The organism is Stenotrophomonas sp. TD3 (assembly GCF_001939825.1).
Classification (GTDB): Bacteria; Pseudomonadota; Gammaproteobacteria; order Xanthomonadales; family Xanthomonadaceae; genus Stenotrophomonas.
Window position 1 is genome coordinate 965,828 of the sequence record NZ_MOYM01000001.1, and the last position, 115,343, is coordinate 1,081,170.

The 115,343-nt window shown below is 65.8% G+C and carries 98 protein-coding genes, 1 tRNA gene and 1 pseudogene (2 of these 100 running past the window's edge); 42 read left to right on the plus strand and 58 right to left on the minus strand.

All coding sequences use genetic code 11. The features are described 5' to 3' along the window. Window positions 1-292, minus strand: the 5' portion of a protein-coding gene (locus tag BKE09_RS04595) for a MerC domain-containing protein (RefSeq protein ID WP_075674964.1). It extends 122 nt beyond the left edge of the window; 292 of the gene's 414 nt are visible here — the first part of the coding sequence; it begins with the start codon at window positions 290-292; the stop codon falls past the left edge of the window. Between the two features lie 135 nt (window positions 293-427). Here BKE09_RS04595 and BKE09_RS04600 point away from each other — a divergent pair, with 135 nt between their 5' ends. From BKE09_RS04600 to BKE09_RS04615, 4 genes are all read left to right on the plus strand, one after another. Continuing rightward, entirely contained in the window at window positions 428-2,632 is a 2,205-nt protein-coding gene (locus BKE09_RS04600) for a TonB-dependent receptor (RefSeq protein WP_075674965.1), read from the plus strand. Between the two features lie 276 nt (window positions 2,633-2,908). Next, complete coding sequence (locus BKE09_RS04605) at window positions 2,909-3,475, plus strand: TetR/AcrR family transcriptional regulator (RefSeq protein WP_010483118.1); 567 nt, start codon at window positions 2,909-2,911, stop codon at window positions 3,473-3,475. After that, window positions 3,475-5,148 (plus strand): MFS transporter, encoded by a 1,674-nt coding sequence (locus BKE09_RS04610; RefSeq protein WP_075674966.1) that lies wholly within the window; start codon window positions 3,475-3,477, stop codon window positions 5,146-5,148. The genes BKE09_RS04605 and BKE09_RS04610 overlap by 1 nt, the downstream gene beginning before the upstream one ends. An 8-nt stretch (window positions 5,149-5,156) precedes the next feature. Next, a complete protein-coding gene (locus BKE09_RS04615) occupies window positions 5,157-6,311 on the plus strand; it encodes an HlyD family secretion protein (protein WP_075674967.1) in 1,155 nt (384 codons plus the stop codon). Between the two features lie 92 nt (window positions 6,312-6,403). Here BKE09_RS04615 and BKE09_RS04620 read toward each other — a convergent pair whose 3' ends face one another. The 7 genes from BKE09_RS04620 to creB all read right to left on the minus strand — a co-directional run bounded on the left by BKE09_RS04620 (window position 6,404) and on the right by creB (window position 14,218). Beyond that, on the minus strand, window positions 6,404-6,895 hold the full coding sequence (locus BKE09_RS04620; protein ID WP_004150412.1) for a Fur family transcriptional regulator: 492 nt from the start codon (window positions 6,893-6,895) through the stop codon (window positions 6,404-6,406). 34 nt (window positions 6,896-6,929) lie between these two features. Next, window positions 6,930-8,333 (minus strand): glutamate--tRNA ligase, encoded by a 1,404-nt coding sequence (gene gltX / locus BKE09_RS04625; protein WP_075674968.1) that lies wholly within the window; start codon window positions 8,331-8,333, stop codon window positions 6,930-6,932. A 153-nt stretch (window positions 8,334-8,486) separates the two neighbouring features. Then, window positions 8,487-10,079, minus strand: a complete 1,593-nt coding sequence (locus BKE09_RS04630; RefSeq protein ID WP_075674969.1) for a M20/M25/M40 family metallo-hydrolase — start codon at window positions 10,077-10,079, stop codon at window positions 8,487-8,489. A gap of 127 nt (window positions 10,080-10,206) precedes the next feature. Continuing rightward, on the minus strand, window positions 10,207-10,617 hold the full coding sequence (locus tag BKE09_RS04635) for a hypothetical protein (protein ID WP_049446331.1): 411 nt from the start codon (window positions 10,615-10,617) through the stop codon (window positions 10,207-10,209). A gap of 10 nt (window positions 10,618-10,627) precedes the next feature. After that, entirely contained in the window at window positions 10,628-11,947 is a 1,320-nt protein-coding gene (gene creD, locus BKE09_RS04640; RefSeq protein ID WP_075674970.1) for a cell envelope integrity protein CreD, read from the minus strand. Between the two features lie 81 nt (window positions 11,948-12,028). Beyond that, on the minus strand, window positions 12,029-13,489 hold the full coding sequence (gene creC, locus BKE09_RS04645) for a two-component system sensor histidine kinase CreC (RefSeq protein WP_075674971.1): 1,461 nt from the start codon (window positions 13,487-13,489) through the stop codon (window positions 12,029-12,031). Between the two features lie 3 nt (window positions 13,490-13,492). Next, the gene (gene creB / locus BKE09_RS04650) at window positions 13,493-14,218 is read right to left on the minus strand and encodes a two-component system response regulator CreB (protein WP_014036454.1); all 726 of its coding nucleotides are present in this window, start codon (window positions 14,216-14,218) and stop codon (window positions 13,493-13,495) included. Window positions 14,219-14,253: 35 nt separating this feature from the next. Here creB and rlmJ point away from each other — a divergent pair, with 35 nt between their 5' ends. From rlmJ to BKE09_RS04670, 4 genes are all read left to right on the plus strand, one after another. After that, the gene (gene rlmJ, locus BKE09_RS04655) at window positions 14,254-15,111 is read left to right on the plus strand and encodes a 23S rRNA (adenine(2030)-N(6))-methyltransferase RlmJ (RefSeq protein WP_075674972.1); all 858 of its coding nucleotides are present in this window, start codon (window positions 14,254-14,256) and stop codon (window positions 15,109-15,111) included. A gap of 95 nt (window positions 15,112-15,206) precedes the next feature. Next, a complete protein-coding gene (locus tag BKE09_RS04660) occupies window positions 15,207-15,752 on the plus strand; it encodes a GNAT family N-acetyltransferase (RefSeq protein WP_004150340.1) in 546 nt (181 codons plus the stop codon). 149 nt (window positions 15,753-15,901) lie between these two features. Then, the gene (gene mfd, locus BKE09_RS04665) at window positions 15,902-19,366 is read left to right on the plus strand and encodes a transcription-repair coupling factor (RefSeq protein ID WP_075674973.1); all 3,465 of its coding nucleotides are present in this window, start codon (window positions 15,902-15,904) and stop codon (window positions 19,364-19,366) included. A 44-nt stretch (window positions 19,367-19,410) separates the two neighbouring features. Continuing rightward, on the plus strand, window positions 19,411-20,028 hold the full coding sequence (locus BKE09_RS04670) for an HD domain-containing phosphohydrolase (RefSeq protein ID WP_075674974.1): 618 nt from the start codon (window positions 19,411-19,413) through the stop codon (window positions 20,026-20,028). Between the two features lie 92 nt (window positions 20,029-20,120). Here BKE09_RS04670 and BKE09_RS04675 read toward each other — a convergent pair whose 3' ends face one another. Beyond that, entirely contained in the window at window positions 20,121-22,214 is a 2,094-nt protein-coding gene (locus BKE09_RS04675; protein WP_014036450.1) for a M13 family metallopeptidase, read from the minus strand. A 137-nt stretch (window positions 22,215-22,351) separates the two neighbouring features. Between BKE09_RS04675 and BKE09_RS04680 the strand changes: the two genes are divergently transcribed. Next, window positions 22,352-22,813 carry a hypothetical protein gene (locus BKE09_RS04680; RefSeq protein WP_075674975.1) on the plus strand — a complete coding sequence of 154 codons (462 nt, stop codon included), beginning with the start codon at window positions 22,352-22,354 and terminating at the stop codon, window positions 22,811-22,813. A 108-nt stretch (window positions 22,814-22,921) separates the two neighbouring features. Here BKE09_RS04680 and gpmA read toward each other — a convergent pair whose 3' ends face one another. Further along, window positions 22,922-23,671 (minus strand): 2,3-diphosphoglycerate-dependent phosphoglycerate mutase, encoded by a 750-nt coding sequence (gene gpmA, locus BKE09_RS04685; RefSeq protein ID WP_005408679.1) that lies wholly within the window; start codon window positions 23,669-23,671, stop codon window positions 22,922-22,924. A 94-nt stretch (window positions 23,672-23,765) separates the two neighbouring features. On the opposite strand from gpmA, the gene nfi reads away from it, so the two are divergent. Next, the gene (nfi, locus tag BKE09_RS04690; RefSeq protein ID WP_075674976.1) at window positions 23,766-24,440 is read left to right on the plus strand and encodes a deoxyribonuclease V; all 675 of its coding nucleotides are present in this window, start codon (window positions 23,766-23,768) and stop codon (window positions 24,438-24,440) included. A 38-nt stretch (window positions 24,441-24,478) separates the two neighbouring features. Here the strand turns inward: nfi and BKE09_RS04695 are convergent, their stop codons facing one another. After that, window positions 24,479-25,459: a cation diffusion facilitator family transporter gene (locus BKE09_RS04695; RefSeq protein ID WP_046983236.1), complete on the minus strand. Its 981-nt coding sequence runs from the start codon at window positions 25,457-25,459 to the stop codon at window positions 24,479-24,481. A 180-nt stretch (window positions 25,460-25,639) separates the two neighbouring features. Beyond that, a complete protein-coding gene (locus BKE09_RS04700) occupies window positions 25,640-27,889 on the minus strand; it encodes a TonB-dependent siderophore receptor (protein ID WP_075676572.1) in 2,250 nt (749 codons plus the stop codon). Window positions 27,890-28,175: 286 nt separating this feature from the next. Here BKE09_RS04700 and BKE09_RS04705 point away from each other — a divergent pair, with 286 nt between their 5' ends. Further along, window positions 28,176-29,591, plus strand: coding sequence for a GGDEF domain-containing protein (locus BKE09_RS04705; RefSeq protein WP_075676574.1), 1,416 nt, complete (start codon window positions 28,176-28,178; stop codon window positions 29,589-29,591). 107 nt (window positions 29,592-29,698) lie between these two features. Here BKE09_RS04705 and BKE09_RS04710 read toward each other — a convergent pair whose 3' ends face one another. Further along, window positions 29,699-30,916, minus strand: a complete 1,218-nt coding sequence (locus BKE09_RS04710; protein WP_075674977.1) for an MFS transporter — start codon at window positions 30,914-30,916, stop codon at window positions 29,699-29,701. Between the two features lie 77 nt (window positions 30,917-30,993). Here BKE09_RS04710 and BKE09_RS04715 point away from each other — a divergent pair, with 77 nt between their 5' ends. The 15 genes from BKE09_RS04715 to map all read left to right on the plus strand — a co-directional run bounded on the left by BKE09_RS04715 (window position 30,994) and on the right by map (window position 43,635). Further along, window positions 30,994-31,443, plus strand: coding sequence for a helix-turn-helix domain-containing protein (locus BKE09_RS04715; RefSeq protein ID WP_075674978.1), 450 nt, complete (start codon window positions 30,994-30,996; stop codon window positions 31,441-31,443). 73 nt (window positions 31,444-31,516) lie between these two features. Further along, window positions 31,517-32,644 (plus strand): metallophosphoesterase, encoded by a 1,128-nt coding sequence (locus BKE09_RS04720; protein WP_075674979.1) that lies wholly within the window; start codon window positions 31,517-31,519, stop codon window positions 32,642-32,644. A 132-nt stretch (window positions 32,645-32,776) separates the two neighbouring features. Continuing rightward, on the plus strand, window positions 32,777-33,460 hold the full coding sequence (locus BKE09_RS04725; protein ID WP_008265770.1) for a response regulator: 684 nt from the start codon (window positions 32,777-32,779) through the stop codon (window positions 33,458-33,460). After that, complete coding sequence (locus BKE09_RS04730; protein WP_075674980.1) at window positions 33,457-34,836, plus strand: ATP-binding protein; 1,380 nt, start codon at window positions 33,457-33,459, stop codon at window positions 34,834-34,836. The genes BKE09_RS04725 and BKE09_RS04730 overlap by 4 nt, the downstream gene beginning before the upstream one ends. Before the next feature lie 80 nt (window positions 34,837-34,916). Then, the gene (locus tag BKE09_RS04735; protein ID WP_075674981.1) at window positions 34,917-35,753 is read left to right on the plus strand and encodes an alpha/beta fold hydrolase; all 837 of its coding nucleotides are present in this window, start codon (window positions 34,917-34,919) and stop codon (window positions 35,751-35,753) included. A gap of 1 nt (window position 35,754) precedes the next feature. Further along, window positions 35,755-36,114, plus strand: coding sequence for an EamA family transporter (locus BKE09_RS04740; RefSeq protein ID WP_075674982.1), 360 nt, complete (start codon window positions 35,755-35,757; stop codon window positions 36,112-36,114). After that, window positions 36,111-36,509: a DMT family transporter gene (locus tag BKE09_RS04745; protein WP_075674983.1), complete on the plus strand. Its 399-nt coding sequence runs from the start codon at window positions 36,111-36,113 to the stop codon at window positions 36,507-36,509. Before BKE09_RS04740 ends, BKE09_RS04745 begins: the two co-directional genes overlap by 4 nt. Window positions 36,510-36,519: 10 nt before the next feature. Further along, window positions 36,520-37,728: a DegT/DnrJ/EryC1/StrS family aminotransferase gene (locus BKE09_RS04750; protein WP_075674984.1), complete on the plus strand. Its 1,209-nt coding sequence runs from the start codon at window positions 36,520-36,522 to the stop codon at window positions 37,726-37,728. Window positions 37,729-37,896: 168 nt separating this feature from the next. After that, entirely contained in the window at window positions 37,897-38,613 is a 717-nt protein-coding gene (locus tag BKE09_RS04755) for an MtnX-like HAD-IB family phosphatase (protein WP_075674985.1), read from the plus strand. 64 nt (window positions 38,614-38,677) lie between these two features. Continuing rightward, window positions 38,678-40,078, plus strand: coding sequence for an aminotransferase class III-fold pyridoxal phosphate-dependent enzyme (locus tag BKE09_RS04760; protein ID WP_014036434.1), 1,401 nt, complete (start codon window positions 38,678-38,680; stop codon window positions 40,076-40,078). A gap of 28 nt (window positions 40,079-40,106) precedes the next feature. Beyond that, complete coding sequence (locus BKE09_RS04765) at window positions 40,107-41,171, plus strand: GNAT family N-acetyltransferase (RefSeq protein ID WP_075674986.1); 1,065 nt, start codon at window positions 40,107-40,109, stop codon at window positions 41,169-41,171. A gap of 3 nt (window positions 41,172-41,174) precedes the next feature. Continuing rightward, the gene (locus BKE09_RS04770; protein ID WP_075674987.1) at window positions 41,175-42,059 is read left to right on the plus strand and encodes an arginase family protein; all 885 of its coding nucleotides are present in this window, start codon (window positions 41,175-41,177) and stop codon (window positions 42,057-42,059) included. Between the two features lie 142 nt (window positions 42,060-42,201). After that, the gene (locus BKE09_RS04775) at window positions 42,202-42,561 is read left to right on the plus strand and encodes a VOC family protein (RefSeq protein WP_071228487.1); all 360 of its coding nucleotides are present in this window, start codon (window positions 42,202-42,204) and stop codon (window positions 42,559-42,561) included. A 68-nt stretch (window positions 42,562-42,629) separates the two neighbouring features. After that, window positions 42,630-42,842 (plus strand): ParD-like family protein, encoded by a 213-nt coding sequence (locus tag BKE09_RS04780; RefSeq protein ID WP_005415768.1) that lies wholly within the window; start codon window positions 42,630-42,632, stop codon window positions 42,840-42,842. 10 nt (window positions 42,843-42,852) lie between these two features. Continuing rightward, the gene (gene map / locus BKE09_RS04785) at window positions 42,853-43,635 is read left to right on the plus strand and encodes a type I methionyl aminopeptidase (protein ID WP_170871762.1); all 783 of its coding nucleotides are present in this window, start codon (window positions 42,853-42,855) and stop codon (window positions 43,633-43,635) included. Here map and BKE09_RS04790 read toward each other — a convergent pair. After that, window positions 43,632-44,246, minus strand: a complete 615-nt coding sequence (locus BKE09_RS04790; RefSeq protein WP_075674989.1) for a LysE/ArgO family amino acid transporter — start codon at window positions 44,244-44,246, stop codon at window positions 43,632-43,634. The genes map and BKE09_RS04790 overlap by 4 nt on opposite strands. A 106-nt stretch (window positions 44,247-44,352) precedes the next feature. Between BKE09_RS04790 and BKE09_RS04795 the strand changes: the two genes are divergently transcribed. The 5 genes from BKE09_RS04795 (at window position 44,353) to BKE09_RS04815 (ending at window position 50,033) form a co-directional block, all read left to right on the plus strand. Next, window positions 44,353-45,246 carry a LysR family transcriptional regulator ArgP gene (locus BKE09_RS04795; RefSeq protein ID WP_075674990.1) on the plus strand — a complete coding sequence of 298 codons (894 nt, stop codon included), beginning with the start codon at window positions 44,353-44,355 and terminating at the stop codon, window positions 45,244-45,246. Between the two features lie 78 nt (window positions 45,247-45,324). Beyond that, window positions 45,325-46,731, plus strand: a complete 1,407-nt coding sequence (locus tag BKE09_RS04800) for a TolC family protein (RefSeq protein WP_075674991.1) — start codon at window positions 45,325-45,327, stop codon at window positions 46,729-46,731. Continuing rightward, entirely contained in the window at window positions 46,724-47,737 is a 1,014-nt protein-coding gene (locus tag BKE09_RS04805) for an efflux RND transporter periplasmic adaptor subunit (protein WP_075674992.1), read from the plus strand. The genes BKE09_RS04800 and BKE09_RS04805 overlap by 8 nt, the downstream gene beginning before the upstream one ends. After that, window positions 47,722-48,909, plus strand: coding sequence for an ABC transporter permease (locus BKE09_RS04810; protein WP_075674993.1), 1,188 nt, complete (start codon window positions 47,722-47,724; stop codon window positions 48,907-48,909). The genes BKE09_RS04805 and BKE09_RS04810 overlap by 16 nt, the downstream gene beginning before the upstream one ends. Then, window positions 48,906-50,033: an ABC transporter permease gene (locus BKE09_RS04815; protein WP_075674994.1), complete on the plus strand. Its 1,128-nt coding sequence runs from the start codon at window positions 48,906-48,908 to the stop codon at window positions 50,031-50,033. Before BKE09_RS04810 ends, BKE09_RS04815 begins: the two co-directional genes overlap by 4 nt. Before the next feature lie 128 nt (window positions 50,034-50,161). On the opposite strand, the gene BKE09_RS04820 is transcribed toward BKE09_RS04815, so the two are convergent. The 14 genes from BKE09_RS04820 to BKE09_RS23485 form a co-directional block, all read right to left on the minus strand. Continuing rightward, on the minus strand, window positions 50,162-50,530 hold the full coding sequence (locus BKE09_RS04820) for a glycine zipper 2TM domain-containing protein (protein WP_014646414.1): 369 nt from the start codon (window positions 50,528-50,530) through the stop codon (window positions 50,162-50,164). A gap of 166 nt (window positions 50,531-50,696) precedes the next feature. Continuing rightward, on the minus strand, window positions 50,697-52,919 hold the full coding sequence (locus BKE09_RS04825; protein WP_075674995.1) for a methyl-accepting chemotaxis protein: 2,223 nt from the start codon (window positions 52,917-52,919) through the stop codon (window positions 50,697-50,699). A 210-nt stretch (window positions 52,920-53,129) separates the two neighbouring features. After that, window positions 53,130-53,522 (minus strand): hypothetical protein, encoded by a 393-nt coding sequence (locus BKE09_RS04830; protein ID WP_075674996.1) that lies wholly within the window; start codon window positions 53,520-53,522, stop codon window positions 53,130-53,132. 143 nt (window positions 53,523-53,665) lie between these two features. Continuing rightward, window positions 53,666-53,920, minus strand: a complete 255-nt coding sequence (locus BKE09_RS04835; RefSeq protein ID WP_083663107.1) for a hypothetical protein — start codon at window positions 53,918-53,920, stop codon at window positions 53,666-53,668. A gap of 56 nt (window positions 53,921-53,976) precedes the next feature. Next, entirely contained in the window at window positions 53,977-54,858 is an 882-nt protein-coding gene (locus tag BKE09_RS04840; RefSeq protein ID WP_075674997.1) for a DUF2628 domain-containing protein, read from the minus strand. A 130-nt stretch (window positions 54,859-54,988) separates the two neighbouring features. Next, on the minus strand, window positions 54,989-55,534 hold the full coding sequence (locus BKE09_RS04845; protein WP_075674998.1) for a hypothetical protein: 546 nt from the start codon (window positions 55,532-55,534) through the stop codon (window positions 54,989-54,991). Beyond that, the gene (locus BKE09_RS04850) at window positions 55,535-55,882 is read right to left on the minus strand and encodes a DUF596 domain-containing protein (protein WP_240502875.1); all 348 of its coding nucleotides are present in this window, start codon (window positions 55,880-55,882) and stop codon (window positions 55,535-55,537) included. 233 nt (window positions 55,883-56,115) lie between these two features. Then, window positions 56,116-56,583, minus strand: a complete 468-nt coding sequence (locus BKE09_RS23145) for a hypothetical protein (RefSeq protein WP_139319609.1) — start codon at window positions 56,581-56,583, stop codon at window positions 56,116-56,118. Between the two features lie 177 nt (window positions 56,584-56,760). Further along, entirely contained in the window at window positions 56,761-57,099 is a 339-nt protein-coding gene (locus BKE09_RS04855; RefSeq protein ID WP_240502931.1) for a VENN motif pre-toxin domain-containing protein, read from the minus strand. Between the two features lie 174 nt (window positions 57,100-57,273). After that, entirely contained in the window at window positions 57,274-57,567 is a 294-nt protein-coding gene (locus BKE09_RS04860) for a hypothetical protein (RefSeq protein WP_139319610.1), read from the minus strand. Window positions 57,568-57,885: 318 nt separating this feature from the next. Next, window positions 57,886-58,401, minus strand: coding sequence for a hemagglutinin repeat-containing protein (locus BKE09_RS04870; protein ID WP_170871727.1), 516 nt, complete (start codon window positions 58,399-58,401; stop codon window positions 57,886-57,888). A 104-nt stretch (window positions 58,402-58,505) separates the two neighbouring features. Next, window positions 58,506-58,967, minus strand: a complete 462-nt coding sequence (locus BKE09_RS04875; RefSeq protein WP_139319611.1) for a hypothetical protein — start codon at window positions 58,965-58,967, stop codon at window positions 58,506-58,508. Window positions 58,968-59,430: 463 nt separating this feature from the next. After that, window positions 59,431-59,802: a hypothetical protein gene (locus BKE09_RS23610; protein ID WP_075675003.1), complete on the minus strand. Its 372-nt coding sequence runs from the start codon at window positions 59,800-59,802 to the stop codon at window positions 59,431-59,433. Continuing rightward, a complete protein-coding gene (locus tag BKE09_RS23485) occupies window positions 59,799-60,764 on the minus strand; it encodes a cysteine peptidase family C39 domain-containing protein (RefSeq protein ID WP_206120585.1) in 966 nt (321 codons plus the stop codon). The genes BKE09_RS23610 and BKE09_RS23485 overlap by 4 nt, the downstream gene beginning before the upstream one ends. A gap of 85 nt (window positions 60,765-60,849) precedes the next feature. Here BKE09_RS23485 and BKE09_RS23715 point away from each other — a divergent pair. Further along, window positions 60,850-60,960: pseudogene (locus BKE09_RS23715) on the plus strand (IS30 family transposase); the annotation flags it as partial. Window positions 60,961-60,975: 15 nt separating this feature from the next. On the opposite strand, the gene cdiI reads toward BKE09_RS23715, so the two are convergent. The 3 genes from cdiI to BKE09_RS04905 are packed head-to-tail and all read right to left on the minus strand — an operon-like array spanning window position 60,976 to window position 75,890. Continuing rightward, window positions 60,976-61,335: a ribonuclease toxin immunity protein CdiI gene (gene cdiI, locus BKE09_RS23160; RefSeq protein WP_075676580.1), complete on the minus strand. Its 360-nt coding sequence runs from the start codon at window positions 61,333-61,335 to the stop codon at window positions 60,976-60,978. 5 nt (window positions 61,336-61,340) lie between these two features. Beyond that, complete coding sequence (locus BKE09_RS04900; protein ID WP_139319613.1) at window positions 61,341-74,192, minus strand: hemagglutinin repeat-containing protein; 12,852 nt, start codon at window positions 74,190-74,192, stop codon at window positions 61,341-61,343. Between the two features lie 21 nt (window positions 74,193-74,213). Then, window positions 74,214-75,890, minus strand: a complete 1,677-nt coding sequence (locus BKE09_RS04905; protein ID WP_240502876.1) for a ShlB/FhaC/HecB family hemolysin secretion/activation protein — start codon at window positions 75,888-75,890, stop codon at window positions 74,214-74,216. Between the two features lie 365 nt (window positions 75,891-76,255). Here BKE09_RS04905 and BKE09_RS04910 point away from each other — a divergent pair, with 365 nt between their 5' ends. The 4 genes from BKE09_RS04910 to BKE09_RS04925 all read left to right on the plus strand — a co-directional run bounded on the left by BKE09_RS04910 (window position 76,256) and on the right by BKE09_RS04925 (window position 81,915). Next, window positions 76,256-76,648, plus strand: a complete 393-nt coding sequence (locus tag BKE09_RS04910; protein WP_075675006.1) for a ribonuclease inhibitor — start codon at window positions 76,256-76,258, stop codon at window positions 76,646-76,648. 126 nt (window positions 76,649-76,774) lie between these two features. Further along, window positions 76,775-79,366, plus strand: a complete 2,592-nt coding sequence (gene mutS, locus BKE09_RS04915; protein ID WP_075675007.1) for a DNA mismatch repair protein MutS — start codon at window positions 76,775-76,777, stop codon at window positions 79,364-79,366. 326 nt (window positions 79,367-79,692) lie between these two features. Then, window positions 79,693-81,204 (plus strand): catalase, encoded by a 1,512-nt coding sequence (locus BKE09_RS04920; protein ID WP_206120594.1) that lies wholly within the window; start codon window positions 79,693-79,695, stop codon window positions 81,202-81,204. Window positions 81,205-81,312: 108 nt separating this feature from the next. Beyond that, window positions 81,313-81,915 (plus strand): DUF937 domain-containing protein, encoded by a 603-nt coding sequence (locus BKE09_RS04925; RefSeq protein WP_075675009.1) that lies wholly within the window; start codon window positions 81,313-81,315, stop codon window positions 81,913-81,915. Between the two features lie 38 nt (window positions 81,916-81,953). Here the strand turns inward: BKE09_RS04925 and BKE09_RS04930 are convergent, their stop codons facing one another. Then, window positions 81,954-82,361 carry an RNA-binding S4 domain-containing protein gene (locus BKE09_RS04930; RefSeq protein WP_049399634.1) on the minus strand — a complete coding sequence of 136 codons (408 nt, stop codon included), beginning with the start codon at window positions 82,359-82,361 and terminating at the stop codon, window positions 81,954-81,956. A gap of 9 nt (window positions 82,362-82,370) precedes the next feature. Further along, window positions 82,371-82,610 (minus strand): hypothetical protein, encoded by a 240-nt coding sequence (locus tag BKE09_RS04935; protein WP_075675010.1) that lies wholly within the window; start codon window positions 82,608-82,610, stop codon window positions 82,371-82,373. 62 nt (window positions 82,611-82,672) lie between these two features. Between BKE09_RS04935 and BKE09_RS04940 the strand changes: the two genes are divergently transcribed. Next, a complete protein-coding gene (locus BKE09_RS04940) occupies window positions 82,673-84,133 on the plus strand; it encodes an MATE family efflux transporter (RefSeq protein WP_075675011.1) in 1,461 nt (486 codons plus the stop codon). A gap of 69 nt (window positions 84,134-84,202) precedes the next feature. On the opposite strand, the gene BKE09_RS04945 is transcribed toward BKE09_RS04940, so the two are convergent. The 11 genes from BKE09_RS04945 to ffh all read right to left on the minus strand — a co-directional run bounded on the left by BKE09_RS04945 (window position 84,203) and on the right by ffh (window position 92,064). Continuing rightward, window positions 84,203-84,613 (minus strand): DUF1801 domain-containing protein, encoded by a 411-nt coding sequence (locus BKE09_RS04945; protein WP_075676582.1) that lies wholly within the window; start codon window positions 84,611-84,613, stop codon window positions 84,203-84,205. 38 nt (window positions 84,614-84,651) lie between these two features. Beyond that, entirely contained in the window at window positions 84,652-85,086 is a 435-nt protein-coding gene (locus tag BKE09_RS04950; RefSeq protein WP_075675012.1) for a DUF1801 domain-containing protein, read from the minus strand. Between the two features lie 79 nt (window positions 85,087-85,165). Then, window positions 85,166-85,546, minus strand: coding sequence for a DUF6404 family protein (locus BKE09_RS04955; protein ID WP_075675013.1), 381 nt, complete (start codon window positions 85,544-85,546; stop codon window positions 85,166-85,168). 82 nt (window positions 85,547-85,628) lie between these two features. Further along, window positions 85,629-86,030 carry a 50S ribosomal protein L19 gene (gene rplS, locus BKE09_RS04960; RefSeq protein ID WP_005408597.1) on the minus strand — a complete coding sequence of 134 codons (402 nt, stop codon included), beginning with the start codon at window positions 86,028-86,030 and terminating at the stop codon, window positions 85,629-85,631. Window positions 86,031-86,184: 154 nt separating this feature from the next. Then, window positions 86,185-86,943 carry a tRNA (guanosine(37)-N1)-methyltransferase TrmD gene (gene trmD / locus BKE09_RS04965; protein WP_075675014.1) on the minus strand — a complete coding sequence of 253 codons (759 nt, stop codon included), beginning with the start codon at window positions 86,941-86,943 and terminating at the stop codon, window positions 86,185-86,187. A gap of 8 nt (window positions 86,944-86,951) precedes the next feature. Beyond that, a complete protein-coding gene (gene rimM / locus BKE09_RS04970; protein ID WP_010483256.1) occupies window positions 86,952-87,464 on the minus strand; it encodes a ribosome maturation factor RimM in 513 nt (170 codons plus the stop codon). 44 nt (window positions 87,465-87,508) lie between these two features. Beyond that, on the minus strand, window positions 87,509-87,769 hold the full coding sequence (gene rpsP, locus BKE09_RS04975) for a 30S ribosomal protein S16 (RefSeq protein ID WP_005415733.1): 261 nt from the start codon (window positions 87,767-87,769) through the stop codon (window positions 87,509-87,511). 186 nt (window positions 87,770-87,955) lie between these two features. Continuing rightward, window positions 87,956-88,558 carry a suppressor of fused domain protein gene (locus BKE09_RS04980; RefSeq protein ID WP_075675015.1) on the minus strand — a complete coding sequence of 201 codons (603 nt, stop codon included), beginning with the start codon at window positions 88,556-88,558 and terminating at the stop codon, window positions 87,956-87,958. Window positions 88,559-88,685: 127 nt separating this feature from the next. Continuing rightward, entirely contained in the window at window positions 88,686-89,468 is a 783-nt protein-coding gene (locus BKE09_RS04985) for an aminotransferase class IV family protein (RefSeq protein ID WP_075675016.1), read from the minus strand. Continuing rightward, a complete protein-coding gene (locus tag BKE09_RS04990; RefSeq protein WP_075675017.1) occupies window positions 89,465-90,541 on the minus strand; it encodes a nitronate monooxygenase in 1,077 nt (358 codons plus the stop codon). Before BKE09_RS04990 ends, BKE09_RS04985 begins: the two co-directional genes overlap by 4 nt. 146 nt (window positions 90,542-90,687) lie before the next feature. After that, a complete protein-coding gene (gene ffh / locus BKE09_RS04995) occupies window positions 90,688-92,064 on the minus strand; it encodes a signal recognition particle protein (RefSeq protein WP_075675018.1) in 1,377 nt (458 codons plus the stop codon). Between the two features lie 122 nt (window positions 92,065-92,186). Here ffh and ccsA point away from each other — a divergent pair, with 122 nt between their 5' ends. Beyond that, window positions 92,187-92,981, plus strand: coding sequence for a cytochrome c biogenesis protein CcsA (gene ccsA / locus BKE09_RS05000; RefSeq protein WP_075675019.1), 795 nt, complete (start codon window positions 92,187-92,189; stop codon window positions 92,979-92,981). A 324-nt stretch (window positions 92,982-93,305) separates the two neighbouring features. Here ccsA and BKE09_RS05005 read toward each other — a convergent pair whose 3' ends face one another. The 4 genes from BKE09_RS05005 to radA all read right to left on the minus strand — a co-directional run bounded on the left by BKE09_RS05005 (window position 93,306) and on the right by radA (window position 99,601). Beyond that, window positions 93,306-93,773: a hypothetical protein gene (locus BKE09_RS05005; RefSeq protein WP_075675020.1), complete on the minus strand. Its 468-nt coding sequence runs from the start codon at window positions 93,771-93,773 to the stop codon at window positions 93,306-93,308. A 92-nt stretch (window positions 93,774-93,865) separates the two neighbouring features. Further along, window positions 93,866-96,172 carry a tetratricopeptide repeat protein gene (locus tag BKE09_RS05010; RefSeq protein ID WP_075675021.1) on the minus strand — a complete coding sequence of 769 codons (2,307 nt, stop codon included), beginning with the start codon at window positions 96,170-96,172 and terminating at the stop codon, window positions 93,866-93,868. 48 nt (window positions 96,173-96,220) lie between these two features. Then, complete coding sequence (locus BKE09_RS05015; protein ID WP_075675022.1) at window positions 96,221-98,080, minus strand: ATP-binding protein; 1,860 nt, start codon at window positions 98,078-98,080, stop codon at window positions 96,221-96,223. 144 nt (window positions 98,081-98,224) lie between these two features. Further along, the gene (gene radA, locus BKE09_RS05020; protein ID WP_075675023.1) at window positions 98,225-99,601 is read right to left on the minus strand and encodes a DNA repair protein RadA; all 1,377 of its coding nucleotides are present in this window, start codon (window positions 99,599-99,601) and stop codon (window positions 98,225-98,227) included. A 149-nt stretch (window positions 99,602-99,750) separates the two neighbouring features. Here radA and BKE09_RS05025 point away from each other — a divergent pair, with 149 nt between their 5' ends. Beyond that, window positions 99,751-101,808 (plus strand): bifunctional diguanylate cyclase/phosphodiesterase, encoded by a 2,058-nt coding sequence (locus BKE09_RS05025; protein ID WP_075675024.1) that lies wholly within the window; start codon window positions 99,751-99,753, stop codon window positions 101,806-101,808. 115 nt (window positions 101,809-101,923) lie between these two features. On the opposite strand, the gene cyoD is transcribed toward BKE09_RS05025, so the two are convergent. The 5 genes from cyoD to BKE09_RS05050 all read right to left on the minus strand — a co-directional run bounded on the left by cyoD (window position 101,924) and on the right by BKE09_RS05050 (window position 107,052). Beyond that, entirely contained in the window at window positions 101,924-102,265 is a 342-nt protein-coding gene (gene cyoD / locus BKE09_RS05030; RefSeq protein WP_014036396.1) for a cytochrome o ubiquinol oxidase subunit IV, read from the minus strand. After that, window positions 102,265-102,903, minus strand: coding sequence for a cytochrome o ubiquinol oxidase subunit III (gene cyoC, locus BKE09_RS05035; protein WP_049446432.1), 639 nt, complete (start codon window positions 102,901-102,903; stop codon window positions 102,265-102,267). The genes cyoD and cyoC overlap by 1 nt, the downstream gene beginning before the upstream one ends. After that, on the minus strand, window positions 102,900-104,897 hold the full coding sequence (gene cyoB / locus BKE09_RS05040) for a cytochrome o ubiquinol oxidase subunit I (RefSeq protein ID WP_075675025.1): 1,998 nt from the start codon (window positions 104,895-104,897) through the stop codon (window positions 102,900-102,902). The genes cyoC and cyoB overlap by 4 nt, the downstream gene beginning before the upstream one ends. A 2-nt stretch (window positions 104,898-104,899) precedes the next feature. Next, entirely contained in the window at window positions 104,900-105,955 is a 1,056-nt protein-coding gene (gene cyoA / locus BKE09_RS05045) for a ubiquinol oxidase subunit II (RefSeq protein WP_075675026.1), read from the minus strand. A gap of 278 nt (window positions 105,956-106,233) precedes the next feature. Continuing rightward, window positions 106,234-107,052 (minus strand): hypothetical protein, encoded by an 819-nt coding sequence (locus tag BKE09_RS05050; RefSeq protein ID WP_139319614.1) that lies wholly within the window; start codon window positions 107,050-107,052, stop codon window positions 106,234-106,236. On the opposite strand from BKE09_RS05050, the gene BKE09_RS23615 reads away from it, so the two are divergent. Then, window positions 107,005-107,433, plus strand: a complete 429-nt coding sequence (locus BKE09_RS23615) for a hypothetical protein (protein WP_139319615.1) — start codon at window positions 107,005-107,007, stop codon at window positions 107,431-107,433. The genes BKE09_RS05050 and BKE09_RS23615 overlap by 48 nt on opposite strands. A 158-nt stretch (window positions 107,434-107,591) precedes the next feature. Here BKE09_RS23615 and BKE09_RS05055 read toward each other — a convergent pair whose 3' ends face one another. Next, window positions 107,592-107,948 carry a hypothetical protein gene (locus BKE09_RS05055; protein WP_075675028.1) on the minus strand — a complete coding sequence of 119 codons (357 nt, stop codon included), beginning with the start codon at window positions 107,946-107,948 and terminating at the stop codon, window positions 107,592-107,594. A gap of 2,478 nt (window positions 107,949-110,426) precedes the next feature. On the opposite strand from BKE09_RS05055, the gene BKE09_RS23170 reads away from it, so the two are divergent. Together BKE09_RS23170 and BKE09_RS23175 are read left to right on the plus strand one after the other, a co-directional pair. Further along, on the plus strand, window positions 110,427-110,909 hold the full coding sequence (locus tag BKE09_RS23170; protein ID WP_139319616.1) for a hypothetical protein: 483 nt from the start codon (window positions 110,427-110,429) through the stop codon (window positions 110,907-110,909). Between the two features lie 11 nt (window positions 110,910-110,920). After that, window positions 110,921-111,184: a hypothetical protein gene (locus BKE09_RS23175; RefSeq protein ID WP_139319617.1), complete on the plus strand. Its 264-nt coding sequence runs from the start codon at window positions 110,921-110,923 to the stop codon at window positions 111,182-111,184. Between the two features lie 161 nt (window positions 111,185-111,345). Here BKE09_RS23175 and BKE09_RS23180 read toward each other — a convergent pair whose 3' ends face one another. From BKE09_RS23180 to BKE09_RS05080, 4 genes are all read right to left on the minus strand, one after another. Beyond that, complete coding sequence (locus BKE09_RS23180; protein WP_139319618.1) at window positions 111,346-112,227, minus strand: hypothetical protein; 882 nt, start codon at window positions 112,225-112,227, stop codon at window positions 111,346-111,348. A 465-nt stretch (window positions 112,228-112,692) separates the two neighbouring features. After that, window positions 112,693-112,768 (minus strand) — tRNA-Thr (locus tag BKE09_RS05070). 36 nt (window positions 112,769-112,804) lie between these two features. Further along, complete coding sequence (locus BKE09_RS05075) at window positions 112,805-113,809, minus strand: 2-hydroxyacid dehydrogenase (RefSeq protein ID WP_075675031.1); 1,005 nt, start codon at window positions 113,807-113,809, stop codon at window positions 112,805-112,807. Window positions 113,810-113,906: 97 nt separating this feature from the next. After that, window positions 113,907-115,343 carry the 3' end of an autotransporter domain-containing protein gene (locus tag BKE09_RS05080; protein WP_075675032.1) on the minus strand. It continues 1,437 nt past the right edge of the window, so 1,437 of the gene's 2,874 nt are visible here — the last part of the coding sequence; its start codon lies beyond the right edge, outside the window; its stop codon occupies window positions 113,907-113,909.

Consider the following 115,343-nt stretch of genomic DNA (forward strand, 5'->3'; position numbering starts at 1 on the left):
GCAGCGGGTCGTACAGCACGCCGGCCCACAGCGCGACCAGGCCGGGGATCAGGAAGCCGAGCGCGCGCAGCGCACCGTGGCGGCGATAGCCCCAGACCAGGCTGAACAGCCCGAGCAGGGTCACGAACACCACCAGCGCCCGTTCCACGCCATCGCTCAGCCAGAACGACAGGCCCAGCGACGGCGCCGCCGCCAGCAGCACGGGGATCACCGCGCAATGCACTGCGCACAGCATCGAACCAGTGGCACCGAAACGGTCGAGCAGGTGGCGCAGGCGTGAGGACAGGGACATGACTTCCAGCAGGGTCGGCGAATCGTTATGGAATAATATAACATCCCTCTCCGACCCGCACGGTTTCCCTCCCCCTGTCCCATCGACGGGATTCGTGCGCCCCGTGATTGATACATTGTAACAAAGGACCTGCCCATGCCCGCCCACACTCCTCGGCTCAAGCCGCATTCCCTGGCCCTGGCCCTCGCTGCCCTGTTGCCGTCCGTCGCCTTTGCAGCCGGCCAGGACACCTCCCATCGTGACCGCCACCTGACCGAGCTGTCGTCGGTGCAGGTCACCGCGTCGCCGCTGCAGGGCGATGCAGAATCCCTGGCGCGCCCGGTGGACGTGCTGGCCGGTGAGCGCCTGGACGAGCAGAAGGCCGGCACCCTGGGCGATACCGTGGCCAAGCTGCCCGGCGTGCAGAGCACCTTCTTCGGCCCTGGCGTCGGCCGCCCGATCATCCGCGGCCAGGAAGGCCCGCGCGTGGCCGTGCTGTCCAACGGCATGGGCAACATGGACGCCTCCACGGTCAGCGCCGACCATGCCACCAGCATCGAGCCGTTCCTGGCCGACCAGATCGAAGTGCTGAAGGGTCCGGCCACGCTGCTGTTCGGCAGCGGCGCCATCGGTGGTGCGGTCAATGTGGTCGATGGCCGCATCGCGCGCGAACTGCCGGAGCGCCCGCTCAGCGGCCGCGCCGAGCTGCGTGGCAATTCGGTGAACAACGAACGCAGCGGCATGTTCCGCCTCGACGGTGTCAGCGGCAATGTCGTGCTGCACGTGGATGGCCTGGTGCGCAATGGCGACGACTACCGCATTCCCGGCTACGCGGTGATCGACAGCCTTGAAGACCACCATGACCACGATCACGACCATGATGCGGCCGAGGGCGAAGAACCGCGCCGGGGTCGCCTGGACAACAGCTCGATCCGCACCCGCGCCGGTGGCGTCGGCGCAACCTGGCTGGGCGACGGCGGCTACTTCGGTGTGTCGGCCAGCACCTACCGCACCAACTACGGCATTCCCAATGGCGCGCACGTGCATGCCGATGGTGATGATCATGGCCATGACCACGGCCACGACCATGGCGATGAAGAGGAAGGCGGCGACGAGCATGACGTGCGCATCGACATGGTGCAGAACCGCTTCGAGACCAAGGCCGGCATCTACAACCCGGTCTCGTTCCTGAAGAACATCAACGCACGCGTGGCCTACACCGACTACGAGCACGTGGAGCTGGAGGCCGGCACGCCGTCCACCCGCTTCACCAACCGTGGCATCGAGGCGCGCCTGGAAGCCGTGCAGCAGCAGATCGGCGGCTGGGACGGTGCCTTCGGCCTGCAGTTCGGCAACAGTGATTTCGGCGCCAAGGGCGAGGAGGCGTTCGTACCGGATACCGGCACGAAGAACATCGGCCTGTTCGTGCTGCAGGAGAAGCAGTTCGGCCCGTTCAAGCTGGAACTGGGCGGCCGCCACGACCAGGTCAAGCTGGACCCGACCGGTGACTACCGCCGCCGCACCTTCGGCGCTACCAACCTGTCTGCCGCCGGCATCTGGAAGCTCAACGATGCCGTTGACCTGCGCATCGGCGTGGACAGCTCCGAGCGTGCACCGACCAACGAAGAGCTGTATGCCGCCGGCGCGCACATCGCCACCCGCTCTCTGGAAATCGGCGACGCCAACCTGAAGACCGAGCGCGGCCAGCGCATCGAGCTGGGCATCCATACCCACAGTGATCGCCTGGACTTCTCCGCGTCGGTCTACCAGACCAAATTCAAGGACTTCATCTACCTGGCCGACACCGGCGTCACCGAGGGCCTGCCGGTTCGTGCGTGGACCCAGCAGGACGCGGTGTTCCGCGGTGCCGAGGCCGAAGCGCTGGTGCACCTGTTCGAGGGTGGCGCCGGTGACTGGGACCTGCGCCTGTTCGGCGACTACGTGAAGGCCAAGCTGGATGGCAGCGGCAGCCGCAACCTGGACATCGCCGTGCCGCACGGCGACCACAACCACAACTACTCGGTGGAACTGGCCAATACCGGCTACCTGCCGCGCATCGCTCCGGCCCGCGTCGGCGCCGACCTGCGCTGGTCGAAGGACGGCTGGCGCGCCTCGGTCGGCGCGGTGCGTTACAGCCGCCAGAAGGACGTCGCCCAGAACGAAGAACCGAGCAACGGCTACACCCTGGTCGATGCGCACCTGGCCTACCGTTGGGACCGCAACGCGAGCAACAGCTACGAGGTGTTCCTGGATGGCAGCAACCTGACCAACCGCGAAGTGCGCCCGCATACCTCGCTGCTGCGCGACTACTCGCCGCTGCCGGGCCGCGGCGTCGCATTCGGCATCCGCGCGTTCTTCTGATTCTCCTCCATCCACGCATGGCGTGGATCCACTGCACCACGCCGGGGGTCGGATCCCATTCCGCAGGAATGCGCTCTGACCCCAGCCCGAGACCACGCATGGCGTGGATCTCCTTGCCACTCCTTCCACATGTACACAGCGGGGGCCTTCGGGCCCCTTTTTCATTTCGCCCCACGCCATCACACATCCGTCACAAAGATGTGCGTACGACAACAACCGGACAATCCCGTCACTCAAAGTCTCGCCAAACGGACACTTTTGTCCGAAAATAATTCCATGACCGCTCAACGTGCCGATGCTGCTGCCCGCCGTGCCCTCATCCTCGACGCCGCCGATCATGTGTTCGGCCAACACGGCGTCACCGCCCCGCTGGACCTGGTGGTCGAACGCGCCCAGGTGGGCCGCGCCACCCTGTACCGCAACTTCCCCGACCGCACCGCGCTGATCCAGGCGCTGCTGCAGCGTACGGTCGACCGAATCCGGCGCCAGGTCGAACAGCTCGGCGACCGCGACGACGCCCTGTTCGAGGTGTTCGAGGGCATGGCCCAGCGCATCATCGATTCGCCGGCGCTGGCCGATTACTGGCGCGCGGTCGACTCCGATGTTCCTGCCATGCGCACCGCGCGCGAAACCGTGCGCGACCTGCTGGAAGCGCCGATCGCCCGCGCCAAGGCCGCCGGCCTGTGCCGTGCCGACCTGGAGAAGACGGATATTTCACTGATCTCGGGCATGCTGGGCGCCGCCCTGCGCGGCAAGACCCGTGACGAGCGCGCCCACCTGGCCGGGCGCGCCCTGCAGCTGCTGCGCGGGGGTCTCCAGGGAGCAACCAGCGAGGCCCGCTGATGGTCCAGCCGTATCTGAAGCCGGTTCCGGATTGGGAGGAGCACGAGAAGCCGACCATGCCCGGTTCGGCATCGATGCCCTGGCATCCGCCCTATCGGCGCGTGGCCTATGCCCTGGTGTCGCTGCTGGTGGCGATCACCGGCGGCCTCGGCAATGCGCTGGTCACCGCCAACCTGCCGTTCCTGCAGGGCCAGCTGGCACTCACTCCGACCCAGGGCAGCTGGCTGGTGGCCGCCTATGCGATGGTGAATGTCACCGCCAACCTGCTGGCCTTCAAGTTCCGCCAGCAGTACGGCATCCGCCTGTTCGCCGAGATCGGCCTGGGCCTGTATGCGGCGCTGGCGGTGCTGCACCTGTTCGTCGGCAGCTTCGAGACCACGATGCTGACCCGTGCCGCCAGCGGCTTCGCTGGTGCGGCCTGTTCGACGCTGGGCACGCTGTACATGCTGCAGGCGCTGCCGCGGCGGTTCACCGGCAACCTGCTGGTGATCGGTGTCGGCCTCTCGCAGCTGGCGGTGCCGATTGCCTGGATCGTATCGCCGGGCCTGGTCGATACCGGCCAGTGGCACCAGCTGTACTCGTTCGAAGCCGGCCTGGCCCTGTGCGCGTTTGCAGCGGTGGTGCTGCTGAAGCTGCCGCCGGGCATCCAGGTGAAGGCCTTCGAGCCATTGGACTTCCTCACCTTCGCCCTGCTTGCGCCGGCGGTCGCGCTGCTGGTGATCGTGCTGGCGCAGGGCTATACGCGCTGGTGGCTCAACACCGCGTGGCTGGGCTGGGCGCTGATCGCCTCCATCGCGCTGACCACCGTCGCACTGATCATCGAACACTACCGGCGCAATCCGCTGCTGCAGATCCGTTGGCTGTCGACACTGCCGGTGCTGCATTTCATCGTCGGCGCCTTCCTGATCCGCTTCCTCACCACCGAGCAGTCCTACGGCGTGGTCAACCTGATGCGCACGCTGGGCATGGGGCCGGACCAGATGCGGCCGCTGTTCGTGGTGATCCTGGCCGGGGTGATCGTCGGCATCGCCGGCGCCTCGCTGACCTTCGGCCCGAAACGGCTGATCGCGCAGCTGTTGATGGCGATCCTGCTGCTGGGTGCCGCCGCGTTCTTCGACCAGCACCGCACCAGCCTGGACCGGCCGCACGACTTCTACGCCAGCCAGTTCCTGGCCTCGGTCGGTGCCGGCATGTTCATGGGCCCGCTGATCATGCTCGGCATCTCGGCCGCGTTGAAACAGGGCGTGGACCACATGATCACCTTCCTGGTGACGCTGTCGATCACGCAGACCCTGGGCGGCCTGGCCGGTTCGGCGGTGCTCGGCACCTTCCAGCTGCATCGCGAGCAGCTGTACTCCAGTGCGTTGACCAGCCAGCTCGACCCCGCCGACCCGGTGGTGGCGCAGCGCCTGCGCCTCCAGCAGCAGCTGTACAGCGCACAGATCACCGACCCGGTGCTGCGCAGCGCGCAGGGCAGCGCGCAGCTGGCGCAGACCGCGCGCCGCGAAGCCAACGTGCGCGGCTTCAATGATGTGTTCACGCTGAGCGGCTGGCTGGCGATCGGCTTCCTGTGCTGGTTGCTGCTGCTGACGCTGCGCACCGCCGTGCTCAAGCAGTGGCGCAAGCGCCACCCCGCCCTTTCCACTACGGCCACGCTGGCCGCGCCCCGTTGAGTCCCCCCATGCCTCCCGTCCCGCCCCGCCCCGACGACACCGACAACGTGACCCCACCACCGCCGACCGACGCGGCGCCCGCACCCACCCCGGCAGAACCCGCGGTCGCGCCGAAATACCTCAAGCCCAGCGCGCGCAGCGTGGTGGTGATGGTGGTGGTGGCCTTGCTGGGCATCGCGCTGATCCTGCGCGCCTGGCACCTGTGGCCGTTCACCAGCAGCGTGATGGTGACCGACAACGCCTATGTGCGCGGCCAGATCACGGTGATGGCGCCGCAGGTGAACGGCTACGTGACCGAGGTGCTGGTGAAGGACTTCCAGCATGTGAAGCAGGGCGAGCCGCTGCTGCGCATCGATGACCGTATCTATGCGCAGCGTGTCGCCCAGGCGCAGGCGACGCTGGACAGTGCGCAGGCAGCATTGGCCAACTCGGACCAGTCGCAGGCGCAGAATCGTGCGCAGATCGCCTCCGCGCAGGCCACGCTGTCGGCCGGCCAGGCCGAACTGCAGCGCTCGCGCAACGAGACCAAGCGTTATGAGGAGCTGGCCGCGCAGCAGCTGGTGTCGGTCAACGACCGCGACAAGTTCCGCACCACCCAGGCCTCGGCGCAGGCCAGCGTGCAGCAGTCGCAGGCGCAGATCCGCATCGCCGAGGAAACGCTGGTGTCGACCCAGGTGGCGCGCAAGAGCCTGGAAGCCCAGGTGGAGAGCGCACAGGCACAGCTGGAACTGGCGCGCATCGACCTGGCCAACACAGTGATCCACGCGCCACGCGACGGCCAGATCAGCGAAGCCAGCGTACGCGTGGGCCAGTACGTCGCAGCAGGTTCGCAGCTGCTGTTCCTGGTGCCTGACACATTGTGGGTGGTGGCCAACTACAAGGAAGGCCAGACCTGGGGGATGGCCGTCGGCCAGCCGGCCACGTTCTCGGTGGACGCATTCCACGGCCAGGTGCTGCGCGGCCGCGTGCAGGAGATCGCGCCCGCCACCGGGTCGGAGTTCAGCGTGCTGCGCCCGGACAATGCCAGCGGCAACTTCACCAAGGTGGTGCAGCGGCTGCCGGTGCGGATATCGATCAATGAAGGCCAGAAGCTGGCCGCGCAGCTGCGTCCAGGCATGTCGGTGATCGTGCGGGTGGATACCCGCTCCAAGCCGATGGACTAGCCTTGTCATGAAACGGGGTCAGATCCCTTTGCCAATGGCAAAGGGATCTGACCCCGCTCCTATGCCGGCCAGCGGCCGGCACTACCGTTGCGCTACCCGGCGCAGCGCGCGCAGAGGCCGTGCACTTCCAGGGTCTGCGCCTGCGGCTGGAAGCCCAGCTCCTTGGCGCGCTTTTCCAGCTGGGTGACGATCTCGCGGTCTTCCAGTTCCACCGCGCTGTGGCAGCTGTTGCAGATCAGGAACGGCACCGAGTGCGCGGCACTGCTGGGGTGATGGCAGGCCACGAAGGCATTCACCGACTCCAGCTTGTGCACGAAGCCATTGGCCATCAGGAAGTCCAGCGCGCGGTACACGGTGGGCGGGGCATCAGCGCCCACGCCCTTGCCGTTGCGCACCCATTCCAGCAGCTCGTAGGCCTTGACCGGCTTGCCGGCCTCGGCGATCAGCTTCAGCACATTGGCGCGGATCGGGGTCAGGCGCAGCCCGCGTTCGCGCGAGACACGCTCGACCACCGCCACGAAATCCGACGCATCGTGGACGTGGTGGTGCGGGGCGGTACAGGCAGTGGCGGTCTTGGCGGGCATGCGTGTTCTCCGGTTCGGGCCTGGCAAGGATGCCTCAGGCCGTTGCTACCTTGGTGATGGCCACATCAATGCGTTTCAAGGCCTGCTCGCGGCCGGCCAGGTACACGGTATGGGAAATGTCAGGACTGACCTGGGTACCGGTGATGGCCACGCGCAGCGGCTGGGCGACCTTGCCCATGCCGATCTCCAGCGCGGCGGCCGCATCGTGCAGGGCCACGCCCACCGATTCGGCGGTCCATTCCGGCAGCGCTGCCAGCAGTTCGCGGGCCTTGCCCAGCGCCACCTCGGCGCCGGCCTTGAAGTGCTTGGCCACCGCCGCTTCGTCGTACTCGGTCAGCGGCTGGTACCAGACCACCGCCTTATCGGCCATTTCCTTCAGGGTCTGCACGCGTTCACGCAGGGCGACCACCACGTCCTCCGGAGCGGGGCCGGCGGCCACGTCCAGGCTCAGCTTCTGCAGCTGGTAGACCAGGTGCGGCACGATGGCGGCCACGTCCTCGGTCTTCAGGAAGTGCTGGTTGACCCAGCCCAGCTTGGCCATGTCCAGGCGCGAGGCCTTGGAGTTGCAGTCCTTCACGTCGAACAGGTCGATCAGCTCCTGGCGGCTGAACAGCTCCTGGTCACCGTGCGACCAGCCCAGGCGGGCCAGGTAGCTCAGCAGCGCATCGGGCAGGTAGCCGGCGTCCTTGTACTGCATCACGTCGGCCGCGCCGGTGCGCTTGGACAGCTTGGCGCCCTGCTCGTCGAGGATCATCGGCATGTGGCCGAACTTCGGCACCGGCGCGCCGATGCCTTCGTACAGGTTGATCTGGCGCGGGGTGTTGTTGATGTGGTCGTCGCCGCGGATGACCTCGGTGATGCCCATGTCCCAGTCGTCCACCACCACCGCGAAGTTGTAGGTGGGGTAGCCGTCCGGGCGGAAGATGACCATGTCATCCAGCTCGCTGTTGGCGATCTCGATGCGGCCCTTGATCAGGTCGTCGAACACCACCGTACCTTCCAGCGGGTTCTTGAAGCGGATGACGCGGTTCGGGTCGTCCTTGTACGGCAGGCCCAGTTCGCGTGCAGCGCCGTTGTAACGCGGCTTTTCCTGCCTGGCCATGGCGGCCTCGCGCATCGCGTCCAGCTCTTCGCGGGTTTCGTAGGCGTAGTAGGCCTTGCCGTCGGCGATCAGCTGCTCGGCCACTTCCTGGTAACGGGCGACGCGGTCGGTCTGGTAGATCGGGCCCTCGTCGTAATCCAGGCCCAGCCACTCCATCGCCTCCAGGATGGCGTCGATCGCGCCCTGGGTGCTGCGTTCACGGTCGGTGTCCTCGATGCGCAGCACGAACTCGCCGCCACGGTGGCGGGCCTCCAGCCAGCAGTACAGCGCAGTGCGGGCACCACCGATGTGCAGGTAGCCGGTGGGACTGGGGGCGAAGCGGGTGCGGCAGGTCATGGACGGCTCGAGGAACGGGAATCCCCCGATTTTACCAGCCCACCGCCCCCTGCGGAAAAAGGGGACGGAGGGGATTAAGTCGCGATTGCCCAGCCGCTGGGCCTGCAACCGGGAAACGGAGGGGAGATACGACTTAATCCCCTCCGTCCCCTTTTACGGTTCTACCTTGCGCGGGAAGGACTGCTCGCGCATCGCGGCGTTGTAGGCGAACGAGGCGACGATGGCCGCGGCCTGCTTCAGGTCTTCCGGTTCGGCGTGGTCCCAGGTGTCCAGGTGGCTGTGGTGGACATTGGTGAAGTAGTCCAGCCGGTCCTGGATGAACTGGAAGCCCGGCAGGCCGATGCGGTCGAAACTGATGTGGTCGGTGCTGCCGGTGTTGCGGGTGGCCACGGTGGTGGCGCCGACGTCATGGAACGGGGCCAGCCAGGCTTCGAAGATCGGCATCGCCGCCAGGTTTTCCTGCGCGTAGATGCCACGGAAGCGGCCCGAGCCGTTGTCCATGTTGAAGTAGACCTGGAACCTGCTGTAATCGCGGGTCTTCTGCAGCGCGCCGGTCGGTTCGCGCAGCGAGGCCGGCAGCGCCTTCTGCGCCGGGTCGGTGGGTTCCGGGAAACGGCCGAAATGCTTGGCCACATAGGCCTGCGAGCCGACCAGGCCCTGCTCCTCGCCGCTCCACAGCGCCACGCGGATGGTGCGCTTGGGCCTGGCGCCGGTGGCCTTGAGGATGCGCATGGCCTCCATCATCACCGCCACGCCGGCGGCGTTGTCGGCCGCGCCGGTGCCGCTGTGCCAGGAATCCAGGTGCGCACCGATCATCACCACTTCATCGGGCTTGCTGCTGCCGCGGATCTCGGCCAGCGTGTTGTAGCCCGGCTGGTCGGCTTCATCGGTGAAGCGCGCGGCCACATCCACGCGCAGGCGCACGCTCTGCTTGGCCTTCAGCGCGCGCACCAGCGGGTTGAAGTGCTCGCTGATCATCGCCAGCTCGGGAATGCCGACCGGCTCGCCGGCCTTGCGCGAACCACCACCGGCAACGCGGATGATGCCGTTATCCCAGCTGCTGATGCTGATCGAGGCCAGCGCGCCCTCTTCGACGAAGAACGCATTGACCTTGGCTGCCAGCTGCTGGCGTTCCTGGTACTCCTTGACCCGCTTGGCGCGCTCGGCGGTGGCATCCTGGTCCTTCGGCAGGGTGAACTCCTGCAGGCCTTCCAGCGAGGTCGCGTCATGCCGATGGGAATCCGGCTCGGTGCCGCGCTTGTACTCGCGCGCTTCGCCCAGCAGCAGGATCTTGCCGCGCAGCTTGCCGCGGTACTTCTCGATGTCTTCGGGCTTCTTGATCTCGACCTGCACCAGCTCGCCTTCAACCGGGCCCTGGGTGCCCGGCGTCCACGCCTTCGGCAGCGCGTGCAGCGGCTGGATGCGGTCACCCAGCATTTCCACGCTGGCCGAGGTGAACTCCCAGCCACGGCCGAAGTCATCGAAGGCTTCGTCGTGGACGTTGTCCAGCTTCCATTCGTTGAACTTGCCACGGGTCCACGCGTTGGCGCGGCCCATCGCCGGTGAGTTGGTCAGCCGCGGGCCGATTCGCTCGGTGAGATAGCTGAAGGTGTCCATCACCTGCGAACGGTGGAACGCCTCCTGGCGGATGCGGCTGACCATGTCCAGGTCCACCGTTTCACGCTGCTGCGCCGCCGCATTGCCACCCATCGCCAGCGCTACGGCCAGCACGCCCCACTTCAACACATCGCACCCCTGCCTTGCGGCCTGCTCATCAACCCATCGAGTCTAGCCAGCAGGAGCGCGCCGATACCGTCCCATCGGTCATGGACAGCGATAGTAGATCCACGCCATGCGTGGATGAACAGCCGAATCACCCACTCCATCCCAGCCACAGCTGCGCCCGCTCCGGCAGCAGCAGCAACCAGTGCCTCCGGTCGATGCTGCTGCAGCCGTATACCGCCGCATGCGCGGGCCAATCATCGGGCAGGCCACCGATGCCGATTTCGGTCAGTGCGTCCGCCCCGGCCTTCCATGGCCGGTAGCGCGGCACCTTCCCCGCCAGCGCACCGCGTCCCTGCCGCGCGCCCTGCAACCAGGCCAGGCCCTTGCCCTGCAATCCCTCGCAGGTCACCGCGGCCAGCTGGAAGCGGACCAGGCCGGGGGCGATCCGTGCCCCCGGCAGGGCCGCCAGCACGCCATGTGCCTGCAGCAGTGCATCCACTTCCAGCAGGGCTGGAATGCCCTGCCGTGCCCGTTGCCGCAATCCCTGGCGCCAGCTCATGGCGTGCTCCTTACTTCAGGTCCGCGCCAAGCGCGTACCAGTCGACCCGGCGGGTCACCCACATCGCCAGCGCCAGGATCACGAACAGCAGCAGCGACCCCATCAGCAGCGCGTTGTTCTCCGACACCAGCAGGCCATACAGCGCGCCGTACAGCACGGTCAGCAGCGCAGCGAAGCCGAGGCCGCGCTTCCAGTGGCCCAGCACGTTGGCCAGGTACACCGCCTGCAGGCCGATGCAGGCCACGGCCGAGACCAGGTAGGCCTTCCAGAACGCGATGTGCTCGGACAGGCTGATCAGCAGCAGGAAGAAGATCGCCAGTGCCAGGCCGACCATCAGGTACTGCAGCGGATGGATGCGCAGCGACTTGATCAGTTCGAACAGGATGAAGCCGACGAAGGTCAGCACCACGAACAGCACGCCGTACTTCGAGGCACGGTCGGCCTGGGTGTAGGTATCGACCGGATCGACCAGCGACACGGTCACCGCCTGCGAATCGATCGAATCCTCGCTGCGCAGCTGGCGCTGTGCATCGGAGGCCAGCGAGGACACCGCCCAGCGGGCATCGAAGCCCTGTGCATCGACGCGGCGTTCGTTGGGCAGGAAGGCGCCACTGAACGATGGGTGCGGCCAGCTCGAACGCAGCGCAATGCGGGTGTCATCGCCCACCGGCACCACCGACAGCATGCGGCTGCCATCCAGGCGCAGCTCCAGTTCAACGGTGCTGGCGGCCAGCGCGCCGCCCTGATCCGCGGCGAAACCGCTCACCGGCGCATGCAGGCCACGGCCGATTTCGCTGGCCGCCCCAACACCGGGCAGCAACCGCAGCTGCTTGCCGTCCACGCGCAGGTTCGGCGTGCCCACCAGGCCGCGCACGTCGGAAACCCCCAGCGCCACATAGGGCTGGCCATAGGTACGGCCGGTCTTCGTCGGATAATCGTCTTCGGCGAAGGTCGCCTTCAACTGGCCATTCCAGCTGTACACCGGCACCTTGAACAGGCCCACCTCGCGCTGGCTCGGCAGCATCTCGCCGCCCACCTCCAGCGACACCGGCATCTGCAGCCAGTGGCCCTCGGTGACCTGCATCTCGGTCTTCTTGTTGCCCTGGGCGTCAACCACCTCGACCTGCTGACGGTCCACCCACGGCACCACACGTACCGGGCCCACCAGCTGCTGCGTGCCGGCCCGGCTGTCGGCCACCCGGGCAAAGGCCTCGTCGCGGTACTGGCTGCGCTCGGTGATGACCCCGCGGATCATCATCAGCGGCACCAGCAGCAACAGGATCAGCCCGCCGACAATGGCGAACCGCAGCAGCATCTTCAGGGATTTCATGGTCCATCCTCGTTGGAGAGGGCTGCAGGATGGACCGCTGCGGTGAGCAGGGTTTGTGGCGAATTTGAAGCGAGTGTGAAGTCAGCGGCGCGGACGCTGGCCCGGCAGTGCCAACGGCAGCCACAGGCTGGCCACGGTGCCACCGCCATCGCGGGCGTCGAGGCTGGCGCGACCATCATGCAGGCGCGCGACCTCCTGCACGAACGGCAGGCCCAGGCCGGAACTGCGCCGGCCGCTGCCGGGGCGGGCCAGCGAATAGAAGCGTTCAAACACCCGTTCGCGCGCGTAGTCGGGAATGCCAGCACCGCGATCCGCTACCTGCAGGCGCACGCCCTGCCCGTCCACCTCGGCCTGCAGCGCGATGTCCGCGCCGGGTGGTGAGAAGGCAATCGCGTTGTCGATCAGGTTGTGCAACGCCTGCCGCAGCAGATAGGCATCCCCCTGCACGCGCAGGTCGGGCACGCTGCCGATGCAGACCTGCACGCCGGCCGCCTGCGCACGCACCTGCGCCGCCGCTGCCGCATCGGCCAGCAAGGTTGGCAGCGCGATCGGATCGCGGGTCTGCAGCCAGCCGTGCTGTTCCACTTCCGCCAGCGCCAGCAGCTTGTCGATGGTCTCGGTCAGCCGCTCCTGCTGGTCGACGATGCTGCGCGCGAAATGCACGCGGTCGGCCTCGGGCAGCGGCTCCTGCAGCAGCTCGGCGGCACCGCGGATCGCCGCCAGCGGGCTCTTCATTTCGTGCGTCAGTGACTGTACGTACTGTTCCACGTAAGCCTTGCCTTCCAGCTTGCGGCGCATGGTTTCCAGCGCCTGGCCGAGGTCACCGATCTCATCGCGGCGGCGCCGTGGCGGTGGCACCGGTTCGCCGGCGCTGACCGCGCGTGCATAGCGGCTGAGCTGGCCGAGGCCGGTGGTGAGCCACATCGTCACCAGCACGCCGACCAGGGCAGACAACCCGATCAACCAGGCACCGCGCTCGATGATGGCGCGCTGGCTGGCGGCGATGAACGGATCGATGCTGCGGTTGGGCTGGGCCAGGCTGAGCACGCCGATCAGGGTGCGGCCGTCGGCCGGGTCGTACACCGGCGCCGCCACATGCATCACCGTATCGCCTTCTTCGCCTGGCACTTCCGGGCTGGAGCGGGCGCCGTACTCGCCACGCAGGGTGCGGTAGACATCGTTCCAGCGTGAATTGTCACGCCCGAGGTCGCGGCCCAGCGAGTCGTAGATGACGATGCCCTTGGCATCGGTGATGGTCACCCGGTAATCCAGCGAGCGCTTGGGAAAACGCCAGACCATCGCCTTCAGGTCGCGCTGCCGCGCCTTGGCCAGGTTGCGGGTGAAGCTGCCGCTGCGGATGGTGCCGTCCTTGACGTCGGCGGCGGCCATCTCGGCCAGCACGTTGGCCGCGTCGACCAGGGTCGATTCCATCGCCTGGCGCACACCCGGCTTCACTTCGTTGACGAACACGCGCATCACGAAGAAGGCCGCGATGCCGGTGATCAGGAAGAAGCCCAGGAACAGCTTCAGTACCAGGCGCATCGGCTAGACCTCCAGCGCGTAGCCAAGGCCACGGTGGGTGCGGATCGGGTCGTCGCTGGCACCGGCCGCACGCAGCTTGGCGCGCAACGTTTTTACATGGGTGTCGACGGTGCGGTCGGCGCTGTCGGCACTGCTGTCCCAGCCCCGGTCCATCAGCTGCGCGCGGCTGAGGATGGCACCCGGGCGCTGCAGCAGCGCTTCCAGCAACGCGTATTCGTAGCGGGTCAGGTCCAGCGCATGGCCGCGGAAGCGGATGCGCCGGCCTTCGCGGTCGATGGCGAAGGCCCCGTGTTCCTGCCAGCCGGCGTCCGCGCGGGGCGCTGCGACAGCCGGTGCCGCACGGCGCAGGCGCGCACGCACCCGCGCCACCAGCTCGCGCGGCGAGAACGGTTTGGTCATGTAATCGTCGGCGCCCAGTTCCAGGCCGAGCACGCGGTCCACTTCATCGTTGCGGGCGGTCAGGAAGATCACCGGCAGCTGCGCCGCCGGCCCGGGCTGCGCGCGCAGCCGCCGGCAGACCTCGAAACCGCCCAGGTCCGGCAGGCCCACATCCAGCACCACCACGTCGATATCGCCGGCCTGCAGCCGTTGCAGGGCCTCGCCGCCCAGCAGGCAGTGGCTGGCGGCATAGCCTTCGCTGCGCAGCGCATAGAGCACGGTTTCGGCGATGGCGGCTTCGTCCTCGACCACCAGGACATGGGCAACGGGAACTGTCATGGCGCGCAGCATAGCCGCTGCGGCCGCCGCCCCGTACACTGCCGCCCATGAACTATCGCCACGCCTTCCATGCCGGCAACCACGCCGATGTGCTCAAGCACATCGTGCAGCTGGCCCTGATCGACAGCTTCAAGCGCAAGGACAGCCCGTTCTTCGTGCTCGACACCCACGGCGGTGCCGGCCGCTACCTGCTGGCCAGCGAAGAGAGCCGCAAGACCCTGGAGGCCGAATCCGGGATCATGCGCTTGATGGCCCAGCCCAAGCTGCCGGAGGTGGTCGAGCGCTACCTGAAGGCGGTGCAGGCCGACAACCCGGTCGGCGCGATGACCAACTACCCGGGCTCGCCGCTGCTGAGCGCACAGGCGATGCGCGCGCAGGACCGGATGGCGGTCTGCGAGCTGCAGGAAGCCGAAACGGCCACGCTGAAGGCCCTGTTCGCCCATGACAGCCGCGTCGATGTGCGCCCCGGCGATGGCTACGCCCTGCTGCGCTCGCTGCTGCCGCCGAAGTTCAACGGCAGCAAGATCGGTCGTGGCCTGGTGCTGATCGACCCGCCGTACGAGGCGCAGGACGCCGAGTACCAGGCCGTGCTGTCCGCCCTGGCCGAGACCCTGGCACGCTGGCCGCAGGCCACCTGTGCGGTCTGGTTCCCGATCAAGCAGCGCCGCACCATCCTGCATTTCCTGCGCAAGGCCACTGCCCTGCCGGTCAAGTCGGCGATGACGATCGAGTTCCTGGTGCGCCCGGACGACTCGCCGCTGCGCCTCAACGGCAGCGGCATGCTGCTGCTCAACCCGCCCTGGCAGTTCGACCGGGTGGTCGGCCCGGCCCTGCCGGCGCTGCGCCAGCACCTGGGCGAACCCGGGGCCAGCACCCGCCTGGATTGGCTCAAAGCCCCCGAATAACGGCCTTCACGAGGCTGTACCGCCGTGAGCCTTTCGTTCACGGAATGCAGCCCCGGTGATGCCACAATCGATGGACCACCAAGGAATCACCCGGTATGGCCACTCGCAACCGCATGCCGCCCTGGCATGAGATCTTCAAGGCTCCCAGCGGCCACGAGCTGCTGATCCGCCCCATCCGCCCGGAAGATGGCGCACCGCTGCAAGCGGCGTTCAGCCTGTTCGGGCCGGAAGAAATCCGTGATCGTTTCCTGCAGGCGGTGACCGAGCTGTCGCCGGAAACCACCCAGCGCCTGACCCACCCGAATCCCAAGACCGAGATCACCCTGGTCGCAGCCGAATCCCTGCCCGCTGGTGAAGCAGTGGTCGGCGCGGTCGCCCGGGCCTCGATCATCCCCGGCACCCGTGAAGCCGAGTACGCGATCCTGATCAGCCGCTTCCTCATTGGCCAGGGCCTGGGCCGGCAGCTGATGCGGAAGCTGGTGAAGTGGGGCCGCGGCAAGTACCTGGACCGCCTGTACGGCGACGTTGCCGCCGAGAACGAGCCGATGAAGCAGCTGGCCGCCTCGCTGGGCTTCAAACCGGTGCCGCACCCGACCGGTGCCGAAGGCCTGGTGCGGATGGTGCTGGAGCTGGACAACTGACGGTAGCGCCGGGCATGCCCCGGCGACGCATTCCGGTAGTGCCGGCCGCTGGCCGGCATTGCGCTACCCCAACGGCGCATGAGGCTGCCGGCCGGCAGCCGGCACTACACACCGAGCCGGGCTGGGGCTTCTGCTAAAATCCGGGGTCCATGTCGCGTACCTCATACCCCGCCCCGCCGCTGCCGCGCGCCGGCCAGCTCCGCGCCTGGTGGCGCGCCCCCGCATCGCCGACCGCCCTGGCCTGGTACCTGGCCCAGGCCGCGCGTGCGCATGACGCGCCCCTGCTGGTGATCGCCCGTGACAACCACGGTGCCAACCAGCTCGAAGCCGACCTGCACACCCTGCTCGGCGGCGACCCGGCCCTGCCGGTGGTCGCCTTCCCGGACTGGGAAACCCTGCCCTACGACCGCTTCAGCCCGCATCCGGACATCATTTCGCAGCGACTGTCCGCCCTGCACCGCCTGCCCACGCTGAAGCGCGGCCTGGTGATCGTGCCGGTGCAGACCCTGCTGCAGCAGCTGGCCCCGCGCAGCTACGTGATCGGCGGCAGCTTCGACCTGAAGGTCGGCCAGCGCCTGGACCTGGAAGCCGAAAAGCGCCGCCTGGAAAGTGCCGGCTACCGCAACGTGCCGCAGGTGATGGACCCGGGTGACTTCGCTGTGCGCGGCGGCCTGCTCGACGTGTACCCGATGGGTGCCGACGAGCCGCTGCGGGTGGAGCTGCTGGACGAGGACATCGATTCGATCCGTGCCTTCGATCCGGAAAGCCAGCGTTCGCTGGACAAGGTCGAGGCGGTGCACATGCTGCCGGGCCGCGAAGTGCCGATGGATGAAGCCAGCATCGCCCGCGTGCTGGCCACGCTGCGCGAGCGTTTCGATGTCGATACCCGGCGCAGTTCGTTGTACCAGGACCTGAAGTCCGGACTGGCGCCGGCCGGCGTCGAGTACTACCTGCCGCTGTTCTTCGAACGCACCGCGACCCTGTTCGACTACCTGCCCGACGGCAGCCTGCCGGTGGTCTGCGCCGGTGCCGGCGAAGCCGCCGAGGCATTCTGGGCGCAGACCGGTGAGCGCTACGAACAACGCCGCCACGATGTGGAACGGCCGCTGCTGCCGCCGTCGGCGTTATACCTGTCGCCGGAGCTGCTGCGCGAGCGCCTGAACGATGCCCCGCGCATCGAGGTGTGGTCGGCTGACCATGCGCGCATCGCCGACGCGCACGCGCTGGGCGACCAGCCGCTGCCGCCGCTGCCGGTGGCCGCGCGCGAGGCGCCCGCTGGCGACGCGCTGAAATCCTTCCTCGGCCACTATCCGGGCCGGGTGCTGATCGCCGCCGATTCGCCCGGCCGCCGCGAGGCGCTGCTGGAAGTGCTGCAGGCCGCCGAGTTGAAGCCGCCGGTGGCGGCCGACCTGCCCAGCTTCCTCGCCGACGATGCGCGCTTCGCGATCGCGGTGGCGCCGCTGGAGGATGGCTTCGCGCTGGACGATCCGCGCATCGCGGTGCTGACCGAGCGCCAGCTGTTCCCCGAGCGCGCCGGCAGCACCCGCCGCACGCGCCGTGCCGGCCGCGAACCGGAAGCGATCATCCGTGACCTCGGCGAGCTGACCGAAGGCGCGCCGATCGTGCACGAGGATCATGGCGTCGGCCGCTACCGTGGCCTGATCGCGATGGACGTCGGCGGCATGCCCGGCGAGTTCCTCGAAATCGAATATGCCAAGGGTGACCGGCTGTATGTGCCGGTCGCCCAGCTGCACCTGATCAGCCGCTACTCTGGCGCTTCGGCGGAAACCGCGCCGCTGCATTCGCTCGGCGGCGAACAGTGGAGCAAGGCCAAGCGCAAGGCCGCCGAGAAGGTGCGCGACGTCGCCGCCGAGCTGCTGGAGATCCAGGCCCGCCGCCAGGCGCGTGCCGGCCTGGCACTGCAGGTGGACCGCGCGATGTACGAGCCGTTCGCCGCCGGTTTCCCGTTCGAGGAAACGCCGGACCAGCTGGCCGCGATCGACGCCACCCTGCGCGACCTGGCCAGCAGCCAGCCGATGGACCGCGTGGTCTGCGGCGACGTCGGCTTCGGCAAGACCGAGGTGGCAGTGCGTGCGGCATTCGCGGCCGCCAGTGCCGGCAAGCAGGTGGCCGTGCTGGTGCCGACCACGCTGCTGGCCGAACAGCATTACCGCAACTTCCGCGACCGTTTCGCCGATTACCCGCTGAAGGTCGAGGTGCTGTCGCGCTTCAAGACCACCAAGGAAATCAAGGCCGAGCTGGAAAAGGTCGCCGCCGGCACCATCGACGTCATCGTCGGTACCCACCGCCTGCTGCAGCCGGACGTGAAGTTCAAGGACCTGGGCATGGTCATCGTCGACGAGGAGCAGCGTTTCGGCGTGCGCCAGAAGGAAGCGCTGAAGGCGCTGCGCGCCAACGTGCACCTGCTGACCCTGACCGCCACGCCGATTCCGCGCACGCTGAACATGGCCATGGCCGGCCTGCGCGACCTGTCGATCATCGCCACGCCGCCGCCGAACCGGCTGGCGGTGCAGACCTTCATCACTCAGTGGGACAACGCGCTGCTGCGCGAAGCCTTCCAGCGCGAGCTGGCGCGCGGTGGCCAGCTGTACTTCCTGCACAACGACGTGGAAAGCATCGGCCGCATGCAGCGCGAGCTGTCCGAGCTGGTACCGGAGGCGCGGATCGGCATCGCCCACGGGCAGATGCCCGAGCGCGAGCTGGAAAAGGTGATGCTGGATTTCCAGAAGCAGCGCTTCAACGTGCTGCTGTCGACCACGATCATCGAGTCGGGCATCGACATCCCCAACGCCAACACCATCATCATCAACCGCGCCGACCGCTTCGGCCTGGCCCAGCTGCACCAGCTGCGTGGCCGCGTCGGTCGTTCGCACCACCGCGCCTACGCCTACCTGGTGGCGCCCGACCGCCGTTCGATCACCCCGGATGCGGAGAAGCGCCTGGAAGCGATCGCGTCGATGGACGAGCTCGGCGCCGGCTTCACCCTGGCCACGCACGATCTGGAGATCCGCGGTGCCGGTGAACTGCTCGGCGAGGACCAGAGCGGGCAGATGGCCGAGGTCGGCTTCAGCCTGTACACCGAGCTGCTGGAGCGCGCGGTGCGCAGCATCAAGCAGGGCAAGCTGCCCGACCTGGATGCCGGCGAGGAAGTGCGCGGTGCCGAGGTCGAACTGCATGTGCCGGCGCTGATTCCGGAAGACTACCTGCCGGACGTGCACACCCGCCTGACCCTGTACAAGCGCATATCCAGTGCGCGCGACAGCGATGCGCTGCGCGAGCTGCAGGTGGAGATGATCGACCGCTTCGGCCTGCTGCCGGATGCGGCCAAGCACCTGTTCGCCATCGCCGAGCTGAAGCTGAAAGCCAATACGCTGGGCATCCGCAAGCTCGACCTGGGCGAGAACGGTGGCCGCATCGTGTTCGAATCCAAGCCGAACATCAACCCGATGGCGGTGATCCAGCTGATCCAGAAACAACCGAACCTGTACGCCATGGAAGGGCCTGACAAGCTGCGCATCAAGCACCCGCTGCCGTTGCCGGAAGACCGCTTCAACGCGGCCCGCGCCCTTCTGACCACCCTCGCCCCGGGTTGATCGCCCCCGAATACCCCGCACCGGTCCCCACCCGGTGCGGGCGGATGACCATGTTTCCTGACGCCGTACCCGCCCCCGACCTGCTGCACGCGCAGGCCTGCCTGATCGATGCCCTTTCGATGTCGCTGCAGATGCGCGACGCCTACACCCGCCACCACTGCGACCGCGTCGGCCTGTTCGCGCAGCGCCTGGCCGCGCACTGCGATCTCGATGACGAGGCCTGTGCGCAGATCGGCCTGGCCGCGCGCTTCCACGACATCGGCAAGATCGGCATTCCCGACGATGTGCTGCTGGCACCGCGCCGGCATACCGATGAGGAGCGCGCGATCATGCGCGAGCATCCGATGCGCGGCGAACACATCTTCCTGGCCACTGGCCGCAGCGACGCCGCGCCCGTGGCGCGACTGATCCGCGCCCACCACGAAGCCTTCGATGGCAGCGGCTATCCCGATGGGCTGCGCGGCGAATCCATCCCGCTGGGCGCGCGCATCGTCACCATCGCCGATGCCTACGATGCGATGACCAGCGTGCGCCCGTACCGCGACGCGATGGAGCACGAAGCCGCATTGCGGATCATCGAAGCGCAGTCTGGAGGGCTGGTGGACCCCTACGTGCTGCAGCGCTTCCATCGCATGCTGGCGCGGGAGCCGGAGCTGGCCTGAGATCCACCGGGCACCGCCCGGCGCCACCAACCGCTCAAACAAAAGGCCCGGCAATTGCCGGGCCTTCTGCATCACGCATCACGCATGATCGATTACCAGATCACCACGCGCTTGTCGTCGGCACGCACCATCGCGTCGCCGGCCTTGCACTGGAATGCAGCGGCATAGGACGGCATGTTCGACGGCGCACCGTTGGCACGGAAGTTGGCCGGGGCGTGCGGGTCGGTGTTCAGGCGGACGCGCAGCTCACCATCGGTGAAGTTGCGGCGCCACACGGTGGCCCAGTTCATGAAGAAGCGCTGGTCCTGGCTGTGGCCGTCCACTTCGACGTTCGCCTTCGGGTCTTCCTTCAGCGCCATCTGCAGCGCGTCGTAGGCCACGGTCAGGCCACCCAGGTCGCCGATGTTCTCGCCCAGGGTCAGCTTGCCCTTCACGAACACGCCCGGCACCGATTCATAGCCGTCGAACTGCGCGACCAGCTGGTCGGTACGCTCGGTGAAGGCCTTGCGGTCGGCATCGGTCCACCAGTTGTCGAAGTTGCCGTTGGCGGCGAACTGGCTGCCCGAGTCATCGTAGCCGTGCATCATCTCGTGGCCGATGACCGCACCGATGCCGCCGTAGTTCAGCGCCGGATCGGCCTTGGCGTCGAAGAACGGTGCCTGCAGGATCGCCGCCGGGAACACGATCTCGTTCTTGGTGGCGTTGTAGTACGCGTTGACGGTCTGCGGGGTCATGCCCCACTCGGTCTTGTCCACCGGCTTGCCGATCTTGTCCAGCATGTAGCGGTAGTTGAACGCACGTGCCGCCTGCATGTTGCCCAGGTAGCTGTCGCCGTTGGTCTGCAGGCCCGCCCAGTCACGCCACTTGTCCGGGTAACCGATCTTCGGGGTGAAGCTGGCCCACTTCTCCAGTGCCTTCTTCTTGGTTTCTTCGCCCATCCACGGCAGCTGCTCCAGGCGCGCCTTCAGCGCCTGCGACAGGTTTTCCACCAGGTGCTGCATGGCCACCTTGGATTCGGCCGGGAACACGGCATCGACATACAGCTGGCCCAGGGCTTCGCCCATGCCACCGTTGACCGACTCCAGCACGCGCTTCCAGCGCGGCTGCATTTCCTTCTGGCCACGCAGGGTGGTGCCATAGAAATCGAAGTTGGCCTTCTCGAACTGGCTGCTCAGGTACGGCGAGGCGTCGTCGATGGTGTGGAAGCGCAGGTAGGCCTGCCAGGTGCTGGCCGGCACGTCGGCCAGCATCTTGTCCATTTCACCGAAGAAGCCCGGCTGGGCCAGCGAGAACTTCTGCGCGGCCGGCACCTTCAGGGTGTCGAACAGCGCGGTCCAGCTGAAGTTCGGGGTCAGCTTGTCGGCGTCGGCCGCGCTGAGCGGGTTGTAGCGCTTGGCCGGGTCACGCATTTCAATGCGCGACATCGAGGCCTTGGCCAGGCGGGTTTCAAAGGCCATCACAGCCTTGGCCTGCTCGGCCGCCTGCGCCGCGTCCACGCCGGACAGGGTCAGCACCTGTGCGATGTAGGCCACGTAGGCGTCGCGGATCTTGGCCTGCGCGTCGTCGAAGTAATAGCCCTTCTCCGGCAGGCCGAGGCCGCCCTGGCCGACATAGGCGATGACGTTGGCCGAATCCTTGTAGTCGGCATTGGCGAACAGCGAGAACAGCACGCCCTTGCCCTCGGCCTGGCTGTCGCGCAGGTACTGGGTGATGGCAGCGGTATCGTTCAGCGCCGTGATCTTGTCCAGCTGCGGCTGCAGCGGCGCCAGGCCGGCGGCTTCGATCTTGGCTTCATCGTTGCCGGTCTTCCAGATGTCACCGATCTTGGCTTCCACCGAGCCGGCCTTGGCCTGACTGGCGGCGGCCTGCTGCACCAGCGTGTGCTGCACTTCCAGCGAGCGCTCGCGCAGGATCTCGAAGCTGCCCCAGGTGGTCTGGTCGCCCGGCACCGGGTTGGCCTTCAGCCACTTGCTGTTGACGAAGCCATTGAGGTCGGTACAGGCCGAAATGGCCGGATCCAGATCGGCGCTGTTGAGCGAGATCAGCGGCGTCTTGATCTGCGACAGGTCGAAGGCCGGCTTGGCGTCGGCGCTGGCCGCCGGCGCGGTTTCATTCTTGCCACAGGCCGCCAGCGAGGCAGCGATGGCGATGGTCAGGCCCAGCGGGACCAGGTTGCGGACGTTCATGAGGCTCTCCTGCGGGTAATTTCACAGGGTAGCCGGGGGAACGGGGCTGGGGACCGGCCAAAGGTCACGAGCCCGTGGAGTCGCCAACCAACTGCACACCGGTATTCTTATCTTCCCGATCACCGGATATCGCGCCCATGGACGACGCTGCGCTGCTACTGGCCCTCGACACTTGCGAGTATCTATTCCTGACGGATATTGGCGAACCGGAGGCCAACTGTCTGCGGCTGGTCATCGAAGAGGGACAGGTGACAGGAGAGCCTCGCCCAGTGGACCTCGGCAATGGACGTTCGATCGAGGGCGTGCGCGCGATAGAGACAACTTCCCATTCGCAGCGGTTCGAGCTGGTTTGGAACGCCTACATCAGCTACACCGTGCACAACGAGTCCTACCAGAGCTGGGACGACTCCGAAGCCTGGAGCGGCAACCTGTTCCGCCGTTACAGCCGTTCGAAATTCCTCGATTATCTGGACCGTGCCACCTTCGCTGATACCCGTTACCCGGGCCCATTCACGCATTACCAGGTGATATGCCAGGACCACGTCATCGACATTGCTGCGTTGCAGCCGCCGAAGGCGCGTCTGTTGGGTCCTTCGTAGCTCGCATATGCAGCCACCCATGGGGTGGCTCTACTGGGGTGTGACAGCGTCAGTCGAGCATGGCTCGACTCTACAAAAGCGAAGGCCGGCTTGAGCCGGCCTTTTGTTTTATTTCGCCTTGCCCTGGTTGGCTACGGCTTCAGCGGCCTTGCGCGCCGCTTCCGGGTCGCCCAGGTAGCGGAACGACTGCACCGTCAGGTCGTCGTTCAGTTCGAACAGCAGCGGGATGCCGGTCGGGATGTTCAGCTCGAGGATTTCCTCGCGCGACACGTTGTTGAGGTACTTGTACAGCGCGCGCAGCGAGTTGCCGTGGGCAGTGACCAGCACGGTCTTGCCGTCCTTCAGCTGCGGCGCGATGGCGTCGTGCCAGTACGGCAGCACGCGGTCCAGCGTGGTCGCCAGCGATTCGGTGCCCGGCAGCGCGTTGCGGTCCAGGCCGGCGTAGCGACGGTCATGGATCGGGTGGCCCGGATCTTCCAGCTCCATCGGCGGCGGCGGGATGTCGTAGGAACGACGCCACACCTTGACCTGCTCCTCGCCGTGCTTGGCAGCCGTCTCGGCCTTGTCCAGGCCCTGCAGGCCGCCGTAATGGCGTTCGTTGAGGCGCCAGGACTTGTTCACCGGCAGCCAGTCCTGTTCCAGCTCGGCCAGTGCACCCTGCAGGGTGTGGATGGCGCGCTTGAGCACGGAAGTATGGGCGACGTCGAACTGCAGGCCTTCCTCGCGCATCAGGCGACCCGCGGCGGCCGCTTCCCGGCGCCCCTGCTCGGTCAGGTCGACATCGACCCAGCCGGTGAAGCGGTTGTCCAGGTTCCACTGGCTCTGGCCATGGCGCAACAGTACGAGTTTACGGGTCACTGCAGGGTCTCCAACGCGAGGAAAGGCAGGCTGCCATTGTAGCCCCGGGCGCCGCTCACCGGGCCGTGGCACCGCGCATGCGATGCTGTGACCAATGAATACGATGATCGACCCCGGGCGCTGGGAAGGCAGCGTCGCCGCCGCCCGCGAGCAGCAGATCCAGCTGGCCGGCCGCGCGGAGCGCCAGGACCGCCTGCCACGCACGGTGCGCTGGCTGGCCGGGCTGGATGTCGGCTTTGAAGACGGCGGCGCCATCACCCGCGCCGCGGCGGTACTGCTGGACGCGGAGACGCTGCAGCCCGTGGTGCAGGAGATCGCGCGCATCCCCACAGTGATGCCCTATATCCCCGGCCTGCTCAGCTTCCGCGAGCTGCCGGCACTGCTGGCCGCGCTGGCGCTGCTGCCGCGCGCGCCGGACCTGGTGTTCGTCGATGGCCATGGCATCAGCCACCCGCGCCGGCTGGGCGTGGCCGCTCACCTCGGTGTGGTCACCGACCTGCCGAGCATCGGCGTGGCCAAGTCGAAGCTGGTGGGCCGGTTCGTCGAACCGGGCGCCGAGGCCGGCGCACATACGCCGCTGCTGGATGGCGATGAGCAACTGGGTTGGGTGCTGCGCAGCAAGCTGCGCTGCAAGCCGCTGTTCGTGGCCGGTGGCCATCGGGTCAGTGCGGATACCGCGCTGGACTGGGTGCAGCGCACGCTGCGCGGTTACCGGCTGCCGGAGCCGACCCGGCTGGCGGACCGGCTGGCCTCGCGGCGCGACGAATGACCGCACCGGGCACCGCCCGGCGCGGTCGTCATCCTCGATCAACGATGCACGTGGCCGCGATGGCCCTGCGCGTCCTCGCCGTGGTCATGCCCTTCATGGCCCTCGTGCTCGCCGCCCTTGGCCGGCGCCGGCTCACCACAGGCTTCGCCGCAGTGGTCCGCTTCGATCTGCAGTGTCACGTGCTCGATGCCGAAGTCATCGTGCAGGCGCCCGCCCAGCTCACGGCGCAGCGCATCGGCATCGGTGCCGTCGCGCATCACGATGTGCGCGGTCAGCGCCGGGGTGCTGGAGGCCAGCGCCCACACGTGCAGGTCATGCACGTCCAGCACGGCGGCATGGCCGGACAGGCTGTCGCGCACCTTGGCCACGTCCATGCCCTTGGGCACGCCCTCCAGCAGCACGTTGATCGCCTCACGCATCAGCACATAGGTGCGCGGCAGTACCCACAAACCAATCAGTACCGCCAGGATCGGGTCGATCGGCTTCCAGCCGGTCCACTTGATCAGCAACGCGCCGGCGATCACCGCCACCGAACCGAGCATGTCCGCCCACACTTCCAGGTAGGCGCCCTTTACGTTGAGGCTCTCGCCACTGCCGGCCTGCAGCAGGCGCATCGAGATCAGGTTGATGACCAGGCCCGCGGCGGCGATCACCAGCATGCCGGAGGAGGCAATCTCCTGCGGCTCGCGGAAACGACCAACCGCCTCCCACAGGATGTAGGCGGCAACCACGAACAGCATGGCGCCGTTGATCATCGCGCCCAGCGCTTCCAGGCGTGCGTAGCCGTAGGTGCGGCGCGCGTCCGGCGGGCGCCGGCTCAGCCGCACCGCGACCAGCGCGATCATCAGCGCCAGCGCATCGGTGGCCATGTGCGCGGCGTCTGACAGCAGCGCCAGGCTGTTGGTCCAGAACGCGCCCACCACTTCGACGACGAGGAAGGTGGAGGTCAGGCCGAGTGCCCACCACAAGGGTTTCTCGTGACGGATCTCGGATGGCAGGTGATCGTGGTCGTGGCCCATGGCAACAGCTCCTTTGCGATGCGGTGCAGGCTACGCCGTGCTGGCGGGGGAGACTATTACGGTGTTTATAACATTGCAGGCCACGCGGTCCCTCACCGGGCATGGCCCGGCGCTACCGGAGCGTGGCCGGCAGCGCCAGGCCACGCCTGGCGAACGCAGCGGACCGACGTCCGCGTGCGGTCAGAACCCGAAGCGCAGGCTGGCCCAGTACGCGCGGCCCGGCTCGTTGTAGGTCGCCGCGCCGGCATCGCTGCTGTTGGCCTCGCGGAACAGGCGCTTGTCGGCCAGGTTGTTCACGCCGAAGCCGAAGCTGACCGTCTCGGTCACCTTGTAGCGCGCGCTCACGCCCCAGATGTTGTAGGCGCCGCGGTCCTGCAGTGCGATCGACGCATCGCAGCTGCCGGTGCAGCGCGGATCGTTGTTGATGTTGGTGGTGGCCGGCTTCTGCTTGCCGTAGAAGGTGCCGGTCAGCAGCACCGACAGCTTGTCGGTGGCCTGCCAGTCCAGCATCGTGTTGATCGTGTACTTCGGGATCACCGACAGCGGCTGGCCGGTGCTCTTGTTCTCGTTCTCCACCATGTACGTGAAGTTGTTGCTCCACTTCAGGCGGCTGCCCTGCTCGCCCAGCAGCGGAATCACCAGGTTGCCTTCAAGCCCCTGCACGATCGCCTTCGGCGCGTTCTCCCAGCGGAAGATGCGACCGCGGCCATCGGCGGTCAGGCCGATCTGGTCGTAGCCGGCCTGGATCTTGTCCTTGTAGTCGTTGTGGAAGTAGGTCAGCGACGCCTGCCAGCCGCTCTGCGGCGCCCACTCGATGCCCAGTTCCTTGTTGATGCTGGTTTCGGCCTTCAGGTCCGCATTGCCGCGCATGTAGCAGCCGGCCCCCAGGCTCGGCAGTGCATTCGGGCAACCCAGGCCGCGGGTGTAGTACAGATAGTCCGGATTCGACTGGTACAGGTTCGGCGCCTTGAACGCACGCGCGATGCCGCCCTTCACCACCCAGTCGCTGTTGATGCGGAACTGCGCATTGAGGCTGGGGCTGGTGTTGTTGCCGAACTGGCTGTGACGGTCGAAACGCAGGCCCGGGGTAACGATCCAGCGCTCACCCATATAGATGTTGTCTTCCACGAATACAGCGGTGGTCTGTGCATCGGCCTTGCCGCGCGCACGGTCGGCCGACAGCCCCGGGAAGCCGCCGCCGCTGCTGCTGGACTGGCTCATCGAATACGGGTCGGTCAGGCGGCTGTCCAGATATTCAAAGCCCAGCGTCCAGATGTTCTCGGCGCCGCCGAGCGTGGTCGGGAAGCTCACTTCGCCATCCAGCTGGTAGTTGCGCAGGCGCGAGGTCGACCAGTCGGTGCCGTTGAAGCTGCCTTCCGGGCCACCGGCCAGGCCTTCATTGATGCGCGAGTTGTTCACCGCTTCCACTGCGGCCGTCACCCGCGATGTCACATCGCCCCAGCGTCCGCGATGGGTGATCGCGCCGGTATTGCGGTACATGCGGTTGGTTTCCGCCTCGCCCTCGGCCAGGGCGGCCAGGTCGATGCCGGTCGAGGTGCCGGTGGTGCTGACGGCGCGGTCACCGGCGTAGATGTTGCCCTGGCGGCTGGTGCCGGCTTCGAACTCCACCACCTGGTCGGCGGTGATGTCCCAGCGCAGCAACGCGTTGACGTCGCGGTTCTTGACGCCCTCGCGGCCAGCCGGCGGCACCGCGTTCGGGTTGGTCGCGTACTGGCGGTTGAGGTCCAGCGAGTCCGCGTCGGTCTTGTTGAGGTTGCCGTACAGGCGGAACGACAGGGTGTCGGTCATCGGCCCACTGAGCTGCAGGCCGACGCGCTCGCTGCCGCCTTCGGCGCTGTGCTCGGGCACCAGTCCGTACAGATCGACCGCGCCGGTCAGGTCGCCGGTCGGGCGCTTGGTGATGATGTTGACCACGCCGCCGGATGCACCGGAGCCATAGCGCGCCGCCGCCGGGCCGCGCAGCACCTCGATGCGTTCGATCATTTCCGCCGGCACCCAGTTGGTATCGCCGCGCGTATTGCGCTCACCGCTACGGCCCATGCGCACGGCGTCACGCGCACCGATGCGCTTGCCATCGACCAGGATCAGCGTGTTCTCCGGGCCCATGCCGCGCAGGTCGATCTGGCGGTTGTTGCCGTACTGGCCCGAGGCGCTGTTGCCGGTGAGGTTGACGCCCGGCATGGTGCGCAGCAGTTCGGCGATGTCGTTGGCCGGCGGGCGCTTGGCGATGTCCTCGGCGGTGATGGTCGAAGTGCCCAACGCCTGGCGGGCGATCTGCGAGGCGGTGACATGCACCGTGTCGATATCGGTGGCGTCGGTTTCGGCCTGGGCGGTCAGGGCGCTGCCCGCCAGCAGGGCGGCAACGGCGAGCGCCAGCGGGCGCGGCGAAAGGACAACGGCTCGGGACATGATCTGGACCTTCTGGCAGGGCAACGGGGCCTCTGGCAAAGGGCTTGAGGCAACGACGAGGGGGAGGCGGAGCAGTCCCGCAGTCACCTGCGGCCCGATCCGTGCGCGCATTCTCCCATTAATGCGAGTGATTCTCAAATGCGTTCACTCATTGCCGCAGCGACGCCGATGTGCTTTGCGCACCGTGCAACCCTGCACCGCGCGTAAACTGGCCGGCTAACCTGCCATCAACCGTATGCCGCCACGGCCGATACCCGTGGTTTGCCGTACGCAGTCAGAGATCGACGTGGAACCACCCCAATTGGACGATGCCAGCCAGCCGCTGGCCGAAGCCTGGCAGCACTGCCTGCAACAGGCCGGCCCCGCCGCCACCGCGCTGCTGCGCGCCGCTGCCATCGACGCCCCGCCCGCGCTGGCCCAGCGCTTCTATGAAGTGCTGCTGCAGGATGGGCGTGCACGCCGCTTCCTGTCCCACGAGCAGGTCAAGCAGCGCCTGCAACCGGCCATGCAGCGCTGGCTCGTGCAGCTGCTGACCACCGATGCCGACGGCATTGCTGCCACCGTCGCCTCGCAACGGGTGATCGGCGACGTGCATGCCCGGGTCGGCATTCCGGTCGACCTGGTGACCCGTGGCGCACGCGTGCTCAAGCACGAGTTGTTCGTGCGCCTGCGCGATGATGCGCCCGACAGCGCCATTGCGTTCGCCGCCATCGACTGCCTCAGCGCGATCATGGACATCGCCATGGAAGGCATGACCCTGGCCTACACCCATGCCCGCGAGCGCTCCACCCGTGCCGATGCTGCGTACCGGCTGTTCTCGCTGGTGCAGAACGTCGGCACCGAACGCGAGCGCCAGCGCGCACTGCTGCTGGACTGGGAGAACGCCCTGCTCTACGCGTTGGCCGGTCATGTGCAGGCCAGCGACAGCGCCAGCCTGGCCACATCGGAGTTCGGCCTGTGGTTCACCCACAAGGGCATTCCCAGCTTCGGCGAGAGCAGCGAGACCCAGCAGGTCGGCCAGCTGATGGCCCGCATCGACAGCAGCCTGCAACAGGCAAGCCATGATGCCCCGGCACAGCGACTGGCCGTGCTGCCGGCCATCCGCGAGGACCTGGCCGCCATCCGCACGCTGATGACGCTGCTGTTCGAGCGCATCGGTGAACTGGATGCCGGCAGCGATGCCCTGACCAACCTGCTCAACCGCCGTTTCCTGCCAACCGTGCTGCGCCGGGAGATCGAACTGGCCACGCGCAACCGCACACCGTTCTCGCTCCTGCTGCTCGACCTGGATCACTTCAAGGCGATCAACGACGGCCACGGCCACGATGCCGGCGACCGCGCGTTGCAGCACGTCGCCGGCCTGCTCGGCCAGCTCACGCGCGGCAGCGACTACCTGTTCCGCTATGGCGGCGAGGAATTCGTGGTGGTGCTGGTCGCGGCCAGCGAGTCGCAGGCCTCGGTGATCGCCGAGAGCCTGCGCAGGCAGATCGCACACTCGCCGGTGGCACTGGCCAATGGCCAGGTGCTGTCACTGACCGCCAGCATCGGCGTGGCCGGCCATGACGGCCACCCGGACTACGAACGGCTGATGGCACGTGCCGACGCGGCGATGTACGAGGCCAAGCGCAGTGGCCGCAACCGCGTGGTGGTGGCCAGTGCGGACCTGCAGGAAGCCCCGGGACGGCGTGCGCTGCAACGGTAATCCAGCGCGGACGGTAACCGAGGGGTAGAGTCGACTGCCAGTCGACTATCGCGCGCAGCGCGGGCTTTTCGCGATCCGCGGGAAGTGCAGTCGACCAACAGTCGCCTCTACCGACATCCGGCACTACCGATACCGGCACCAGCCGTTGCCTTCATCGCCACCACCCGCCACGCGGCCCACCACAGCAATGCCAGCAACGCGATGCCGGCGCCCAGCAGGCACACGGCAGGCCAGCCATGCCGGGCCTGCATCCAGGGCCCGGCAGCCGCACCGGCACCACTGCCCAGCGCATAGAACAGCATGTACAGCGCCACCAGGCGCCCATGCTGTTCTGCCGGTGCACGCAGCAGCAGCGCCTGGTTCGATACGTGCAGTGCCTGCCCACCGAGGTCGAGCACGATCACGCCCAGCAGCAGCAACGACAGCGACTGCGGCAGGCCCAGCAGCGGCCACCACGCGGCCAGCATCAGCAGCAACGCGCCAAGACTGACCCGATCGGCGAAACCGCGGTCCATCCAGTACCCGACCCGCGCCGCCATCAATGCGCCCACTACGCCGGCCAGGCCGAGCGCACCGATGGCCGCGGTGGACCACTGCAGCGGAGGCGCCGACAAGGGCATCGGCACCGCCGCCCAGAACACGTTGAGGCCAGCAAACAGCAGCAACGCCAGCGGCCCACGCTCGCGCAGACTGCGGTCCCGGCGCAGCATGCCCAGCATCGAACCCAGCAGTGCGGACCAGCGCGGCGGTACCGCCGGTACCGGCACCGCCGGCAGGTGCCGCCACAACAGCACGGCCAAGGCCGCCATCATCGCTGCCGACAGCAGATAGACCGCCCGCCAGCCGATGGTGGCCGCGACCGCGCCCGATACCACGCGCGCCAGCAACAGGCCGATGAACACGCCACCCTGCACCACGCCCACCACGCGGCCGCGCTGCTCCGGCGGCGCCAGCGTGGTGGTATAGGCGATCAGCCCCTGGGTCAGCGCGGTGCCCAGCAGGCCGGCCAGCAGCATGCCCGACAACAGCCATGCCGCAGTCCGGGCAGCCGCCAGCCACAGCAGGCCCAGCACCAGCGCCATCAACTGCAGCCGCAGCAGACGTCGCCGGTCACCGCGATCGGCCAACGGCAGCAGGCCAAGCAAGGCCAGCACGCTGCCGGCCTGGGTTGCCGCCAGCACTGCGCCCGCCACGGCACGGTCCAGTGCGAAGCCCTGCGCCAGCCGATCCAGCAGCGGTTGCGCGTAGTAGACGTTGGCAACGCTGGCGCCGGCCGCGACCGCGAGCAGGATCAGCAATGGGCGGGAAATCAATGGAACGCTCATGATGTGGTTGCAATTTGAAACTTGATGCAGGCTATCGCCATTGGTTTTAAACTGCAACCACATCCGGAGGCCCCAGCATGCACGCCAACAGTCCCTGCCCCGTCGCCCGCAGCGCCGACCTGCTCGGCGACCGCTGGGCGTTGCTGGTCATCCGCGATGCCTTCGATGGCATCACCCGCTTTGGCGACTTCCAGCGCAGCCTGGGCGCGGCGCGCAACATCCTCAGTGATCGCCTGCGCAGGCTGGTCGAGGCCGGCATCCTGCAACTGCAACCGGCCTCCGATGGCTCGGCCTACCAGGAATACGTGCTCACCCACGCCGGCCAGGAACTGTTCCCGCTGCTGGTCGCGCTGCGCCAGTGGGGAGAACGCCATCGCTTCGGCGCCGGTGAAGCCCATTCGCAGTTGATCGAATCCAGCACGCGGCGACCACTGCCCTACATGCAGCCGCACGGGCGCGACGGTCAGCCCCTGCCGGCCGCCGCGACCCGCGTGCGCAAGCTCAAGGACGACGGGCGCGGCGCCTGATCCGCCCATTCGCGCACACCACGATCCGGTCGCGCCGGTTAGCATCGGATGTTTCCGCCGCCGGACGCCGCCGATGCCGCGCTATCGCCCTTCCCTGATGACCGCCCTGCTGCTGCCGCTGCTGGCCTGCAGCGCCGGAGCCACGCAGGCCCGCGACGTTGCCGCGCCCGCCGACCACGTGCAGGCCGATGGCCCCTATGTATTCCGCGAGGGCACGCAGCTGCAGGCCAAGTGGATCTGCGACGACAAGGTCGAGTCGCGCACGCTGGCCACGCAGCCCGCAGGCACCGACATCGCCCCACGCTGCGGCTACGGGCACACCGTGCATGTGGCCGCGCCGAATGCACCTTCGATCTCCGTACTGCCGGCCGCGCCGCGCATCGTCGCGCTGTCCGACATCCATGGCCAGTACGGGCTGCTGGTGCGCCTGCTGCGCGCCCACCGGGTCATCGACGCGCAGGACCGCTGGGCACTGGGCAAGGACACCCTGGTCATCGCCGGCGATGTGTTCGACCGCGGCCCGCAGGTGACCGAGGCGTTCTGGCTGCTGTATGGCCTGCAGCAGCAGGCCGCCGCCGCCGGCGGCGCAGTGCACTTCGTGCTTGGCAACCACGAAACCATGGTGCTGTACGACGACCTGCGCTACGTCAACCCGAAGTACCTGCGCAGCGCCCAGCTGCTCGGCCGCAGCTACCCGCAGCTGTATGGCGCCGACTCGGTGATCGGGCAGTGGCTGCGCACCCGCCCGGTGCTGCTGAAGATCGGCGATACCCTGTTCCTGCACGGTGGCATCTCGCCCGAGGCGGTGCAGCTGGCGCTGGACCCGGCACGCACCAACGCGGCCTATCAGGCCTCGCTGGGCCTGCCCAAGGCCGAAGTGAAGGCCGATCCGGCCACCGCACCGCTGTATGACGGCAAGACCAGCCCGATCTGGTACCGCGGCTATTTCGATGGCCGCCTCGACACGGCCGGTGTACAGGCCGTGCTCGATCGCCTGCAGCTCAAGCGCATTGTGGTCGGCCACACCTCGATGCCGCACGTCAGCAGCTTCCATGGCAACCGCGTGATCGCCATCGACAGCAGCATCAAGAACGGCGAGAACGGCGAACTGCTGTTCATCGAGGATGGCGAGCTCAGCCGTGGCCTGCTGGATGGTTCACGGGTACCGCTGGCGCTGGGTGAGCCGGGCCTGCAGGACTGAATGGAGGGACAGCGCGACGGTGCCGGGAGGTACCGGCGCGCTCCACCTTCACCCGGTTTGCGGCTACCCTCGGCAGCCGAGAGGCCCACCCCGTCCATCCGCTGGGCCTGACCGTTACAGGAGCCCCCGCGCATGCGCGTTCTGATTGCTGAAGACGACCCGGACATTGCCTCCGGCCTGTGCGCCTCGCTGCGCCGGCAGGGCCATGTGGTCGACCACGTCGACAACGGCGCGCACGCCGACGCTGCACTGGGCTCGACCCAGTACGCGTTGCTGGTGCTGGACCTGGGGCTGCCGCAACTGGATGGCCGCGACGTGCTGCAACGCCTGCGCCAGCGCGGCGATGGCCTGGCGGTGCTGGTGGTGACCGCCCGCGACGGCCTGGCCGAGCGCGTGCGTGTGCTCGACCTCGGCGCCGACGACTACCTGGTCAAGCCGTTCGCACTGGACGAATTCGAAGCCCGTGTGCGTGCACAGCTGCGCCGGGTCACCAGCAATGGCAATCCGGACCTGCGCATCGGCCGCCTGCGCCTGGACCTGGCCGGGCACCGCGTGTGGATCGACGACCAGTCGCTGGAACTGACCGCACGCGAGTTCGGCCTGCTGTCGGCGCTGGCAGTACGCGCCGAGCGCATCGTGTCACGCGCGCAGCTGGTGGAAGCGCTGTGCGACTGGGGCCAGGACCTGACCGACAACGGCCTGGACATCGCCCTGCACCGCCTGCGCCGCAAGCTGCAACCCGGTGGCATGGGCATCCGCACCGTGCGCGGGCTGGGCTACATGCTGGAAGACGCGCAGGACGACAGCGCCCCGTGATCAGTGGCCCTCCCAGCCTGCGCCGGCGCCTGCTCGCCTTCCTGGCGTTGCCGATGCTGGGCCTGCTCACCTTCAATACGATCCTGGCCTATTACGTTGCGTTGGATTATTCCAACCGCATCCACGACCGCAACCTGATCGACGACACGCACTCGTTCGCGCAGATGCTGAGCACCATGCCGGTGACCAGTGACCTGTCCCCCCAGGCGCGTTTCCTGATCGAGTACGACCCCGACGGCCATCGCTATTTCAACGTCGACAGCAGCCGCAAGGGCACCCTCAGCGGCAACGCGGACTTCAGCCCGTATGCCCCTTCGCAGGACTGCACCGGCGTGCATCCGGCGCTGTACGACGGCAACCTCAACGGCCAGCAGGTGCGCATGGCCACCGTCTGCACGCAGGCGATGAACGACCCGCAGGACCAGCTGGCGGTGACCGTGGCCGAAAGCATGGCCGACCGCCGCCAGCGTGCGCGCGAGATCCTGATGATCATCATCCCGCTGATGACCATGCTGGCGCTGGGCACCGCTGCGCTGGTCTGGTTCGGCGTGACCTACGGCCTGCGCATCCTGACCCCGCTGACCACTCGCCTGGCACAGCGCCGTGGCGAACTGGCGCCGATTTCCGATGCCGACGTACCGGAGGAGATCCAGCCGCTGATCAGCACCATCGACGGACTGTTTGCCCGCCAGGCGGAAATGATCACGCTGCAGAACCGCTTCATCGCCGATGCCGCGCACCAGCTGCGCTCACCGTTGGCCGGCATGGCCCTGCACGTGGACCAGGCACTGGCCCATGGTGACCCGGACACGGTGCGCGAGGCGCTGCAGCACATCCGGCGGCTCAACCAGCGCACCGCGCGGGTCAGCACCCAGCTGCTGGCGCTGAGCCGGGCCCAGACCGTGCCCGATACCGTGGAAGCGCTGGACCTGTGCGAACTGGTGCCGCAGTGGGTCGGCATGCGCGTGCCCGAAGCGATCCGCGATGGCATCGATCTGGGCTACCGCGGCAGCCCCCATCCGCTGCGCGTGCTCGGCAACGGCGCCCAGCTGCAGGAAGCGCTGGACAACCTGATCGACAATGCGCTGCGCTATGCCGGCCGCGATGCGACCGTCACGGTCGGCGTGCATGCGCTGGACGACAATGACGTCGAACTGTACGTGGAGGACAACGGGCCCGGCGTACCCGAGGACGTGATGCCGCGGCTGGGCGAGCGTTTCTTCCGCGCGCCCGGCACCACCGCCAGCGGCACCGGCCTGGGCCTGGCCATCGCCCACGAAGCGGTGGAGCACTTCGGCGGCCGCCTGACCTTCCTCAACCGTGCCGGTGGGGGCCTGAAGGTCGCCATCACGCTGCCCCTGCTGAAGGCCCCCTGACCCGGACCGGGGCGCTGAAAGGCTGGCGAAAATCGCGCTTGCGATCCTGACCATCCCCACTGCCGTCCCGGAGCCGCCAGGTGACCGAATCGCACGACTTCTTCCTCCCCGGTGGCCCGCAGGGCGTGCTGCTGGTCCACGGCCTGACCGGCACCCCGGCGGAAATGCGCATGCTGGGCAAGGGCCTGAACAACGCCGGTTTCACCGTGCACGGCGTGCAGCTGCCCGGCCATTGCGGCACCGTGGATGACCTGCTGGCGACCACCTGGGAACAGTGGTACCAGGGCGTGGAAGATGCGGCGGCGAGCCTGCGTGGCAAGGTCGACCAGCTGTTCGTCGGTGGCCTGTCGATGGGCGCGGTACTGTCACTGGCGCTGGCTGCACGCCGCCCCGAGTGGGTGTCCGGCGTCGGCGTGTATGGCGCCACCTTCCGCTACGACGGCTGGAACATTCCCGCCGTGGCCCGCCTGTCGTTCCTGCTGCCGTGGTTCAAGCGCTTCAACATCGGCCGCGACCGCATGTTCATGGAGGAACCGCCGTACGGCCTGCGTGACGAGCGCCTGCGCGCGCAGGTCAGCGCCGCCATGCTGTCCGGCGACAGCGCCGCTGCCGGCCTGCCGGGCAACCCCTGGCACGCGCTGGCCGAGATGCGTGCCCTGAGCATCTGGACCCGTCGCCACCTGCATCAGGTCACCGCGCCGTGCCTGGTGATGCACGCCCGCGAAGACGATGTGGCCAGCATGGGCAATGCCGAGCTGGTGATGTCGCGGGTCAGCGGCCCGAAGGAACTGGTGGTGCTGGAAGACAGCTACCACATGATCACCATCGACCGCGAACGCCGCGACGTGATCCGCCGCAGCGCGCGCTTCTTCACCGAAATCGGTGAACGCAGCGGCGTCCTCAAGGCGGTGGCCTGAGATGGGGGCACTCGCCACGCTGCTGTGGCTGGCCAATGTCGTGCTCGATACCGGTGGCCAGCTCGCCTTCAAGGCCGCCGCCAGCGACCCGCAGGACGGCGAAGGACTGCAACGCTGGAAACACATGCTCAGCCGCCCCTGGCTGTGGATCGGCATCGCCTGCTACGTGCTTGAATTCGTCGCCTGGATCGCGTTCCTGTCATTGGTACCGCTGTCCAAGGGCGTGCTGCTGGGCTCGATCAACATCGTTGCGCTGATGATCGCCGGCCGCTTGCTGTTCCGCGAGAAACTCACGCCGCTGCGGGTGACCGGCATGCTGCTGGTCACTGCGGGCGTGGCGGTGGTGGGGGCGGGCTCATGAGGCGCCTGTATGTGATCGGTTTTCCGCTGCTGATGGCCTTCGACACGCTGGCCCAGCTGTGCTTCAAGTACGCCGGTGACGCCGCGTTGCCGGTCGAGGCCAACACCGCCTGGCTGCTGCGCGTGCTGTCGCAGCCGTGGGTATACGGTGCCATCCTCGGCTACGTCGGCGCGTTCTTCACCTGGATGAGCCTGCTGCGCCACGCTCCGATCGGCCCTGCCTTCGCGGCCTCGCACCTGGAAGTGATCAGTGTGCTGCTGCTGTCGGCGTGGCTGTTGAACGAACCGCTGACCCTGCACCACCTGGTGGGCGCGGTGCTGATCGTGGCCGGCATCGTCTGCCTCGGCCGCGCCGAAGCGGATGACCCGCACAGCCCCGCCGAAAGCACCTCGTGAGCGGGCTGCGATGAGCCTGTTCGCGCGCGAACTGCCTCCGACCGCCGGCCTGCCGATGCAGGCCAGCGACTTCCTTCCCGGTGGCGGCGACCTGCGTGACATCCTGGCCAAACAGCTCGGCACACCGCCGCTGCAGCTGACCTGTTCCGGCACCCACGCGCTGCTGATCGCACTGCGCACCCTGCGCAAGCGTGCGCCCAAGCGCGATACCGTGATCCTGCCGGCCTACACCTGCCCGCTGGTGCCGATCGCAGTGCACAGCCTCGGCCTGCGCGTGCAGCTGTGTGATACCCGCCGCGGCCACTTCGACTTTGATCCGGCACAGCTCTCGCGCCTGGCCGACGCACGCACGTTGGCGATCCTGCCCACGCACCTGGGCGGGCGCATCGCCGATGTTGAACTGGCCGCCGACATCGCACGTGGCGCCGGCGCCTGGGTCATCGAAGATGCCGCTCAGGCGCTGGGCGCCCGGGTCGGCAACAGCAGCGTCGGCCTACGTGGCGATATCGGATTCTTCAGCCTGGCCGCCGGCAAGGGGCTGAGCCTGCACGAAGGCGGCCTGCTGGTCAGCCGCGATGACGAGCTGCGTGCCGCGCTGGCCGAACACGCGGCCGAGCAGGTGCGTTTCAGCCTGCGCTGGGAGCTGCTTCGCAGCGTGCAGCTGCTGGGCCTTGCCGCCTGCTACCGCCCCTCGCTGCTGTCGCTGGTGTACGGCAATCCACTGCGCAGCGCACTGCAACGCGGCGATCTGGAAGAAGCGGTCGGTGACGTTTTCCCGCTGGACATCCCGCAGCACCGGGTCAGCCACTGGCGGCAGAACATCGGCGCCCATGCTGCACGGCGGCTGCCGGCGTTCCTGCAGGCCGGGCGCCTGCGCGCATTGCAGCTGCGCGTGCAGCTGGCACAGCTGCCGGCGGTGGAGGTGGTCGACGGTCTGGCCGGTACCGGCGGCACCTGGCCGATGCTGATGCTGCTGCTGCCCAGCCAGCGCGCGCGCGATGCCGCACTGGACGACCTGTGGCCGCGTGGCCTCGGTGCCAGCCGCATGTTCATCCATGCCCTGCCCGACTACACCTACCTGCGTGGCATCGTGCCGCAGGACGACATGCCGAACGCGCGCGACTTCGCCGCACGCATGCTGACCCTCGGCAACAGCGCCTGGCAGACCCGTGAAGAGACCACGCAGATCCTGCAGGCGCTGGCCGCTGCGCAGCCCTGAAACGGCGGTTTTCAGGGCATTGCGCCCATTCAGGAAACTCGATTCCTGAACACTTTCCCCACCCCGCAGTGCAGCCTTTCAACAGGAAAGGAACGAGAAAGGCTGCCTGCCTACATTGAGCCTGCCCCGGCACCGTGCCGGATGCCTTTCTCATCGACGGACCTGCCCATGCACTGGAGCATCCTGTGTGACTTCGACGGCACCATCAGCCTCGAAGATGTCATCGACTCGCTGCTGGAGAAGTACGGCCAGCCGGGCTGGCAGGAACTGGAAGACCAGTGGAAGTCGGGAAAGATCGGCTCGCGTGAATGCATGCAGGGCCAGGTGCGGCTGCTGAAGCTGGACCCGGCCACGCTCGACGCACACCTGGACCAGGTAAAGATCGATCCGGGCTTCGCCGCCTTCGTCACCCGCGCCGAGCAGCTGGGCCTGCCGCTGCGCATCGCCAGCGACGGCCTGGACTATGCGATCCACCGCATCCTCGCCAACCATGGCCTGCCGCCGCTGCCGGTGGTGGCCAACCACCTGCGCTGGTGCGAAGACCACTGGGAACTGGAGTCGCCCTACCAGGCCGAAGGGTGCCGTAGCGGTACCTGCAAGTGCACCTGCGCCGCGCAGGCGCGTGCCAACGAAGCACCGCGCGTGCTGATGATCGGCGACGGCAGTTCGGACTTCTGCGTGTCCGAGGATGCCGACTTCGTGTTCGCCAAGCGCCGCCTGATCACCCATTGCACCAATGCCGGCATCGAGCATGCCGCCATCGATACCTTCCACGATGCAATCGCACTGTTGCCGCGCTTGCTCGATGGCAGCCTGCTGCAGCCACGTCGCCTCGACGCCAGCCCGCAGCCCGCCGCACTGCCCCTGCTGCTGGCCACCGCCTGAGTACTCCCTTCCAGGCACGCTCCCCCGTTACCCCTTTCGAACGTCCTTCACGGAACCGAACTGCATGAACATTTTTGACAAGAACGCCGATTCGGCTGCCTCCGACGCGCAGCTGCTGGCCGACGAAGCCCGCTACAGCTCCTTCGGCGACACCGTCCACTACGTCGACCCGCCGAAGATCTTCCAGCGCGGCGAAGGCAGCTATATGTTCGACGGTGCGGGCGTGCCCTACCTCGACCTGCAGATGTGGTACTCGGCCTGCAACTTCGGCTACAGCAACAAGCGCCTGAACGACGCGCTGAAGGACCAGATCGACACCCTGCCGCAGGTCGCCAGCCAGTACCTGCACCCGACCCGCGTGCAGCTGGCCAAGACCATTGCCGTGGACATGCACGAGAAGTTCGGCCTCGACGGCCGCGTGCACTTCAACGTCGGCGGCGCGCAGGCCATTGAAGACTCGCTGAAGATCGTGCGCAACGCGCGCGGCGGCAAGAGCCTGATGTTCGCCTTCGAAGGCGGCTACCACGGCCGCACCCTGGGTGCGTCGTCGATCACCTCCAGCTACCGCTACCGCCGCCGCTACGGCCACTTCGGCGAGCGCGCGATGTTCATCCCGTTCCCGTACCCCTTCCGTCGCCCGAAGGGCATGACCCCGGACGAGTACTCCGACCACTGCGTGTGGCAGTTCGAGCGCCTGTTCGAAAGCGAGTACAACGGCGTGTGGGATCCCAAGGTCGGCCAGGCAGAGTACGCCGCGTTCTACGTCGAGCCGATCCAGGGCACCGGCGGCTACGTCATCCCGCCGCGCAACTTCTTCACCGGCCTCAAGCGCGTGCTGGACAAGTACGGCATCCTGATGGTGGTCGATGAAATCCAGATGGGCTTCTGGCGCACCGGCAAGCTGTGGTCGATCGAGCACTTCGGCGTGACCCCGGACGTGCTGGTGTTCGGCAAGGCGCTGACCAACGGCCTGAACCCGCTGTCGGGCCTGTGGGCGCGCGAAGAGCTGATCAACCCGACCGTATTCCCGCCGGGTTCCACCCACTCCACCTTCAACTCCAACCCGCTGGGCACCCGCCTCGGCCTGGAAGTGCTGAAGCTGGGCAAGGAAATGGATTACGAGCGCACCGTGCCGGAAAAGGGCGCGTACTTCCTCGACGGCCTGCGCGGCCTGCAGAAGCGCCACCCGGAAATCGGCGACGTCGACGGCCTGGGCTTGGCCCTGCGTGCGGAAATCTGCCAGACCGACGGCTACACCCCGAACAAGGAACTGCTGGACCGCATGGTCGACATCGGCCTGGCCGGTGACCTGCTGCACGACGGCAAGCGCATGGGCCTCGTGCTCGACGTGGGTGGCTGGTACAAGAACGTGATCACCTTCGCGCCGTCGCTGGACATCAGCTACGAAGAGATCGACCTGGCGATCACCCTGCTCGACCAGGCGCTGACCAAGGCCAAGGGCTGAGGTCGATGCGCTGCCGGTTCCCGTGCCGATGGAGATGACGTCACGCGCGTCCAGCACCGCGCTGGAACCGGCCGCGCTGCTGGAGGGCTTCCTGGCCCACCCGCCGCTCGGATTCGAGGCGGGCCGCCTTCCCAGCGGCCTGCCGACCTTCCGTGCGCCGCTGGACCTGACCACCACGATGGATGACGACCTGCGCGGCAAGCTGCTTGGCTTGCCGCTGTCGCGCCTGTGGCGGCCCTGGATCACCTGGAAGACCCGCTTCGTCGGTGCCACCAGCACCGAGTACACCCCGCTGCCCGCGCACGTCGCACCAGAGGCATTGGCCGAGGACGTGACGCGTCACGCGATCGGCGATACCCGGCTGCTGGTGGTCAAGGACCTGGCGATTGATTCGCCGCTGCTGGACGACGCCGCCAACGCACACAGCGGTGCCTTCCTGCAGGCGCTGCTGGCACGCGGCTTCGTCGAACTCGAAGGCATGCCGCTGGCCTGGGTGGCCATCGATTTCGATTCGATCGATGGCTATCTCGGACGCCTGTCGTCCTCGCGCCGCAAGAACATCCGGCGCAAGCTGCGCTCGCGTGATGACCTGCAGATCGACTGCATCGCCACCGGTGATCCGGCCCTGGCCGACCCGCAGCTGCAGGCCGAACTGTATGCGCTGTACCTGGGCGTGTACGCGCAGAGCGCGGTGCATTTCGACCAGCTCGACCTGCCCTATTTCCAGTACCTGCTGGCCGACAGCCTGGGCCAGGGACGCATGTTCCTGTACCGCCACCAGGGCCAGTTGATCGGCTGGAACCTGTGCTACGTGCATGCCGGCAAGCTGGTGGACAAGTACATCGGCCTGGCCTATCCGCAGTCGCGCGAGCACAACCTGTACGCGGTCAGCTGGATGCACAACCTCGAGTACGCGCTGCAGCACGGCCTGAGCCACTACGTGGCCGGCTGGACCGACTCGCGGATCAAGGCCGAGCTCGGCGCCCGCTTCACCTCCACCCGGCACGCGATCCACGCACGCTCCCCGCTGCTGCGCGCTGCCCTGCGCAGGCTGGCCCCGTACCTGCAGGGCGAACCTGATGGAGGCGGTTGAACGATGCCGTTGCGTTCCCCGTTGATCCTGGACCTGGATGGTGGCGTGATGCCGCTGCCCCAGGCGCAGATCCTGGCCTTGCCGCAGTGGCACGATCCGCTGCGCTTCGCCTGCAGCAATGCCACCCTCGACCGTTTCGCCGCTGAAGTGCTGGCACCGCTGCCGGCCCAGCTCGGCACGGTGATGCTCGGCAGCGGTGATTTCCATCATCTCAGCCTGCCTCTGCTGCGTCGCATGCGCGCGCAGGAGCCGTTCCAGCTGGTGGTGCTGGACAACCATCCGGACAACATGCGTTTCCCGTTCGGCATGCACTGCGGTTCATGGGTGAACGCGGCCAGCAAGCTGCCGCAGATCTCGCACATCCATGTGCTGGGCATCACCTCCAGTGACATCGGCCTCGGCCACGCCTGGGAGAACCACTGGCGCCCGCTGATCGGCGGTCGCCTGACCTACTGGTGCATGGACGTGGACGTGGGCTGGGGGCATCGCCTCGGCATGGGCCACGCCTTCCGCCGTTTCGAGCATCCCGAAGCGCTGGTGGCCGCGTTCGCTGCAGAGCAGGCGAAGTCGCCACAGCCGACCTACCTGTCGATCGACAAGGATGTGTTCGCCGAGGACGTCGCCCGCAGCAACTGGGACCAGGGCCGCTTCCAGCTGGAACACGCGCTGGTGGTGATCGAAGCGCTGCGCGCCGGCGGCCTGGTCGGCAGTGACATCACCGGCGAAGTGTCGCTGGCCAACTACCAGAGCCGCTTCAAGCGCTGGCTGTCCTCGCTGGATGGCCAGCCCGACATCAGCGCCGACGATCTGCCGGTGTGGCAGGCACGGCACCAGCAGGTGAACCGCGAACTGCTGGCCGCGATGGCCTCGGTGCCGACGGCCTGCTGACCGCATTCGGTCGTGCCGGCCGCGGGCCGGCATGGCTTTGGTAGTGCCGGCCGCTGGCCGGCAACCTCATTGTTCCCGGGCTCACGAGGATGCCGGCCAGCGGCCGGCACTACACTGGGTTCCTGCCCCAGGAGCCCTCGCCATGCCCCAGACCGTCATCCCGCAACTGCGCATGCGCCATGCCGACACCACCCTGCCGTTCTACGTGCAGGGGCTGGGTTTCGTGGTCGACTGGGAACACCGCTTCGAACCCGGCTTCCCGCTGTTCGCCCAGCTGACCCGCGACGGCCAGACGATCTTCCTCACCGAACACAGCGGCGACTGCGAGGTCGGCGGCGCGGTGTACTTCATCGTCGAGGATGTCGACGCCCTGCACCGCGCCTTCAGTGCCGCAGGCGTCCCCATCGAACAGCCGCCGCATGACACCGAATGGGGCAGCCGCGAGATGCTGCTGCGTGACCCCGACGGCAACCGCCTGCGCTTCGCCACCGACGCCAGCTGAACCGGGCGGCCTTGAGCTGGATATACGAAACATATACGCTTCGTATATCCACTCCTCCAGGACCGCCCATGGGCATCGTCAACATCGATGACACCCTGCACGACCAGCTGCGTCGTGCCTGCACCGTCTCCAGCCGCTCGATCAATGCCCAGGCCAACTTCTGGATCCGGGTCGGCATGCTGTGCGAGATGAACCCCACGCTGAGCTTCCAGGACATCGTCGCCAGCGAACTGCGGGCGGCCGGCGTGCAGCCGCCGCTGCTGGCACCGGGGCAGGTCTGAGCAGATGGCGATCATCAAGCGCTCTGACGAGATCGCGCTGATGGCCGAATCGGGCCGCCTGCTGGCGCAGGTGTTCGCCGCGCTCGACCGGCTGCCGCTGCAGGGCCGCAGCACGATGGAGATCAACGATTTCGTCGAACGCATGATCGTCGATGAACTGCAGGCGCGGCCGGCCAGCAAGGGCCAGTACGGCTTCCCGTATGTGCTCAACACCTCGATCGACAACGTGATCTGCCACGGCGTGCCCAGCACCACCGACGTGCTGCGCAACGGACAGATCGTCAACCTCGACATCACCCTGGAGAAGAACGGCTACATCGCCGACTCCAGCACCACCTACCTGGTGGGCGAGGTCGACTACGCCGCGCGCAGGCTGGTGCAGACCACCTACCAGGCGATGTGGAAAGGCATCGCCGCGGTGCGCCCCGGCGCGCGCCTGGGCGACATCGGCCACGCCATCGCCCGTCATGCACGCAGCCACGGCTACAGCGTGGTGAAGGAATACTGCGGCCATGGCATCGGCCAGGAGATGCACGAGGATCCGCAGATCCTCCACTACGGCCATCCCAACACCGGCATGGTGCTGGAAGAAGGCATGGTGTTCACCATCGAGCCGATGCTCAACCAGGGCAAGCCGGCCATCCGCCAGCAGCCGGACGAATGGCCGGTCTACACGCGCGATGGCAAGCTGTCGGCGCAGTTCGAACACACCGTGGCAGTTACCCGCAATGGCGTGCGCGTACTGACCCTGCGCCCCGGCGAGACGCCGCAGTGCGCGGTGGACGCGGCCTAGAGCGGGCGCAACAGCAGCAGCGTGGCGAGGCAGAACATGAAGACCGCCACGCCTCCATCCAGCACACGCCAGGCGCTCGGCCTGCGGAACACCGGCTGCAACAGGCGCGCGCCATAGCCCAGCGTGCAGAACCAGGCCACGCTGGCCACGCAGGCACCGGCGGCGAAGGCCCAGCGCAGATCGCCCGGGTAGCGCGTGGACAGGCTGCCCAGCAGCACCACCGTGTCCAGATAGACATGCGGATTGAGCAGCGTGAACGCCAGGCAGGTCAGCAGTACCTGGCGCCCACTGCCGCCCCGCGCCTCGGCGGCGGCCAGCGCACTGCCACCGCGCCACGCGCGCAGTCCCGCCTGCAGGCCATACCAGAGCAGGAAGGCCGCACCACCGAAGCGCAGCACCTGCAGCAGCAACGGCCACTGCAGCACCAGCGCGCCCATGCCGCCGACACCGGCCAGTATCAGCGCGATGTCCGCACCGGCGCAGGCCAGCACCACCCTCCCCACATGACGCTGCTGCAGGCCCTGGCGCAGCACGAAGGCATTCTGCGCGCCGATGGCGATGATCAGGCCGGCACCTGCGAACAGGCCGGCGGCGGTAGCGGCGATCCACATCAGGACAGGCCAGGCAGCGAGGGGACGCGCAGGGTGCGGCCGCCGCCACTGTTTAGACAAACTGATTTTTCTTTATCCTGTGCAGGAAAACTGAAGAGGCACCGGCATGGATCTGGTACATCCGCAATTGGCCGCGTTTGCTGCGGTGCTGGAAGAAGGCAGCTTCGAGGCCGCGGCACGCCGCCTGTCGATCAGCCCGTCGGCCCTGTCGCAACGGATCAAGGCCCTGGAGGACAGGCTCGGCCAGGTCCTGGTGGTGCGCCAGGCACCGTGCCGGCCGACCACCGCGGGCGAAGCACTGCTGCGCCGGGTACGACCGATGCAGGCACTGGAAGCCGAGGCGCTGGCCGAGCTGCTGCCCGAGCGTGGCAGCGACGCTGCGCGCACGCCGATCCCGCTGGCGGTCAACGACGACTCGCTCGATACCTGGTTCGTGCCGGCCATCGCCGACCTGCACCAGCGCCACGGTTACCTGTTCGACCTGCGCATGGACGACCAGGACCACACCCTGCAGCTGCTGCGCGATGGCAGCGTACTCGGCGCGGTCACTGCCGAAAGCCAACCGGTGAAGGGCTGCAACGTGCACCCGCTCGGCGCGATGCGCTACCACGCCATCGCCTCGCCCGGCTTCGCCCGCCAGTACTTCAGCGACGGCATGCAGGCCGCAGCCCTGGCGCGCGCACCGATGCTGGTGTTCAACCGCAAAGATGAACTTCAATGGCGCTTCGTGCGGCGCCTGACCCGCGCGCGGCTGCAGCCGCCGCTACACTACCTGCCCTCCTCCACCGGTTTCGTCGAAGCCGCCGCGTGCGGACTCGGCTGGGGCATGGCCCCGGAAACCCTGGTCGCGCCCGCCGTGCGCGCCGGCCGCGTGGTGGTACTGGAACCCCGCCGCTGGCTCGACGTGCCGCTGTACTGGCAGCATGCCGCCGTGCGCTCAAGCACGCTGCAGCACATCACCCAGGTGCTGCGCACGGCGGCCAGCGGCACCCTTCGTTGAGGACAAACCGATGACCGCAGACCCCGGCTTCACGCCGCGCGCACTACCGTTTGCGCACTTCTTCACCATTGGGACGGCATGGGCGTGATCGGCCGACGTACAAGGATGCACCGCGCGAAGGCCGCGCTGGCGTTGACGCTGGCAACCTGCCTGCCACTGGCTGCGCCGGCGCAGACCCTCACCGATGCACCGGCTTTGGACTGGGAACAGGCACGGCAGCGCCTGGAACAGGTCTCCGATGCGCTGGCCGCCGCCGACGCAGCGGTGCGCAACAAGCAGGACCTGCAGGACGCCACCCGCCTGCTGCGCCTGCCGGAGATCACCGGCGAAGTGCGCCGCCTGCAGTTCCAGAAGACCCTCACCCTGCCACTGGGTTCGCTGGCACCGGTGGCCGAAGCCTATGGCATCGACTCGCCGCTGTCGTTCACCGAACGCGACTGGCGTACCCGCCCGGTGGTGACTGCGGTGCTGCCGCTGTACACCGGCGGCGTGATTCCGGCCGCGCAACGTGCCGCCAGCGCCGCCCACGAGCAGGCCAGCGCCGAGCGCGAAGCACAGCGTCAATCGCTGACCGTGCAGCTGGCCCAGGCCTATTTCGGCCAGCGCCTGGCCGAGCAGGCGGTGGACGTACGCCGCGACGTGCGCGATGGCCTCAACCGCCACCTGTCCGACGCAGTGAAACTGGAACGCGAGGGCTTCGCCACCCGCGCGCAGCGCCTGCAGGCCACCGTGGCCCGCGACAAGGCCGAGCGCGAATACCAGAAGACGGTGAACGACCTGGCCACGCTGAAGGCCGCGCTGGCCACGCTGCTGCGCAGTGGCGGCGAGGTGCAGCCGGTGTCACCGCTGTTCGTGCAGCGCGTGCCGCTGGAACCGGTGGCCAGCTTCGAGCGCACCGCACAGGCGCGCCAGCCGCAGATCGCACGCCTGCGGGCGATGGTGGCGCAGGCCGAACAGGGCGTGCGCGTGCAGCAGGCCAAGCTGAAGCCGCAGATCTTCGCCTTCGGCCAGTACGATTTCCGCCGCCGCGACGAAATGCTGACCGATCCGGACTGGGCGTTCGGTATCGGCCTGAAGTACACCTTCCTGTCACCGAACTCGCGTCCGGCGCAGATCAGTGCCGCGCGTGCGCAGCAGGACCAGGCCGAAGCCGGTCTGCGCGAGGCCGAGAACCAGGTCGCACTGGGCGTGCGCAAGGCCTGGAACGAGCTGGAAACCGCGCGCCAGCAGTACGTACTGCTCGACAGCAGCATCGCCCAGGCACAGGAAAACCTGCGCCTGCAGGAGCTGGCGTTCCGCGAAGGCCAGGCGACTTCGCTGGATGTGATCGACGCGCGGCTCGGTCTGGGCGGCGCCCGTGTCGAGCGCGCACAGGCCGCCTACCAATACGATATTGCGCTGGCACAGTTGCTGGAGGTCAGTGGACAGATGGACCGTTTCGAAGAGTTCCGGCGGCGTGCGGACGAGGTGATCGACCATGAGTGATGTGCTGCACGACGACGCGACGACGCCCCCGGCCAAGCGCCGCCTGGGCCCGATCCTGATAGTGGTGCTGCTGGTCGTGGTGGTGCTCGGCCTGTGGCTGGCCTGGCGCAGCCCGGCCGACCAGATCCAGGGCATGGCTGATGCGGACACGATCAACGTGGCCGCCAAGATCACCGCGCGCGTGGCCGAACTGAAGGTGCGCGAGGGAGACCGCGTGCAGCCCGGGCAGGTGCTGTTCCTGCTCGACAGCCCCGAAGTGGCCGCCAAGGAACAGCAGGCGCACGGCGCATTGGCCGCCGCACAGGCAGTGGCCGACAAGGCCGACGAAGGCGCGCGCAGCGAAGACATCCGCGCCGCCGAAGCCAACTGGAAGCGGGCCGAAGCCGGTGCGACGCTGGCCGAAGCCACCTACCAGCGCGTGCAGAACCTGTTCAACGAAGGGGTGATGACCCGGCAGAAGCGCGATGAAGCGCATGCCCAGGCCACCAGTTCGCGTGAACTGGCCCGTGCCGCCCGCGCGCAGTACGACATGGCCTTGGCCGGCGCACGCGAGCAGGACAAGCGTGCTGCGCAGGGCCAGGTGCAGCAGGCACAGGGCGCGGTGGCCGAAGTCAACGCCGCGCGTGTCGAAGTGGAAGGGCGCGCGCCGGTGGCCGGCGAGATCAACAAGCGCATGGCCGACCCGGGCGAACTGGTGCCGGCCGGCTACCCGGTGTTCACCCTGGTCGACATCGACCGCATGTGGGTGGCGATGAACCTGCGCGAATCGCAGATGCAGGGCCTGAAGGTCGGCAGCAAGCTGCAGGGCAGCGTGCCGGCACTCGGCCTGGACGGCGAATTCGAGGTCTACTTCATCAACCCGGCCGGCGACTATGCAACCTGGCGGACCACCCGCCAGTCGTCCGGCTACGACGTCCGCAGCTTCGAGGTGCGGGTGCGCCCGGTACGCCGCATCGAGGGCTTCCGCCCCGGCATGAGCGTGCTGTTCGCATGGCCCCAGCACTGAGCCCCGGCCACGGCGGCTTCGCCGCCAGCTGGCGGCGCGAGCTGCAGTCGCTGCGCGGCAACCGCGCCGACCTGCTGCTGGTCACCGTGCTGCCGCTGCTGATGCTGGTGGTGATGGCGTGGATGTTCACGCCCTCGGTGATGCGCGACATCCCGATCGCGGTGGTCGACCTCGACCACAGCAGTGACAGCCGCCTGCTGCTGCGCATGCTCGATGCCAGCCCCGGCGTGCGCATCGCCAGCCAGCCGGTGGACCTGGAAGATGCACGTTCGCAGCTGCGCAGGCTGGACGTGTTCGCCATCGTGCTGGTGCCGCGCGATGTCACCCGGCAGGCGTTGCGTGGACGCCAGGGCACGGTGTTCGCCTATTACAACGCCACCTACATGACCACCGGCCAATCTGCGGCGCGCGATATCGGCGACGCGGTCTCGGCCTGGAACGCGCGCCTGCTGCGCGAACGCATCGGCCTGCAGGTCGGCCCGGGCAAGCTGCGTGCCGCGCCGATCGCGGTGCAGTCGGACATCCTGTACAACCCGGCGCGCAGCTACGAGCTGTTCCTGCTGCCACTGATCTTCCCGGCGGTGCTGTCGCTGGTGCTGGCGCTGGCGGTGGCCGGCAGCCTCGGCCGCGAGATCCGCGACGGTACCCTGCCCGCCTGGCTGGGCCGCACGCCGTGGCTGGCGATTGCCGGCAAGATCGCGCCGTACGTCCTGCTGTTCTCGGTGTATGGCGCACTCGGCATCGGTTACCTGGCCTGGCTGCGCGGCGATGGTGTGGCCGGCAGCGTGCTCCTGCTGCTGCTCGCACAGCCGCTGTTCTACCTGGCCACCGCCGCCTACGCGCTGTTCTTCGTCGGCGTCACCCGCGACATGGGTACCGCGCTGTCCGCGGTCGGCCTCAGTATCGGCACCGCACTGGCGTTCTCCAGCGCCACCTTCCCGGTGCTGGATGGCCCCCTGTTCACTCGCATCTGGCATCAGTTGCTGCCACTCAGCGCCTACATCAAGCTGCAGACCCAGCAGCAGTTCATCGGTTCGCCGCTGCAGGTTTCGGTGTGGCCGTTGGCCACATTGCTGCTGATGGCGGTGGTGGCGGGCGGCATTGGCGGCCTGCGCCTGATCGCCTTTGCGCGCACACCTGCCGCCGCACAACCCGCAGGAGCCGACGCATGAGCGCACTCTGGCGCAGCCTGCGGCAGACCCTGATGGCGGTGCTGTGCGACCGCTACGCGATCGTGGTGATGGTCGGCGCGGTGATCCTCTATTCGTTCTTCTACCCGGCCGCGTACCGCCACCAGGTAGCCGGCAACCTGCCGGTGCTGGTGGTGGATGAAGACCACAGCGCGACCAGCCGCGAGCTGCTGCGCAAGCTCGATGCACTCCGTGTTGCGCGCGTGGTCGGGCAACCGGCAGACATCGACAGTGCCCGCCAGCAGCTGGAAGCCGGCCACGCCGAAGGCATCGTGCTGATCCCGGCCAACCTGGAACGCGACATCCTGCGCGGCCACCCGGCCAAGCTGGTGCTGCTCGGCAACGGTGCCTACCTGGGGCGTGCCAGCTGGGTGCTGGGCAGCGCGGCCGATGCACTGGGCGCGTTCGGGCGTGAGGCGGTAGTCGGCCAGGCCGCCTTCATGGGCGCGCCGCAGGCACCGCCGGTCACCCTGGTGCAGCGCCCGCTGTACAACACCCAGGAAGGCTATGGCAGCGCCATCGTGCCCGGCGTGGCCGAGCTGATCGTGCACCAGACGCTGCTGATGGGCATCGGCGTCCTGCTCGGCGGCCGCCGCCTCGCGCTCGGCCGGCGCCTGCGCTTCGACCTGCCGACCCTGGCCGGCATGGCGATGGGCTTCGGTCTGATCGGCCTGTTCGGCCTGTTCTACTACGCCGGCTTCACCGCCTGGGTGCAGGACTATCCGCGCGGCGGCAACCCGCTGGGCCAGCTGTTGGGCGGCACCTTGTTCATCGCCGCCACCGTGGCCTTCGGCCTGTTCGTCGGCAGCTTCTTCCGCACCCGCGAACGCGCCTTCCAGTACATCATCGCCACCTCGATCCCGCTGTTCTTCCTGGCCAACCTGTCGTGGCCGGCGGTGATGACGCCACCACCGCTGGTCTGGCTGGCGCAGCTGCTGCCCACCACCTCCGGCATCAACCTGATGGTGCGCCTGAACCAGATGGACGCCAGCCTGGCCGAAGTCAGCCACGAACTGATCACCCTCACCGCCCTGCTGCTGCTCTACGGTAGCCTCGCCACCTGGCGCCTCCTCGCAAAAAAGGGGACGGAGGGGATTAAGTCGTAAGCGGCCGGTTGGGGGATTGCGACTTAATCCCCTCCGTCCCCTTTTCCTGCAACGAAGAACGCCGGCGCGGGGCCGGCGTTCGAGTACTGCGATGTGGAAGGGGAAAACGGGGGGCTGTCGGCGATCGATCAGCGATAGACGCGTTCGCAGCGGCGCTCGACCACGCGGTCGCCGTTCTTCTGCTGGCTGTTGCCCTGGATCTGGCGACCGGCCGCACCACCGGCAACAGCACCTGCCACGGTAGCGAGCTTCTTGCCATTGCCGCCGCCCACCTGGTTGCCCAGCAGGCCGCCGATCACCGCGCCCGTGGCAGTACCGGCAATGCGGTTCGGATCGCGCGAGTTGCGCTGCACTTCCACGTTCTTGCAGACCACGCGGCTGCCATCGTTGAATCGGCGTCCTTCATCGCGCGGCCCGTAGGTCTGCGCACCGGCTACCGACGAAGCCGCCAGCAGGGTGCCCAGCACAAGCAATCGGGTCGAGGTCTTCATGGCCATCTCCTGAGTTCCGGTATGGCGCAAGTGTCCTCCCGCGGTTGGCAACCCGAAGTGAAATGCGCGTGTCCGCCACCTCATCGGCCATCGCGCGTTCAGGAAGAAAATCCGCGCCCATCACGATCAGCCATCGTGATGGGCGCCGTCTCCCTGCCGGCGTGCTGCCTTGCTAGAACTCTTCCCAGCCACCGGCGTTGGCCGCCAGTGTCGGTTCGATGCGGGGTGAAAGCGCAGCGGGCCGACGCACCGGGGTGACCGTCGCGGCCACCGCAGCCAGGGCCGGACGCACGGCCGCAGCTGCCGTTGCCGCACCGGTGCGGAACACCGACACGGCCTCGGCCAGCAGGGTGGCCTGCTCCTCCATGGAACGCGCCGCGGCGCTGGCCTCTTCCACCAGCGCCGCATTCTGCTGCGTGGTCTCGTCCATCTGCACCACCGCCTGGTTCACCTGTTCGATACCCGAGCTCTGCTCCTGCGAGGCGGCAGAGATATCGGCCATGATGTCGGTGACGCGCTGCACCGACGCCACGATCTCGCCCATCGTGGTGCCGGCCTGGCGGACCAGCGCCGAGCCGTCAGCGACCTTGCCGACCGAATCCTCGATCAGGCCCTTGATCTCCTTGGCCGCACCGGCCGAGCGCTGTGCCAGCGTACGCACCTCACTGGCCACCACCGCAAAGCCCCTGCCCTGCTCGCCGGCACGCGCGGCTTCCACCGCCGCGTTCAACGCCAGGATGTTGGTCTGGAAGGCGATGCCGTCGATGACGCTGATGATCTCGGCGATCTTCTTCGACGAGGCTTCGATGGCCGACATCGTGGTGACCACCTGGCCCACCACCTCGCCGCCCTGCGAGGCGACGCCATGCGCGCCGATGGCAAGCTGGTTGGCCTGGCGTGCGTGCTCGGCGTTCTGCTTCACCGTGGAGGTCAGTTCCTCCATCGACGCAGCCGTCTCTTCCAGGTTCGCCGCCTGCTGCTCGGTGCGCCGCGACAGATCGGTGTTGCCCGAGGCGATCTCGCCTGCCGCCAGGTTGATGCTGGACGCGCTGGACTGGATGCGGCCGACAATCTGCTTGAGCTGATCGACGGTGGCATTGCAGTCATCGCGCATGCGGGCGAACACGCCGTGGAAGTCACCCTGCATGCGTACGGTGAGGTCACCGCGCGAGATCGCCTGCAGCAGGGTCGACACCTGCACCAGGTTCTCGTCGGTGGTCTGCATCAGGCGATTGAGCCCGGCCACCATGTCGCGGAAATCATAGGCGAAGCGATCTTCATCGCCGCGCAGGCTGAAGTCGCCCGCCGCCGCGGCCGTCGCCAGCCGGCGGATCTCGCTGTTGATCGCCGACAGGCTGGTCTTGGTCTCGTCCATTGCCTGGGTGATCGCCGCCTTCTCGCCGGGCAGCGGATCCATGTCCACCGACAGATCGCCTCGGGCGTAATGCTTCATCACTTCGATCAGCCGGTTCTGCACCTGCACATGCGAACCGACCAGCGCATTCGTCTCGTGCACCATGCGCCCGTAGTCGCCGGGGAACGCGCTCTCGTCCATGCGATAGCTGAGGCTGCCCGCATCGTGCTGGCGGGCCAGCTCGCCCTGCGCCGCCATCACCGACTGCAACTGCGCCTGCATGCGCTGCATCGACCTGAGAAGCTGCGTCACCTCATCGTTGCCGGAGGCGTCAATGCTGCTGTCCAGCCGCCCGTTGGCGATGCCGTCGGCCAGCTTCACCGCACCTTCCAGCGGGCGGGTCAGGCTGCGGGTGATGGCCCACGCGGCCAGCGAGCCCAGTACCAGGCTCAACGCGCCGAACACGATCGACAACGTGCCGGTCCAGGATTCGGTTGAACGGTATTCCTCGCGGCTGCGCTCGGTCAGCGCTTCCTGATGCCGTAGCAATGTCGAGATGGCCTCGTTCCATGCGGTTGCCAGCCCATGCTCGGCGAGCAGCTCCTTGGCTGCACCGTCGAAGTCACCGGCCTTCATGCGCTCGTGCAGATGCTGGGTGGAGGCGTCGGTGGCCTTGCGTGCCGCGTCGATTTTCGCAACCAGGGTGTCGCCAGTCGCGTCTCGCGGAATCTTGATGTACTTGGCCCAGATACCGTCGTAGGTCTGCGAAAGCTCCTGCGCCTTCTGATAATCCTTGTCGAAATCCTCGCCACGTTTGATCACCATCAGCCGGCGGTGCATCAACACCGCGTTGTTGGTATCCAGCATGTCGTTCAACAGCCGCATCTTCACCATGTTGACGTCCACCACTTTCTCGAACTGGGCGGACTTCAGGTGATTTCCGTACAACACCAGGCCGACGATGGCCACGATGAACAGCAGCAGCAAACCGAACCCGGCACCCAGCCGGGATCCCACTCGGAGGTTGCGTAAGGCGAGCATCTCAATTCCCTTGATCATGGCCGTACGATCGATGGCGGCGCAGGCAGGGGAAACTTTATGGGCCGATATTATTATATCGATCCAAAACTCTGGAACTGTGCAGACAGGTGTGAAATCAGACGACTCACGAAGGCGTTATATCCATAGGGTATATCGCCACCGGTAGCCAGAATGGGATCAGGCCGGGGCCTGCCGCTCCGGTATCCGGCATTACGGTGCAGCAGGCCCCGGGAAGACCAGATCCTTCCCGAGCCTTGCCGCATAGACGCTCTCGAACTGGAACGAGAGCACAAACCGGAACCCGCACGTCGCGGCGTAGCGCTTTGTGAAGCGGCAGATTTCCTCCCAGGCGCTTTCAAACCCGCTCGCGCGGAAATGAAACGAGCCCAGCAGGCCCACCTGCCACTCGGCTTCAATCCCTTCCGCTACGAGCGCCTCCGGCGGGTCGACGATGCCGAACCCAAAGCCGGTGTTGGATGCTGGAAGATACCCATGCAGACCATCAGTACCGTCGGAGTACTCGGCCCGGATCGAATCCAGGGCGTGCAGAATGGCATCCAGGTCGGCACCGGCTTCGGCTTCGAAGAACAGCGAAATGCTCATTATTGAACCACCACTGTGGAGCCAACAGCTTCATTACTCGGCATCGCCGCTCTCGTCTTCGGCTTCATTTCTGTCCTGAAGAATTCCTGATTCATACGGACTGCCCCTGCCCACCTCACCCATGGGAGCTCGCAATAATCCGGCTACCGCTTCAGATCAGTGTAGGTAGCACCCATATCCTTTATGCCCTCCTCGCTGTTCCCCATGGACGCTCTCACCGCGTCCAACCAGTCCTCCCACGCACCTGGATCCATGGGGCTTCGATCCTCCTTAAGAGTCCAGCCAAGTGAACCCAGCAGCCCCCCGATCTCATCGCTGGCACCGCGGGAATAGTCGATCTGGAGGAAGTAGAACATCGCCATGTAGGCTTCCTCGATCGTCAAGAGCTGTTCTTTCACCAATAATCTCCCTGCATGACCCCATTTCCGGAACCACCCTCGCCGGATGTCAGCAATCACAATCCAATGAGGGTATGCCGGTTGAAGAACCGCATCTTCCCCTCGATCGCGAAGTCCGTGCGCCTGATTTCACCCAGCATCATCTCGCGTTGGGCGTCGTTCAACGTGCAGGGCTCCAGAACACTGGCCTCCAGCACGCGCCCCGGGGGCGCCAGACGCAGATCGACAATGCAGGCATTGCCCTCTGTTGGAACGCCCGCTGGCCACGCCGTCATTGCGATCGCACGCATTTGCTCCTGGTACGCCACCCGCTCCGCTTCCTCGATCTGCGGGTCCGGCAGATACGGCGGGTTCGCCGCCAGGTGCACAGCAGACTGCGTAGGCGTTGGCTCTGATATCGAACGAACGATCAGGTTGATCAGGGTGTTCTGTGAGGCCGTTACCGCCAAGGCGATCACCAGAGCGGTGTAGCTGACACCACCAGCCTTCTGCAACTCAAGGTGCCGCCGATGCACCCCGCGATGCTCGGCATCAACCTTGCGGACAATCCTTCGGCAGTGCGCCAGGTACAGCGGATTCGCCAGGATTCCAGCAAGTACACGAAACACCACGAAAGAGAGCAAAGACAACCATGGCAGCCCCATCAGCACGAAGGTGGTCATCATCAACGGCGAAAGGATGAACCAGAGCGCTCCCCACACATGCATGCGCCGGAAGAAGAACCAGAGTGACGAGAACAGGAATGCCGGCCAGTTCCATCGTCTTGGCGCCCTGCCGCTTGCTTCGTACAGCCTCCAGTGGTGGAGATAGGTGGAAAACCTGTCTCCTACCACGATCGCCAGTACATCCTTTTCGCTCAGCCCATCGGAGGCTGTATCTGTGCGCTGTACTGCTTCACCGTCGGCACTACCGAAGGTGGGTTCAATCCTTACTCTCATTATCCTTTATCCAAACTCGAAACGAAATCAAGCAAGATCAATTCCCACGTAGCATCCCGGCCATTGAGGTGCCCCTGCCTGCATTCAATCGCGGCTTTTCACGAACTCAATGCAACGACCGGAAACACCCTCAAGCCACAACGCAGATTGCAGTCACGACCTGCTCCGGCTCATCCTCGAGCGGCACACCCCAACCGGAAATTTCGAGGACCCCATAATCACCTCCGCTACAGAACCACTCCTCCGCTTCATCGAAATGCAACTCGGTGAACCCAAGAAAATCAGAAACCAGACTTCCCAGGCCAATTGAACCTACTGCAAGTCTACGATAGGACTTACGCGCAACGACATCCCACGGCATTCCCAATGCATAAACCTTGAGCGCCCGCACAACCCCGCCCCCGATCGTAATAGAGAGCGCAGCCATATCACCAGCGCGATCATCGCCAGGCAGGGAGAACAGGAGCCCACCGTTTCCATGCTCGTCAGGACCATACCTTTCGAGACGAAGATCAGGCCCGCCCTCAAACCTGTAAAGCCGAGCATCCGCGTCAATCAGATATGCAGCGATAACCGCGTCCAGATCATCGCATGCCGCAAGCAGCGGTATAGCTGCCATCGATACGCCAGGAACAATCGGTGCATCCCACTCAATGGAATTCACATCGATGCTCATTCACGTCCAACAAAGCTCACCATTATCAAGAACCCATACAATTCCTGCAGGAGCTGCAATCAGGAACCAAAGGCACAGATCAGATTCCAACTCTTCCCTGGTCGACGGCCAAGCCCTCCGAAGAAGCTCGACCTGCTCTAGATTTGAACCATCTAAAAGCCGACCATCAGACGCCAATTTCGCCTTTCCGGACTCCAGAATACCAAAAATAATATCGAGAAAAATATCCCGCTGCGCGGCAAAATCGACAGAAGACCCCGCAAGGGCACCATTTAACGCCTGCCACATTGAAACCATGGAATACCCAAAGGAGTGCTCCACGACATAATTAGCGTATCCTTCGGTCACTTGAACTTCATCTCCACCGCACCGCCATTATTAATCGATGGATGAACAACATCCACCGTCCATTTTGCGCCAGTTTTTCCCGCAGATGATGAAAACGCTCGCAGGCGAATTATCAAGCCATCCTGTTACTGAATTGCATAAATTTCACCCTTATCCTTAGTGATGCGAGGGCGCGCCATTTCATCCACATCAACCGGTCGCACTACATGCATCAGAGAAGCTGCCGTCCAACCCTACGCCCTCACCTTTCCAACCGACGCAATCCACTCAGCCCAGACAGAGGAATCATTCAGACAACCGGCATCACTTAGAGGCGACATGAGTCGAACAAAAACTTCTAACAACGGAAGATCTTCACCGGATCGATCAAAAATCGCCTCAAGGAATACCATCATCACTGAAAATGCCTCCGCCAACGCCAAGTACCCGCCCGATGAACTCATTTGCGCGCCACAAAATTCAGAATTGAGAGAATTTCCAGCGGCAGCGGCCTCTGCAAATGCTTCGCACCAGTCATCCCACATTGCTGGGTCGTTGGGCAAGCCATTCGCCCACAAAAATGAGCCTGCCGAAGACAATAGATCAACCAGGGTGTCCTGCCCGCCCCCCCGCTCTCTGTACTTTTGCAGGAAGACGCACATCAACACATATGCAGTCAGAACGGAAATTTTTTCGGAGCCTCTCATATCGCCAATACTCATCTCGCCACCCTCTTCTGAACCGGCTCGTGTCCGCACTCCCCTCCGCTAGGTCCGGGTTGCTTTGGCGCCCGCCGCGCTCCGTGATCGGCTCTCCTACTTCCCTCAACCCACTTTTCCCTGCCGCTCGCGCAGCAGTACCACCACCAGCAGATACAGCAGTCGCGATGTTGACCACGGTCATAAATCGGGCGTCGAATGCCAGCCCGCTGCCGGCCGCAAACACAGCTCCAGAACGACGTCGCCGTTGCTCAACCCCTTGATGCGGGTCAGCTCAACGATGTTCAGAAGTCTATTGTTCTCTACGGCATTCCTGCTGATTTCCATGCTGATAGCGATCTGTGCGAGATCGCCACCCGCCGCGCCCCCGCCAGCGCGCCCACCGCCTGAGAGAGCACTCAAATTGCCCTGCACGACCTGGATGTCGCCCTGGGTGCTGGTCAGGTTGACGTTGCCACCGCCCTGGATGGTCGAGCCTCGCGAAGAAACTCCGCCATGGAAAAAATACCGGCTAGACATCCAGCTCAATAGCGAACTCATTTCAGCCAGAAGGCGGCAGACAAGACCGACTCCTGATTACACACCAAACCCCAAACCATACCATTTATTTCCACACCCACATTTCGCTCAAAAGATAACGAATCAATCTCAAGGAACGCCAAACTCTAGGTGTGCGAAACAACACCACACCACTCACGCACTCAGCGCCGCCTTTACTCGCCCCAAGTCGCGCAAGAAATCTACGAGATCGGCTCCATTCAGCGCCTGAGAGGCATTCCCGACGCTGTCGTCCGCGCAACTTTTTGCAAACTTAAATGGAATCTCATCCTCAACCTCATAAAGCGACAAAGCCCTCCCATCCAATATGCAAGCAAGAATCGCAGTTAGCACAAGGATCTCCTCCTCGGGAAAGTTTTCCAACTTCAACTCGAGAGAAGAATATGCAAATAGAATAGCCTGGCCGAAATCATAACCCAACTTACCCATACCCTCCTCCACATCAGAGCTTACCGACCTCACGTAATCCCTATAACCCCAACGCCTCATCATCACTTCCTACCATAAACATTAAGCTGTATTCCCGGATACTTGACCCGAAACTTCAATATTACATTGAAACAACCAGCACACACCTTCAACTCAGTAAAAAGATCGACCCTACCTACGGCAGAAGGATTATCCCCCAACGATCTTGCAACATTTTCAAGAGCCTTGAACTCACCATCGACATCTCTCAGGAAAGCGTTCTTTCCGCCGACCTTACCCCACTCGCCAACACTCAGAGGCTTGAATACGGTCTCTCCTTCAGGGGCAGCAACTCTGCAGGTCAGTGAACGTCAGCGAGCCCGCAGTCAGTTCACTGTTGCCTGCATTAGTGCTAGCGATCGCGCCGCCCACCAGATTCACGTGACCGGCATCGACGTGGTACCCGCCATTGCCGGCAAACAGGCCGCTCTGCTGGCCAACACCCTGATAGCTGCCGCTGGCCTTGCCTGCACTGGCGTAACCGTCGGCATTCCACGCGGTACCGAACGACACCTGCACGCGGCCACCCACCTGGCTGTTCCTGGACATGCTCTCGGCGAAGTCCTGCAGCGATTCGATGGTCAACGTCCCGCCGGTCTTGACGCCGATGCGGTCGGCGGTCGCCGTGGCACCACGCAGCGTGGTATCGCCCTCGGCCTTCATCGAGATGTCCTGCGCCGCCGTGCCTCGAATCTTCTGCAGGCGATCATAGGACTTTCGCGCCGCATCGACGTTGTTGATCGGGCCGATCAACGGCGACTTCGCCCTCGTAGAACCGATCCCACTCAGTTCCACGTAGTGCCTAACCCTCGTGAATCACCCTCACTATCATCGCCAGTGGTTGAAATCCCCTTAGAGATCAAGCCCCAGCCCTCACGGAGCGGCGATCTCCTTCCAGATCAGGCAATGGAGCTCCCTAAAGGACCGCGCGCATCATCAGTGAAAAATCTAGTGTCCAGATCCTGCGCCGGCTCCATCCCTCCAAACACAGTGCGGGCTCCACTCAGCAACTTCAATTGCTGGAAATGCCGATGCAGCATAGGCATGGCCACGGCAACATTCGACCAATCCATATCGAATGAAAAATCGATGCTTATCGTCTCTTCAAACTTAAAGACACGAATCAACAACGTAGGAATGTAGACGGCAGATCCCAACCTAAAACCATTGATCGTCTGGATCATGCAAGAACTGCATGGGAAGTCATCGGCACTTCCTGCAAACCAGTCGCCAATCGCCACCGGCTCGCCATCCAGCTCAGTCCGCGAGACGGACTCAGCCATGCGACCGATCGTTTCCAGCATCGTGGACACGTGAACCCACGGAATAGCCTCCATAAGAATTTCAAACGCATCATTCATCGATAGCCCCCTCAGATTCCGCCAGCGGCCGATCGGGTTAAGCCATCCTGATCGGCATTACGGAGATATCTGCCCGGGTGGGCCAGCACCGCGTCGACTGTCGGCATAAAGATCGGCGACGCGACCAAGCCTAGCGACCTCGTAGTGACGGACATTTAACCCCTACTTCCATCAAAGAAACATTCACCGAGAATCTTGCCCCAATCTTTCCAACCACCCACTCAACCCACACGAAACAATCATTCAGAAATCCGGAAGCGGGCACAATACCCATCCGCACCAACCCTTGATCCAAGAACGAAACCCACTGATAGTCGCAGCACTGAAAAACGAATTGACCAACTCGTCACGACTTACAATTAACTAACCAACAACAGCGACGCGCAATAAAATTGAATTACGCCAGCACACCAACCACTCCTACGCCACCAAAATTTGGCCCCAACAAAGAGACAGCATGGCCCTAGCTACTAACTCCCCAGCCGTCACCCTCATAAGATAGTGGCGGGGCGTACTCACCATCCCGAATCACCGGACACCAACCCATGCTGGCATAGAAGAACTGCAGATCAATAACGTCATAGAGGCCCAAACTCACCGGCCGAATCGTAATAAGCCCTCTCGCATAATGAGAGTACTTCCCGCCGGCGCCCGCAACCGCCCGCAGCGCCAGCTCCCGACGATCCCACTCCTCAATAACACCTGTGACTTCAGGACTACTATCGAAGATGACCACCTCAAAGCAATCAGCCACTTTACACAAGCATGGAATTCGCTCCTGATTTATCAGATCTTCAGAAGCTAGATTATCTGGAAAACTAACCCTCAATTTCACTTTTGCACTCCCCTCGGAACTACAACATCACCTGAGAAATTTCTCTCGAACGTGGACAATGGACTAAAGTACTGAACACCATGAGGATCTCGAATAGCTACAACCTTGACACCGGCGCGCTCTGTCACACCATCGACCACAACAAAATGGGAGAACGTTGAACCTCCACTTCCATCAATCACACGCACGACGACTGGAGTCCCGTCAGCAGTATAGCGCGCAAGATCAGCGACGCTCCTGTTCTGGAATGCAGCTGCTGGAACCCCTTCAGAGCGCATCAGCCTGGCCACGTCAACCCCGGAAATTCCAGCCTCTCCTGGAGCGACCTTACTAATCAGACTACTTACATCCACTTCCTTCCCGTAGGCACTTAGAACCATCGCGCATGAATTATGCCCACATGTCGGGGCATTTCCCTTTTCCATCATCGGCAGGCCCGGACCGCCTCGGGGTGCGGCAGTTCCCGGCTTGGGCGTCCAGCCATCCATTTCCCCGCCCGCACCACCACTGATGCTGCCGGAACTGGCCGTGTAGTCCATGTGGTTCTGCAGGTCAGTGAACGTCAGCGAGCCCGCAGTCAGTTCACTGTTGCCCGCATTGGTGCTGGTAATCGCACCGCCCACCAGATTCACGTGGCCGGCGTCGACGTGGTACCCGCCATTACCGGCAATCAGGCCGCTCTGCTGGCCAACACCCTGATAGCTGCCGCTGGCCCTGCCTGCACTGGCGTAACCGTCGGCATTCCACGCGGTACCGAACGACACCTGCACGCGGCCACCCACCTGCTTGAAGCCGATGCCTGCTTCAGCACGGAACAGTTCGCCACTGCCGCCACGGCTGGACAGTGCCGAGATCGCACTGGCTGCCTGGTACGCGTTGGCGCCCGCTGCCATGCCCTGCATCTTCTGCAGGCGATCATCGGACTGACGGGCCGCGTCCACGTTGTTGATCAGGTCGATCAACGGCGACTTCACCCGCGCGAACACGCCGATCTTCAGGTCCTTGTCGCCCTGCGAGTAGTGACCGCTTTCGTCGGCGGTGAGCAGTGCCGACCTGATGAACGCGCGCCCGCGGCAAACGCTTGGCGGGAAGACGCCGAATCAAGTGCTGAAAGAGGTGTCCGCCAAGTTCATTTCAACTGTTGCGCTTGCAAGTTGAGACCGCCCCATTAAATCAACACAAAGGTGACTTGGAAAGAAGCCTAATTACCTCATCCCCTCCCTCCCCACCACTTTCAACATAAAATTTACAAGCCTCTTGCATAAGAGAAACAAACTCACCCTCTGAAAGGAAGAGAATTTCAGCACCTTCACCATCCCCGTATATGAAACGGACTCCATCAAACCGATCCTCTTCATAGAAACTATCCGGATCCGGAAAAGCGCAGTACGCACCATCAACACCATATCCATTGCCACAAGACAAGTGACCTATAACTTTGACAAATATTCCCAACTCATAAATCCTGTCAAAGTATGATTTTGCGACCCACTGCGGATCGCGATCGTCGTAAACTTCAAAAATTGATGACATAAGCATTACTCCGGATGAAAATTAGTAATCCTGCCAGTCTTTTTGTCAATGTATACACGAAACGTAATCCCTCCGGCTTCCGCACTATACTGACCAGCGCCAACCCCTGCGGCTTGATGATATCCCTTTGCCGCAGCCATCTGACCCAACCGCATAACTTCTGCATCAGAATACAGGAGCGGATCATATACAGTTTTTCGCAACGTCGTCGACTTGTACCCCGTCAAATTTCCGGCCCTATCCTTTGATGGAATAGCATATTCATATGTCACCAGCCCTGGTGCCGAGCCAGGCGTGACGCTCAGAATTTTCGCACCATTATCATCTACAGCTTTCAAAAAATTAGCCGCATTGTGAGTCCCAGATATCCCAGAAGACTGAGTGAACCCATCGGGCCCAACCATGTGCCGATACTGCTTTTCGGAAAAACTCATACCAAAATGAAAAGGGGGCGATCTCAACCCGTCCCCTGAGATATTGTCGGGCAGCAAATGCGGCGACAACAGCCCATCTCCCTTAGCCGCCTGACGTTCGAGAGCGACCAACTTCTGCGCCGTCGCCGCAGCCCTCAACGCCGCGATATCGCCCAGGCTGACCACCGCCAGCGCTGCATCCAGCCCCATATCACCCTTGATGAAGCCATTCCCGGCGACATCTGCCAAATTCCACTTTTGATTGAAACCAAGCTGATAGCTTGCCGCGTCCCAGCCGTCCCCGAAGTAGCCCGAGATTCCCGACCAGGCGCCTGCACCCTTCTCCTTCAATACGCCCCAACCACCAATTTCCTGTGCGCGCTGGTAGTCAGCAAATGATTGCTTGCCGTCGTCATACAGCTTCTTGTAGATGTTCATATTGACAACATCCATCACCAAGCCGCCAACGTTGGCCCCTGCGCCTGCAATCTGCCCGCCTTGGTTGAAGAGGAGATTCAACAGAGCGTTCTCAGCGGACTCCTGCCCTCTCCCGTTAAGGAAGAGGATCCCGGTCGTGAACGGATCGCATCGCCCCGCTTCCGCGCAGGTGAGCTTGTAGCGCGCGTCCAGTCCGGAAGTGTGCGTGAGCAGGTTGCTCGCAATCTCGGCGCGATTGCCGTTCTGCAATGCCGCACTGGCCAGATCCGCACCGTTGTCTTTTATCCACTTGATGTACGTGGCCTCGTTCATCGACAGCGACCAGTACGCATCACCCAGCTTGGTCTGCTCGGCCTTGCAGGCAGACGAATCCGACGCTCCTGTACATGCGGCGATCAGCGCGCTGTTTCGCGCGTCTGACAGCGCTGCAAGTTTTTTCTCTTCCGCGCAGCCTTTGCCCTCCTTGGCGCAGCTCAACATCGCGTTGAGATACTGCATGCGCTCGGTATGGTTAAGGTAATTATTTTCGACCGAATTCTTTGCGATGGTTGCTCCCAACGCCGCGCTCACCGCGCCGTCGCCCCCCATTCCTCCTGCAAGTGCGCCCACGGCCAGCCCCAAGGCCTTCACCTGCTGCTCCTGCTCTGGCGACAACTGCCCCTTATTCTGTTTGGCGTAGTAGTCGCCCAGAACCTTCGCCGCCAACTCACCACCACCGGCCGCCAACGCCCCGCTCCCCGCCTTGCCACCATTGGTCTCAGCCAACAGCGCGCCCAGCAGCGCGTGCGACAGCATCTGCATGGCCTCGCTAGGCACAGCACTCTGCTTGTTCGGGTCAAACGTCTTGCCGATCAGTTCAGCCGCATACGGCGCCAGCGCATTGGAACCCAGCTGACCCAGTCCCTGCCCTTCAACACCACCGACCAACGCGCTGGTCACTGCGCCGAGCGCGCGACCATAGACACCATCAGGGGCCCACTTCTGCTGGGTCACCAACGCATCGGGGTAGGATGCATCGAACGCGACCAGGCGCTTGAGCTGCTCATCGGGAAGAAGCGCATCGAACGCCCGTCTCTCTTCGGGACTCATCGGCTCCCGATACTTGTCCGTGATCTTCTTCGCATCCGCACTGCCAATATCCCAGGCAATCTGCTGGCTGGTGGCCATCACCGTCCCCGCCGCAGCCGCCATCGCCTGCTGATCCGCCAGCAGCTTGTTCGCATCCGGCAATGCATCCAGCGCACGATGCGCTCCACTGGCATCGGTGTTGATGCCCAGATCAGCCGCCGACGTCTGCTTGCCACCGATGGTGATGTTGCCCTCGGTCAAGGTGGCAAGGGTGGAGCTGCTGTCGCTGCCCTTTTCCATCATCGGCAGGCCCGGACCGCCTCGGGGTGCGGCAGTTCCCGGCTTGGGCGTCCAGCCATCCATTTCCCCGCCCGCGCCACCACTGATGCTGCCGGAACTGGCCGTGTAGTCCATGTGGTTCTGCAGGTCAGTGAACGTCAGCGAGCCCGCAGTCAGTTCACTGTTGCCCGCATGGGTGCTGGCAATCGCACCGCCCACCAGATTCACGTGGCCGGCATCGACGTGGTACCCGCCATTGCCGGCAAACAGGCCGCTCTGCTGGCCAACACCCTGATAGCTGCCGCTGGCCTTGCCTGCACTGGCATAACCGTCAGCATTCCATGCGGTACCGATCGACACCTGCACGCGACCGCCCACCTGGCTGTTCCTGGACATGCTCTCGGCGATGTCCTGCAGCGACTCGATCGTCAGCGCGCCGCCGGTCTTGACGTCGATCCGGTCAGCGGTCGCCGTGGCGCCACGCAGCGTGGTATCGCCCTCGGCCTTCATCGAGATGTTCTTGCCGGTCAGCGTGGTGTTCTGCCAGGTGCTGCTCTCGGCATTGGCCTTGCTGCTGCCAACACTCGCTTCGGCGTACACGTACACGCCGGTCTGCGCGCCTACCGAAACGCCCACGCCGACTTCGGCGCCGGCATTGCTGCTCTTGCTGCGGTCGGCCACATGCGCCTGGCCTGCTTCCAGCAGAATGTCGCCAGCCGAATCCAGGCTGAGCGTTTTGCCCGCACTGAGGTTGCCCTGCACCACATGGATGTCGCCCTGGGTGCTGGTCAGGTTGACGTTGCCGCCACCCTGGATGGTGGAGCCACGCGACACCATGCTGCTGCCATCGGCACTGCTGTTGGCGGTCTTGAAGCCAATGCCTGCTTCAGCACGGAACAGTTCGCCACTGCCGCCACGGCCGGACAGTGCCGAGATCGCACTGGCTGCCTGGTACGCGTTGGCGCCCGCTGCCATGCCCTGCATCTTCTGCAGGCGATCATCGGACTGACGGGCCGCGTCCACGTTGTTGATCAGGTCGATCAACGGCGACTTCACCCGCGCGAACACGCCGATCTTCAGGTCCTTGTCGCTCTGCGAGTAATGGCCGCTTTCGTCGGCGGTCAGCAGCTCGATCTCGGCGGCGGTGATGTTCACGTCCTTGGCGGCCACCACATTGCTGGCCGTCTGCGTGTACTTGCCTCCGGCGGTCAGGTTCACGCTGCCGCCCAGACTGCCGATGCTGCTGGCCACCTGTGACACCTGCGCGCTGTCGTCCTGGTGCTGCTCGCGGTGCCAGCCGGAGAACTTCTCGGTATCCGATATCTGTACCGTGCCGATCGCCTTGCTGTCCGAGGTATTGGCGTTGCTGACCGTATCCCGCCCGCTGCGGACCAGCAGATCACCGGCCGCACGGATGCTGACGTCTTTCTCGGCGGCGATATTGGCTGCGGTCAGGCTGATGTTGCCCCCGGTGGTGGCCATGCGCACGCCGCCGCCGACCGACAGCTGCGTGCCGGTGATGGTGTCACTGCTGCCGCTGCCCTGGCTCTGCGAGTTGTTGGTACCGAAAGGCAGGCCGCTGGTGTTGTTGGCAAAGCCCCAGCCCTTGCCGCGGCTGCTGCTGTCGCTGCGCTCGGTGTTGTGGGCCACGTCGAACACGATGTCCTTGGTGGCCAGCAGCACAGCGTTGCCCTCGGCCGACATCTGCGTGCCCTGGCTGAGGATCGAGCCCCCGTTGGCAATCAACGTGAGATCGCCGCCTGCAGCCAACTGGCTGACGCGAGCATCACTGGTCGAATGGCTCTGTTCGCTGTTGGTGCGCTGGCTGCCGGCAGTCACCACGGTCGAAGTGGTGGCCGCACGCAGGCCAGAGGCTGCGCCTTCAGCGGTGCGGGTGATCCGCCCCATCGCCGAGCCACTGTCGGCCATGCCGTCGGTGGTCGAATCGCGGGCGCTGCGGTAAGCCTTGGTCGGGTCGTAGGTCACGCCCACCGAGAACCCGCTGGACTTGCTGGCCTGGCTGGATTGGCTGTCCGTGGTGTCCTGTCGCGCCAGCAGCGCAATGTCCTTGCCCACCAGTGTCAGGTTCTCGCCTGCGGCGACGTCCGACGCCTCGATCGTCAGTGTGTTGCCAGCATTGATCAGCACATTGCCGTCGCGCGAGGCAATCGCCGATCCCACCTGGGTGGTGGACTGCTCGGCGCGGGTGCTGCTGTTCTTCGCGCTGCTGTAGCCGACCGATGCCACGCCGTTGCCGAAGCCTCCGGTAACGCCGGATTTCTTTTTGCTCTCGCTGGACTCACTGCTGTGATGGTCCTCGGCGGCAGTGATCAGCACATTGTTGCCCGCCCCCAGAATCACGTTGCTGGTGGCATCGACCACCGCACCTACCGCAGTCAGATCGCGGCCAGCCGTGATGTTGATGCGCTCGCCCTGGATCGCCGTGCCGATGGCATAGCTGTCGCTGGCGTCGACGCTGCGCGTGGTGGTGGTGCTGGAGAGTGTCTTCTTTTTCTTGTCGTAGCTGTCCAGGCTGTAGTCATGCGTCTCGTTGGCCGAGAACAGGTTGACGTCGCGGCCTGCGGCCACGCTTACCGCGCCGTCATTGCTGTCGACCAACGCGGCGGTCAGGTTCACGTCCCGGCCCGCGCTCAGCAGCAGATTGTCTCCGGCCTGCAACGTACTGCCCCGCACCGTCTCATCACGCTGGCTGACCTGCAGCGAGCTGCGCTTGCCCGCATTGGCAAAATCGCGACTCTCGCTGTCCACCAGCGCCTGGCTGTTGATGTCCCCACCGGCCTGCAGTGCCACACCGCCCGCCGCCTTGATCTGCGCGGCGGCCAGGTTGATGTCCTTGCCAGCGGCCAGCACCACATCGCCAGCGCCCTGTACCGACGAGGCAGCGTGTGTTGTCCTGCTGCTGCGCTGGTGGTTGCGCTCATCGAAGGTGGCGTCGCGGCGTTCCTCCAGCGCAATCGCGCCAACATCCAGAGTGCCGCCTGCGGCCAGCTGGGTCAGGCCGTCGGCGCCGGCGTTGCGGAGCTGTGCGGCCTGCAGGCTGATGTCACCGCCAGCCACCACCGACAGCATGCCGTCGCCACTGGGGTTGGTCACATACAGGCCGGCGACCCGATCAATGCGGTTGGTCTCGTGCTGGTACGTGCCACCGCCCCGCTGTGTCTCCACCGTGGAGGCCACCGTGACATTGCCCGCGGCCTTGACCGACAGCGCATCGGTGGCCGTCACGGCGGCACCGACAACGCGGATGTCCTTGTCCGACGACAGCCCGACGTACTGGCCGGAAATGCTGCCGCCCAGATGCTCGATGTTGCCGGCATCGATGGTCACCAGCTTGCGCCCGGCGATGTTGCCGGTGTTGACCAGGCCATTACCCAGTTTGATATCGACATTGGCACCGGCCAGCAGTGCACCGTTGCCGTCGAGGTCTCCCGGCCGCAGGCGCAGGTAGACCTGCGGCACCAGCGCGGTGGTGGTGCTGCCATCGGCCAGGGTGACGGTCTGCTCGACCAGCCAGACGATGTCACTGGTCAGCTGTGCCATCTGTGCTTCGGTCAGCGCCACGCCAGGGCGCAGGCCCCATTCGCTGGCGACCGTGGCACCGGCCTCCAGCAGCGCGCGGTATTGCGCCTCGTCACTGGCGTAGCCGTCGAGGAAGCGGCGACCGGTCAGCTGGCCGATCTGCTCGCGCACCAGCTTCTGCTCGTAGTAGCCATCTCCCAGCCGCTTCTGCACGGTATCGGGCGAGTAGCCCATCTGGCCCAGCAGGTGGTCCGAGCTCAGCCAGGTCTTGTGGTCGGTAAAGCGCGGATCGGTCTCGACCAGGTAGTGGCCACCGTTGGGATTGACGTTGAACAGGCTGGCGCTCGGCGCGCGCGTGTCCGGTGCGCCCATCGCGATGCGGTCCGGCGATCCGCCACTGGCCGCGACCACGCGCGGCCCAGAGGTGCTGCTGTTCCCGCCTACTCCGCCGACGTTGCCGCCCTGCTGGGTGCCGGCGGCATCGGCCGCCTGCGCCAGCGCGCGTTCGGCACTGGTGCCGGTGGACTGGCCCGGCCCCTGCGTACCGCCATGGCCCGGTCCAGCGGGCAGTGCCTTCGGCCCCTGCACGTTGAGGTTGGCCATCGCTGAACCGTTCTGCACGTTCGGCGCGTTTCGCCCCTGGTTGAGGTTGCTCAGGTCACCGACGTCGATGACCAGCGTGCCTCCACTGGTGATGCTGCCACCGATCCTGCCGATCTCCTCGGAGATCGTCTCATTGCTCCAGGTGACCCGTTCGTTGCTGTAGGTGTGGCCCACATTGTTGAATTCATGGGTACGGAACAGCGTCTGCGCCAGATTCTCGACCTTCGCCGTCGCGGTCAGTCCCACGATGCTCAGGTTGCCCCCTGCGGCGATACTGCCGTAGTGGTTCTTCAGAGTGTCGGTGCCGATGCGCATCGCACCGCCGGAGCGGATCACCGCATCGGCGCCGACCCCGGCGCCGAGCACATCCTCGGTCACTGTCCGGGTGGCGATGCGGTACTGCTCGTTGCTGCTGACGTTGTTGCCGCCGGAGCCGCGCGGATTGGTCAGCGTATGATCCGGATCGTTGTAGTCCTTGTAGGTCCACAACTGCACGCAGTTGGTGGTGCAGGTTCCGTAGGTGCTGGAATAGGTCAGCTTGTCGTCGACATAGCGGAATGCCGGCGCATCGGGATGCAGGGTGCTCAGCTCGGCGAACGGGTCATCCGCGCCGACACGCACCTGGTCCGGATTGACCTGGTTGTCCTGGCGGCCGACGTAGTACATCACCACCGTGCCATCCTGCACGTTCAGGCGCGCGCGCTCGCCCAGGCCGGCATACAGGCCTCCGCGCCCGAAGAAGTAGGCACTGGTCTTCGAGCTCAGGCGTACCACCGCGCGATGCACGGTGAAGCCATCAGGCGTGATGTGCGGCGTGTCTTCGAGGATGTCGGCCGGGTCGAGGTAGTACACCTCGTGCGCGGAGTAATGGCTGGTACTGCGGATGTTCTCGGTACCGTTCTTGCCGTTGCGCCACCATGCCGGGCGATCCAGCCGCACCGGATCCATCACGGTGCTGGTCTGCGAAACGACCACGTTCTCGCGGATGTTGTTGACCACCTGCGCGTCGATGGACAGGTTGCCGCTCACATCGATGACCGAGCTGATGTTGTCGATCCGCCCTGCAATGCCGCTGGCGATCCGGTCGGCGCCGAGCGTGCCACCGATGGCCGCATCGCCGCCGCTGTAGATCAGGCCCTTGCCGGTGTTCTGCAGCTCGCGTACGCCCAGGTCCAGGCGCTCGCGTGCGGCCACGGTGCCGACGCGGGTGGCACCACCGGCCTCTTCGGCGCGGTTCTTCAGCACGCCGGTGGAGATCGCCACGCGATCACCGTAGATGCGCCCGGTGCCGAGATTGTCGATCTCGCCGGCCTCCAGGTGGGTCAGCGCGCCATCGATCAGGCCGCGGTTGGTCAGCTGGCCACGGGCATTGAGGTGGGTCGTGCCCTGGCTGGAGATCTCACCCGAGGCCGCGTTGGTGATGTTCTGGGCGTTGAGGTCGAGGTTGCCACCGCGCACCACACCCTGGTTGTCGAGGTCGCCAGACAGGTTCAGCGACAGCGTGCCGTTGGCGATCCATTCGCCACGATGGCGCATGCCCTGCTGCAGGGTGAGGCCGAGGTCACGCTGCGCCTGCACCTGGCCGTCTTCGCTGAGCGCACGTGCCACCAGGGTCTGGCTGCCATCGGCGCGCAGCAGGCCACCGCTGTTGGCGACGTTGTCCGCCTGGCTGTCCAGGTTGCCGCCGGTGCTGATCACGCCGCCGGTGTTCTGCAGCTGTCCGTTGATCTCCAGCCGCGCTCCGCCATCGGTGACGACCTGGCCCTGGCTGTTGTCCAGCGACTGTGCGCCGAACTGCAGCTGGCCCGCCTGCAGGCCACGCGTGCCGTCGCCGCCACGGGTGTTGCGGTTGTCCACGCTGGCGGCAGTGAGGGTCAATCGCTGCCCGGCCGCGATCGCGCCGGCCGCGTTGTCCAGGTGCCCGCCCAGGGTCAGGTCGAGGTCGCGCCCGGCCTGCACGCGGCCACTGGCATTGGCCAGGCTCGCCGCCTGCAGGGACAGATTCGCGGAGCTGGCAAGTGTTCCACCGCCACTGTTGTCGACGCGGGCCAACAGCAAACGCGCATCACCTTGTGCATTGACTGCGCCACCACGGTTGTCCAGCACGCCACCGTCCAGCTGCAGCTTCCCGGCTGCCAGCAGCCCACCGCTGCCGGCCGTGGCGCGGTTGTCGATGTCCTGCCCGGCCGTGTTGATGGTCAGGTCGGCCGCCGACTGCACGCGACCGCCCTGGTTGTCCATCGCGCCACTGCGAACGATCAGTTCGCCCTTCTGCGTGCCCAGCGTGCCGGCGCGGTTGTCCAGCCGCTGGCCGTGGGTATCGATGTCCAGCTGGCCACCCAGCAGCGTGCCCCGCTGGTTGTCCAGGCCATTACCCTGCAGCTGCAGCTGTTCGCCGGCCTGCATCGCGCCGTCGTTGTTGTCCACGCCTGCCGCCGTGGTCACCGTCAGATCCTTGCCAGCGACCAGGGTGCCGTGGCGGTTGTCGAGACTGCCGGCGTTCATGGTCATCGTGCCGGTGCTGGACAGCAGGCCCTGCTCGCCATTGTCGAGACGACCGTCAACGCCGAGCACCAGCGCGCGGCCGCCGGCATGTACGGTGCCGCCCAGGTTGCCCAGACGGGCTGCGGTGATGGTGCCGGCACCACCGAGCAGGATGCGGCCTTTCTGGTTGTCCAGCGCCTGGCCGATCGCCAGCGTGGAGTGACCGGTGCCTGCACCCTGCAGCGTGCCCTGCGCATTGATCAGCTGCTGCGCGATGACATCCAGCGCGCCATTGCTGGCAAGAGAACCGCCGCGATTGTCCAGCACACCCTGTACGCGCAGGCGCAGCGCATCTTCACCGGTTGCGGTGAGCGTGCCACCGGCGGTGGTCAGGGTGCCGGCGCTGATGTCGACGCGACGCGCCGAGGTGGTTGCTCCACTCAGATCGAGGGTGGCGCCATCCAGCACGAAGCTGCCGTTGCTGAGCATGCTGCCGCCCTTGCCCAGCAGGGTCTGCGCCGAGACCTGCAGCTGGCCGCTGCCGGCGTGCTGGATCCGGCCTGCACGGTTGTCCAGCGTCTGTGCCAGCAGGGCCAGGTCGCCATTGCTGGCCAGTGTGCCACCGGCATTGCCCAGCGTCGTCGCCTTGATGCGGCTGGCGCCTTCGCCGCTGGCAATGATGCGGCCACCGGCGTTGTCGAGCGTGGTGGCCTCAAGGTCGAGGCGATCGGCGCCCAGCGTCGCGTCACGATGATCCACGTCGTCGGCGCGCAGGGTCAGCGTGGCCGAGGAGACCAGCGTGCCCTTGCTGCCGTCCAGGCGGCCGGTGGTGATGTCCAGGCCCTGGTTGCCGGCCTGGCGGATGCTGCCGCCGCTGTTGTCCAGCCGTGCGGCGTTGACCGTCAGGCGGTTGGCGTTGCTGGCGATCGTGCCTTCGTGATTGTCCAGCGCACCGACGATCTGCAGCGTGCTGTCAGCGGTTCCGGCGCCGCTGAGCGTGCCCGTGCGGTTGATCAGTTCGCCGGCCTGTACGTCCAGCGCGCCGTTGCCGGCGATCGTACCGCCACTGTTGTCCACGCGTTGCGCCACGTGCAGCTGCAGCGCGTCGCTGCCGGTCGCACTGAGGTTGCCGCCGGCGTTGTCCAGGCGCTGCGCATCGATGGCAATGCGCTCGGCCTGGGTGGTGCTGCCGGCCCCGAGCAGCAGGTCGCCGCCCTCAAGCACCAGCGACGACTGGCTGAGAATGCGGCCCGCCGCACCCTGCAGGCTGTCGGCGCGGATCTGCAACGTGCCGCCGCCGGCGTGTTCGATTGCACCGCTGCGATTGTCCAGCCGTGCCGCCTGCAGCTGCAAATCACCGGTACCGGCCAGGCGGCCGCCGTTGCTGTTGTCCAGCCGCTCGCGGGCCTGTACCTGCAGCGCGCCGCTGCCTGCCGCCAGCACCTTGCCGCCCTGGTTGACCAGGCTGCCAACCTGCAGCTGCACCTGGCCGTTGCCGGAGATGCCGCCGCCGCTGTTGTCCAGGGTGTCGCGCACCGTCAGCGCCACGCCCTGCGTACCGGCCGACTGCAGCGTGCCCTTCTGGTTGTCGATGCGACCGGCGTCGATGCGCACGCCGCCGTTGCCGACGATCTGGCCTCCCTGGTTGTCGAGCGCATCGCGCACGTCCAGTGCCAACGCCTGCGTTCCCTGCGCAACGATCTGGCCCTGGCGGTTGCGCAGCACATCGGCCTTGATCTGCACGCGCTGCGCCGACGTCGTACCGCCACTCACGTCCAGCTCGCCGCCGGACAGCACCAGCGCGCCGTTGCTGAGCAGGCGCCCTTCGCTGCCATGCAGGGTATCGGCCTGCACCCGCAGGCTGCCGGTGCCGGCCTGCTGCACCAGCCCCTTGCGGTTGTCCAGCGTGATCGCGGTGAGGCCAAGATCACCATTGCCGGCCAGCGTGCCGCCGGCACTGTTGTCCAGCGCCGTGGCCTTCAGCGAACTGGCACCGGTACCGAGCGACAGCAGGCTACCGCCCCGGTTGTCCAGCGTGCCGGCCACGATGTCGAACCCGGCCGCACTGAGCGAACCGTTGCGCAGATCGGCGTTGCCGGCCGTCCATTGCAGGCGGCCCAGGGTACTCAGACGCCCACCGGCGCCGGCCCAGTCGCCGGCATCCAGCTGCAGGCCACCCTCGCCGGCATGTTCGATACGGCCACCGGCATTGCCGACCTGGCCTGCGCGCAACGCCAGCTGCGTGGCATTGGTGGCCAGCAGGCCACCGTCGTTGTTGAACAGGCCATGTACCGTCCACGACGATGCCGCCTTGCCGGCGTGCCGCAGTTCACCCCCGCGGTTGTCGAGCGACTGCGCATCCAGCCACAGGCCGCCGGCCACGCTCAGCGCGCCCTTCTGGTTCGACAACAGGCCCACCTGCAACGTGGCATCGCCATGCACCTGCAGCGTGCCGCCATCATTGCGCAGCTCGCCCCCGGCCTGCAGCGCGCTCACTCCCAGTCGACCGCCGCTGTTGTCGAGACCATTGCGGGCGGCCAATGACACCGTGCCGCCGTTGCTGATGCTGCCGCCGTCGTTGTCCAGCGTGCCGGTGATGGCGATCAGGCCCTCGGCCAGAGGCAGCGCCGGCGACGTCGGCGTACCGGTCGAGCCGCCATTGCCGCCGCCGGATCCTGGCGTTCCCGGCGTGCCGGTTCCGGGCGTTCCGCCACCGCTACCCGGCTGCGTACCGCCACCAGGGCTGCCCTCATTGCCACCTGACGCCACCGCATCCAGTGTGCCCAACAGGCCGTTGCTGCGGTTGCTGGCTGCATCGGCCTGGAGCGCCAGGGCCTGCACGCCGGTCTGTTCGATCGCACCGCCCTGGTTGCGCAGGCCGTGCGCCTGCAGTTGCAGGCGCTGCGCATTGAGCGTGCCGTTGCTGTTGTCCAGCGTGCCGCCGGAGGTGATTGCTACCTCACGCGAGGCCGCGATGGTGCCACCATTGGCAAGATCGCCACTGGCCTGCACGCGCACGTTCTGCCGCGACTGCAGTACACCGGTGTTTTCAAGACGGCCATCCACCGTCACCACCAGCTCGCCGGCCTGCGCACCAATGCTGCCGGCATTGCGCACGCCCACGCCGTGCTCGTTGCCGACCAGCCAGATCTTGTTGGCGAACATGCCGCCCAGCGCGCCGACGTCCAGTGCGAACGTCGGTGCCTCGCCGCTGGCCGCGCTCGCGCTGGCCTGGCTGTGGTCGGCACTGACCACGTTGTTGCCCAGCGTTGCCTGCAGCTGGTTGGCCCAGATACCGGCATTGACCTTCAACGAACGGGTGATCAGGTCGGTGTAGTCGGCGCGGCTGGTGTCCAGTCCATCGCCATCGATCTGGATCGCGCCGCCGGTGACACGGTAGCCCTCAAGTGCGCCTGCACCCGTGAACATCGGGGTGCCGGTGGTCAGCGTCACCCGGCTGGCATTGAGGAATCCGCCGCCGTTGACCTGGATGCCGGCCGGGTTGGCAATGATCACTTCGGCGCGCTGCCCGGCCACTTCCACATAGCCGTTGAGCCGGCTGGCCGGACCATTCACTTCATTGAGGATGACCCGTGCGCTGCCGGTGGCAAGCCACGGGTTGCCCTGCACCCAACCGCCCAGCTGCGTCTGCACCTGGCCGCGGGCGTTGTTGAGGATGACGCCTTCGCGGCCCACGTCGAACTGCGAATAGCGGTTGCGCGACACACCCGCCGCCGACGGCGTGGTGATGTTCACCATCGGCACGCCGTTGGGTGCCGTCACTATCGTCGGCCGTTCACGGCCCGGCGCATTCGGATCGGAACTGATGCGTGCATCGGACTGCGCCAGCGCAGGGGTTGCCAGACTGACCCAGCCCAGTGAGCACATCAGCGCGAAGCCCAGCGGCGACAGCGCCGCACTCTGCCGGCCCGGCACATGGCCGACCAGGCCACCGCCGCCCTTCACCAGCTCCGACGCAACCTGCCAGACGCGCAGCGCGCGGTTGAAAACCAGACGATAGATAGTGTTCATGTCACGTGTCCTTGTGGCAGATCAGTAGCGCCAGGCCAGGCTGAAGCCGAACGTGGTGTAGTCGGTGGGGAAATGGGCGGGCTTGTGCAGCGCCGAGCCCACGAAGCCATCCCAGGAAAGCTGCTGCCAGCCGCCGCGCAGGCCCAGCGCCATGCCCGCCAGGTCACGGCCGGACTGCCACTGCGCGGATGGGCCGCCGATACGGCCGTAGTCGGCGGCCACGTAGAACTCCTGGCCACCGCCGATGCCCAGCGAAAGATCATTGCGCAGCGACCAGCCGCGCTCACCGCTGAGCGAGCTTTCACCGTCGAAACCGCGCACGGTATAGCGGCCGCCGATGGCGAAACGGTCCTGTGGCGAGAGTGGCGTGCGGTTCCACTGCGCCCGCCATGCGGCGGTGTAGCGCAGGCGCTGCTTGCCCAGCTGGAACGGCACGCTGAACTGCGCATCGGCGGTGATCAGCTTCATCCGCGAGGTGCCTTCCAGCGGCAGCGTCGGATCCCACTGCTGCGCCCTCTCTTCCGGCGAGCGCAGGGCGTGGAAGGCGCCCGTGCCACGCCGGTAGGCCACGCTGGCATCGAGCGTGGCAGTGCCGATGAACTGCTTGTGGGTCAGGCCCAGTTCCCAGCCAGCGGTGCGGCGGCGCTGCACTTCAATTTCGGTATCGTCGATGTAGTTCTTCGACTCGCGCTGCCAGCCGCGCGCGTAGGCGCTGAATTTCACCTTGGCGTTGCGCAGCAGCAGCCGGTCCACCCGCGCTTCGGCGTTGCGGCTGCGGCCGCTGTAGTCATAGCGTTCAAAGGCACCGACCACGTTCTGGCTGTAGTCGTAGGCGCTGGCGGTGGCACCGAACAACCAGTAGCCGTAGGGCACGTCGTAGTGCGCGGTCCAGCTGTCGGTGTGCTTACCGCGGCCATTGAACACGCCACCGCCGGCACTGATGTAGAACAGCTCGTTCAGGCCCAGCGGGTTGTCCAGCGACAGCGTCGCGTTGGCCTGCAGCTTGCCGGTGCCGCGGCTGCCGGCATCGTCCAGGGTGACGCTCGCGCGTACCGGTGAACGCTGCGTCCAGTCGATCTGCAGGTCGCTCTGGCCCGGCGCCGCGCCTTCGCCGTCAGCCGGCGCGATCTTGATGTCGGCGCTGACGGTCGGCACGCGCTGCAGGTTCTCCAGGCCCTGCTCGATGTCACGCAGGTTGAGCAGGCCACCGCTTCGGATCGGCAGTGCATTGGCGATGGCCGGATGCCGCCCCTGCGGATCGGAGAACACGGCCTCGCGGAACCGGCCCGGCACCACCGACAATGTCAGTGTGCCCTGCTTGAGGTCCTGCGGTGCCGACAGCACCCGCGTGGTGACATAGCCACGGGCGATGATCGCGTTCTGCACGCGCTTCATCACCACGTTGATGCCTTCGGTCCCCAAGCAACGGCCGGTGGCCGGATCATCCACCAGGTCGGCCGCGGCCAGTGCCCAACCGAAGCGCTGGCTGTCGTCGCCTTCCAGCGCGATGCGGTCAATGCGCACGCAGGGCTGCTCCCGCGCCGGCAGGTGCTCGCCGTCCTTCGGCGCATCCCGCTCCAGGCGGACGTCGGGGCGTTGTTCCTGCTGCTCGCGCAGCACGCGTTCGCGTTCCTGTTGCCGCAGCAGTTCCTGCGCGGCTGGATCACCGGCCTGCTGGGCGGCAACACTGAAGGTCATGCCAAGCAACACCACCCACCCACCACCACGGCACACCTGTCGTGCCTGCTTCTTCCCTGACCGCACAGTCTTTTCCTGATATTGATGCAGGCCGTCGGGCGCTCTGTCTGGAAAAGGACAAGGCATCGACGTGCCGGCTTGATTCGGATCTGCCGGCGCACACGCGACAGCACGCCGCCGCGCGACGCGCAGAATGGCGCAAATGGTATCGGCCGCCACAGGAACTTCTATAGGGAAGATTGCAAATTCAGTCGACTGCGGGGAACGTCACCGCAAACGCCCGGGAAGCATGCGCGCTCGGGCCATGGCGCGAACCCTGGTCGTTCAGCACGCCGGCTTTCGCCTGCGGACGCTACAGTCGGAACATGACGACTTTCCTGCAGATCGAAGGCGCCGCCATCGGCGACATCGCCGGCCTCTATGCCGAGATCAACCGCGTGTTCATGGCCGGCGAAGACTGGCAGCTGGCGCCCAGCCTGGATGCGCTGGATGACCTGCTGTACGGCGGGTACGGCGCCCTGGCCGGACGGTCCACCCGCACCATCATCTGGCGCGATGTCGAACTCAGCCGCGCAGCATTGGGCGTGGCTGCCACACGCAGCTGGCTGCAGGCCAAACTGGCCCATCCCGGCGCATTCAACACCGCGGCCATCGAGCAGCAGCTGGCGGCGCTGGAGTACGGCAAGGGGCAGACCTACTTCGAGATCGTGATGGAGATCTTCGCGGCCCATCCGGACATCACACTGGTGCAGGCCTGAAGCAAGCGGCAGCCCAGGCCTGCGAACGCGGCAGCCCTTGCCCCCACCAGTTACCATGGGCATCCCTGTACCCGCTCCGCCGCGCCGCCCTCCGGCGCGAACGGATGCCCCGGATCCACGAGCCCCATGTCCAAAGAAAAGTCCGCCGAACACACCCCGCTGATGAAGCAGTTCTTCGCAGCCAAGTCCGAGTATCCGGACCTGCTGCTGTTCTTCCGCATGGGCGACTTCTACGAGCTGTTCTACGACGACGCGCGCAAGGCCGCGCGCCTGCTCGACATCACCCTGACCCAGCGCGGCAGCTCCGGCGGCGCGCCGATCCCGATGGCCGGCGTGCCGGTGCATGCCTATGAAGGCTACCTGGCACGGCTGGTGGCGCTGGGCGAATCGGTGGCGATCTGCGAGCAGATCGGCGACCCGGCGCTGGCCAAGGGCCTGGTCGAGCGCAAGGTGGTGCGCATCGTCACCCCCGGCACCGTCACCGACGAGGCGCTGCTGGACGAGCGCCGCGATACCCTGCTGATGGCCCTGTCGCGCACGAAGCAGGGCTACGGCCTGGCCTGGGCCGACCTGGCCGGTGGCCGCTTCCTGGTCAACGAAGTGGAGACCGACGACGCGCTGGAAGCCGAACTGGCCCGACTGGAGCCAGCCGAGCTGCTGGTACCCGACGAAGAGAACTGGCCGGAGTTCCTGCGCCAGCGCACCGGCGTGCGCCGCCGTGCGCCGTGGCTGTTCGACGCCGACAGCGGCCGCCGCCAGCTGCTGAACTTCTTCAAGCTGCATGACCTGAGCGGCTTCGGCATCGATGACAAGCCGCGCGCTACCGCTGCCGCTGGCGCCCTGCTCGGTTATGTCGAGGAAACCCAGAAGCAGCGCCTGCCGCACCTGACCTCGATCGCGATGGAAACCGCTGGCGAGGCGATTGCGATGAACGCCGCCACCCGCCGCCACCTGGAACTGGATACGCGCGTCGACGGCGATACCCGCAACACCCTGCTCGGCGTGCTCGACAGCACCGTCACGCCGATGGGCGGGCGCCTGCTGCGCCGCTGGCTGCACCGCCCGCTGCGCCTGCGCGAGGTGCTGGTACAACGCCACCATGCGGTGGAAACCCTGATCGACCGTGGCAGCGACGCCGACATCCGCGAGCAGTTCCGCCGCCTCGGTGACCTGGAACGCATTCTCACCCGTGTCGCGCTGCGTTCGGCGCGCCCGCGTGATTTCTCCACCCTGCGCGATGGCCTGGGCCTGCTGCCGGCGGTGCGCGACGTGCTGGCGCCGCTGGATTCACCGCGCCTGCAGGCGCTGCATGCCGCGCTGGGCGAACATGACGAATGCGCACAGCTGCTGGCCAGCGCCATCGCCGAGATGCCACCGTTGAAACTGAGCGATGGCGGCGTGCTGGCCGACGGCTTCGATGAAGAGCTGGACGAGCTGCGCCGCCTGTCCACCCATGCCGACCAGTTCCTGGTCGACCTGGAACTGCGCGAGCGCGAGAGCAGCGGCATTCCCACCCTGAAGGTGGGCTACAACCGTGTGCACGGCTACTACATCGAAATCAGCAAGGGCCAGTCCGACCGCGCGCCGGTGCACTACACCCGCCGCCAGACGCTGACCAATGCCGAGCGCTACATCACCGAAGAACTGAAGGCGTTCGAGGACAAGGTGCTGTCCGCGCGCGACCGTTCGCTGTCGCGCGAGAAGTACCTGTACGAGCAGCTGCTGGATACCCTTGGCGCGCAGCTGGAACCGCTGAAGCAGTGCGCCGCCGCACTGAGCGAACTGGATGTGCTGGCAGCCTTCGCCGAACGCGCGCAGGCGCTGGACTGGGCGCGCCCGGAGCTGCAGGCCGAGCCCTGCCTGAAGATCGAGCGCGGCCGCCATCCGGTGGTCGAGGCGGTACGCGAGCAGCCGTTCGAACCGAACGACCTGGACCTGCATCCGGACCGGCGCATGCTGGTCATCACCGGCCCAAACATGGGCGGTAAATCGACCTACATGCGGCAGAACGCGCTGATCGTGCTGCTGGCCCACATCGGCAGCTTCGTGCCGGCCAGCCGTGCGCTGATCGGCCCGATCGACCGCATCCTGACCCGCATCGGCGCCGGTGACGACCTCGCCCGCGGGCAGTCGACCTTCATGGTCGAGATGGCCGAGACCAGCTACATCCTGCATCACGCCACCGCTCATTCGCTGGTGCTGATGGACGAGATCGGCCGCGGCACGTCCACCTACGATGGCCTCGCGCTGGCCGACGCAGTGGCCCGTCACCTGGCCTACCAGAACCGCTGCTACACACTGTTCGCCACCCACTATTTCGAGCTGACCGCGCTGGCCGACGAGCAGCACGAGGGCGGCCGCAGCGGCATCGCCAACGTGCACCTGGATGCCGTCGAGCACGGTGAGGCGCTGGTGTTCATGCACGCAGTGAAGGACGGCCCGGCCAACCGCAGCTTCGGCCTGCAGGTGGCCGCGCTGGCCGGCCTGCCGCGCGCCACCGTAGCGCAGGCACGTCGTCGCCTGGCCGAACTGGAACAGCGCGGAGGTGAGAGCCATGCCGCCGAGCTGGCACCACAGGCACTGGATGCGCCGCAGCAGTTCGGCCTGTTCAGTGCGCCGGCCAGCAAGGCGCAGGAGGCACTGGCGGCGATCGACCCGGACGAACTGACGCCGAAGCAGGCGCTGGAAGCCCTGTACCGGTTGAAGGCGCTGCTGTAACCGCAGCGCGCGGCCAAGGCCTCCCGCCTACCTTGCGGGAGGCCCATCGAAAGGCTCTGCAAATCCGATTCTGCGTTTCAATTGACAGAATCTATCAACCTGAACGAATCATTCGATTATTCATTTCATCCGGCCATAGCTAAAGTCGAGTGAAGATGTTTACCCACGTCTTCACCGCCACCAGGAGCCAGCCGATGAGCCAGTCCGACAACAACAACGCCAAGTGCCCGTATCACAGCGCACCGTCGCCCGAGGAAGGCGCCCAGCAGCAGCGCGAGCTGAGCACCACGCCGAAGCAGAAGCACGGCGATGACCCGGTCACGCCGATGACCACGGCCTTCGGCGCACCGGTGGTGGACAACCAGAACAGCAAGACCGCCGGCCCGCGTGGCCCGCTGCTGATGGAAGACGTATGGCTGCTGGAAAAGCTGGCCAACCTCAACCGCGAGATCATTCCCGAGCGCCGCATGCACGCCAAGGGCTCGGGCGCGTTCGGCACCTTCACTGTCACCCACGACATCAGCAAGTACACCCGCGCCAAGCTGTTCGAGAAGGTCGGCAAGCAGACCGAGATGTTCGCCCGCTTCACCACGGTGGCCGGCGAGCGTGGCGCCGCCGACGCCGAGCGCGACATCCGCGGTTTCGCGCTGAAGTTCTACACCGAAGAAGGCAACTGGGACCTGGTCGGCAACAACACCCCGGTGTTCTTCCTGCGCGACCCGCGCAAGTTCGCCGACCTCAACAAGGCCGTGAAGCGCGACCCGCACACCAACCTGCGCAGCGCGCGCAACAACTGGGACTTCTGGACACTGCTGCCCGAAGCCCTGCTGCAGGTGACCGTGGTGATGAGCGACCGCGGCATTCCGCGCAGCTTCCGCCACATGCACGGTTTCGGCTCGCACACCTACAGCTTCACCAACGCCGACAGCGAACGCTTCTGGGTGAAGTTCCACTTCGTCAGCCAGCAGGGCATCGAATCGCTGACCGACGCACAGGCGCAGATCCTGGTCGGCCATGACCGCGAAAGCCACGGCCGCGACCTGTTCGCCGCGATCGAAAAGGGCGACTTCCCGAAGTGGAAGCTGTTCATCCAGGTCATGCCGGAGCTGGACGCGGAAACCTACCGCGTGCATCCGTTCGACCTGACCAAGGTGTGGCCGAAGAGCGACTACCCGCTGATCGAAGTGGGCCAGTTCGAACTGAACCGCAACCCGGTCAACTGGTACCAGGACGTGGAGCAGTCGGCGTTCGCGCCGAGCAACCTGGTGCCGGGCATCGGCCCGTCGCCGGACAAGATGCTGCAGGCGCGCCTGTTCGCCTATTCCGATGCGCAGCGCTACCGCCTGGGCGTGAACCACCACCAGATTCCGGTGAACGCAGCGCGCTGCCCGGTGCACAGCAACCACCGCGACGGTGCGATGCGCGTGGACGGCAACTACGGCGGCCTGCCGCACTACGAGCCGAACAGCTACGGCCAGTGGCAGGAACAGCCGCAGTACCGCGAACCGCCGATGAAGATCCGGGGCGACGCCGACTTCTGGAACTTCCGTGAGGACGACGCCGACTACTTCAGCCAGCCCGGCGCGCTGTTCCGCAGCTACAACCAGGCACAGAAGGACCGCCTGTTCGCCAACACCGCCCGTGCCCTGGGCGATGCGCCGGACTTCATCAAGCAGCGCCACATCGACAACTGCAGCAAGGCCGACCCGGCCTACGGTGCCGGCATTGCCGCGGCGCTGAAGGCGCTGGCCAGCCAGCCGTCGGATCCGTTCAAGCCGGCCCAGCCGGAAGCGGACTTCCCCACCGCCACCCCGGGCGCCGAAGACATCGAGCTCTGATCGCCCTCCCCCGTGAACGGCACGCCGCCTCCCCGTGAGGCGGCGTCGCCGTTTTAACGGTCCGCGTCGTACCTTCTGCACGCCCAACCCCAATCAAGGATTCCGCAGATGAGCCTGACCGACGAACTTCTCGCCAAATTGCAGGGCGCCCCGCTGCAGCAGGTGTCGCAGCAGCTCGGCATCAGCGATACCCAGGCTTCCGGCGCGATCAGTGCCGCGCTGCCGGTGCTGATGGGCGCGCTGGGCAACAACGCCTCGCAGCCGCAGGGCGCGCAGGCACTGCTCGGCGCCTTGCAGAACAACCACAGCGGCCTGGACCTGGGCAGCGTGCTCGGCTCGGTGCTGGGTGGCGGCAGCGGCGGTGCCGCCAGCGACGGCGCCGGCATCCTCGGCCACATCTTCGGCGGCAGCCAGCAGAAGGTGGAAACCGGCCTGGCCCAGGCCACCCAGCTGGACAGCGGCCGTACCAGCCAGCTGCTGCAGATCCTCGCGCCGATCGTGATGGCCTTCCTGGCCCAGCGTCTCGGCGGCGGCCAGGCCGATGCCGGCTCGCTCAGCCAGGCCCTTGGCCAGGAAAAGCAGCAGGTGCAGCAGCAGGGCGGCATCGCCGGCGGCCTGCTCGGCAGCGTGCTGGACCAGGACGGCGACGGCCAGTTCGGCATGAGCGACCTGCTCAAGCTCGGTGGCAACCTGCTCGGCGGCAAGCGCTGAGGTTTGCGGGCGCCGGACCCGGTCCGGCGCCCTGTTACCTACAACGCGTCGATATCGCCCAGCGCGCGGATCAAGCGCCGTGCGCGCTTGTCCGGCTTGTGCTCCGGCGGCTGGAACCCATCGCGTGCGGCGATGCGCAGCGCACGCTGTTCGGCACGACGGGCCTTGGAGGCCTCGCTCTCGACGTACAGCTGCTGCGCCGTCGGCGCTGGCCCGCGCTGATCGCTCAGCCCCAGCACCTGGATCTCGAAATGCTCCTCGCCACGATCCACCTGCAGCTGCTCGCCGACGCGCACCGCACGTGAGGATTTCGGGCGCTGCCCAGCCACGCTGACCTTGCCGGTCTCGATGGCCTGCTTGGCCAGGCTGCGGGTCTTGAAGAAGCGGGCCGCCCACAGCCAGATGTCCAGGCGGACACTGGGCGACAGCGGGGAAAGCTCGGGCATTGGTGCGTGCTACTCCGGTGGCTTGTTCAGGGGACGCGGGTTGTCCGGATCGGTGCGGCAACCGCTGCCCCCGATCAGGGTGGGTACGCCGGCAGACAGATCCTGGCGCTGGCTGCCAACCAGGCACTCGGGGCGGTCGGTCGGCCGCACCTGGGTATCGCCCAGCCGGTCACCTGTCGAACATGCGGCCAGTGCGGCGCCGATCAAGGCCAGCGCCAGGCTCCGCTTCACCTGCAGTCGTTGATGCATTGCCACATCCCGCAAACCGGCTTGGTGCTAGTGTGCGCCTCCCGGGATTCGATCACCACTCCATGGCCAAAGCGCCGCTTGACCTGACATCCGGCCCGATCGGCCGCAATCTCCTGCTGTTTTCACTGCCGATCCTGGCGGGCAACATCGCGCAATCGCTGAACGGTTCGGTGAATGCGGTCTGGGTCGGGCGCTTCCTCGGCGAGGCGGCATTGACCGCCACCGCGAACGCCAACAACATCATGTTCTTCCTGATCGGCTCGGTGTTCGGCTTCGGCATGGCCTCGACCATCCTGATCGGACAGGCCATCGGCGCGCGCGACATCGCGCAGGCGCGGCGCGTGGTCGGCACCAGCGCCACCTTCTTCATCGGCCTGTCGGTGATCATCGCCATCGCCGGCTGGTTCATGGCCCATCCGCTGCTGGCGGCGATGGGCACGCCGGCCGCCTCGCTGCCATTGGCCGAGGCCTACCTGCAGATCATCTTCCTGGCGATGCCGACGCTGTACGCGTTCGCCTTCCTTACCGCCGCACTGCGCGGTGCCGGTGACTCGCGCACGCCGTTCCGTTTCCTGATGGTGTCGGTGGCGCTGGACATCGTGCTGAACCCGGTCCTGATCTTCGGCATGGGGCCGTTCCCCGCGCTGGGTATCGCCGGCTCGGCCTGGGCCACGCTGGTCGCGCAGACGCTGTCGCTGGCCGGCCTGCTGCTGTACATGCGGCACAAGCGCCACACCCTGTGGCTGGGCCGCGCCGACATGCGCCTGTTCAAGCTCGACATGACCATCCTCAAGGCGCTGGTGGTCAAGGGCGTGCCGATGGGCCTGCAGATGGTGCTGATCTCGCTGTCGGTGATCCTGCTGATGACCATGGTCAACCAGTACGGCACCGACACCGGCGCCGGTTACGGTGCCGCCCTGCAGCTGTGGAACTACCTGCAGATGCCGGCGATGGCGATCGGTGCGGCATGCTCGTCGATGGCCGCGCAGAACGTCGGCGCGCAGCGCTGGGACCGCGTGCGCGGCACCGCACGCCAGGGCGTGCTGTTCAATTTCCTGCTGACCGGTGCACTGATCCTGCCGCTGGTGGTGTTCGATCGCCAGCTGCTGGCCCTGTTCCTGCCACCGGCCAGCCAGGCGCTGGACATCGCCCGCCACCTCAACCACGTGGTGATCGGCTCGTTCCTGTTCTTCGGCGTCAGCTTCGTGATCTCCGGCGTGGTGCGCTCCACCGGCGCGGTGATTCCGCCGCTGCTGATCCTGGCTGGCTCGCTGTGGGGCGTGCGCGTACCGTTCGCCGAACTGCTGCAGCCGTATTGGGGCGCCGATGCGATCTGGTGGAGCTTCCCGGTCAGCTCGCTGGTGTCGATGCTGCTGTCACTGGCGTATTACCGCTGGGGTGGCTGGCGCAAAGCGAAGATGATGGGCAAGCCCTCGCACGCCGAAGAACTGGCCACGCCCTCGGAGATTCCGGCCTGCCCGCCCTCGCCGGTGGCCGACCCGGATGCCGCGCCGCTGCGGTAGTGCCGGCCGCTGGCCGGCAACTTCACACCTCTCCGGAAGCATCGCAAAACAGCCGGCCAGCGGCCGGCTCTACCGCTTCTTCTTCTTCGCAGCGTTGAACGTCGCCGCCGCGCGCAGCAGCGCCTTCAATGCAGCGGCATTGGGCATCGCGCCCTCATGGATGTCGATCGCACGCCGCGTGTTGCCCTCGAGGCTGGCGTTGAACAGGCCCTTCGGGTCCGCCAGCGCGGCACCGTTGGCAAAGGTCAGCTTCACCGCCTGCTTGTAGGTTTCGCCGGTGCACAGGATGCCGTTGTGCTCCCACACCGGTGTGCCGCGCCACTTCCAGGTTTCCTGCACGTCCGGCAGCGCTTCATGGATCAAGGCGCGCACGCGTGCCAGGGTTTCACCACGCCAATCCCCCAGCTCGGCGATGCGCGCGTCGATCAGTTCGGCCGCCGGTGTTCCGGCATCGGCAGGGTTCGGTGCATGTGTGGCCATCATCGGCTCTCGTTGGCAAGGGGATCGGAACGGTGCGCTTACATGCGCTCGCCGGGTAATGCCGCGGCTTGGCGCACCCAGTCGAGGAGCTGTGCTTCATCCAGCACCCCATCCTGTGCAATGTGCAGGTATCGCGTATCGGCGCTCCGGGAAGGCTCGGGCGGCACCGGCGTCAGTGCAGCGCCACGGAAGAACGCCACCTTGATGTAGCGGGTGAAGCAATGGAAGCTGAGAAACCAGCCTGCGCCCGGCGCCACCGCATACATCGGCGAATTCCACTTCACGGCCTTGTGCACGCCAGGCACCGCCTGCACGATCAGCGCATCCAGCTGTACTCCGATCGGCCGCTTCCAGTCCGGCATCGCCGCGATATAGGCCTGCACCGGGGCATCGCCCTCGCCCTTGGCAATCTGCGGATTGCCGCCGGACAGCAGCGTGGGCGCGGCGGAAGGTGCGGTTCGCTTGGCAGGCATCGCACGGCACGTCCATCAGGATGAAACCGTAGCCTAGCGCGGCTCGCACCTGCCGGTCACGGCGCGGTGCGCCATCGGATCAGTCCGCCTGCCGCGCCCGGAACTGCCGCCAGTCCGGCAGCTTGCGGTGGCGGCGCAGCGAGCGCATCAGCGCCGCCATCACCACACCGAACAGGGCACCGGCCAACAGTCCGGCCGCCAGCAGCAGGGCCAGCGGGCGCTCGCTGCCCTGCCACAGCATCAGCCACATCAGCGCGGTCCAGAACAGCCCGAACAGCAGGCCCTGTACCAGCGCATTGGTGCCGAAGCCGGCCAGGATGGGCGGTGGCAGCGCGATGCCCATGCGCCACAGCACACGATGCAGCAGCGGCGCCGACTGCACGCGCGCCAGCCCCTTGCCGTCCAGGAAGCGCAGCGCCGACTGGATGACAGCGGGATAGTGCCGGTTGATGTCGTTCATCACCCGATCGTGGCCGATGCGGTGCCGGAAACGCAAACGGCCACCCGAAGGTGGCCGTCGCGGCAACAACCGAAGTTGTTTATCAGGCCTTTTCGGCCAGACGGGCAGCCTTGGCGGCAGCAGCGGCAGCCAGGTCTTCCTTGATGCGGGCAGCCTTGCCTTCCAGGCCACGCAGGTAGTACAGCTTGCCGGCGCGGACCTTACCACGACGCTTCACTTCGACCGAGTCGATGATGGCGCTGTGGGTCTGGAAAACGCGCTCGACGCCGTAGCCGTGCGAGATCTTGCGGACGGTGAACGAGGAGTTCAGGCCGGCGTTCTTGGTGGCGATGACAACGCCTTCGTAGGCCTGCACGCGCTCGCGGCTGCCTTCCTTCACCTTCACGTTGACGACAACGGTGTCGCCCTGGCTGAACTTCGGCAGTTCACGGGTGATCTGGGCGGATTCGAATTCCGCGACGATGGACTTGTTCAGCTTGCTCATGGGTTACACCGATTCTTGTTCGGGTGGGCGTGTCGTATCGACAACGTAGGCTCATGCAGTCACCGGACTGTGCTGCACGTTTGTTTTGGGTACTGCGCGCGCCGGCCGGGGCCGACGGGAATTGGCCATGATAGCCGATATCGCCAGCCCTGCGCTAGGGGCTGGCCTTGTGTTTCCGGGCCTGACGGCCCTGCTCCAGCAGCTTGCGGTCGGCCTTGCCCAGCGCCTGTTCATCCAGCAGGTCCGGGCGCCGCTGGGCGGTACGGACCAGCGACTGCTGGCGGCGCCAGGCCGCGATGGCCGCGTGGTTGCCTGAGCGCAGCACATCCGGCACGTCACCCAGCGGGTGCTGGGCCGGCTGGCTGTAGTGCGGGCAGTCCAGCAGGCCGAGGTCGCCCTCGAAGCTGTCCTGCGCCGCCGATTCCGCGTCGTTCAGGGCACCGTCCTGCAGGCGGGCCACGGCGTCGATGATGACCGCCGCGCCCAGCTCGCCACCGGACAGTACGTAGTCGCCGAGGGAGATTTCCTCGTCGACATTGGCCTCCAGGAAACGCTCGTCGATGCCCTCGTAGCGGCCACAGAGCAGGACCATGCGCGGCAGTGCCGCCAGTTCCCGCACCTTGGCCTGGGTCAACGGCGCACCCTGCGGGCTGAGATGGATCACCCGCGCCGGGGTCGGATCGGCATCACGGATCGCCTGCAGGCAGGCCTGCAGCGGCTCGATCAGCATCACCATGCCGGGGCCACCGCCGAACGGACGGTCGTCCACCCGGCGGTAGTTGCCTTCGGCGTAATCACGGGGGTTCCAGCCATGCAGGCTGAACAACCCTTTCTCCTGCGCGCGCCCGACCACGCCCAGTCCAGCGGACTGGGCGAGGAACTCGGGGAACAGGGTGATGACGTCGAAACGCATGCTCACACTCAGAACTCGGGATCCCAGTCGACCACGACCAGGTTGGCCTCGAAGTCGACCGACTTGACGAAGTCCGGCTGCACGAACGGAATCATCCGCTCGCGGTCACCACGGACCACCACCACGTCGTTGGCGCCGGTGCTGAACAGGTGCGAGACCTGGCCCAGGGCAACGCCCTCGGTGGTCTTCACGTCCAGGCCTTCCAGGTCCACCCAGTAATACTCGTCGGGCTTCGGCGGCGGCAACGCACTGCGGGCCACGTAGATCTCGGTGCCGTGCATCGCTTCAACGGTATCGCGGTCCTCGACGCCGGGGAAACGGGCGACCAGGTGCTTGCCGCTGTCGCGGCCGCGTACACCTTCAATCGTGGTTTCCACGCCGGACGGGCTGCGCACGATCCACGGCTGGTAACGGAAAATGGCGGAACGTGGCTCGGTCCAGGACTCGAGCTTGATCTCGCCGCGCACACCAAAAGCGCCGACAACCCTGCCCAGCAGGATGCGGCGCTCGATATCTTTCATCTGCTTCAACCAAGAGGGCCACGCCGAAGCGTGGCCCGTCAGGATCAGGCCGCAGCGGCCTGGGACTTGGTCGCTTCCTTGATCAGGTTGCGGACCTTGTCGGTCGGCTGGGCGCCGTTCTTGACCCAATGGTCAACGCGGGCCAGGTCCAGCTCGATGCGCTTCTCGGCGCCCTGGGCGACCGGGTTGTAGAAGCCAACGCGCTCGATGTTGCGGCCGTCGCGCGCGCTGCGCACGTCGGTGACGATGATGTGGTAGAACGGACGCTTCTTGGCGCCGCCGCGGGTCAGTCGAATCTTGACCATGGTGTTTTTCCTATTGCCCAGTCGCCAGGATGGCGAGGTAAGCGGGCGATTATAGCGGCAGTGCCCGGCCGAGCCAACCCCGGGATGTATCCATCTTCACGGTAGCGCCGGGCTATGCCTCGCCACTTTCGTTCAGCAAAGTGATCGGCCTCCGACCGCCCCTCCAAGATTCCCGGGCCGATAGCGTCAGAGCGCTCCAGCTACCGGCGCCCGATGCATGTCCAGCACATCTACCTCGTGCCGCTGCAGCAGGTCGTCAAATGCATCGCCGCCAATCCGCTCGACAAGTTGCCGCTCGGATTCGTGGATGGCGATGCACTGCAGCCAGTTGATGGCCACCGGCGGGAACTGCAGCCCCGGGAACCTGGCGTCATTCCAGAAGAAGGGCGGCACCAGATAGACGTGCGGCATCCGGGTCGACGGGAAGTAGTCCTGCAGGATGCCGGGAATCACGCTACCAGGCTGCACCGCCGCACGATCACGCATGATCGCGAAAGCCGTCGAGGCGACGACGTTGTCCCAATGCAGCGCGTCCTGTTCGGCACACGCACACAGCTCGACGCGCGTTTCCAGTTCGTGCCCCTCCGCATGACGTAACACAGAATCCGACAGGCCGATGGACGAGATGGACTTCAGCCCTGCTTCCGGAGAGCTGAACGTCGTGAGGATATCGACCGAAAGCAGGCGATGATCATCGTGAAAGGCCTGGACCTTGGGCCGCCCCTCACCGCCCATGACCTTGATTGCGTGCATCGCTACCGCGCGATGCTGCTCGGTGACCGTACCCATATCTGATTGGAACTCCTGAGTGTTGTTCGCCGCGGAAGCATCCGCCGGGCATGGCCCGGCGCTACCGGCTGCAACGCTTCAAGGTAGCGTCCGGCTATGCCCAGCGATCGGCAACCACGCGCCTCGTTCAGGAAAGCGGCTGCCAAGCCACCGCCGCCAGCACCGCCCTGCCCTGTTCAGCCAGCGCCTGCGAGCCCGCCAGGACATGCCCGTCAATGGCCTCCAGCGCCCACAGGCCGCTGGCGTTGCAGGCAAAAGCGGCCTTCACACTGTCCAGTTCAGCCAGTGCCAGCGGCCGCGTCTGCTGTGCCCCCGGCCAATGCTGCTTCAGCAGCGCCTCGGCGGTACCGCGCAGGGCCGGCGCCTGCGGCCAGAGCAGCCGCTCACCATCGTGAACGGCCAGGTTCCAGGTGCTGCCTTCACTCACCTCGCCATCGGTGGTCACGAACAGCACATCGTCGAATCCTTCCGCCATCGCCGCGCGACGTTCGGCAAACAGGCCGAAGGTGCCGACGTGCTTGATCTGCGGCAGCTCGCGCTGCCACACCACGCTGCGCACCCGCTTCGGTGCGACCAACACCACCGGCGCGGACGCCGCCACCAGCACGTCCACCGGCACGGCCGCCAGCGGATTACGGAAGTCGAAGCGACGCGAGAACACCGTCACCCGCAGCGAGGCATGGGCCAGCCCGGTCTGCTGCAGCGCCTGCGCCATCCAACCCCGCACCTGCGCCGTATCCAGTTCGCTGCCGAACAGTTCGCGCGTGGCCTGCGACAGCCGCGCCAGATGCAGGTCCAGTCCCTGTACGGCGTGGTCGCGCACCTGCAGCGAGGTGAAGTGGCCGTAGTTCACCAGCGCCGGCAGCAGATCCTCCACCTGCGCCGGCCGGCCGTTGCAGGTCAGCGTCATCGCAGCAGTGCCTGCGCCTGGCTCCACATGCCGCGCAGCACGTCGGCGGCCGGCTGTGCTGGCGCCATCCACGCCGACTGCCCGGCCCAGGCCTGCATCGCCGCCAGGCGATTTTCCTGCACCGCCTGCCTGCGCATCGGCGCGGTCAGCCCGCGCTGCACCGGGTATGGACGCGGCGCGGGGGCGCCCTCCGCAGCGGCGGCGCGCACATAGGGGGTCGCCAGGCCCCGGCCGAGGCGGCCACTGAAGGCGCGGGTCGGCCAGGTGTCTTCCGGTTCGCTGGCGGCCAGCCCATCGGCCCACGCCGAGGCGATCGCCGCTTCGGGCGTGCGCAGGAAGGCGGTGCCGATCTGCACGGCGCTGGCACCCAAGGTGAGTGCGGCAGCGATGCCACGACCATCGGCGATGCCGCCGGCGGCAATCACCGGAATCTGCAGGTGATCGGCCAGGCGCGGCAACAGCGCGAACAAGCCGACCAGCTGGCGTTCGGCCATTGCCGGGTCAAAGGAACCGCGATGACCACCGGCTTCCACGCCCTGCGCAACCACTGCGTCGGCACCGGCATCCTGTGCCGCGCGCGCTTCGGACAAGGTGGTCGCACAGGCGATCCAGGCAATGCCGGCGTCCTTCAACTGCTGCACGTGGCGCGGCAGCAGCACGCCCATGATGGTCGAGGCCACCGCCGGGCGCGCCGCCAGCAGCGCGGCGAACTGTTCTTCGAAGTCGGCGGGCGTGGCGTCGGCAGCGCTCGCCGGCACGTCCGGGCCCCACTGTGCGAGGAAGGCGCGGCTGGCGGCCTCGGCAGCAACATCACGGGTCGGCGCGGGGTCCGGCACCCACAGGTTCACTTGCGCCGGGCCGGTGGAGGTCGCACGGAAGTCGTCCATCCAGCGACCGATATCGGCCGATGACGACAGCACTGCGCCCATCGCCCCCATGCTGCCGGCATTGGCCAGCGCGGCGGACAACGGTACGGGGCAGGCGCCGGCCATCGGTGCCAGCAGGATCGGAACGGAAACGCCGAAGCGTCGGCAGAACGCCTCGACGCGGGAAGATACAGCGGAACTCTGCATGACGGCCCATCGTTTCGGACAGGCCCCCATGGTGCGCGCAGTGTGGGGGTGGCGTCGAGCTTGCTCGACTCTACCTCGACCCGGGCACTGGCAGAAAAGCAGTCGAGCATGGCTCGACTCTACAGAAAAAGCCGGTGTTCAACGCATCAACGGAACGGCATGCCGCGGCCGCCCATGGCGCCCATCATGCCCTTCATGCTGCGCAACATGCCCTTCATGCCGCCGCCGGCCATCTTGCTCATCATCTTTTCCATCTGCATGTACTGCTTCATCAGCTTGTTGACGTCGGCCGGAGTCACGCCCGAGCCCTTGGCGATGCGCGCGCGGCGCGAGCCATTGAGCAGGTTCGGGTTGCGCCGTTCCTTCTTGGTCATCGAGCCGATGATGGCGATCATGCGCGGCACTTCCTTGCCCTGGCTGACCTGCTGCTTCAGATGGTCGGGGATGTTGCCCAGGCCCGGCAGCTTGTCCATCAGGCCGCCGATGCCGCCCATGTTCTGCATCTGCTCCAGCTGGTCGCGCATGTCGTTCAGGTCGAACTTCTTGCCCTTGGCGACCTTCTCGGCCAGCTTGGCGGCCTTGTCCTTGTCGACCTGCTGCTCTACCTGCTCGACCAGCGACAGTACGTCGCCCATGTCCAGGATGCGGCTGGCGATGCGGTCCGGGTGGAACACGTCCAGGCCTTCCGGCTTTTCGCTGACACCGACGAACTTGATCGGCTTGCCGGTGATGTAGCGCACGCTCAACGCGGCACCGCCGCGGGCGTCACCGTCGGTCTTGGTCAGCACCACGCCGGTCAGCGGCAGCGCATCACCGAAGGCCTTGGCGGTGTTGGCCGCGTCCTGGCCGGTCATGGCGTCGACCACGAACAGGGTTTCGGCCGGGTTCACGGCAGCGTGCAGGACCTTGATCTCGGCCATCATCGCTTCGTCGATGGCCAGGCGGCCGGCGGTATCGACCAGCAGCACATCGACGAACGACTTGCGCGCATCGTCGATTGCGGCACGCACGATGGCTTCCGGCTTCTGGTCGGCGCTGGACGGGAAGAACAGCACGCCGACCTGCTCGGCCAGGGTCTTCAGCTGCTCGATCGCGGCCGGGCGGTAGACGTCGGCCGAGACCACCATCACCTTCTTCTTGCGCTTTTCCTTCAGGTGCTTGGCCAGCTTGCCCACCGTGGTGGTCTTGCCGGCGCCCTGCAGGCCCGCCATCAGGATGATGGCCGGGGCCGGAACATTGAGGTTCAGGTCGCTGGCTTCGGCGCCCATCACCGCGGTCAGCTCGTCGCGGACGACCTTGATCAGGGCCTGGCCCGGGGTCAGCGACTTCAGCACTTCCTGGCCGACCGCGCGCACCTTGATGCGCTCGATCAGGGCCTGCACCACCGGCAGCGCGACGTCGGCTTCGAGCAGCGCGATGCGCACTTCGCGGGTCGCCTCGCGGATGTTCTCCTCGGTCAGGCGGCCACGGCCACGCAGGCGCTCGATGGTGCCGGAAAGGCGCTGGGTCAGGGACTCGAACATGCGGCGCAACCTGTCTGAAAGCGGGGGACAATAAGGCAGACAGTATAACGGGTCCGGCTGTCCGCCCGGACTGCGACCACCGGGCCGTCGCCAGCATCCCGGGGGTATGCGAAACTGCAACGATGACAATCGTTCTCATCGCCGTCCTGCTCTACCTGGCTGCCAGTGCCCTGCTGGTGCGCGCGCTCGGCCGCGATGAAACCACCGGCTCCCCCACCTGGCTGTGGCCCGCCCTGCCGGCGATGCTGCTGCATGGCGGCTACCACGTGATGGTGGCGATGCGCACCAACGGCGGGCCGGACATGCACTTCTTCGCCGCGCTGTCGCTGGTCGGCCTCGGCATGGCCTGGCTGACCTCGCTGGTCGGTGCGCGTGGGCGGATGTCGGCGCTGGGCGTGGTGGTGTTCCCGCTGGCCGCGGTCCTGCTGCTGGCCTACCACGGCTACGGCCACGAACCGAGCAAGGTGCTGGGCTGGCGCCTGGCCAGCCACGCGTGGCTGGCGCTGCTGGCCTACGCCACGCTGAGCATCGCCGCGCTGCTGGCGATCATGCTCTGGCTGCAGGAACGCGCCCTGCGCCGCCGCGAGTTCCGCCCGTGGCTGCGCGCGCTGCCGCCGCTGGCCGATCTGGAATCGCTGCTGTTCCGGGTGATCACCGTCGGCTTCGCGCTGCTGACCCTGACCCTGGTCACCGGCGTGCTGTTCGTCGACGACCTGCTGGCGCAGAAGCTGGTGCACAAGACCGTGCTGAGCGTGCTGTCGTGGATCGTGTTCGGCGTGCTGCTGATCGGCCGCCGGCGCTATGGCTGGCGCGGCATGAAGGCGGTGCACTGGACGCTGGCGGCGATGCTGTTGCTGCTGCTGGCGTTCTTCGGCAGCCAGTTCGTGATCGAACTGGTGTTCGGGCATACGCGATAAAGGCGTGCCGACCAACGGTCGGCCCCCACCCCGGTACTGCCAACCAACGGTCGGCCCCCACCCCGATACTGCCGACCAACGGTCGGCCCCCACCCCGGTACTGCCAACCAACGGTCGGCCCCCACCCCGATACTGCCGACCAACGGTCGGCCCCCACCCCGGTACTGCCAACCAACGGTCGGCCCCCATCCCGGTACTGCCAACCAACGGTCGGCCCCCACCCCGGTACTGCCAACCAACGGTCGGCCCCCAATCTGGTAGTGCCGGCCGCTGGCCGGCAACAGGGCCACGCCATGCGTGGATGCCGCAGCCGCCCCCCCACCGTCAAGGGACAGGCTGGGCCAGGATCCGGCGCAGCGAGCGGCCGTTGTTGGAGATCAGGTCGTCGGCCTGCCAGCAGCCCTTGCCCTGGCGGACCATCGGCACGCGCGACACGAACGCCTGCTTCTCCACTGCGTAGTGGATCTCGACCATGCCGGTATCAGCCGTGGCCCCCTTCCACTGATAGGTCACCGGGCCCTCGATGTCAGCGTCCTGCGCGTCCAGCCACGGATCCCAGTCGATGTTGCAGATGCCCTGCTCGCGCGCCTGGCAGGCGCGCTCGCCACGCAGGGCTTTGCCAAAGCTGTCGCTGACCAGCGCCTGCGGTGCGTCCAGCACAAAGCCGTTGTCACCCGACGTCGCCTCGAAGAATGCGCGGGCCACGGCGGCGGGTTCCTGGCAGGCCGGCGCCGCCTGCACGTTGGCGGCCAGCAGCAGCCCGGTGATCACGAACATCCCTGTCTTTCGCATGTCCTTCTCCTTGAGGAAGTGCCGGCCGCTGGCCGGCAACACAGGATATCCCGGCGCTGCCGGCCAGCGGCCGACACTACCCGATACCTGGCTTACAACCCGTAACGCTCGATCACATCCAGATGCGGCTGGCGATCCTGGTCGCAGGCTTCGGCCAGGCGCAGCCAGCAGTGCGGATGCGGCCACTTCGCGGTTTCCTGCTGCAGCAAGCGGTGCAGCGCCAGCGGTGCATGGTCCTGCGGCTGGGCGACGGTGAACAGCAGGCCCGGCAGCGTGCCCTCCTCCTCGTCCGGATCGGTCACGGTGTAGTCCGGGCGGCTGTGCGACCACACCTGCCAGCCCTGCGCCTCGGCCGCAGCAACGAAGGCGTTCCAGGCCTCTTCGCCCGGGTGCGCGCCGTCAATCAGCCAGCTGCGGGCGAAGCCGCCGCGCTCCAGCACATGCACCTGCGCATAGGTCGGGATGAAGTGCTCGCGCGCCTCTTCCTCATCTGGCGCCGGGTGCACCAGCGCAGCGTCGAACACCACCCAGTCGCCCACCTGCTGGGCACGGTTGGCCGGCGCGTTCTCGACGATGCGTGCGGTCACCGGGCCGCTGCGACGGGCGTAGTACTCCATCGGCTCGCCGTTCTCTTCGCTGCGGATGATCACCCAGCCCCACGGCTCTTCGACCACACCGTCCTGGCTGGACAGCTCCATGCCGATCGCTGTGGCCGAGCGGCGCACCGCGTCCCAGTCACGCGCCGCGCTGGCTGCGCTCATGTGGTCCCAATGCGCGGCGTTGGGCTCTTCCAGCAACTCCACCAGCTGTGCAAAGCAGGCCTGGGCCTCGCTGAAGCGGCCGGTTTCCATGTACATCCGCGCCAGCGTGCCACGTGCACCGTGCGAACCGGGCGATGCCGCAAGCAGCGCCTGCGCGGCCTGCTCCAGCGCCAGCCAGTCGGACACGCGGCGTGCGCGCTGCACCTCGCACCAGTGCGCGAACACCGGCACACTGCCGCGATAGAGTTCGGCCAGTTGGCGCAGGCCATCATCGTCGCCCTGCTCGGCCAGCCAGCGCATCAGCGTGTAGGCGGCCGGGCCGTCATCCTGCGCATGTGCGCGCACGAAGCGCCAGAGCAATGCACGCGCTTCGGCCTGTGCACCACAGGCGCTCAACGCGGAGGCGGCCATCTCGGCCAGCGCCTCGTCATCCGGGCAGTGTTCCTGCGCCTGCAGCAGCCACTGCGCCTCGCGCTCCGGATCGCGCGACTGGTTCTGTTCGCCCTGCGCCTCCAGCCACGCCAGCAACTCACCGGCCGGTGCCGGCAGCGGCGCCATCTCCGGCAAGGCATCGATGCGTGTCGCCAGGCCGGCCACCAGCGCAGCCGCACCCCGGTCCTGGCGCAACTGCGCCAGATGGGTACGCGCCAGCTCCAGCTGGCGCAGTGCCACCCAGCGTGCACCACGCTGCAGGGCGAGCTCCAGGCTCAGCGCCGCGACTTCGATCAGCAGGCGATGCGAACCGACCCGGGCGAAGTGCTCGATGATCGTGTTGAAGCGCGTGCCCAGGTCCCACGTATTGCGTGCAGGGTCGCGCTGGCACAGCGCTGCAGCGGTGTTCGCCCACAGCCGCCAGTAGTTCGGGGTCAGCTCGCGCCACGGCACCAGCTGCTGCAGCGCCTCTTCGTCGCGGCCCAGCTGGGCCAGCGCCCACGCCTTGGACAGGCGGCGCGGCACCGTGCAGTTGGCCGGCTCATACTCACCGGAAGCCGCCACTTCAGCCTCGCGCTTTTCGATCAGCACCAGTGCCTCTTCGGCCCGGCCGACGGCGAGCAGGATCTTGATCTGCATCTCCGGGAAGCTGTCGAACACCTCCTTGCCGCAGGCCTCGATCGCATCGGACTGCACCTGCAGGTAATCCAGCGCCTCCTGGCCACGGCCGTCGTCGAGCAGCGCATCGGCTTTCTCGCAGCTCAGGCACTGGAAGCAGGCCCAGCTGGGATCGATGCGGCCGAGGGTCTCGTCGCACACCTCGATGCGCTCGGGCACCCAGCCCGGGCCATCGATGTTGCCGTAGCAGGCGGCCAGGTCCTGGGTCACGCAGATCGACTGCGGGCATTCCAGGGTGTCTTCGCGGTGTGCGCGCTCGAACAGCGAAACGGCTTCGCCAAGTGCGCTCTCGCCTTCAACTCTGTTGCCGACGCGGTTGCGCAGCGCCCAGTGACCGACGTAGACGTCGACCCAGGGGTTGTCGAGCGCCTTGCCCAGCGCACGCGCTTCGGGCAACAGTGCATCGACGCGGTCGATCTGCAGCTCGCTGACCTCGTCGGCGAGGCGGTTCAGCAGGTGCGCGTTCTGCGCCTGGCCGGCCTGGCGCAGGTCTCCCTGCAGTTTTTCGACCCAGTTCCAGATGTCCATGGGGTAAGTGCTCCTGTCTAGCGAAGGCTGGATGAGAGGGTGCGGTGCTCAGCGCAGCATCTGCTGCAGGGCACCGGCGATATCGGTAAAGGCGCCGTTGAGATCCGGGCCTGGCGTGGCGGTCGCTGCCCGGGCCAGGGGACGGCCCTGCGCAGCGACGATGATCTTCAGCGAGCGCAGCAGGCGTGCCGCCGCCTCGGCCTGCGGGTGGCCCTCGCGCTGGGCGCGCAGCAGCGCCTGCACCGCCGGGTTGTCGAGGTTGAGGTACAGCCGCGAGGGTGCGCGCGATTCGATGCGTGCGGTGAACTGCCGCGCCAGGCGCAGCGCCGCCATCGAAACGCGCTTGTCGTTCTCGTCGTCCTCCAGGCGTTGCTTCAGCTCGGCCTCGCGGTCGGGCACCACCACCACCGGCAGTGCCTCCGGGCTGAAGCGCGCCGGCAGCAGCTGCTCGCCATCGCCCAGCTGCTCGCGCAGCCATGCCAGCTGCACCTCGTCGAGGCTGTCATCGCTGCGGAACAGCGCGCGGTTGCCCTGCTCGGTCCCCAGTTCAACCAGGCGCAGGCCCTTGGCCTGGGCCCAGCGCCGCAGGAACGGCACCACCGCGTAGCGATGGCCATGCGCGACCGGCACGCCCATCGCACGGAACAGCATTTCCTCGAAGCCGCCGCCGTTGTCGAGGATCACATGCACGGCACCCCGCGCTGGCAGCGCGCTGGCCGGCAGGTCGCCCTGCGAGGTCGGCACGCGCACGTGTTCCAGCAGCAGGTCGAACAGGCGGTCATCGCACAGCGCCGCGCCCAGCAGCGCCTCGTTGTGGCGGCTCAATACGCGTCGCCACGCTTCCGGCTGCTGCCGCGCAACGTCGGCCAGGCCGTCGATCAATGCCTCCAGCAAGGCATGCTGCACGGCGCGGTACTGGTCATCGCGCTGCAGGTCTTCGCGGCTGGCGGTGGGCGTCAGCCGCGAGGATTCGATCACCCCGCCGATGAAACCGGCCCACGGCGGCAGCAGGTCGCGGGCGTCGTCATCCAGCAGCATGCCGCGCACGAACACCGACAGGTTGCGGTTGTCACTGGTGCCATAGGTGGCGCCGTCCTGCACCCACAGCAGGCCGGTGGCATCGCTGTTGCCATCGGCACGCAGCGGCACGGTGACGATCGGCTCGAAATCGTGCTCGAAGCGCGCAGCGAACTGCAACGCCTGGCGACGCGCCTGCACCGGATGCACGGCGACATCCCCCTGGCCGCGCCACGGCGGCGGCTCGGGATTGAGCGCCTCGGCACCGGCGCCGATGAAGATCGGCTCGGACAACAACGCGCAGTAGCGGCCCAGCACCTCATGCAGGCGCGCCTCGTTGGCCAGCGGCAGGAAGTCCGGATGCAGCTCCAGCTCCACCTCGGTGCCGACCGCGCGTGCCGGCACTTCGCTGACGGTGTACTGCTCGGCGTTGCTGGACACGTACAGATGGCCCAGCTCCGGCGTCTGGTACGAGGTCGTGCGCACGCTGACCCGGCGCGCTAGCACGAAGGCCGACAGGAAGCCGAGGCCGAACATGCCGATCAGGCCATCATCGTCCTCGCCGCCCTGGCGCAGGCCACGGGTGTAGCCGACGCCGACGGTGGCGAGGTAGTCATGGATTTCCTGGCGGGTCAGGCCGGCACCGGTATCGATGATGCGCAGCACGCCGGCACCTGCATCGACCTGCACCGAAATGCGCGAAGGTACCTCGACGCCGGGCTGCTCGATGCGGCGGCGGATGATCGAGTCGTGCGCGTTCTGCACCAGCTCACGCAGCGCCACCACCGGGGTGGAATACAGGTGCTTGCCCAGCACCGTCATCAGTCCATTGAGATCGACCCCGGCACGACGGATCTCGGCGTTGGGGGCAATGAGCGCGGTGTCCTGCATGTAATCGTTTACTCCTGGGCACGGAAAGACGCCACAGGGCGCCTTCGTCGAGCGGGAAAAACTAGCACAGGCAGGCTGACCGTTGCCGTGTCGGCCGCCGTATTCCACGTGCGCGGTGGTGACGCCGGGCCATGCCCGGCGCGATCACGTCGCGTCGATGGCCTCGGACAGCCGCTCCACCGCGATCACTTCCATGCCTTTCACCGAGCCGCCCTTGGGCGCATTGGCCTTGGGCACGATGGCGCGCTTGAAGCCATGGGTGGCGGCCTCGCGCAGGCGGTCCTCGCCATTGGGCACCGGGCGGATCTCGCCGGACAGGCCCACCTCGCCGAAGGCGATGGTCTTTTCCGCCAGCGGCCGATCCTGCAGCGAGGACAGCACCGCCAGCAGCACCGGCAGGTCGGCGGCGGTCTCCTGCACGCGGATGCCGCCGACGACATTGACGAACACGTCCTGGTCGCCGACCAGCACGCCGCCGTGGCGATGCAACACCGCCAGCAGCATCGCCAGGCGGTTCTGCTCCAGGCCGACCGCGACACGGCGTGGATTCGACAGCGGCGACGCATCGACCAGTGCCTGCACTTCCACCAGCAGCGGCCGGGTGCCCTCGCGGGTGACCATCACGCAGCTGCCCGGTTGATGGGTGCTGCCGCCGGACAGGAAGATCGCCGATGGGTTGGAGACCTCCTTCAGTCCCTTGTCGCCCATCGCGAACACGCCCAGTTCGTTGACCGCGCCGAAGCGGTTCTTGAACGCGCGCAGCAGGCGGAAGCGGCTGCCACTCTCACCCTCAAAGTACAGCACCGCGTCGACCATGTGCTCGAGCACGCGCGGACCCGCGATGCCGCCCTCCTTGGTCACGTGGCCGACCAGGAACACGGCGGTACCGGTCTCCTTGGCGAACCGCACCAGCCGCGCCGCGCTCTCGCGCACCTGGCTGACCGATCCCGGCGCAGCGGTCAGGCTCTCGGTCCACAGGGTCTGCACGGAGTCGGCCACGATCAGCCGCGGGCCGGCCTTGGATGCATGCTGCAGGATCGACTCGACCCCGGTCTCGGCCAGCGCGTTGACCCCGTCCAGCGGAAGCTCCAGCCGGTGCGCGCGACCGGCGACCTGCGCCAGCGACTCTTCGCCGGTGACGTACAGCACCGGCAGCTCGGCCGCCATCTTTGCCACCGCCTGCAGCAGCAGCGTCGACTTGCCGATGCCCGGATCGCCACCGACCAGCACCACCGCGCCCTCGACCAGGCCACCGCCCAGCACCCGGTCGAACTCGCCGATGCCGGTGGAGACCCGGCGATGCTCGGTCTGCTCCACGTCCTTCAGGGCGGTGATCTTCGGCGGGTCGATCTTGCCGGCCCAGCCGGCCCGGCGCGAGGCCGGCGCCTTGGCCGCCGCCGCGCTTTCCAGCACGATTTCCGACAGCGAGTTCCAGGCGTTGCACTCGGTGCATTGGCCCTGCCACTTGCTGAATTCGGCGCCGCATTCATTGCAGACGTAGGCGGTGCGGGCTTTTGCCATCGGATGATTTCCAGCAACGGGAACAGGCGTGGCAGGATAGCCGAGCCGGGTCGCAGGTGCTGCGACCGCTCAAGTCCTGCCCACCCGCGCCGATAGGGGTCGCGGGCGTGCGCCTTGCGGGCGCCCCTCCCTCCCCCACTGGATTCAACATGACTGGCAGTTACAGTCAGAGCCTGGTCATCACCTCCCTGCTGGTGGCCATTCTTGCTTCGTACACGGCGCTGGACATGGCCGGGCGCCTGGCCACGGCCGAGGGCCGCGTGGCCCGCTGGTGGCTGGCCGGGGGGGCGGCGGCCATGGGCCTGGGCATCTGGTCGATGCACTTCATCGGCATGCTCGCCTTCGACCTGCCGATCCCGGTCGGCTACGACCTCGGCATCACCCTGTACTCGCTGGCGGTCTCGATCGGCGCCTCGGCCTATGCGCTGTGGCTGGTGTCGCGGCCCAGCCTGCCCTGGCGCCGGCTGCTGGCCGGTGCCGTGCTGATGGGCCTGGGCATCGCCACCATGCATTACCTGGGCATGGCAGCGATGCGCATGCAGCCGGGCATCGACTACCACCCGGGCTGGTTTGCCGCCTCCATCGCGGTGGCCATCGGTGCCGCCGGTGCCGCCCTGTGGATCGCCTTCCGCCTGCGCGCCGAGCACCGCCACACCCTGCTCCTGCGCGCGCTCGCGTCGCTGGTGATGGGCCTGGCCATCGTCGGCATGCATTACACCGGCATGGCCGCCGCGCGCTTCCCCGAAGGCAGCATCTGTGGCGCCGTCGGCAGTGGTGGCATCGACACGCGCTGGCTGGCGGTGCTGGTCATCGTCACCACCGTGGCCACGCTGGGCATCGCCCTGGTGGCCTCGCTGTTCGACCGGCAGATGCGCGTGCGCACCGGGCTGCTGGCCGATTCGCTGGCGCACGCCAACAACAAGCTGATCCAGGCCGCACTGCACGACCCGTTGACCCAGCTGCCCAACCGCATGCTGCTGCAGGACCGCATCGAGCAGGCGATCGAGAAGGCGCGGCGCCGCAACCATGCGGTGGCGGTGATGTTCTGCGACCTGGATGGTTTCAAGGCGGTCAATGATGCCTATGGCCACCAGCTCGGCGACCGCCTGCTGGTGGCGGTGGCGCAGCGCATCGGCGGGCTGCTGCGGCCGCAGGATACGTTTGCCCGTCTCGGCGGCGACGAGTTCGTGATCGTGCTGGCCATCGATATTCCCGACGATGCAGTGGTGGTGGCCGAGCGCATCATCGCCGCTGCCGGCGAACCGTTCACGCTGGATGCGGCCGAACTGCAGGTCAGTGCCAGCCTGGGCATCGCCCTGTACCCGGACGATGCCAGCAACGAACGCGAGCTGATGGCACACGCCGACGCGGCGATGTACCACACCAAGGAAACCGGGCGGAACGGCTATACCTTCTTCACCCCCTCGATGCAGCTCAGCGCCAACCGCCAGCTGCGCCTGCTGCAGGACCTGCGCAAGGCCATCGCCCGCAACGAACTGATCCTGCACTACCAGCCCAAGTTCCCTGCCGCCGGCGCACCGGCCACCGGCGCCGAAGCGCTGCTGCGCTGGCAGCACCCGGAGCTGGGCCTGCTGGCGCCGGACGTGTTCATTCCCATCGCCGAGCGCAGCGGTCTGATCCTGCCGATCGGTGACTGGGTACTGGACCAAGCCTGCGCGCAGCTGCGGGCATGGCACCAGGCCGGGCATACGGAATGGTCGATGGCGGTGAACCTGTCGCCGTTGCAGTTCGCCTCGCCGGCGCTGCTGGACAGTGTGCGCGAGGTGCTGCAGCGGCACCGGATCGAACCCGCGCGGCTGACCCTGGAGATCACCGAGACCACGGCGATGAAGGATGTCGATGCCAGCCTGGCGATCCTCAACGACCTGACCGCGATGGGCGTGCACATCGCCATCGATGATTTCGGCACCGGCTATTCCAGCCTGCTGTACCTCAAGCGCATGCCCGCCACCGAGCTGAAGATCGACCGTGCGTTCGTGCACGACCTGGAGCGCAATGACGAGGACGCCGCCATCGTCTCGTCGATCATCGCGCTGGGCCGCACCCTGCAGCTGCAGGTGGTGGCCGAGGGCGTGGAGACGCAGGCGCAGCGCGAATACCTGAGCGAGCTGGGCTGCGACCAGTTGCAGGGTTATCACCTGGGGCGGCCGATGGAGGCGGACGAGTTCCTGCGCCGGGTGGGGTGAGGCCCCGGCCCCGGGGTCAGAGCCCTGGCCTGCGGCCAGGGATCCGACCCCATCCAGCCGCCAACAAAAAGGCCGCCCGAGGGCGGCCTTTCTGCGTGGCAACGTCGCGAGGACGTCAGTGCATCATGTGCACGTTCATGTTGTGCATGACCCACAGGGTGCCGATCACGATGATGCCGATCACCACAACGGTGAAGGCCGCAGCGTTGACGTTCCAGCGGCTTTCCGAAGAGCGGTCCAGGTGCAGGAAGAACACCAGGTGGACCAGCATCTGCAGCACCGCGGTGACCGCGATCACCACACCGTTGACGGTGCGCGAGAAATCACCCGACATCACCATCCAGAACGGGATGACGGTCAGCACCACCGCCAGCACGAAGCCGATCAGGTAGGACTTGACGCTGCCGTGGCTCTCGCCGCCGGCGGCGTGGTCGTGTGCATGGTTGTCATGTGCCATTACAGCGCTCCATTGAGGTAGACGACGGAGAACACGCCGATCCAGATCAGGTCCAGGAAGTGCCAGAACAGGCTCAGGCACGCCATGCGGGTCTTGTTGGTCGGGGTCAGGCCGTACTTCTTCAGCTGCACGAACATCACCAGCAGCCACAGCAGGCCGGCGCTGACGTGCAGGCCGTGGGTGCCGACCAGGGCGAAGAACGCCGACAGGAAGGCACTGCGGTCCGGACCGTAGCCCTGATGGATCAGGTGCTGGAACTCATAGACTTCCATGCACATGAAGCCGAAGCCCAGCAGCCAGGTAACCGCCAGCCACAGGAACATCTGGCCAACCTGCTTGCGGTGCATGGCGATCATGCCCAGGCCGAAGGTCAGCGACGAGGTCAGCAGCAGCGCGGTTTCCCACGCCACGAACGGCAGTTCGAACAGGTCCTTCGCGGTGGGACCACCATCGGTACCGCCGGACAGCACCACGTAGGTGGCGAACAGCGAGGCGAAGATGAGGCAGTCGCTCATCAGGTACACCCAGAAACCGAAGACGGTGTTGCCGCCGGTGTCGTGGTGCTCGTGGTCGTCATGGCCATGGGCCGCCGCGTGTGCGGCGTGCCCGTGGCTCAGGGTCGAGGTATTGGTGCTCATGCCTTCAGCTCCGACTTCACCAGGCCCTGGGCTTCCAGGTGCTTGCGGTGTTCGTTCTCGATGCGTTCCACCTCGGCGGCCGGGACCCAGTAGTCCACGTCCTGGTCGAAGGTGCGGTAGATGAACGTGGCGATCATGCCGACGAAGCCGACGATGGCCAGCCACCAGATGTGCCAGATCATCGCGAAGCCGAACACCAGGCTGAAGGCACCGATGACAACGCCCGTGCCGGTGTTGCGCGGCATGTGGATGTCGGTGTACTTGGCCGGCTTCGGCCAGGCTTCACCACGCTGCTTGCGCTCCCAGAAGTCGTCCAGCTCGGTGACTTCCGGCAGCGCGCCGAAGTTGTAGAAGGCCGGCGGCGAAGAGGTTTCCCACTCCAGCGTACGGGCATCCCACGGATCGCCGGTCAGGTCGACGGTCTTCTTGCGGTCGCGGATCGAGACGGCCACCTGGATGATCTGGCACAGGATGCCGGCGCCAACGATGAAGGCACCTGCGGCGGCGATCAGCAGCAGCGGCTCATAGGCCGGGTTGACCGTACTCTGCAGGCGACGGGTCATGCCCATGAAGCCCAGCACGTACATCGGCATGAAGGTCACGTAGAAGCCGATGAACCAGCACCAGAACGCGCACTTGCCCCAGAACTCATTGAGGCGGAAGCCGAACATCTTCGGCCACCAGTAGGTGATGCCGGCGAACATGCCGAACACCACGCCGCCGATGATGACGTTGTGGAAGTGGGCGATCAGGAACAGGCTGTTGTGCAGCACGAAGTCGATGGCCGGGATCGCCAGCATCACGCCGGTCATGCCGCCGATGACGAAGGTGACCATGAAGCCGATGGTCCACAGCACCGGGGTGGTGAAGTGCACGCGGCCGCGGAACATGGTGAACAGCCAGTTGAAGATCTTCACGCCGGTCGGGATCGAGATGATCATCGTCGTGATGCCGAAGAAGGCATTGACGTTGGCACCGGAGCCCATGGTGAAGAAGTGGTGCAGCCACACGATGAACGACAGCACGCCGATGCAGGCGGTGGCGTAGACCATGCCCTTGTAGCCGAACAGCGCCTTGCGCGAGAAGGTCGCGATGACTTCGGAGAACACACCGAACGCCGGCAGGACCAGGATGTACACCTCCGGGTGACCCCAGATCCAGATCAGGTTGATGTACAGCATGGCGTTGCCGCCACCGTCATTGGTGAAGAAGTGCGTACCCAGGTAACGGTCCAGGGTCAGCAGTACCAGGGTGATGGTCAGCACCGGGAAGGCAGCGACGATCAGCACGTTGGTCACCAGGGCGGTCCAGGTGAACACCGGCATCTGCATCAGCTTCATGCTGGGGGTACGCATCTTCAGGATAGTGATGAAGAAGTTGATACCGCTCAGCGTGGTACCCAGGCCTGCGACCTGTAGACCCCAGATGTAGTAGTCCATGCCGACGCTTGGACTGTATTCGATGCCCGACAGTGGCGGGAATGCCAGCCAGCCGGTGGCAGCGAACTCACCGATCCACAGCGACAGCATGATCAGCACCGCGCCGGACACGAACAGCCAGAAGCTGAGCGAGTTGACGAACGGGAACGCGACGTCGCGCGCACCGATCTGCAGCGGCACGGCCAGGTTCATCAGGCCGGTGATCAGCGGCATCGCCACGAAGAAGATCATGATCACGCCGTGGGCGGTGAAGATCTGGTCGTAGTGGTGCGGCGGCAGGTAGCCCTCGGAGCCACCGACGGCGATGGCCTGCTGGGTACGCATCATGATGGCGTCGGAGAAACCGCGCAGCAGCATGACGAAGGCGACGATGAGGTACATCACGCCGATCTTCTTGTGATCCACCGAGGTGAACCACTCCTTCCACAGATAGCCCCACAGCTTGAACTTGGTGATCAGGGCCATGACGCCCAGGCCACCAAGAACCGCGCCGATCAACGTCGTCAGGACGATCGGATCGTGGGGGATCGACTCAATTGAGAGTTTACCCAACATGTTCATTCTCCCGAGCCCGCGTGGCCGGCGTGACCGGCGGCGGCGTGCTCGTCAGCAGTGTGTCCGGCGTGTTCGGCCGGAGCGGCGGCAGCGTCGGTGTGGCCTTCATGGCCCTCGTGACCTGCATGGGCATCGTGACCTTCAGCAGCGGCACCGTCGGCCGGGGCCTTGTGCTCGTGCTTCATGCCGTAATGCTTGTTGTCGCCCATGTGCTTGGCGATGACCCAGTCGAACAGGCCTTCTTCGGTCTTGCCGAAGTAGGTGACCGGGTACCACTCGGCATTGCGTGCTTCACCCAGGGCCTTGAACGAGGCCTTGTCCAGGGTCTGCTCACCGGCACGGACCTGGTCCAGCCACTGGCGGTATTCGGCATCGGTAACCGAGTAGGCGGTGAAGTGCATCTTGGCGAAGCCGGCACCACTGTAGTGCGAGGACATGCCCGGGAATTCACCGGTCTCGTTGGCGATCAGGTGGAGCTTGGTCTCCATCGCAGCCATCGAGTAGATCATGCTGCCCAGGTGCGGGATGAAGAAGGCATTCATCACCGAATCGGACGTGATCTTGAAGTTCAGCGGCGTGTTGACCGGGAACTTGATTTCGTTGACGACCGCCACCTTCTCTTCCGGATAGATGAACAGCCACTTCCAGTCCAGCGAGATCGCCTCGATGGTGACCGGCTTGACGTCCGAATCCAGCGGACGATACGGGTCCAGTGCGTGCGACGAGCGCCAGGTCAGGACCGCCAGCACCAGCACGATCATGCAGGGAATGGACCACACCACCACCTCGATCGCCGTCGAGTGGGACCACTTCGGCTCGTAGCGGGCCTTGGTGTTGGAGGCGCGATACTTCCACGCGAAGGTCAGGGTCATGATGATGACCGGGATGACGACCAGCAGCATGAGCACGGTGGCCGTGATCAGCAGGGTCTTCTCATCCTGGCCGATCTGGCCCTTCGGACTGAGGATGGCCACGGCATCGCAGCCGGTGAGCATCACCAGCAACGACAGCAGCAGGCCCGGGCGCAACCAGCGCCCAAGGGTTTTCAACGGAATCATCGGTCGATCCAATTGCGAGGGAATGCCGTTCCCCGTCCTGCCTGTTCCGGCCAAAGCCGGTCCCACCGGTCCGGAAGACAGGCAGGGAGGTGGGGTCGAGTCAGCCTTTCAATTTTAGGCCGTCACCCACCATTTAAGAAAGGCATTGACAATGATCAGGCGCAGGAAGTGGCCGGATATCGCTGCGACACGTTGTCGCACCGGGTGCGCAGGGCGCGCGGATGCCGGAATCGGCAAAGCCAGATGAACGTATTCAGGGAGGCAGATGGCTGGCGACCCTACTGCCCTGCCGCGCCATGGGGCGCGGGATACTCGAAGCGCAGCTCGCGCTGGCCCTCGCCCACTACCGGCAGCAGCGGATCGACACCCACGCAGCCGGCGCGCAGCCGCAGCAGGTCCGCCACAGGCGCCCGGCCGCAGGTTCCAAAGCTGGTGATCTCCACGCCCGACAGCAAAGTCCTGAAGAAGGTCTCCGCCTCGCGGCGCGCCTGCTCGCGGCTGGCCGCGGCGGCCTCCACGCTGTAGCGCAGCTTGATGACGTACATGCGGTCGATCGCGTAGATCATCACCGAGCTGTAGGCCTTGCCGTCGGTGCTGTAACGGAAGTCCAGCACGTTCGCGCCCACCCGCGCCGGTCCACTGGCCTCCAGGCTGGCCACCGGCACCACCAGCGGCTGCAGTGCGGACATGTCACGCTCGCTGGCCATCGATTCCTTGCGTGCGTCCAGCAGCGCCTCGCGCTCGCCCTCGGCCATCGTCCGCTGCTCGTCCGGCTCCTGCAGGCCGACGGGATAGAAATACAGGTCGATCCAGCCGCTGTTGTTGCCCGGCCGCTGATAGCGGACCGACGCGCCACCGAATATATCGTCGTAGCGGCGCTCATCCAGCGCCTGCCACTCGCCCACCTGCAACGGGTAGACCACGCTGGTGCCGCGCAGGAAATCACCCAGGAAGGGCCCGCGTACCGGCGGCGCCGCATCCTCCGCGTCCAGGCTCAGAGTTTCCCTGGGAACATCGGCGCTGCACTTTTCCTCCAGGACCGCCGCCACATGCGCGCGCAGGGTGCCCGCCTTCTGCAGCGCGGTCAGCTGATCCATGCCCGCGATTTTCAACGAGGGATCAGCCTTCAGAAACCCCGCGTATGCCTTCAGCGCACTTTCCACACCCGCCAACTGCCGATCCACCTCGTCGCCCTCGCGGCCATCCGTGATCTGCTTGGCCAGATTTCCAAACATCTGCTGCGCGAACACCTGCGGCGCAATCGAGGTGTCTTTATCTTCGGTCTCGGGCAGGTCCAGGACCGGACAGATAACCACCTGATAATCCGGCGTCTGCAGCGCCCAGGTGAACAGCCACCGGCGCACATTCTCCGCACCGGGCTGCAGCGGAGAAACTTCAAGCTGTCGGGTTTCGCGCACGAATCGGGCGGTATCCGCTTCCGATGCGGCCTCCACCAGCAATGGAACGGCCGCCAGTAGCACAAGGACTGCGGCAAGGACAGTCCGGCACACCCCATTCCCTGATGCCATGGCACACGATCCCTGGGGCCGCGCGGGGCGGCGTGCGGGCGCAGCGTATCAGGCCGCCCCCGTGCCGGGACAGCAGGCTTGAATGGCCTGCCTGCCCGACCAGGACGTCAGGACGGACGGACTTCCCTGCAGACCAGTTCGGCCAGTTCGCGGCAGGCGAAAAACAGCCCCTCGACCACGCCCTCGTCCAGATGCCGGCTGGGCGTGGCCACTGATTCGCAGCGGCTTGCGGCATGCAGCATTTCGACCGCGGTCAGAATGCCTACGGCGGCGCGGTCGATGCGTGCCAGCGACTGACGGCGTCCTTCGGACAGGTTTTCCTCAGGCCAGAGCATGCCATCGGAGCCTTCGCCATCGCGGATACGCTTGAGGCAGCCCTGGAAAGTACTCAGTTCGTCGGCCGGGTTGGCGTCGTCGTTGATGGGGTCATCAATGGGGAACGGCGGAGTCTTGCGGGTGGTCATGGCGTCGGCTTCCGTGGCTGTACTTAACAGCGCCACCGCGCGGAGGCGGGTGGCGGACGGTGCGGGTTGCAAACCGGGACAGATAGTTACCATTGACCGGCGGATCCGAAGATCCCCACGCACCGCCCGCCATAGAGGCCGACGGATTGCCAGCCGGCACCGCTTCAGGACGGTGCCGACTGGCAAGCGTAAGTAACATCTGTCTCGGGTTTGCACACCCGGCCACCCGTTTTCGGTGGCGCGCCATGTTGTTTACGCCTGCACGTTCGATTCAATGAGAAAAATCCGAAAGATTCGGATGCATCGAGCGTGCGGGCAGAAGTGTTGCATGCGTGGTGAGTGCCGGAGACGACAAGGGAATGCTCGTGCGCACTACCCTAGAGGCGTATGCGACACGTGGTGACGCAGAAAGCTCTATAACGCGCTAGGCGAGTGACGCCTTCTCGCTTACTACTAGTTTTATAAAGCCGCGCGACGGGGTGCTTGGAAGACCGATAGCGTGGGCGACTTGACGCAATGAGGCCGCTTTGTCGTGCACGAAGCGACAGGTGATTGGCTTCGCAATTGCAAACCATGGGCTGGCACCACCGGGCTGGTTCTGCAGGCTATGCGCTGCGGATATGGGCGCGCAGCATCGGCCGTATCACGCCCAATCCCACGTTCGGCGACTCCTCATCCAACGCCTCCATCGCAAGCAAGGCGATTACTTCATACTCCTAATCCAGTTGTTGTTACAACGACAGCGCGAGCAGCCCGAGCAACTCGGAATGGAGCAATCGGCCCTGCGCGCACAGCCCATTGACTAGGCGCATGCGCGCCAATGGCGGCGGAACGTGCTTCTTGCTGCATTTGCACATCTCGCTCGTGAGGGCTACGACGCAGAATCCCCCTTCCGGATTCGATTCCACAATTCCCCGAAGCGGACCGGAACACCGCATGCGATACCCTCGAACCTCCGCACCCCTTCAATCCCTTTAATCCCCGAGAGAGCCTTGTAACAAGGCCGGATACGCAACAACTGCACCAGTGAAAGAGGACGACCCAAGAACAAAAAAAGCCGCCATTTAGGCGGCTTTTTCTAAAATTGGAGCGGGTGTCAGGCTTTCACCTGCGTTTCTCTCCGCATAAATGGATAAGCATGTCATCTAGCGCCTACTTCAAAACATGGAATCGTCCTTGGCTACACCCGCAGAAACGACGCCCCAAACATTTTGACTTTTGCCATGAAATTTTCCTTTTTATGAATGCAGAAAAAATTGAATACCGTCATAACTAACGCACTAGCGGTATCTGCATCCAAGGACAGTTCCAGCCCATGGTAGGAGCCTAGCTGCAGACTGAGCATACCCAGCGAAGCGAAGCTTTTCGAGCAAATTTGCTCACGCGTCTAATATACCGTTACACAACAGGATTGTCAATTCAGCTCGTCCGCAAAAGACCAATCGTGGTGCAGGCAGTTCCTAGGTCCAACATCACGACCAGCGACACATCCGCATCAGCACTCGGCTACTGGCACGTCAATCTCAATGAGCTGGCAGCGGAGCACCCACGGGAACCCTAACCGAATGCGATCCACCACCTAGCGACCAAGCTTGATCTCCGCAATGGCGCAGAGATTTGAAGTGCGCGTCCCGGAGTACCTAGATCACCTACCTAGCAAGCTTGGACCTCGCAAACACTGACAATCCCGACCAAGGCACTCAGCAACAGCTTGCCAAGCCTCTTCGCGCGCTTCATCCAAGGCACTTTTGTGCCTGGGAGATATAGCAGGCCATGGACCTAACCGTGATGGGTCGTTCGCCGGCCCTTTGGGCTCAAATTACCGCACGATGCGTTGAGTGAGTTCGGGTGGTATGAGGCAGCCCGCCCGGAAACAGCGACTAGGTCGACTCAGGAGACGGTGCGAGGCAGCGCTTGGACGCGTGCCTGCCGCAAATCGACGCCCCATCAGAGCCCAGGCTAGTCATTGAAGCCTTCGGCCCAGGCCCCAACGGCCCCTTTCCAATCCACGACAACCGTGAAGACCAGCGACGACCGCGAATACGCGATACGTGCGAACACCGAAGATTCGCCGCAAGTCACTGATTATTAAGGATCTTTCATCATAACTGACCTGCATCATTACGAACTGAGAATCCCAGTTGATATGCCTGGCACCAATTGGGATGTGTAATTAGCGGATAGCATGTCACCCACATGCGGATCTCAGAATCACAATCGTGGCGGACTCGGGGCAATTGGGAGAAACTTTGCATCAACGAGATGCCCTAGGACTCCCAAGCCGTGACAGCACAGACCATGCCCGAATCTTCCCCGGCTCCCCCGACTCCCCCGACTCCCCCGGTTCCCGCCATCCAAAGCACACCCCCCAATACCGTTCTACCTATACCCATCGCAATTGCACCGCCCCCTCCTGCACCGCTGAATCGGGCACAAGTAAACAAGCGTATAAGCAAAGCTCGAGAAGACGCAGTGGCGATGCGCAAGCATCTCTGGCCAGATGTGGGCGACGATGAACTTTGGCTAGTAGGTGACAAGAAGAAGAAGGGCTTCTCTCCAATCCCGCGCACGATGCCAATTCTTATGAATATGATCGGCGATGCATCGAAGCAAGTTGGAACCAAGTCCGTCCCAGCAGGCAGAACCTACCTGACGCTTTGGTGCCGCGTATTTGGTGAAGGTCTAGTGCGCATTGATAACGAGATGACCGCTGCTTCTGAAACAGGATACGTTGGCGAGCGAAGCGTGAGCACTTGGCGGGAACATATCCGCGTACTCAAAGACCTGGGATTCATTGACTATCGCGGCGGACCGGCGGGACCTATGCAATACATCCTTCTTCTCAATCCCTACAGGATTGCTCAAGTGCTACGAACGAAGAAATGGATAAGCGAAATCCAGTACACAGGACTTTTTCAGCGCGCGACAGAAATCGGCGCCGCGCCAGACCTCACTGAATGAAGGGAAAAATAATGAGCGCGAAAGATCAAAAGGAACTCTGGGAAGAGCTAGAAGCAATGGACGAAATGTTCGTCCGGCGCAAGCATTCCATGGGTGGCTACTCAGCCCCCGAAGACCAGTGGGTAGAAGAATGGTTGACCCATGTTGAAACAATGCGTCAGCAAAGCCTTTCAGCGCAAATCGCCAAATCGGCAGTCCAGTCAGCTAGCTGGGCAAAAGTTGGTGCAATCGCGGCGTGCCTAGCCGCACTGGCAACACTGTTACAAGCGCTTTAGTCACCTCTCGCCACTCACCATGTAAGCTACCCCTGTAGAAAATTATCATTCCTTGCAAGGGTTAGGAACCGCGAAAATAGCAACGGGGTTACGCCAAACAATTTCTTGTCCATGAGCCGACTGACCTTGGGATACGCCCTCCGATCGAAGTTGGCAAGCGATCACCAGAGAAGCCCGGAAAATTCAGCGGAACTCTCCATAGCGTCATTCTCAACCTGAATGTCAGATAGCTGCACTACTCTTTGTATCTGCTCCACCAAACCCAACAATTGCACCCATGACCCATCACTAACCAGATCGTACTGACTATGAGCCAGTGAGTTTCTAAGTGTCTCGATGCTCTTAAAGAGCTTCTCTCCCGACCTCCTTGAGTTCAACCCCAAATGACCCATTATCTTAGCCGAACGCAGGACAAGGTCTCGCTTATCACATAGCTGAAGGCATTGGATTAATGCGAGCTCTTGACCTTCCGCGCGACGTTTTCTTTGAACCTTTTCGGCAGCTTCGATTCTTCCATCGGAAAGCATAGAATTCCATCCAACACCACTGAATTCTTTGAAAATCCAGAAACTCAAATGCATCTCAAGGAGTGATATCAAGCCAAACATATAGACCCGAACCATGGGTTTATTGATATCCGCCCAGGTGAGAATTGCCTCCACTCCAGCGTCACCCGCCACATATACAAATGGTCTATGCAACAGCATTCCCAGTACTGCGACAACATCCATGGATTGCGGAATTACACTGACCTCTGATAGATCTCGAAGATGATCCCTAACATCGCCAAACTCTAGGGCAGAGCTTTCCACGAATCCGATCACTGGACCACCTTCGTACTCCCTCACACCGGCGACCGTAAAATCAAGCCGCTCGAGCTCGGCGCGTATTTCATCGACAGGTGCCCCAGCAGCGCAGCATTTCAGCGGTTCACAGATATCAACCGCAAGTATTCTGCGGCCGAAGACTTCGTTGAAATCACTCAAGCGTGTGCCGCGACGGCGATAGCCCGTGACCGGCGATGTCCACAACTCGTATCCCATTTGCTCCTTCCTCGTGTCATCTGGTGACTGAGCGGAGTCTAGGGGATTGATGCCGCGCGTTGCTGCATTCGCTGCTATACATCGAAGCGTCAAGCTTCATGTCGTCAAGCTATCGTGTCGGGGGCCGACGATGTTCGAACTTAAGCACTTTGGAAGTCGGGCTTCCGAATTCAATCCTCGCCTCTCCCGAAGTAGGTGGACACACCGCCTGCAGTTCCCCCGAGCCTGCACGTCCCTTCAACCCCTGAAAGGACCTTGAAGCAAGGCTGGGCACTCATATCGTATGAATGGCCGGCTGCGCTTTTCTGGCCAGAAACAGCGCGAGGAGATACGTCTGGGAAGCCGGCGGGACGAGTAGGTCGCGCGATTCGAAAACTCCAGGCTGGCTCTACGGGTTGCCGGCCAGCGGCCGGCACTACCGGGGCACAAAAAAAGCCCCGACCTGGGCCGGGGCTTTTCTACAACTGGTGCCGGAAACAGGAGTCGAACCTGCGACCTACGCATTACGAATGCGCCGCTCTACCAACTGAGCTATTCCGGCTGAGCAGGCGATTTTACGGGCAGCCCACCCCGCTGGTCAATCCGCCCCTACCCGGTTCGCACACACCCGCCCCTCCGCAAAATCCCGCAGGTTCCCCAGCGTGATCGCCGAGATCTCCTGCAGCGCCTCCACGGTGAAGAAGCCCTGGTGGCCGGCCACCAGTACGTTGGGGAAGGTCATCAGGCGCTGGAAGGCCTCGTCGTCGATGATCTCGCCGGACAGGTCCTGGAAGAACAACGCGCTTTCCTGCTCGTAGACATCAATGGCCAGGTGGCCGAGCCGCCGCGACTTCAGCGCGCGGATCACCGCATGGGTATCCACCAGCGCGCCGCGCGAGGTGTTGACCAGCATCGCGCCGGTCTTCATCCGCGCCAGCGAGGCGTCATTGATCAGGTGCTGGGTATCGGGCGTCAGCGGGCAATGCAGCGAGACGATGTCGGCGCGCGCCAGCAGTTCGTCCAGTCCAACCATGTCGCCCACGCCAGCGAAGGCCGGCGACGGGTACGGGTCGTGCCCCAGCACGGTGCAGCCCATGCCCTTGAAGATGCGCGCGGTGGCCAGCCCGATCTTGCCGGTGCCAACGATGCCGACGGTGCGCCCATACAAGGTGCGTCCGAGCAGGCCATCGAGCATGAAGTTGCCCTCGCGCACGCGGTTGTAGGCGCGATGGGTCTGCCGGTTGAGCGTCATCACCAGCGCCAGCGCGTGCTCGGCCACGGCTTCGGGGGAATAGGCCGGCACCCGTGCGACGAACAGGTCCAGCGCTTTCGCGGCTGCCAGGTCCACATTGTTGAAGCCGGCGCAGCGCAGCAGGATGGCGCGCACGCCCAACGCATGCAGCGCGCGCAGAACCGGCGCGTCGAGGCGGTCATTGACGAACACGCAGACGGCGGCGCAGTCCTGTGCCAACGCAGCGGTATGCACGTCCAGCGCGGCATCGAAGTACACGAATGCAAAGCCCTGTCCGGCCGCATCGCGCTGGTTGGCCTCGTCGAGGAAGCGACGATCGTAGGGGCGGGCACTGAAAACGGCGATCTGCATGACGGGGCCTGGCTGGAGTTCCCTGCCGACCATACCGCAGCACCTGCCCTGATGGGATGGCCCCGGCGATACGGATATCGCCGGGGCCGCGTACCACTTAGAACCGGTAGCCCAGGCCCAGCATCACGCCATTCTGGATCTGACCGTCGCGGCGCTCACCCACGTAGTCGGCCATGATCGACAGGCGCTCGCTGGCGCGACTGGTCACGCCCACGTTCCAGGCCAGCACCTGCTCGCCCACAGCCTGGCTGCTGGCACCAAACACCAGGTCCGGGGCCGCAGCGAAACCAGTGCTGTAGCGCGCCTGCGAATCGCCCAGCTCCTTCTGCCAGACCACACGGGCACGCGGGGTGATGCGCTCGCCGTTGTTGCCCTCGAAGGTCTTGAACAACTGCAGGCCGGCACCAACGCGGATGCTCTCCAGGCTGCCGCTGCGACCGACCAGCGCACCGGCGCCCTGCCCTTCGTTGAAGCGGGTGGCCGAGGTCCGTGCGTAGTCCACCACAGGCAGCAGCGGCTGGATCACCAGCCCCTTGCCGGTGGTGAAGGAGAACGCATGTTCGACCCGCGCCGAGATCGCATCGTTGCTGTACCGGGCACGCAGCGGCTGCTGCAGGCCCTCGATGGCGGAGAGGTTGCGGCGGGTGTCATGGCGCAGATCGGTGTAGCGCACGGCCGCCGACAGGTAGCCCCGCGAATAGGTCGCATCCAGGTAGCCGCCCACATCCAGCGCGCGCACGTCGCCACTGAAACCGGAGCCATCGCTGGCCTTGGTCGACATGTCGGCCGCGGCCACGCTGACACCCAGGGTGACGCGGTCATCGGCCACGCGGGTGTCGGCACCGACCACGATGCCGCCGATGTTGTGGCTCAGGCCGGCCACGCCACCGTCGGCGTCGATGCGGCCATGGCTGGCGAAACCGCGCGCCCACAGGCCACGGCTGCCACCCGCCGCGCGGCTGTCGCCAGCACCCTCGCCCGCCGGCTCGACCAGATGCATGGCCAGCTGGTTGAACAGGCTGCCATGACGCATGCCCGGCTGCGCCGAGACCGACTGCGCCGCCTGCGAAGCCAGTCCATCGGCATCGCCACCACTGCGCATCGCCGCCTGGTGCTGCTGCACCACGTTGCCGATGCTGCCCAGCAGTGCGTTGTCGGCCAGGCGCAGGCTGGCATGGGCATCACCGCGCAGGGCGCCGGCCTGCTGTGCGATCACATCGCGGTCGGTGAACTGCAGCGCGCCGAGCAGCGACTTCAGGCCGCTGTCCTGGCGGTCCGAAGCGGCTGCCAGCGCGCGACCCAGTCCATCGCCGGAGGTGCCGTTGGCAAACAGCCCCAGCTGGTCGAAGCCCGGGTTGGCGGTCAGCCACAGGCCGTCGGCCGTCTGGTTGACGTTGAAGCTGAGCAGCGAATTGTGGCGCGGGCGGAACACTTCACCGCCGGTGATGCTGGCGCTGTAGCCGGTATCCCCCAGCCGCACGACATCCTGGAAGCCGCCCTGGTAGATCGGCCCTTCCACCAGGTCGCGGCGGTA

Excerpts from the sequence above, each read along its gene's own strand:
- BKE09_RS05055 (WP_075675028.1), bottom strand. The coding sequence starts at position 107,948 with ATGACCACCCGCAAGACTCCGCCGTTCCCCATTGATGACCCCATCAAC.
- BKE09_RS04635 (WP_049446331.1), bottom strand. The coding sequence starts at position 10,617 with ATGAGCTGGCGCCAGGGATTGCGGCAACGGGCACGGCAGGGCATTCCA.
- gltX (WP_075674968.1), bottom strand. The coding sequence starts at position 8,333 with ATGACCTGCCGCACCCGCTTCGCCCCCAGTCCCACCGGCTACCTGCAC.
- BKE09_RS04750 (WP_075674984.1), top strand. The coding sequence starts at position 36,520 with ATGAGCCTGTTCGCGCGCGAACTGCCTCCGACCGCCGGCCTGCCGATG.
- BKE09_RS04720 (WP_075674979.1), top strand. The coding sequence starts at position 31,517 with ATGCCGCGCTATCGCCCTTCCCTGATGACCGCCCTGCTGCTGCCGCTG.
- cyoA (WP_075675026.1), bottom strand. The coding sequence starts at position 105,955 with ATGATTCCGTTGAAAACCCTTGGGCGCTGGTTGCGCCCGGGCCTGCTG.
- BKE09_RS04615 (WP_075674967.1), top strand. The coding sequence starts at position 5,157 with ATGCCTCCCGTCCCGCCCCGCCCCGACGACACCGACAACGTGACCCCA.
- cyoB (WP_075675025.1), bottom strand. The coding sequence starts at position 104,897 with ATGTTGGGTAAACTCTCAATTGAGTCGATCCCCCACGATCCGATCGTC.
- cyoC (WP_049446432.1), bottom strand. The coding sequence starts at position 102,903 with ATGAGCACCAATACCTCGACCCTGAGCCACGGGCACGCCGCACACGCG.
- radA (WP_075675023.1), bottom strand. The coding sequence starts at position 99,601 with ATGGCAAAAGCCCGCACCGCCTACGTCTGCAATGAATGCGGCGCCGAA.
- BKE09_RS04910 (WP_075675006.1), top strand. The coding sequence starts at position 76,256 with ATGACGACTTTCCTGCAGATCGAAGGCGCCGCCATCGGCGACATCGCC.
- BKE09_RS04780 (WP_005415768.1), top strand. The coding sequence starts at position 42,630 with ATGGGCATCGTCAACATCGATGACACCCTGCACGACCAGCTGCGTCGT.
- BKE09_RS05005 (WP_075675020.1), bottom strand. The coding sequence starts at position 93,773 with ATGCGAAAGACAGGGATGTTCGTGATCACCGGGCTGCTGCTGGCCGCC.
- BKE09_RS04930 (WP_049399634.1), bottom strand. The coding sequence starts at position 82,361 with ATGCCCGAGCTTTCCCCGCTGTCGCCCAGTGTCCGCCTGGACATCTGG.
- BKE09_RS04715 (WP_075674978.1), top strand. The coding sequence starts at position 30,994 with ATGCACGCCAACAGTCCCTGCCCCGTCGCCCGCAGCGCCGACCTGCTC.
- BKE09_RS04710 (WP_075674977.1), bottom strand. The coding sequence starts at position 30,916 with ATGAGCGTTCCATTGATTTCCCGCCCATTGCTGATCCTGCTCGCGGTC.
- cyoD (WP_014036396.1), bottom strand. The coding sequence starts at position 102,265 with ATGGCACATGACAACCATGCACACGACCACGCCGCCGGCGGCGAGAGC.
- rpsP (WP_005415733.1), bottom strand. The coding sequence starts at position 87,769 with ATGGTCAAGATTCGACTGACCCGCGGCGGCGCCAAGAAGCGTCCGTTC.
- BKE09_RS04605 (WP_010483118.1), top strand. The coding sequence starts at position 2,909 with ATGACCGCTCAACGTGCCGATGCTGCTGCCCGCCGTGCCCTCATCCTC.
- BKE09_RS04815 (WP_075674994.1), top strand. The coding sequence starts at position 48,906 with ATGAGCGCACTCTGGCGCAGCCTGCGGCAGACCCTGATGGCGGTGCTG.
- BKE09_RS04620 (WP_004150412.1), bottom strand. The coding sequence starts at position 6,895 with ATGCCCGCCAAGACCGCCACTGCCTGTACCGCCCCGCACCACCACGTC.
- BKE09_RS04990 (WP_075675017.1), bottom strand. The coding sequence starts at position 90,541 with ATGCAGAGTTCCGCTGTATCTTCCCGCGTCGAGGCGTTCTGCCGACGC.
- BKE09_RS04740 (WP_075674982.1), top strand. The coding sequence starts at position 35,755 with ATGGGGGCACTCGCCACGCTGCTGTGGCTGGCCAATGTCGTGCTCGAT.
- BKE09_RS04935 (WP_075675010.1), bottom strand. The coding sequence starts at position 82,610 with ATGCATCAACGACTGCAGGTGAAGCGGAGCCTGGCGCTGGCCTTGATC.
- BKE09_RS04800 (WP_075674991.1), top strand. The coding sequence starts at position 45,325 with ATGGGCGTGATCGGCCGACGTACAAGGATGCACCGCGCGAAGGCCGCG.
- BKE09_RS23615 (WP_139319615.1), top strand. The coding sequence starts at position 107,005 with ATGCGCGCGCAGGGTGCCCGCCTTCTGCAGCGCGGTCAGCTGATCCAT.
- BKE09_RS04945 (WP_075676582.1), bottom strand. The coding sequence starts at position 84,613 with ATGGCCACACATGCACCGAACCCTGCCGATGCCGGAACACCGGCGGCC.
- BKE09_RS04860 (WP_139319610.1), bottom strand. The coding sequence starts at position 57,567 with ATGGGTAAGTTGGGTTATGATTTCGGCCAGGCTATTCTATTTGCATAT.
- cdiI (WP_075676580.1), bottom strand. The coding sequence starts at position 61,335 with ATGTCATCAATTTTTGAAGTTTACGACGATCGCGATCCGCAGTGGGTC.
- BKE09_RS04840 (WP_075674997.1), bottom strand. The coding sequence starts at position 54,858 with ATGAGAGTAAGGATTGAACCCACCTTCGGTAGTGCCGACGGTGAAGCA.
- BKE09_RS04905 (WP_240502876.1), bottom strand. The coding sequence starts at position 75,890 with ATGACCTTCAGTGTTGCCGCCCAGCAGGCCGGTGATCCAGCCGCGCAG.
- BKE09_RS05015 (WP_075675022.1), bottom strand. The coding sequence starts at position 98,080 with ATGCAGGACACCGCGCTCATTGCCCCCAACGCCGAGATCCGTCGTGCC.
- BKE09_RS23175 (WP_139319617.1), top strand. The coding sequence starts at position 110,921 with ATGAGCGCGAAAGATCAAAAGGAACTCTGGGAAGAGCTAGAAGCAATG.
- BKE09_RS04985 (WP_075675016.1), bottom strand. The coding sequence starts at position 89,468 with ATGACGCTGACCTGCAACGGCCGGCCGGCGCAGGTGGAGGATCTGCTG.
- BKE09_RS04700 (WP_075676572.1), bottom strand. The coding sequence starts at position 27,889 with ATGTCCCGAGCCGTTGTCCTTTCGCCGCGCCCGCTGGCGCTCGCCGTT.
- BKE09_RS04925 (WP_075675009.1), top strand. The coding sequence starts at position 81,313 with ATGAGCCTGACCGACGAACTTCTCGCCAAATTGCAGGGCGCCCCGCTG.
- BKE09_RS04855 (WP_240502931.1), bottom strand. The coding sequence starts at position 57,099 with ATGTCTAGCCGGTATTTTTTCCATGGCGGAGTTTCTTCGCGAGGCTCG.
- BKE09_RS04795 (WP_075674990.1), top strand. The coding sequence starts at position 44,353 with ATGGATCTGGTACATCCGCAATTGGCCGCGTTTGCTGCGGTGCTGGAA.
- BKE09_RS04725 (WP_008265770.1), top strand. The coding sequence starts at position 32,777 with ATGCGCGTTCTGATTGCTGAAGACGACCCGGACATTGCCTCCGGCCTG.
- BKE09_RS23170 (WP_139319616.1), top strand. The coding sequence starts at position 110,427 with ATGCGCAAGCATCTCTGGCCAGATGTGGGCGACGATGAACTTTGGCTA.
- BKE09_RS04600 (WP_075674965.1), top strand. The coding sequence starts at position 428 with ATGCCCGCCCACACTCCTCGGCTCAAGCCGCATTCCCTGGCCCTGGCC.
- BKE09_RS04950 (WP_075675012.1), bottom strand. The coding sequence starts at position 85,086 with ATGCCTGCCAAGCGAACCGCACCTTCCGCCGCGCCCACGCTGCTGTCC.
- BKE09_RS04775 (WP_071228487.1), top strand. The coding sequence starts at position 42,202 with ATGCCCCAGACCGTCATCCCGCAACTGCGCATGCGCCATGCCGACACC.
- ccsA (WP_075675019.1), top strand. The coding sequence starts at position 92,187 with ATGACAATCGTTCTCATCGCCGTCCTGCTCTACCTGGCTGCCAGTGCC.
- mfd (WP_075674973.1), top strand. The coding sequence starts at position 15,902 with ATGTCGCGTACCTCATACCCCGCCCCGCCGCTGCCGCGCGCCGGCCAG.
- BKE09_RS04955 (WP_075675013.1), bottom strand. The coding sequence starts at position 85,546 with ATGAACGACATCAACCGGCACTATCCCGCTGTCATCCAGTCGGCGCTG.
- BKE09_RS04610 (WP_075674966.1), top strand. The coding sequence starts at position 3,475 with ATGGTCCAGCCGTATCTGAAGCCGGTTCCGGATTGGGAGGAGCACGAG.
- BKE09_RS04680 (WP_075674975.1), top strand. The coding sequence starts at position 22,352 with ATGGACGACGCTGCGCTGCTACTGGCCCTCGACACTTGCGAGTATCTA.
- BKE09_RS04940 (WP_075675011.1), top strand. The coding sequence starts at position 82,673 with ATGGCCAAAGCGCCGCTTGACCTGACATCCGGCCCGATCGGCCGCAAT.
- BKE09_RS04745 (WP_075674983.1), top strand. The coding sequence starts at position 36,111 with ATGAGGCGCCTGTATGTGATCGGTTTTCCGCTGCTGATGGCCTTCGAC.
- BKE09_RS05025 (WP_075675024.1), top strand. The coding sequence starts at position 99,751 with ATGACTGGCAGTTACAGTCAGAGCCTGGTCATCACCTCCCTGCTGGTG.
- BKE09_RS04875 (WP_139319611.1), bottom strand. The coding sequence starts at position 58,967 with ATGAATGATGCGTTTGAAATTCTTATGGAGGCTATTCCGTGGGTTCAC.
- BKE09_RS04765 (WP_075674986.1), top strand. The coding sequence starts at position 40,107 with ATGGAGATGACGTCACGCGCGTCCAGCACCGCGCTGGAACCGGCCGCG.
- BKE09_RS04670 (WP_075674974.1), top strand. The coding sequence starts at position 19,411 with ATGACCATGTTTCCTGACGCCGTACCCGCCCCCGACCTGCTGCACGCG.
- BKE09_RS04900 (WP_139319613.1), bottom strand. The coding sequence starts at position 74,192 with ATGAACACTATCTATCGTCTGGTTTTCAACCGCGCGCTGCGCGTCTGG.
- creB (WP_014036454.1), bottom strand. The coding sequence starts at position 14,218 with ATGCTGCGCGCCATGACAGTTCCCGTTGCCCATGTCCTGGTGGTCGAG.
- rimM (WP_010483256.1), bottom strand. The coding sequence starts at position 87,464 with ATGAAAGATATCGAGCGCCGCATCCTGCTGGGCAGGGTTGTCGGCGCT.
- BKE09_RS04820 (WP_014646414.1), bottom strand. The coding sequence starts at position 50,530 with ATGGCCATGAAGACCTCGACCCGATTGCTTGTGCTGGGCACCCTGCTG.
- rlmJ (WP_075674972.1), top strand. The coding sequence starts at position 14,254 with ATGAACTATCGCCACGCCTTCCATGCCGGCAACCACGCCGATGTGCTC.
- trmD (WP_075675014.1), bottom strand. The coding sequence starts at position 86,943 with ATGCGTTTCGACGTCATCACCCTGTTCCCCGAGTTCCTCGCCCAGTCC.
- BKE09_RS04790 (WP_075674989.1), bottom strand. The coding sequence starts at position 44,246 with ATGTGGATCGCCGCTACCGCCGCCGGCCTGTTCGCAGGTGCCGGCCTG.
- BKE09_RS04825 (WP_075674995.1), bottom strand. The coding sequence starts at position 52,919 with ATGCTCGCCTTACGCAACCTCCGAGTGGGATCCCGGCTGGGTGCCGGG.
- BKE09_RS04675 (WP_014036450.1), bottom strand. The coding sequence starts at position 22,214 with ATGAACGTCCGCAACCTGGTCCCGCTGGGCCTGACCATCGCCATCGCT.
- BKE09_RS23145 (WP_139319609.1), bottom strand. The coding sequence starts at position 56,583 with ATGAGTATTGGCGATATGAGAGGCTCCGAAAAAATTTCCGTTCTGACT.
- BKE09_RS04810 (WP_075674993.1), top strand. The coding sequence starts at position 47,722 with ATGGCCCCAGCACTGAGCCCCGGCCACGGCGGCTTCGCCGCCAGCTGG.
- BKE09_RS05050 (WP_139319614.1), bottom strand. The coding sequence starts at position 107,052 with ATGGATCAGCTGACCGCGCTGCAGAAGGCGGGCACCCTGCGCGCGCAT.
- BKE09_RS04660 (WP_004150340.1), top strand. The coding sequence starts at position 15,207 with ATGGCCACTCGCAACCGCATGCCGCCCTGGCATGAGATCTTCAAGGCT.
- BKE09_RS05075 (WP_075675031.1), bottom strand. The coding sequence starts at position 113,809 with ATGCAGATCGCCGTTTTCAGTGCCCGCCCCTACGATCGTCGCTTCCTC.
- BKE09_RS04755 (WP_075674985.1), top strand. The coding sequence starts at position 37,897 with ATGCACTGGAGCATCCTGTGTGACTTCGACGGCACCATCAGCCTCGAA.
- creC (WP_075674971.1), bottom strand. The coding sequence starts at position 13,489 with ATGCGCCTGGTACTGAAGCTGTTCCTGGGCTTCTTCCTGATCACCGGC.
- BKE09_RS04830 (WP_075674996.1), bottom strand. The coding sequence starts at position 53,522 with ATGAGCATTTCGCTGTTCTTCGAAGCCGAAGCCGGTGCCGACCTGGAT.
- mutS (WP_075675007.1), top strand. The coding sequence starts at position 76,775 with ATGTCCAAAGAAAAGTCCGCCGAACACACCCCGCTGATGAAGCAGTTC.
- BKE09_RS04695 (WP_046983236.1), bottom strand. The coding sequence starts at position 25,459 with ATGGGCCACGACCACGATCACCTGCCATCCGAGATCCGTCACGAGAAA.
- BKE09_RS05010 (WP_075675021.1), bottom strand. The coding sequence starts at position 96,172 with ATGGACATCTGGAACTGGGTCGAAAAACTGCAGGGAGACCTGCGCCAG.
- ffh (WP_075675018.1), bottom strand. The coding sequence starts at position 92,064 with ATGTTCGAGTCCCTGACCCAGCGCCTTTCCGGCACCATCGAGCGCCTG.
- BKE09_RS04845 (WP_075674998.1), bottom strand. The coding sequence starts at position 55,534 with ATGAGCATCGATGTGAATTCCATTGAGTGGGATGCACCGATTGTTCCT.
- rplS (WP_005408597.1), bottom strand. The coding sequence starts at position 86,030 with ATGAGCAAGCTGAACAAGTCCATCGTCGCGGAATTCGAATCCGCCCAG.
- creD (WP_075674970.1), bottom strand. The coding sequence starts at position 11,947 with ATGAAATCCCTGAAGATGCTGCTGCGGTTCGCCATTGTCGGCGGGCTG.
- BKE09_RS04770 (WP_075674987.1), top strand. The coding sequence starts at position 41,175 with ATGCCGTTGCGTTCCCCGTTGATCCTGGACCTGGATGGTGGCGTGATG.
- BKE09_RS04805 (WP_075674992.1), top strand. The coding sequence starts at position 46,724 with ATGAGTGATGTGCTGCACGACGACGCGACGACGCCCCCGGCCAAGCGC.
- BKE09_RS04760 (WP_014036434.1), top strand. The coding sequence starts at position 38,678 with ATGAACATTTTTGACAAGAACGCCGATTCGGCTGCCTCCGACGCGCAG.
- BKE09_RS04920 (WP_206120594.1), top strand. The coding sequence starts at position 79,693 with ATGACCACGGCCTTCGGCGCACCGGTGGTGGACAACCAGAACAGCAAG.
- BKE09_RS23180 (WP_139319618.1), bottom strand. The coding sequence starts at position 112,227 with ATGGGATACGAGTTGTGGACATCGCCGGTCACGGGCTATCGCCGTCGC.
- BKE09_RS04980 (WP_075675015.1), bottom strand. The coding sequence starts at position 88,558 with ATGGGTACGGTCACCGAGCAGCATCGCGCGGTAGCGATGCACGCAATC.
- nfi (WP_075674976.1), top strand. The coding sequence starts at position 23,766 with ATGAATACGATGATCGACCCCGGGCGCTGGGAAGGCAGCGTCGCCGCC.